Genomic DNA, 114997 nt, shown 5'->3' on the forward strand with positions numbered 1-114997 from the left:
GCACGTCGAACCGGGCGAGCAGTCCGTCGTAGACTTTCTCGGCCTCGTCGAGGTCCCAGGACCGCCGCACGAGTTCGGCTTCGGTGATACCCGGCTGGCCGATGGGACCGACGAAGGTGACGGTGTTGTCGGTCAATCCGAGCGACTCGATCGTCCTGGCGGCCTCGGCGGCACGATCGACGTGGGGGGTCACCCAGACCCCGGGGGTGGGATTTCCGAAGCCGGCCCACCGCAGTGCTGCGTACAGTTTCTTCCGACTCGAGCGGTGTGATTCGGGAACTGGAACGTTGATCACCAGCCAGCGACCGTCCCATTGGGTGACGTCGACGTCGGGGGGGAACACACGCATGTCGCCTTCGGCGAACAGGCGGTGCGCTTCCTCGGTCAGATGCCACAAGGTTTCCCGACCGACCCGCTGCGCGGCGATCAACCCGGACGAGCCGGTGCGGGCCAGCGCCTGCCGTGCCGCAGGCTCACCGAATCCGAGGCCCTTCAGAACGTAGAGCAGCGCCGCGGTGCGGACCGGTCGACCGTATGGTTCCACCAGCTCGCCGAGCACAGTCACCAGCACGGATCGGGCGCTGCGGGCGGGAGCTGCGTCCGTGTCGGATACGGACCCGATGTCGGGATCAGTCATGGATCCATCGTTGCGCAGGCGGTCGGAGGCACGCCACACCCCCCGGCCGCCGGCGGGGCGGGGGCGGCGGGCTGCCCACGCATCAGTGCGCACTGGGGACGGCACCCCAGTCGCGTAAGACCGCGTCGGTGTCGGCGCCGGGCACGCGAGGTGCCGAGTATGCCGCCGCCGTCGCATTCGCGAAACGTGGCGCTGCCGCCGGCTGGCGCTGTCCGAACGATTCGACGACTGTCCCGCGCGCGGTGATGTGGGGGTGCGTTGCGACCTCCTCCAACGCGAGTACGGGCGTCAAGCACGCGTCGAGGGGGGCGAAGTGCTCCACCCATTGGTCGCGATCGCGTCCCCGGAAGATCTCGGCGAACCGGGTGTGCATCGCGGGCCAGGACGTACGGTCGTATTGTTCCGGAACCTCGGCCGGGTCGAGTCCCAGGCCCGTGAGTAGTTGCGCGTAGAACGCCGGCTCGACCGCGCCGACTGCGACGTACCGCCCGTCGGCGCATTCGTAGGTGTCGTAGAAGGGGGCGGCGCCGTCGACGACATTGGTTCCCCGGTCGGCGGACCACAGTCCGTTCTCGGTCAGCGTCCAGTACATCGTCATCAGCGTGCTGACGCCGTCGACCATCGCGACGTCGACGACGTCACCCTGCCCGGACCGCTCTCGCGCATAAAGGGCGCCGAGGATGCCGGTGACGGCCAGCATCGAGCCTCCCCCCAGGTCGGCGACCAGGTTGAGTGGCGCCAGTGGGCGTTCGCCTTTCCGTCCGATCGCGTTCAACGCCCCGGTGAGGGCGAGGTAGTTGATGTCGTGCCCCGCGTAGGGGGCCAGCGGGCCGTCCTGTCCCCATCCGGTGATGCGGGCGTAGACGAGGCGGGGATTGCGTGCTCGGCACACCTCGGGGCCCATGCCGAGCCGTTCCGCCGCGCCGGGACGGTAGCCCTCGATGAGCACGTCCGCATTGTCGACGAGGCTCAGCACACGCTGCAGATCGGCGGGATCTTTCAGATCGGCGCAGAGCGAGCGGCGGTTGCGCAAGCCGGCGTCCTGCTCCACGGGCACGAGTTGGCTCACCCCACCGGGACGTTCGATCCGCACGACGTCCGCCCCGAGATCGGCCAGCAGCATCGCGGCATGGGGGGACGGGCCGATCCCGGCCAGTTCGACCACCCGCAGCCCGTCGAGTACACGCGTCATCTTCTTCCTCCGAACGGCATCGATGTTTGACAATTCTGGATACTAGCTATCAAATTAAGTATTATCTAGCTCGATGTCGCAGCGAAACCCCGACTTGTCGCTGTCGGCATCCACCGACGAACCCGAGGCGAAACGTGAACAGACTCAGTCCAGAACTGATGGCGACTCTGCGCGCCGCGGCCGACGATCCCGTCGCCTACGCCCAGACCTGGAAGACAACCCACGGGGGCAGCGTGATCGGTGCCTTTCCGATGAACTTTCCGCCCGAACTCGTGCACGCCGCCGGCGCCCTTCCGGTGCTCATCCAGGAAAACCGCACCCCCATCACCGAAGGCCGCAACCTGCTCGCCGAGTTCTACTGCGGATACACCCGAAGCGTCGCCGATCAGGCGGCGCTCGGGCAGCTCGACGTCTTCGACGCCGTCGTGGCGGCGGACCACTGCGTACAACTGCTCGGCGCGGTCGACGTGATCCGATGGGCGCGACCGGAGAAACCTGTGCACTTCGCCCAGCTCACCAGCGCCATGGACGATGCCTGGACCAGACCGCGAGTAGCGGGTCGGATCGGCGAACTCACCACCGAGATCGAAGCTGCCCTAGGGGTTTCGATCACGTCCGACACCTTGACGGCCAGCATCCGGATGTTCAACGCCAACCGGCGGCTGCTGCGCGAGTTCTACGAGCTGCGTCGCTCCGGTCGGCTCCGCATCACCGCGAGCGAAATGCAGGTGCTGGTGAAGTCGAGCATGGTGATGGACATCGCCGAACACACCGTTGCGCTCGAGCGTCTTCTCGACGGGATCGACCCGGCCGACGAAGGGCAACCCGACGTGGTCAGGCTCTACCTGTCCGGCCACTTCTGCCACGCCCCGCGGCCCGAATTGCTGGACGTGATCGAAGAAACCGGAGTGATCGTGGTCGACGACGACCTGTACACCGGATACCGCTACATCTCCACCGACGTGCCGGAGACCGGTGATCCGTTCGAAGCGCTGTCGAGCTGGTATCTGGAGCGAAACCTCAACGCCCCATGCCCCACCCGAGTGACCACCCAGGTCGACTGGGACCGATATCTGGTCGACGAACTCACCCGTAGCAACGCAAACGGCGTGATCGTGCTGATGGCGAAATTCTGCGAACCCCACATGCTCTACTACCCGGAGATTCGGAAAGCGCTGGAGAAGAACCGAACCCCCGCGCTCCTCATCGAAACCGAGCACGAGGGCAATCCTGTGGAAACGCTCCGGACCAGGGTCGAGACCTTTGTCGAGCGCATCCGCCGGCAGCGCATGCCGGCGCTGTCCTGAAAACCCGCCCGACCACCCGAGGGAGATCGTGATGACTGTGGCACAACCGCGCAAGGACAAGGCGCATCGCCTGTCCAGTACCCGGGTCGGCGGCAAGCTGGTCGCCGACTACTGGGAGAACATTTTCACCGCGAAGGAGCGCGGAAAGCACGTCGTCTGGTACAACGGCGCCGCATTGAACCCGCTCTTCCACGCGGCCGGCCTCGAATGGTGCCATGGTGAAGCGTTCGCTGCACGACTGGCCGCCCAGCACCTCGAGGGTCCGGCCCAGGCCGCCGGGGCCGAGTACGGCTACATCAACGAGCTGTGCTCGTACGCCCGCACGCACCTCGGCTGCGCCGTCCTGACGCACCAGAACAGCAATCGGAGCGAGACCGGCGTCGTGGGCCTGACCGATCAGCAGGAACTCGCGAGCAAATTGCCGGCCCCGGACTTCTTCGTGAACGGATATGCCGGCTGCAGCACCGGACAGCAGTGGGACGCCATGACGTACCGAGTCTTCGATCGCGCATTGCCCTTGTTCAACGTCTCCATCCCGATGTTGTGGGGCAACAAACCCGACGCGGGATACATGCGGGGCGAGGAGTGGATCGAAGTCGGCAAGTACGTCGAGGGCCAGCTCCGGGAGCTGGTCGACTTCCTGGAGTACCAGACCGGCCGACCGTTCGACTGGGATGCGCTCAGCGAGAGCATGTCGTACATCAAGCGGGCTTCGGAACTGCGCCTCGAAGGAATGGAACTGTGCCGGCAGGCGCCGACCCCGGCAACCTACTGGGACTGGGTGGCGAGCATCGCGCCGATCAACTTCCTGCCCGGCAACCAGGATCTCGTGGACTACTTCGCCGGGGTGAAGGCCGAGATCGAACAGCGGATCGCCGACGGTGTCAGCGCCGTGGAAAACGAGCGCTACCGGGTCTACTTCGACGGAATCATGAACTGGAACAAACTGGGATTTTTGACCAGGAAGTTCGCCGAGTACGACGTGGCCGTCGTGGCCGGCCGGTACACCCACGAATCCTTCTGGCAGGAACCACAGCTCATCGACGTCGACAACCCGCTGCTCGGAATGGCGCAACACTACCTGCTCTGCCCACTGAACCACGGGCTGAAGAACCTGCAGGAGCTGTTGCTGCGTCGTCTCGACGAGTATGCGATCGACGGCATCGCCTTCCACTCCACCCGGACCTGTCGGGCGATGACCAACCCACAGTCCATGCTCGCCCGGGCCGCCGAGGCCGAGCGGGGAGTCAAGTCGTTCTTCTTCGAGGGAGACGTGGCCGATGCATCGTTCTACAACGACGAGCTGTTCGACAGTCGCCTCGAAGCGATGCTCGAGGCGATCGACGTGCAACGGATGAGGTCCGCGGTCTAGCGCGACGCCGGACCGGGAAGAGACGAGTGCGATGAGTACCGACAAATGGTTCGTCATGGGCGTCGATCTGGGATCGACGACCGCGAAGGCTGCCGTCGTCGATCAGGACGGTGTGCTGTGCGGGACGGATGTCGTGCAGATGGGCGCTGTGAGCCGCGAAGCCGTCGCCCGTGCGATCGAGGGTGCCGCGGCCGCCGCGAGAATACCCCGCGAGGTCGTTCGGCGGACCGTGAGCACCGGGTACGGCCGCCGCTTGGTGCCGGGCGCCGACCGCACCTTCACCGAGATCACCTGCCATGCGCGCGGCGCGGCCGCACTGCGCCCGGGGGTTCGGCTGGTCATCGACATCGGCGGCCAGGACAGCAAGGCGATCATCGTCGACGACGACGGACTGGTGAAACGCTTCGCCATGAACGACCGTTGTGCCAGCGGAACCGGCCGATTCTTCGATGTGCTGGCCCGCGCGCTCGAGGTCGACATCGATGCGGTGGGCGATCTTGCGCTCGCCGGTGCCGAGGGCCTCGAGGTCAGCACCATGTGTGCCACGTTCGCCGAAACCGAAGTGATCTCCTTGCTCGCCCAAGGACAGGACAAGGCCGATATCGCTGCATCCGTGCACCGTGCGGTCGCAGCGCGCACCCTCGGGTTGGTCGCTCAGGTCGGTAGGGCGACACCGGCGGTGATGACCGGCGGTGTGGCCAAGAACCCGGCTGCGATCCGCTGTGTATCGCAAGCGCTGAGACATCCGATCGAGGTGCTCGACCAGCCGCAGATCGCCGGTGCCTACGGCGCGGGGCTGCTCGCGCGCGACGAATACCTGGGTGCCCGAACGGCTCTGCCTGCGCGTGATGCCGCGACGGAGACGAGGATGGCATCGCGAAGTCCGGGCGGTGGTCAGCACTGTGCGAGCTGCGACGGTGTCCTGGACGGTAATCATGTGCACGCCGGGGGACCGGTGATGCTCGATCTGCAGAGGAGCGAGTGATGACGAACGAAGCGAATGAGCTCCGGGTGCCGGTACCGGCCGAGTCGACGATCTTCATCGTCGGGGGAACAAGTGGTGTCGGGCTGGAGGTGGCACGCCGGTTCGTGCGGGCGGGCGCCCAGCGGATCGGTCTGGTCGGGCGCAACCTCGAACGTGGCGAGAAAGCGGCCCAGCATATTCGGACCCTTGCACCCGGCGTGTGGTGTCTGTTCGCCGCGGCCGACGTGAATGTTCCCGGGGAGGCGGTGCGGGTGGTGGCGGAACTGACGGATTCGCTCGGTGCTGCCGACATCGTCGTCAACAGCACGACGGGGTCGTTCAACCCGCGTCTGTTCCACGAAATGGATCCCGAGGACATCCCGGGAGTTCTGGTCAGTCAGGCGCTCGGCCCGATCAACATGTGCCGAGCCGTCCTGCCCGCGATGCGGCAGCGCCGCGGTGGGGTGATTGTGAACATCGCCTCCGACGCGGCGAAACACCCGACGCCGGGCGAGAGTGTGATCGGTGCGGCCATGGCCGCAATCGTCATGTTTTCCAAAACCCTTGCAATGGAAGCCAAGAGAGACGGTATCCGGGTCAATGCCGTGACGCCGTCGCTCATCCGCGACACCGGCGGCTTCGATCGTGTCATGTCCGAGCCGTTCAGCGCGAAGCTGTTCGAGAAGGCGAGTCGGCTGGCGTCGCTGGGGGTGGCGGAGCCGGGTGATGTTGCCGACCTCGTGCTGTTCCTCTGTAGTGCGCAGGCGCGGCGGATCACCGGGCAGGTGGTCAGCCCGAACGGGGGGATTTCCGCGGGATAGTGGTCGTAGCGAGGAGCCGGTCGAGGTGGGGCCTCGGCCGGCTTCCTGTGCTTCGAGCGTGGACCCGGGGGCTTCGTCCACCAAAAATGTTTGACGAATTTGTAGCGGAAGACATCGGATCGGTACTATATTCTGTGTGACCGCGATTACACTTCGAGGTGCCCGGTCCAGGGCCCCGGTCGGTCCCTGCAGTCTTCTTCCTTCATTCCGCGCAGCCGAAAGCAGGAGCACACCATGTCGCTACAGATGTCCTATTGGCCGGCCGCCACGAGCACGGGCATTCGAGACATCACGTTCAGTGATCTTCTCCGGGAGGGGGCCGCGACCGTCCCCGACCGCATTGCGCTCGTCGACGGCGTTGCCGACCCCGCAGACCGGAGAGAATGGACCTACCGCCAGTTGCTCGCCGACACCGAATCGACCGCCCGGGCATTACTCACCCACTTCTCCCCAGGCGATCGAATCGCGGTGTGGGCGCCCAACAGTGCCGACTGGGTGATCCTGCACCAGGCGATCGCGATGGCAGGCATGGTGCTGGTCGGCATCAATCCGGCGTACCGGGCACACGAGCTCGAGTACATCCTGCGCCAGTCCAAGGCGGCCGGTCTCTTCTTCCGCGAGTCCTACCGCGGAGCGGACCTGTCCGCGATTCTGGACGAGGTCCGGCAGACTCTGCCCGGACTGCACACGGTGGTATCCGGCAGCGAGTGGGCCGAGTTCGTACGCACCGGCGATCCGAACGCACAGTTCCCGGCCGTCTCGCCGACGGACGCGGTGCAACTGCAGTACACCTCGGGCACCACCGGATTCCCGAAAGGCGCACTGCTGCACCACAAAGGCCTCGCCAACGAAGCCGCGTTCGTGTTCGAACGGGCCGGCCGGACAGACCCGCTGGTCTGCGTGAACGCCATGCCGATGTACCACATCGGGGGCGGTGGCGTCACAGAACTCGGCACGTTCGCCGCCCACGGAACCTACGTGATCTTGCCGGCCTTCGAGCCGGCCACCATGCTCGAGATGATCGAGACCTATCGCGGTACCCACTCGTTGATGGTGCCCACGATGCTCATCGCCCTGCTCGACCATCCAGACCGGCACACGCGCGACCTGTCGAGCATCCACACCGTCATGTCCGGCGCCGCGGCAGTACCCGAGGCGCTCGTCGACCGAGTCACCCATGACTTCGACTGCCACTTCACCATCTTGTTCGGCCAGAGTGAAATGCACGGGGTGATCAGCCAGACGCGGATCACCGACACCGTCGAAGACCAGGCGACGACGGTAGGGCAGCCGCTGCCGGAACTCGAGGTCAAGATCGTCGATCCGTTCTCCGGCGAGATCGTTCCTGTCGGTGAGCAAGGAGAGGTGTGCTGCCGCGGCTACCAGGTCATGCTCGGATACTCGGACATGCCCGACGAAACCGCCGCCACCATCGATGCGGACGGATGGCTGCGCATGGGCGATCTGGGTGTGATGGACAGCCGGGGCTTCCTCAAGATCACCGGCCGCCTCAAAGAGATGATCATCCGGGGCGGTCTGAACATCTATCCCCGGGAGATCGAGGAACTGCTCTACCGGCATCCCGCCGTCGCGGAGGTGGCGGTCCTCGGTGTGCCGGACGAGAAATGGGGCGAACAGATCGGCGCCGTGGTGCGGATGAAGGACCCCGACGGCGTCCCCGACGCGGCGGAGCTGAAGTCCTGGCTCCGCGAACGACTCGCAGCGCACAAGACACCCGCTTTGTGGTACTTCACCCGGTCCCTTCCCATGACCCCGTCGGGCAAGATCCAGAAGTTCCGCGTGCAAGAACAGATCGCCGCCGGGACACTGACCGCGGCGCCGATGGTCGACGGCAACGCGGCCGAGCAGTCCTCGGCCGATCTGGTCTCGTGACGGCGCCCCACCGCGGCCGAGCGCCGAACCGTGACCGAAGCAAGGACCAGCCACGCCGCCAACCTCGAGACCGTCGCGCGAGCCACTGCAGGTGGATACATCATTTCCGGTGAGAAGACATCGGTGACGATGCTCGCGAACGCGGAGGCAATCATCCTCGCCGTCACCAAGGTCGGGGCGGCGCGGATGATCTGCTACGCGGCGCTCGAGAAACGCACCCTCGGCCTGCCACACACTATCGATGCGGCGATGGCGAAGTGGTACGGCCCGCTCGTCGCGAGCGCAGCGGTCAAGGAACGCCTGCTTCTGCACGGCAACTACGGATACTCGCAAGAACTTCCGTTCGAGCAACGCCTACGTCACGTGATGTCCGTCGAAATCGTTGACGGCACGGCACGGATCCAGAAGGTCATCATGCGAGAAAGGTATGGGACCGACTTCGTTCCCTATGAATTGGAGCGGTGCCCCCACGGCCTCGTCGTGGCAGACGGGACCGGCCCGTCCCGCGCCCTCTGGACCGTGAGTTCGTCGAGTTTCTCTTATCCCCCGGCAGCTGAAGTGGCGAGCGGTCGGGGCCTGCCGATCCCATGGCGCGAATGTGAACTCGAGCCTGAACGTGTTCGCCTCCAGTGCTACCTCTGCACCGTCCGGTAGGTGAAGAGGTAACACTGGGCTCGGCGTGTTACGTCAAGGAGGGGCGGTAGGCGTAGGAGGACGACCGCGACAGGGCGAATTCGAAAATGCCGTATCCGGCCTGCCCGTTCCATGCGAACACGCAGCATCGGTCCGTCAGGGCGGAGTCGAGAGTCGTCGGTCCCACCGTCCCGTCGAGGGGATAGACGTCGAACTCTTCGAAGTCGCGACCGCGAACCTTTCCGTGGTGTCCGCCGTAACCGCCACCGGCCATGTATCCACCGCCGGCCGAGGCGTCGGCATCGACGCGGTAGGTTGCCCCGGCGGCGGTCACGATCGCCACCGTGCCGCTGATCAGGTCGTTGCCTGCCGTGAATGCCAGGTTGTGCCGGACATCGGTGATGTCGTCGAGTCGACCGTCGTCGTGCATGACAGCGCCTTCCAACAGGATCCGGCCGCCGTGTCGGTTCTCGACGAGGAGGAACCCGAATGTGCGGTCCGGGAACTGGGCCTGGTACCAGATGTGCAAGCCCTGGCCTCCGGACATGGTGCGTACTCCGCGGGAACGGTCCCGTAGTCCGTACCAGCCGGTGACATCGGTGGTGGTGCCGTCCAGCGTGAGCGTGCCCTCGTAGCGGCCGGGCTGGAAGAGATGATCGAACGAGGTGACGTTTCCGTCGGTGTTCGCCACATCCACCGACCCGAGCCAGTAGGGCGCCCGGGCGTGCCAGAGAAGGTCGAGTTCGAGTCCGGTCTTGTTCTCGCCGAGTTGGATTCGCCAGGTGGTGTTGTCCTCGACGGTCTCCCATCGCAGGGGCCCGACGGAGGCGGCGTCGGTGGCGTCGTGCTCCGTGGAGACGCGGAGGTTGCGTTGTTCGGACGCCGTGGTCAGCACCACGAAACCGTCCACGACGTTCCGTGGCGGATAGACCCCGGCGCCGAGGACGACCGAGGGCGCGGTGCCGCCGTCCGGGTGGAGGTTGAACATGAACCGGTCGAAGAACTTCTCCGGCATGTCCGAGGTGGCGCGGGTTACCAGGGCGTCGTGGAATCCGTCGGTCATACGTGCTCCTTCTTGTCGACGGGGTATCAGTTGGGAACCGGCGAAGTCGTCGTTTCCCGGGCCTCTTCACCAGCATCGACCTCTTTGTGGTCGAGGGTGAAGCGGTAGGAGCCCATCATGAGTAGGCAGGCGATCCCGATGCCGACCAGCACGATGATCGGTACGGCACCGGCGCGGTACGACCCGGTGGCTCCGTAGATCTGTCCGAGCAGGAAGATGCCGAAGGCCGCGCCCTGAGCGTAGAGGAAGTAGATGAATCCCAGCACGCGGCCGTACGAGTGCTTGGGAAAGTATCTACTCACCATGTAGGCGGCGAGATCGCCCTCGGACCCCAGACCGAGACCGATCAAGGCGGAGCCGAGGAACAACAGACCGACCTCCGACGAGGTGATCATGAAGAAGACGCCGACAGCGCACAACGCGAAGATGACCGCCCCGATCGCGGGAGCGTAGAACCGGTCGAGCAGATAGCCGACGAGTAGACGCGCGAAGATCGACGCCAAGCTGAGAACGGACAGGACCGATACGGCGGTGCCCTGGCTGATGCCCTTGTCGGTGGTCATCGGCACGACTTGGGACATCAAGCCGAAGGTGGCCGAGGACACCACGAAGATCGCCACGGAGAGCAGCCAGAACTGTCGGTATTTCCGCGCCACGGTGAGGAGGGACTCTCCGGCTACCCGGCCTTGCAGACGCGCGGCCTGGCGCTCGGCGTCGTGTTCGGCCGGCATTCGCGTGACAAAGGCGTATACCGAAGCAGGGATGATCGTGCACACGGCGCCGATGACGAGGAAGGCCACCCGCCAGCCCCCCATACCCAGGACCCAGTTCGCGAGATACGGCATCAGTACTCCGCAGGCGCCGAGTCCGGCCATGAGAATGCCCAGGGCCATGCCGCGTCGGTCTTGGAACCATGCACTGACCACGGTGGAGTGCGCCACCGGGTTCACCGCGCCCGCACCCGCGCCGATCACGATGCACAGCGCGAAGAAGAGCATTTCATTGTTCGGAAGTGCAGCCATCAGCATGAGGCCGATTCCGAAGGCCAGCGCCATCGGGACCGAGGGCACCTTCGGTCCGTATCGGTCGATGAGAATGCCCAGGATGACGATGCTTATTCCGACCATCACCGTCTCGATCGACAAGCCGTTGGCGATGATGCTGCGGTCCCAGCCGAACTCCTCGGTCATGGGCTTGCCGAGGATGTTGAACAAGACGTTGACCGTACTGGTGCCGAACAACAACGTCAGAAAGCCGGTGGCGACGTACCACCAGCGGTTCAGATGCCCGGCGGGCGCCTGCAACCCAGTGGTGCCGACTGTGCTCATGGAAGCTCCTGTGATTGGTGACGGTGGCGGGGCGGCGAGGCCGGAAACAGCGGAGTGGTGCCCGTCACAAATGAGAGCATACGGACAGTCCAATGTAAAGGACAGTCCAAAGTGTTCGGCGGAGGAGTGGGGGGTGGCATCGTGCCGCTCGGCAACGTGGTGGAGTCCGGCCGACGGCGCGGGAAACGGTTCCTGCCTCGTGGCGCCCTCCGCCGATGTCGGTGCGGCCCGGCGCCTTCGGCGGCTGTTCCCCCCGTGCCTGCGGGGACCGCCTCCGTCGTTTCGGACGGTAGGGAAGTCGCGGGGTGCCCGGGAAGGATGTCCCGCTCTCCGGCTGTCAGTTTCTCCAGTCCGCATGTGGCGATATGTGAAGCATCCCGAATTGGCCGTAATGGGTCATACCATTGGACTGTACGCCTCGGCTTGGGTACGGTTGGTCGGTGATTTCAGTCACAAGAATGGGCGGAAGCGGCATGGGCAGGATGTTCGGGAACGCGGGCACATGATGAGAGGAACGACGCCGTCGACCCATCTCGTGCAACGAGCCGCCGAGTGTCTCGGTATGGCCGGCAGGCTCCTGGGCGACCAACCCAGCGACATGCGCCCGACTGCCCTGTCGGGGTCGCTGGCCCGGGCGCGACGTCGACTCGCCCATGCGCTGACCGAGGGGCAGGTGGCCGGAACCGACATCGAGGACGCGTGTCGAATTCTCGTCGACATCGAACACCTGGAAGAGCAGTTCGCCAAGACCGAGGCGCTCCGTCATGCCGCCGAGTTGGGCGAGGTACACGACGCCGCAGCCCAACTTCGGCAGCTTCCACCACATGCCATCATCGAGTCGGCACCCAAGATCATCTGCACCAAGTTGCCGTTCGCGCGCTCATTGATCTCCGCCGTGTCGGGCTCTCGCTGGCAGCCTCGCCGCCTCTATCTGCGACCCGAACTCGACGGCTCCCATCTCGACTTCTCCGACTACATCGACTCCGCCGAACTGTCACTGGCAGAGGCTCCACTCGAAACCGAGCTGGTACGCCGACGGGTACCGGCGCTGGTCGCTGCCCCGGCCGATGACCAGCGCACACACAAGGAGATGGTTATTGCGTCTCAGACGTCGGCGTACGTCGCTGCACCGGTCATGTCCGGGGGAAAGGTCATCGGGCTACTCCATGCGGACCGTCCCGGGGCGGCTGATGCGCTCGACCCGGGTGATCGAGACCTGTTGGACACGTTCGCAACAATTCTGGCGATCAGTTACGAACAGGCCGTTCTGAAGCATCGGTTACAGCTGCAGCGCGCACGGATCGAGAAGTCGTTCGAAGCAACTCAGATCATGCTCGATCGGATCTCGCAGGCCGACGCGATCCTCTCCCGCCCTGCCGACGTACCTGCGAACGGTGCCGTGGGCAAGTCCGACGATCACCAGGGGATCGAACTGACTTCGACGCTGACCTTTCGGGAACGCGAGATCCTCTCGTATCTCGCGACAGGAGCAACGAACAGCCAGATCGCCCACGCACTGGTCATTTCCGAGGGAACCGTGAAATCGCACGTGAAAGCGGTACTCAAGAAGTTGCACGTACCGACGCGCGCTGCCGCGGCTGCTCTCTACTCGAACGAGGCTCGACGACAGCGATGAGGGAGAAATTTCAGGGGCAGACAACCGCCCGGTCGGCCGCCGACCGCGAATTGTCACACGCCGTCATCGCCCTCGTCGACCAGCTCCGGAACACCTACGGTGTCGACTTGCGTCCCTACGAGACTCGGTCGGTTTCTCTCGACACTCAGATGACCCTGCTGGACGAAGCCACCGAATCTGCGTTCACCGCGCTAACCGAACTCGACCCCGAGCGGCAAAGGGCACTCGGTCGCCTCATTGTCGACCTCCAGGACCTGCGCCGGCGAATCCGCACGGAGCATTCCGAACCGGAACAGGCGCTTTCGCCCCACGAGTTCGCCGGCGCGATACGTCGCCTTCGCGGAGCCGAGTCGGTTGCCGGTCTCCGCAAACTCATCTGCCGAGAAGTGGCACACGCCGCCCACCTCGATCGAATACTGTTGTCCGAAGTACACAACGGAACGTGGAGAGGACTGGAACTCTACAGCGTGGTAAGGACGGAGGCGGTCCTCCTTTCGCCACACGCCTTACCTCTCACCTCCGAATCGGCCGAGCGCAGGGCATGGGAGACACGGTCGGCGGTCCTTGCCGGATCGGACACCGACATCGGACCGAGTCAGGAGGCTGCGCAGATGCTCGCCTCGAGCTCGTATGTGGTGGCTCCGATCACCGTGTCGACCGGTGTGATCGGGCTCCTGCACGGAAGCCGCGCCACCGGTGAGGGGTTGGATGCTGTGGTCAGAGATGTGCTGGGCGCATTCGCGCGAACTTCCGGAACGCTGTTCGAACGGGTGATGCTCGCCGATCGCCTCAGCGAACAGAAGAACCTGATAATCCAACGATTGCAGCAGGAGGCCCGGGAAGCCGAGATTCTCGAGCACGCCGATGTGCATTTCGTCGACGAGAACTCCACCCGGTGTTCCGTCGCGAGGGCCGGGGGCTTGAACGAAGGCCTGGACACCCCGGTGCTCGGCTCTCTGACTGCTCGTGAACGCGAGGTCTTCGCATTGGTTGTCCGGGGTGCGTCCAACGCCGACATCGCCGAGGAGTTGGTGATCAGCATCTTCACGGTGAAGACACACGTCAAGAAGATTCTCCGAAAACTGGGCGCGATGAATCGGTCCGAAGCCATCTATCGCTATCTCGAGATGACGGATTCGCGGTAGCAGCTCGGACTCCTTGTCCCTGATGCTCGCCGGAAATGGCGAGGACCTACGGATTCGATCCGTTCTCGTCGATCGGGCCGATCGGCTCCATTGGACAGGCTCTGTCGGGACGAGCCGCTGCGGGCGGCGGTATCCGATCAGGCGTCGGCAGCCAATTCGGCTGCCTGCTTGCGGAGGAGGAACTTCTGGATTTTTCCGGTCGCGGTGGTAGGGAGTTGATCAACAATCACGAGCTTTTCGGGGATCTTCTGCATCATGGCCTTGCGTTCGTCCCGGAGGAAGTCGGCCACATCCTCGAGAGTCGGCGCGCAGCCGTTGACGACGATGAAGGCGCACACCTTCTCGCCGAGGCGGGTGTCAGGCATCGACACCGCCGCTGCCGCGATGATCCGCGGATGCGCCAAGAGGTGCTCCTCCACCTCCCGTGCTGAAATGTTCATGCCTCCCCGGATGATGAGGTCCTTGATTCGTCCAGTGACCCGGAGATAGCCGTCCGCGTCGACGCGGCCGAGATCACCGGACGCGAGGAATCCCCGGCCGTCGACCGAGGCAGCCGTGCGCTCGGGATCACGCCAGTATCCGAGGAAGATGCCCGGTCCTCCGTAGAAGATCTGACCTTCCTCGCCTGCCGGCAGGACGTCCCCCTCGTCGTCACGGATCTCGAGATCGACACCGTCGAATGCCCGCCCGTCGGAGGAGAGCACCTTCTCGACAGGATCGTCGACGCGCACAGCCGTCACCAGAAGTCCCTCACTGCTGCCGTACACCGGAAGGAGGGTGCAATCGGGGAGCGCTGCCTTCCAGTCCCGCAGGAGGGCTTCCGGGATCGGGGCCCCGGCGCTCACCCAGAGTCGCATCGAGCTCAGGTCGTGAACTGCGCCGGCCTCGATCGCTCCGAGCGCCATCTGGAGGAACGGCGTCGCGGCCATGCTGACCGTAGTCCTGTGCTCCGCGATACGTCGAAGTCCCTCGTGCGGCTCCCATACGTCGAGAAGGTGGATTCCGCTTCCGAGGATCAACGGTGTCGCCACGCCCACGGCGAGCCCGGTCGCATGCGTCACCGGGGAAGGCATGAAGACCACATCGTCGGAATTCAAGCCCATCACTTCCCGACCGAGACCGTAGACGGTGAAGGACAGGGTGTTGAACGTGTGCTGGCAACCCTTCGGACGTGATTCCGTGCCGGAGGTGTAGATGATCGCGTGGGCGGCATCTGCCGATGGTGGCGATCCGAGCTCGTCGTGACCGGGGACATGATCACCGGCGATCAGCGAATCGAACGCGAGTTCACCGGCGCCGACCGCCCCGCGTACGACGACGACGTGCTCGAGGCCGGGCACCTCGCGACGGACCTCGGTCAACATGTCGGCATAGCGGAACTTGCGAAACTCCTCGGTGACGAAGGAGATCTTGGCGCCGGAGTGTTCGAGGACGTAGCGCACCTCGTCATGTCGGTACACCGGCATCGTCGGCACCAGAACGGCGCCGATCCGCGCCACGGCCACATAGATGACGACGAACTCGTTCCAGTTCGGCAGCTGCACCTGCACCCGGTCGCCAGGGGTGATTCCGAGTTGTCTCAGAGACTCCGCCAGTCGGTACGCCTGCGCGCGAAGCTCGCTGCGGGTGAGCGCTGCATAGCCATCGGTGACCGCGACGAAATCCGGGTCGATCGCCGCCCAGCGGTCGACGTGTTCGGTCAGGCTCTCGTCACGCCAGTAACCGTTCGAGCGGAACGCGTGCAGGGTGCTCGCGTTGTAGCGGTCCTCGGGAAGGATTGCCCGTGTGTGCTCCACGACGTCCATGTGCGGATCCTTGCTCTCAGGTGTCCCTCCGCGGGCGGAGGCGGGCCGAAGTTGTCGGTCGCACCATGATGTCGACCGGAAATGGGGAAGAGAACGATTCGGGCGCGATCTCAGCCTCGAGGGTGAAGGAAATGCCCCGATGGGATGAGATGCGGGGGGTGGCGCGAACGCGCCGTATCCCCAGCGGCGTCGATGGTGAAACAGCTGCACCGAGACCAGGGTCTCCGGTGTTCGCGATGTTGGCCGGATCGTCGTCGTTCCGATGCGGGACGAGGGCGGCGTCGTCGCGTCACCCGGAGGAGGGGTCTGGCCCCGGTACGGAGGCAGCACTCAGGCTGCGGATATTCCCCCGTTGACGCTGATCGCCTGTCCGGTGAGCCGTCGTGCGGCGGGGGAGGCGAGGAAGACCGCGAGCGCCGCCAGGTCCTCGGATTCGGGGACGCCGAGGTGGGCCTGCTGGGCGGCCTTGGCGAACAGTTTGGCGCTGAATCCGTCGGAGGTGATCCGCTCGGTCGAGCCGGTTCCGGCGACGAGAGACGGCGTCAGGACGTTGACCCGGATTCCGTTGCGCTTGGCCTCGATCGCCAGGGTTCGGGTGAACATGACGATCGCCGCCTTGGCTGCACCGATGACCGCTTCGCCGGGCGTGGCGGTCTTCGCGGCATCCGAGGCGACGTTGATGATCACCCCGGCCTTCCTTGCCGTCATGTGGGGAACGATTTCGCTCGCAAGGTACATGCACGGCAGGGCGAGTTGGTCGAAGATGCGGGCGATGTCGTCGGTGGGGATGTTCGCGAAGAGTTCCGGGCGGGTGTCCGCCGCTGTCGTGGAGACGAGGATGTCGACGCCCTCCAGGACCCGTTCGGCTTGGAGGGCGATGTGTGTGGCGCCGTCGACGGTGGTCGCATCGGCGGACAGGAATGTCACGTCGCAGGATGAGTTGGCGGACGAGATGCGTTCCCGGGCAGAAGCTCCACGTTCCGATCCTCGACCGACGATCATGATGCGCGGTACGCCGGCCTGAGCGAGGCCCACGGCGGTCGCCAGGCCGATTCCGGCCGTGCCTCCCACGATCAGTGCGCTGCTGTCCGTCAGTTCCTTCGGTGCTGCGATATCACGCGTGTTCATTCGTGTATTCCGTTCGGGAGTAATGGATCAGAGCGATACCGTGCCGCGGGCGAAGATGTCCTTGGCGATGATGCGCTTCTGGATCTCGGCCGTGCCGTCGGCGACGAGGTAGGCGGTGACGTCGCGGTATCTCTGCTGCAGAGGTGATTCGGTCGAGTAACCGAGGTTTCCGTGGACCCGCATGGCGAACTCGATCGCGTTCTTGGCCACGACGGGCGGCCACCACTTGCTCATCGACGCGAGGGCGGTGTGCGGTTGCGCGGTTTCTCGCAGCCACAGCGCCCGATAGCAGATCCAGCGGGCACCTTCGAGGTAGGTGGCGTGTTCGGCGAATTGGAATGCGAGGCCTTGGTGCTCGGACAGCGGCTGCCCGAAGGTTTCCCGATGCTGCGCGTAGTCGGCAGCTTCCTCGAGGCTCTGTTTCGCTGCCCCGAGACACATCAGCCCGAGGGCGGCACGGCTGAAGTCGAAGTGCTCCATCACCGAGTGGAAGCCCTTGCCGAGTTCACCGACGAGATGCGATTCCGGGACGAAGACGTCGGACAGGTGGATGCTTCCCCAGCCCAGGGGGAGGCAACCCATGCCCGGCATGTGGCTGACAGTGACTCCGTCCGCATCGAGCGGGACGACGAAGCAGCTGACGCCCCGCGCTCGCTCCGATCCGGGTTCGCGGGCATAGACGAGGGCCGCAGTGGCGTTCATCGCCCACGAGATCGCGGTCTTCTCACCGTTCAGGCGCCACCCGCCCGCCACTGCGGTGGCGGTGGTGCGAAGGGCGCTTGCGTCGGATCCGGACCCCGGCTCGGTCAAGGCTATGGCGACGGTCTGTTCACCGCGGATCAGTGGCGGAAGGTAACGCTCCTGGACTTCGTCCCGGCACAGCGCCAGCTGGGAGGCGACCAGACCGATCTGTACCGGCGCCGATGCCATGTTCACGTCGCCGTATGCGAGGGTCTCGGTGGCGATGCCGAGCAGAATCGGATCTTCGTTGCCGGTCCCGCCGTACTGCTCGGGGAGTCCGATGCCCAGCAGGCCGATATCGCCGAGCTTCTTCAGGATGTCGAAGGGGAATTCCGTCGATGCTGCTCGGTCGCGGTAACCGGGCAGGAGTACGCGGCCGCTGAACGCTGTCAGCGTCTTTCGGAACTCCTCGTGTTCGTCGGTGAATGCGAAGGAAACCATCGGAGTGTGCTCCTGTGCGTGACTCGATCGGGGGTGATCACGGCGAGGGAAGCGCTGACGCACGATGCGAAGGCGGATGGACCCATTCCCTGCCGGAAAAGAACTCTAGGTTTGAATAGTAGGTCGACAAAGCAGTTTCGGCAAGAGGTGGGTGATGCGGAGCAGCGCGGCGCTCGACTGTTGCAGCCGCGAAAGGTTCAGGCGTTCAATGGCCCGTCTCGATGTCGCCGACAGCGCGGCGGACGAGTTGCAGGTGTGCGATCAAGGATTCCAGGGTCTCGGTGTCGACCGAGGCGAGACCGAACCGGGTACCGGCGAGTCGATCGTTCGCTTCCTCGACCACGTCCATGCCGGCCGGGGTGAGCGTGGCGAGAACGGTCCGGCGATCCGTCTCGTGAGCGTGGCGTTCGACGAGGCCGGCCTTCACGAGCTGATCGACCGCCATCGACACCGTGGTCGGATGGACCATGAGGTACTTGCTCAGCTTTCCCAGTGGACGGGTCCGGCCCTCGGACAGCTGCAGCGAAGTCAGAATGAGATAGGCGTTGCGCGACAATCGAAGCGAGCGCAGTTCTCCGTCCATGGCGCGGACGATCCACTGATGTGTACGAAGTAGGGCCATCGTGGTGGCGAATTCCAGTTCGGCCGAATCCCGCCGTTCCGTCCACTCGGCGCGCATCCAATCGATCACATCGCGGCTGTCGTCGGCAGGGGTCGGCCCTTCGCTCACCACTACGCGTCCTCTCGTCGTCGCCGAACCATGCCTCGCACCGACAGCCGGGTTGTATCGGATTCGATGATAGGGGTACGGGTGTCGCCGGTCGGTGCACGAACGGCTCAGCTGTGCGAGAGCACGATCTTCCCGAATCCGCTTCCCTGTTCGAGGTGCTTGTGGGCGGCGGCCGCTTCGGCGAGGGGGAAAACCGCGCTGATAGGCAGTGGGGGGACGGTTTCGGCGTCCAGCAGCCGTAGAAGACCGGTGAAGTCGTGCGGGCTGCCCATCGTGGTCCCGATCAGTTCGTATTGCCCGAAGTAGAACGGGCGGATGTCGAGGGCGGCGTGTTCGCTGCGGGAGGCCCCCAGCACGACCAGTCGACCCCCCGGCCGCAGTGCTGCGATGGACTGTTCCCACGTGCCGATGGAATCCAGGACGAGATCGAATCCTTGGCCGTGGGGTGAGAGCCGGCGAGCGGCATCCGGCCATGCGGGGTCGGTGTACAAAACGCCGTTCGTCGCGCCGAGTTCTCGAGCCTGCGCAATCTTGGACGTCGACGAGGAGGTGACGGTGACGCGCGCACCCACGGCGGCCGCGAGCATCACGGCCATGGTGGCGACGCCGCCGCCGGCGCCGAGGACCAGGAGGTTTTCGCCGGCGCGGAGGCGGCCGCGTGTGAACAGGGCGCGGTAGGTGGTGAGTCCGACGAGGGGCAGTGCAGCGGCCTGTTCCCAGGTGAGGTTGCGGGGCTTGGGCGCGACGCAGTCCTTCGGGACTCGGACGAACTCGGCGTAGGTGCCGCGCTGGTGATCGCCGAGGATCTCCCATTGCGCGCCCGGGGCGGCTTCGCGATCGCCCCACCACAGTGAGGGGAGCACGAGGACTTCCTCGCCGGTGTCCGTGCGGATCCCCGCGCCGTCCGCGCCGAGAATGTGCGGCAGTGGTGAGGAGTACTTGCCCTGTCGCACCAAGACGTCGTGCCAGTTGAGCGCGGCCGCCTTCAGTTTGACGGTGACCCATCCTGGCCCGGGGGTCGGATCGGGGACCGATTGCCACTTCAAGACATCAGGTCCTCCGAATTCCTGCATCACGACGGCGTCCACAATGATCCTTTCGGTCGTACCTGGTGCGCGATACTGCACATCCTGCGGTGTGGGGAGGGTCGGCCTATAACCGTCACCGGTGCCGATCCGAGGGTTGAACCGGTGGATTCCGGCGGGCGGGGTTCGTGCCGGCTCTACATCCGAGGGCTACGGGGATCTCCACAGCGGTCGCCGGTGTCGTTTGCGCTCGCTCTCGGTCAGGCCGCCCCAGATGCCGTACTGCTCCGAGTGGGCGAGTGCGTGCTTGCGGCATCGAGGTAGCACGGGGCATTGCTGACACACGCTCTTCGCCTCGGTTTCGCGCAGTGCTCGTTCGTGCCCGGCTTCGTGCTCGGGTCCGAAGAACAGCGAGGGGTCCGCATCGCGGCACCGGCCGTGCCTCTGCCAGTCCGCGCCGGCGACGACGACCGAAGCTGTCATGGGTACCCCTGTGGCTGGTGCGGGTCGAAAAAGGTGTCCTCGCCGGTCAGTGGACGGCGCTGTAGGTGATGGTGGCGGTGGTGCACGTCTTTCCAGCCGCGTTGCGACTGGAGACTTCGACGATTCCGAGGCTGCGACCGCAGTGCACAACCTTCGGTGTGAAAGTGACGGGTTCGTCCGACGGGCACGGCCGCAGATACGAGATGTGAATCGAGGTGGTGCGGAACTCCGCGTCGGTGGGTAACGCAGCCGAACCCGCGATTTCGGAGGCGCACAGGAGCACACCACCGTGGATGTTGCCCATCGGATTCGCGAGCATCGGTGACGGGCCGAATTCGATCCCACTGGCCCCCCGCGCGTGCTCGGCCCCCAGCAGGTCGATGATCGAGCGGGCGCGGAGTCGAGAGTCCAGATCATCGGGGGAGAGGACGGGTGCGCCCGGTGGGTCGGTCAGTGGCACTGTCTGGAGGCGGGTGGACCCGCAGGCGATCAGACGGCCCTGCGCGTCGACGACCCGGCCGCCGGCCAGCCCGGTCCGCGAGCCTCGGCCGAGAACCCAGCTTTCGGCGCGGAGAACCGATCCGTCGACCGGTGGGTCCGCTATGAAGTCGAGATGGATTTCGGTGCTCACCGCCCAGTGTCCCTCAGGAGTTGGTCCACTGACGAGATGTCCCATCACGTCATCCATTACGACGCCGAGAGTTCCTCGGTACGGTTGTCCGAATTCGTCGGCAAGCCATGGCCCCGTGAGCATGTCGGTCAGCCCGCGGGTCTCGTCGCCGGTCACATCGGCGACTCGGAACAGCTTTTCGGCGGCGGTGGAGAAGAACCGAAGCGCAGTGGGGGTGTCGATGGTCATGGCTCTCCTGACGGACGGTGAAGCCGAATACGCGCACGCGCCCAGGGCCCGACCGCCGGAGAGTGGTCTCCGGCGGTCAGGTCCGTCGGGATGGGGAGCTCAGACGCCACGTTGGGCCTTGGCGGCTTCGCTTGCGGCCTTGCTGCGTTCACGTGCGGTGGCCCAGTCCTCGTCGGTCATGGAGGTCAAGCCGGCGAAAGTGCCGGGTCCGGCGAGCATCTGGCCCCCGTCCATGGCGATGGTCTGCCCGGTGAGGTAGTCGCAGGCGTCGGACAGCAGGAAGATTGTCAGGTTGGCCAGTTCCTCGATGGTGCCCATCCGCCCCATCGGGACCTGGTCGGCCTGGGTGGCGCCGACCGCGCTCTTGTCGGTGGGGTTGAGCATCTCCCAGGCGTAGTCGGTGGGGATCGGTCCGGGGGCCAAAGCATTCAGGCGAATTCCGTAGCGGGCCCATTCGACCGCCAGGGACATCGTCATCGAATGCACGGCGGCCTTGGCCATCGCGGAGGGGACCACGAACGCCGAACCGCTCCACACCCAGGTGGTCAGCGTGGACAGCACCACGCCCCTGGTGCCACCTTCGATCCAGCGGCGGCCGGCGGCGTGGGTGGTGTTGAACGAACCGTTCATCACGGTGGAGGTGACCGCTTCGAAGGCCCGCGGGCTGAGTGACTCGGTGGGGGCGATGAAGTTGGCGGCGGCGTTGTTGATCACTCCGGTGAGGGGGCCGTGCAGGGTCCAGATCTCGTCCATCGCGGCGGACACCATCTCCGCATTGCGGACGTCGACGGTCTGCCAGTGGACCGAGCCGGGCCGCGAGACGGACGCCTCGCTGGCGGCTTCTTCGAGGACGGCGGGTCGGCGTCCCCAGAGGTGAACGTCGGCGCCGTGGTCGACGAGGTGGCGGGCGACGCCGCGACCGAGGCCGGTTCCACCGCCGGTGATGAGGATTCGCTTGCCGGCGAGGGCCTCGGACGTGAACGGGGAGGTGGTCATGTCGGGTCCTATCGGTCGGGGAACGGGAGTCACAGTCCCAGGCTCTTGCTGATGATTTCGCGTTGGATTTCGTTGGTGCCGCCGTAGATGGTCGGTGCCAGGGCGTGGCGGACCTGTTCTTCCATGCCGTATTCGCGGGTGTAGCCGTAGCCACCCATCATCTGCATGGCTTCGAGGGTGGTCTTCTTCGCGATCTCGGTGCATTTGAGTTTGGCCATCGAGCCCTCACGGTTGAGATTGTCCTCCTCGCCGGCGTCGATGCGTTCGGCGACCTCGTAGACGAAGGACTTTGCGAAGGCGATTTCGGTGGCGAGGTCGGCGATGCGGTGGCGGATGGCCTGGAAGCTGCCGATCTTGCGTCCGAACTGCTCACGTTCGGTGACGAACGCGATGACGTCGTCGAGTGCGCGTTCGGCGGCACCGAGCGACATGGTGGCGATGATGAGCCGCTCGACGCTCAGGCCGCGCATGAGGTGGCGCCACGCCCGGTTCGGGGTGCCGACCACGGCGGTGACCGGGACGGCCACGTCGGTGAAGTAGAGGTCGTTGCAGGTGCGGGCCTCCATGGTGGCGATTCCGTGGATCTCGAGGCCGGGGGTGTCGGTGGGCACCATGAACAGGGTCAGACCCGTGTGCTTGGAGCCGGAGGAGTCGGTGCGGGCGAGCAGCAGGATGTGCTCGGCGACGTGGGCTGCGGAGATCCACGTCTTCTGGCCGTTGATGACGTAGTGGTCGTCGACGAGCTCGGCCTTGATGCGGACGCCGCCGAGGTCGGATCCCGCGCCGGGCTCGCTCAGGGCGATCGCTTCGAGCTTGCCCGCGGCCATGTTCGACACGATCGTGCGCTTCTGCTCCTCGGTCCCGTAGCGCAGATACGTCTGGGCGGCGGTCAGGCCGGTCGAGTAGCCGGTGATGGGGGCCAGACCGCGAGAGGTCTCCTCGAGGAAGATGCACTCCTCGACCATCCCGGCGCCGCCACCGCCGTATTCCTCGGGCAACGACACCGCGAGCCAGCCGAGTGCTGCGAACTTGTCGAGGAGGACCTGGCTGTTGGCCACGGTGCCGTCGGCGGTGAGCGCATCGCGTTGTTGAAGGGTTTTGCACTCGGCGTCGCAGAACTCGCGGACCGCGAGTGCGAACTCCTGTTGTTCTCGGCTGAAGCGCATGTCGACAATTGCTCTCTGTGAAGAACCGGGGTGGGTGACGTGATCTGGGGCAGGTCACCGGGCGGCGGGACGGTGGTGTCTCGCCGCCCGGGAGCTGGGGAGGGTCAGGCGCCGCGGAACTTGGAGAAGTCGGGCTTGCGCTTCTCGTTGAACGCGCTGATGCCCTCGAGTGCTTCGGCGGACTCACCGAACAGCTTGAGTGTGGAGTAGGCCATGTTGCCCTGGGCGATGAAGTGCTCGGTGTCGGCGTTGAGCGACTGCTTGAGCACCTTCAGTGAGGTGGGGGAGAGCTGCAGGATCTCGTCGGCCCAGGCCCGGACTTCGGCGCGGAGCTGGTCGGCGGGTACGACCTTGTTGACCAGCCCCCATTCCAGGGCCTGCTGGGCGCTGTAGCGGCGGCACATGAACCAGATTTCCCGCGCCCGCTTCTCGCCGATGGCGCGGGCGAGGTAGCCGGTGCCCAGACCGGCGTCGAAGGATCCCACCCGGGGGCCGTTCTGTCCGAAGATGGCGTGCTCGGCGGCAATGGACATGTCGCACAGCAGGTGCAGGACATGTCCGCCGCCGACGGCGACACCGTTGACGGCGGCGATGACGGGCTTGGGGGTGTCCCGGATGACACGGTGCAGGGCCTCGACTTCGAACAGGCCGCTGTCGGACGGGCCGTAGTCGCCGGTCTCCATGCGCTGCTTCTGGTCGCCGCCCGAGCAGAAGGCCTTCTCACCGGCGCCGGTGAGGGCGACAGCGCCGACCTCGGCGCTGCCCCAGGCGGCCTTGAAAGCCTTGACGAGTTCGTCGACCGTGCGGGCGCGGAAGGCGTTGTATCGGTCCGGCCGGTTGATCGTGATCCAGGCGAGCCCGTTGTCGACCTCGTACGTCACGTCCGTGAATGCGGTGAAATCAGTCATCGACCTGCTGGTCCCTTCCTGCTCGGGTGGCTCGCCGTCGCCGCGAGAACAGGTCGCGGGACGGAGTCGTCGGGTTTGGTCCGACCGTATGACAAATGTACCCCGCGTTAACGATCGTTTTCAAGAGGTGGGTTGCTTGTCGAGTCCTGAGCTGGTGGCGGGAACCGCACAATATGCCCACAGCCGAGCCCGGGTAGAGGACACTTCCGACCGAACCTTCGCGTGGGCTCCCCGGAGGAATCGACATTGGCGATCGGCGCGAGATACGTCGCAGGACTCCGGGCGGTCGTAGGGTTCGCTCGTCGTTCTGCTCTCGACCGGCGCCTTCTGCCAGGCTCTCATCCCCGGAGAGTGAACCCCACGGAATTCGACGTCACGACGCTGCACGGCCGCCGGATCAGCGCTGGCACCGGACGGTCGTGGTCGATCTGCTCGAGCGGTTGGTGTGGAGCAGCCCGGACAAGGATGCACTGGGCGGCTGGGCCGGGGCGTACCCCACCGAAGACTTTCGGCGCCTGACCTATCGACAGGCGGACGACGCGACGAATCGCACTGCACGAGCATTACAGGCGGCGGGCCCGGCCGACGGCGAACGCGTCCTGCTGTGCTGCGAGAACTCCGTCGAGGCCGTGGGGACGATGTGCGGCATCGCCAAGGCCGGTCTCGTGGCGGTACCGGTGAATCCCCACCTCGCCCCCGACGTTCGCGAGTGGGTTGTCGAGCACGTCGGTACCCGGTTCACCGTCGCCGACGGTGAATTCGGCGAACGGGCCCATGGGGTATTCGCACGGGCGGGCCAAGCCCTGCTCGGTCGGGGTGCTCCTGCCCGGCGTGCCGGCGCGCGTCGCCGACGACGGGAACTGTTGATCCGCGGCAGCAACGTGATGTCCGGATACCTGGCGAGCCGCAGCGCACCCCCCCCCGTTACCTTCTTCGTAGTCCCGCACCGCGGGGCCACGGTCGCCAAGTTCGGTATGACTTCTTGCCCCTGTCTCTCGAATGATCCGGGGGGTGGTGTCGCCGAGCCTGGTGGCGTCGATGGACCGCTGATAGGGACAGGGCCACCGGATCTGAGGTAGGTCTCTTCGTAACGTGGGTGCCGGGTGTCGACGTCGGATCGGTGACCGTCCGGAGCGGAACGGAAGGCACGCTTCATGGACCCGACCTACGCCGTGTTCTGCGGCGTCGACGTGGGCAAAGGCGAACACCATGCCGTCGGACTCGACCCCGCCGGCACCCGACTGTTCGACAAAGCCCTGCCCAACGACGAGACCAAACTCCGCGCCGTGTTCGACCGCCTGGCCGAACACGGTCCGGTCCTGGTGATCGTCGACCAACCGAACACGATCGGCGCCCTGCCGGTCACCGTCGCCCGCGCCTGCGGCCACGCCGTGGCGTACCTGCCGGGGTTGACGATGCGCCGCGTCGCCGACCTGTACCCCGGTCAGGCCAAGACCGACGCGCGAGATGCGTTCATCATCGCCGACACCGCTCGGACGATGCCGCACACGCTGCGCCGGGTCGATGTCGGTGACGAGGCGCTGGCCGAGCTCGGCGTCCTCGTCGGGTTCGACGACGACCTCGCCGGTGAGGCCACTCGCATCAGCAACCGCATCCGCGGACTGCTCACCGGCATCCATCCCGCCCTCGAACGGGTTCTCGGCCCCAAGATCGCGCATCCAGCCGTGCTCGAAATCCTGTCGCGCTGCGGTGGACCGGTCGGCATCCGCAAGGCCGGCAAGCGCCGGCTCACCACCCTCGCGACCAAGCACGCTCCGCGGATGGGCTCCCGTCTCGCCGAGGAAATCCTCACTGCCCTCGATGCACAAACAGTGACGGTGCCGGGCAGCAACGCCGCCGAGATTGTCTTGCCGAAACTGGCCGACTCGTTGAAAGAGATTCTGCAACAGCGCAAGAGCATCGCCGAGGACGTGGAGAGGATGCTCGACGATCACCCTCTTTCGAAGGTCCTGATGTCGATGCCCGGCGTCGGCGTCAGGACCGCAGCGCGCATCCTGCTCGAGGTCGGCGACGGTTCGGCGTTCGCCTCCGCGGCGCACCTGGCCGCCTACGCCGGCATCGCACCGGTGACTCACCGTTCCGGGTCGTCAATCCGCGGTGAGCACCCCGCGCGATCGGGTAACCGCAAGCTCAAACGGGCGTTGTTCCTGTCCGCATTCGCTGCGCTGCACGACCCGACCAGCCGTGCCTACTACGACCGCAAACGCGCCGAAGGCAAGAAGCACAACGCCGCGCTGATCTGTCTCGCACGGCGACGCTGCGACGTGCTCTACGCGATGCTCAAGAACAAGACCTTCTACCGCACCCCCGCTGCTGCAGCGGCTTGACAGCAAACATAGGGACACCCCCCACGCCTTCGACGCCGACGGCTGGTTGCGCACCGCGGATCTCGGGGAGATCGACGCGGACGGGTACCTACGGCTGGTGGGGCGCAAGAAGGACATCCTGATCACCGCGCCGGGAAAGAACGTCGTCCCCACCCTCGTGGAGAACGCAAACAAAGAACAGACCCGGCTGCTCGATCATGGTCGTCGCGGCCGCCGAGGCCGCCGGTACGTCCCGGCGCTGTTGGTCCCCGAGCACGAGCAGCTACATGCACTCGCCGCCGCACACGGCCTGTCCGGGGACATCGGCGACCTCGTCCGGCACCCGGCGGTGCGAGCGGAGACCGACCGGGCGATCGCTGCGGCGAACGAGCGGCTGGCCGGCCCGGAGACCGTGCGCGCGTGGACGCTGCTCGATCACCAGTGGCGGCCCGGCGGCGACGAGGTCACGGCCACGATGAAGCGGCGCCGGAGTGTGATCGCGGACAAGTACGCGCCGGTCATCGACCGGCTCCATCGCGCCGCGACCTGATCCCCATCACCCCGCACACCGGCGCCGGCCAGCCGACCTGCTCGGTTACGGCGAGTTCCCGATCGACCGCCTCGGCGATGTCCGAGGCGAACGCAACGACTCGCCGGGTGGTGAGGTCGACATGGGGTGCGACGACCTCGAGCGTGTTCGCGAGCATCTCGGTCGTGTCGTCGACGAGCAGAGCCATGCCGTGGATGATCTTGTCGGAGCGTTCGACGATCCGGAAGTAGGCCGAGATCTGGTGGCCGACGTGCACTTCCGTGTAGTACTTCAGGTGATGTTCGGCGGTGAAGAAGCCCTGTTTGCGTGTTGCTCGGTAGTCGTCGGTGAGGCCGATCCGGCGGAATGCGGTGTCGATGGCTTCGGCTCCCAGGTCCAGGTAGTGCCGGATGTTCATGTGACCGTTTGCGTCCTCGAATTCCGGTGGCACGACCAGCGGGCCGAACTCGCGGGGAAGACGAACGACCTGGTCGTAGGTGGGCAGCGTGACGGTGGCGGTCATGAGTCTCCTGACGGGCGCATTGTGAAAGGAATCGGCTGCCGGCGCAGCGAACTCTCCTCGGCACGTCTGTCGGCAGCACCGTTCCGGCCGCTCGGGTCGGCGCCGCATGGCCGACAGCGTTCCCGCAGTATAACGATCGTTCACACCTCGTGCTAAACTCGCCGAGTGGACAGGAGCCGGAAGATTCTCGATATCGCCGCGGAACTGTTCTACGAAAAGGGATTCCACGGTACAAGCGTCGACGAACTGGGTGCTCGCGCCGGGCTCACCGGGCCGGCGATCTACCGGCACTTCTCCGGCAAGGACGAAATTCTGGCCACCTTGTTCGACGAGGCGATGGACGAGTTGATCCGCGCCGCGCAGCCCGTGGAGGAGGATGCCGACACCGACTTCGAGCGTCTGGTCCGCCATCATGTCGAGTTCGCGGTCCGGCACCGGCACCTGGTCAATGTGACCCAGCGGGAGGACCGGTCACTGGTGGACCCCTGGCGTCGCAAGGTCAACCGCCGGCGCAAGCTCTACGTCGGTTGTTGGGAAACTGCGGTGGCCCGGTGCCTCCCCACAGCGACGCCGGCGGAGGTTGCCGTGGCGACCCAGACCTGTCTGGGCACGATCTTCTCGATCGCCTACTGGCCGACCAAGGTCAGCCGTACCCCCGGACTGGCCGAGCTGATCGTCCGTCTCACCAACGAGGGACTCGACGCCTTCCGCAGCTGACCGCCGCCGGCGGTATCCGCGGACCGCTGCTCGCCGGTCGGATCCCGTGCGGATCGAGCGCACGGGATCCGAGCCGACACGATGCCGTGGCGCTCAGGAGCGGCGCGCACCGAAGTCGAACATCCTGGCGGCGATACGGCGCAACTGCAGTTCGTCGGTGCCCTCGGTGATGTGGTAGCGCCGATGGCGCCGGTAGATGTGCTCGAACTGCCGGGTATAGCCGACGCCCCCGTGGATCTGGATCGCCCGGTCGGCTCAGCTCGGCGTCGGTGTGCAACTCCACGAGCTGCCATGGGATGCCCGGATGCTCGTGCAGGGGTTTGTCGAACACCACACGCTTCTTGGCGTAGGTGCGCATCAGCTCTGCGCTTTTGTGGACGTGGTGACCGAGGAGGTGACCGAGCGGGTGTTGAGGCCGTCGCCGGCGTCGACGGTGAGCAGCTGTCCTGTGACGCTGCGGGCGGTCGGGGAGGCGAAGAACGACACCGCGTCGGCGATGTCGTCGGGGTCGACGAATCCGTTGGGCAGGGATGCCAGCCATGCGTCCTGGATGTCCTGGGGCATGGACAGGATTCCGGAACTGGCGGTCATGCCGGGCAACACGGCGTTCGCGGTGATGCCGAACCGAACATTTTCGGCGGCAACGGTCTTCGTCAATCCCAGGAGTCCGGCTTTCGACGTGCTGTAGGAGATCTGGGCAGGCATGCCGAGGGTGCCGGCCGTGCTGGAGATGACGACGACCCGGCCGAATCGGCGCTCGCGCATCCCCGGCAGGCAGCGCTGCAGGACCCGGAAGGTTCCGGTGAGGTTGACATCCAGGTCCTTGCACCATTTCTGCAGCGACATACTGTGTGCGGCACCGAACACGGTGGTGAGTCCGGCGTTCGCCACGTAGACGTCGATGTCGTCGAGCTCCGGCAACTCGCCCGCGGCGATGTCCGCCTGGAAGGTGCAGCCGGGTTCTCGATCGAGGGTCACGACGTCCATTCCGTCGGACTCCAGACGAGCGACGATCGCCTTGCCGATGCTGCCTTCGCGGGCGGCGCCGGTGACGAGCGCTTTGAGTCGATGTCGGTCGGTCATGCCGGTCTCCGTTCCTTTGCCGGGCCACCGCCGGTCGCGGCCCGGTCGTGCGGTTGTGCCCCTTCGGGTTCGGTATCCGCTTCCGCGGTGATTCCGTTGCCCGCGTGGGTATCGAGCACGGGGTGGCCTTGGAGGCGGAGGACGAGCAGCGCAGTCTGGACGCTCAATTGGTCGGATGCGTCGCCGGCGACGTCGAGTCCGGTGAGTGCGTGGACGCGTGCCAGCCGCAGGCGCACCGTGTTCTCGTGAACGCCGAGTCGCTGTGCCGAACCCCGTACGTTGCGTGCCGTGTCGAACCAGCACTGCAGTGTGCGGAGCAGATCGACCGTTCCGGGTGCTCCGCGCAGAAGTGGTCCCAGTACGTCGTCGACGAAGTGCCGCACCGCCGAGATCTCGCCGTGGGCGAGGAACAGGCGTGCTGGTCCCAAGTCGTCGACGGCAAGGATGCGGTGGAACGAACGCCCGGTGAATCGGTCGATGCAGAGCACGACCTCGCGCGCCTCACGGTATGCGCGGGCCAGCGCTGGGGGCTCGCTGACGGAGGACACCCCGGCGATGAACTCCTGCGCCCGGAACAGTGCGTTCGCAGCGCGCGCCAAGGCATCCTTGACCTTGGCGACGGTCGCGACGGCGCCGACATTCTCGCTGGCTTCGACCAAGAGCAGGATGCCTTCCGATCCCCGGGTGGACAGGACTTCGACGCCGAGATCTCGTTCCATCCACTCGGCGAGCACGCGCTCCGAATGGGCGAGGTCGTGATGGGAAGCCAGAACGTACACCAGTACACGCTGTGCGTGGATGTTCACTCCGAGGTACTCGCCGCCGGCTGCCAGATCGTCCAGTGCTCCGGTACCGCGTACGAGTTGACGGGTGAGGGAGGACCTTGCGTTCCAGGCGACCCGCGCTATGCGGCGTTGGACGAGGAACTGGGCGCCGATGCGGCGGGCGCTGCGGGCTGCGGCGTACTCGTCCGTCGGGCTCAGTGGTGACGGGTGTTCGTCGATCACGAGCCATCCGAAGTGTTCGCCGCGTTCGATGACAGGGGTGAGGATCTTGCGGCGGGTCAATCCGGTGGTGGGGCCGGCTGCAAGTACGACGGGGTCGGGGGCGGTGGCTGTCCCGGCGCTGTGTGCGCGGAGGATGTCCGTCAACGCCGGTGCGGCGACGTGGCCGGCCGTGTCGGGGGTCGCGGCGGCGATGGTGCGGCCGCGTCGGTCGAACAGCAGCACGGTCTTGCCGGCGAGTGTGGAACAGGCGCGCACGATTGCAGACATGCAATCGACCGCGGTGACGGCGTCGTCGAGATGTTCGTCGACCAGGGTTCGCTCGGCGGCCAGTTGCCGGCTCTGCTCGAGGTCCCGCCACCGCCGATGGTGTTCCTCCGTGGCGAGGACGGTGGTGGCGGCGTCGTCGAGCAGTGTGCGGACCGTGAGGAGAGTAGTTCTCTGCCGGCCTGTGAACTCGGCTGTGGGATCGGCATCGGTCAGGACGAGGAGGCGAGCGGGTGCTTCACCGTCGTCCGACAAGCGTAGTAGACCCACCCGGGCGATGCCGGGGCCGTCGAGGTCGGTTCCGGACAGCGATCGGCCCGAGGCGTGGACAGCGTCGGAGGAGTTCAGTGCTCGACGCACGAGTGGGCAGTCCGAGCGAACGCGGTGCGGTGTCGACGCGGATCTGGTGCCGGGAAGGGGAAGGAGTACGCCGCGGGAGTCGTCTGCGACGAGCACGCCGGCGGACGCGAAGCCGGCGTGCGTGGCCGCCTGGGCAAGCAACCCGCTGAGCAGCCGGAGGGGGGCAGCTGAGGCCGGCAGAGGCGGGGGCATGGCGCTCGTCTCCTTGTCGTCCTGGTCGGCTTCGCCGACGAGCTGCGCTGGGAGGCCGGTGTGTGCGGAATCGGATCCCGAGGTGCAGTGCGATCAGCTCTCGACGAGCAGCTTCCGCACGGCGGCGGCGTGTTCGACGGACGCCTCCATCGAGGCGGCGGCCGGGATGAGCGTGATGGTGTCGGCTCCTGCGTCGACGAACGTGCGCAGCCACTCCGCCACCTGTTCGGGTGTGCCGGCCGGTGCCAGATGCCGGAACTTGTCCCGTGGCAGGCGGTAGAGCGCCTGCATCTGCTCGCCCACCAGCCGATCGGCCGTGGCGGCATCGTCGTCGAGACCGCACCAGACGTTGACACCGAAGGTGCTCAGGGTGCGGTTCTCCCGGGCGGCGGCCTCGAGAATCGCGGTGCGGGTTTCGCCGAATCGGCGAGGGGTCGAAAAGATGGCGAGCCATCCGTCGCCGTACTTCGCGGTTCGGCGGATCGCGGCGTCGCCTCGGCCACCGATGACGATCGGCACGGCCGGTTGGGGCGCGGGCAAAATCCGGGCCCGGTCCAGGGTGAAGAACTCTCCGGTGTGAGTGACCTCGTCGCCGGACATCAACGCTCGGAGGACCTCGAGTGTTTCGTCCAAGCGGCGACCCCGGGTACGGGGGTCCACCCCGGAGTTGGAGATCTCGGAGCGGTCCTCGCCGCCGACTCCCGCGCCGAGAACCAATCGGCCCGGGGCGAGCTGTGCGATGGTCGAGATCTGGCGCGCTGCGAGCATCGGGTGACGGAGTCCCAGTAGATAGACTCCGATGACGACCGAGAGTGTGTCGTGGGCGGCAAGCACTGAGGTGGCGGAGACCATCCCGTCGAAGCCGGTACCGCCGTGGAAACTGATGTGGTCACCCACCGTGATGTGGTCCAACCCGGCATCGGCGGCGGATGCGAGCAGTCGCCGCCGTGCGAGCGGGTCCGGGACCAGCAGAGAATCTGTGACCGACAAACCGACGCGGACCACCATACCGCCCCTTTCAATAGCAATGGACTGACCATAAGTCCAAAGAAGGGTTCTGGCAAGTGCCCTCGGGACGGGCAGAAGTGACAGCCACATCGCCGTTGCGGATCGGGGCCCGTGGCACGAAGTAGGCGCCGTCGTACGGCGGGACCTGGGCTCGTCACATCGCGAATGACGAGCCCAGGTCGTCACCTTGGGCAGGCTTGTACCGGATCTTGCTACAGATATTCGTCGATGCTCCGGAGCCGACCACGGTCGGCCTCGAATCCGAACGGGGCGTACCAGGACCGCTGGAAGGCAAGGAGCGGACGGGAGGATTCGACGACCCACCGGCCCAGTGCTCGACGGACGTCGTCCGGAAGTGACTCGTCTTGCACGACTGTGCTCACCGTGGTGGCAAGAGCAGCGCCCCACTGCATGAGCTCAGTGGTGCCCGTGGACGCGGACTCGCGTGCGGTCCTGCCGGCGTCGATGTATTTGGCGAGGGTTCCGGTCGCCGCGGTCGCCGACCGGGGTAGCCGTGCCAGCAGGCCCTCGGCCATTCGGAGATACTCGCCGAGTTCGAATCGGGACCGTTCGTGAATCCGGTAGATCCGCGTACACAGGAATTCCAGGTAGTCGACGACGAGGGGGAGTTGCTCGGCAGCGAGGGGGTCGGACTGGTCCACCGCTGGAGCAACGGCGTCGAGCAGTGATTTGCGCAGAGCTCCGAGAGTGTTGCGCGAGTGATCCATTACAGCACCTCGCTCAGCAGAGTGTTCAGCTCGTCGGCTGCGACCGCAGCCATGCCCTTGACCCGGCACAGCACGACGTCTTGATGTGACTTGCCCAACTTGGCGACCCGGTGCGCCGAGGCCAGGGTAGAGACCACGATCTGATAGGCATTGAGAATCTTGTAGAAGGTGATCTTCTCCGGGTCCACGGCCAGTCCGGTGGCCTGCTCGTAACGTCGGTAGAAGTCATCTTCGGGGATCAGGCCACATACCAGGTAGCGGCCGTCCTCGTCATAGTGGCCGAAGGTCGACTGCGTGGTCCACGCGAGATCTCGGTGCCGGTCACCGAGATGGCCGCGTTCCCAGTCGAGCCAGGCCGTGATTTCGAGGGTGGATTCGTCGTAGAGGAAGTTACCGCTGCGGTAGTCACCGTGGACGATCCCGACGTGGTCGAGCACGGGCAGGTGGTGACGCATCCACTGTTCGGCCACGTCCATCAGCGGCAGGTCCCCCGCCCGGTCCTCCTCCCATGTGCGCCGAGCTTGGTTGAGCAGCCACAGCGCCGCGTCGACGGTCCCGATCCGGGGTCGGGTGAGGCTGGTGAACGTCGCTGCGGACAGATCAAAGGTATGCAGGGCAGCAAGATAGGACAAGAACTGGTCGGCGAGTGCTTCGCGGGTGCCGGTGCCGAAGTTCGTGCCCAGTCCGCTGATCTTCCCGGTGGTGGTCGCCGACGGTTTGGTGACCCCGGAGACATAGGAGTAGATCAAGGCGGGTTCGGGGAAGAACTCCCCATCGACGTCGATGAAGTGTGGACGCGGGACGGGGACCGTGCCCTGCACGGCACCGACGAGCTCGAACTCACGGAGGCGGCTGGTGACATTCGACCCTTCGGCAGGATCCATCCGGACCACCATCCGCTCACTCACCCAGGACCCGGAATGTTTGCGGTGCAGAGTGAATCCCATTTGCACCTTGGACACACCGCCGGTGAACCATCGTGCGTCCGACACTCGGAAGGGAGCGTCGATGCGGGCGGAGAGGAAGGACTCGACACACCGGACGAACTCGTCGAGGCCCATCCGCCGGTACGGTCCGAGCGCGCGGCGCTTCAACTTGCGGGTCAGTGTCCGGTCCACTTCGGGCTCGGTCGGGTACAGCGCGCGGAGATGTTCGATGTGGGCGTCGGTCGGGTCGTCGGCCCAGTCCCGGTCGGACAGGGGCAGGATTGCGCTGGTCATTCGTGATGGCTCCTACTTCTCCCGGCCGTGGCGGGACATCCGCTCGGCCAGATAGTCCAGGCCGAAGATGTCACCCATCTCGCCGTAGCCGACGGCGGTGCCACGCTCGTATCGGAACAGCGACTGATAGCAGACATGGGACGGGTTGAACGTGTACCACGGGTGGCCCGCGATCGCGCTGCCGAAGAACTCGTGCTTCTTGCCGCGGACGTCGGTGGCGGTGACGTGGTTGCTGAACGCGAGCATGTCGACGCGCTCGGCTCGAATCGTCCCGTCGACCAGGCCGTGGACTTCGCCGTGGTCGACGACGTAGCCGAAGCGGATCTTGTCGTAGAAGACCTGGCCTCGCTCGATCCTCATCGGGACGGCCATGTGCATGGCGAATTCCTCACCGAAGTTGATCGATACCCACGAGACCGAGCGGGTGCCGATTTCCGAGCGTGGTCCCCAACTGTGGTCCATTCCCTCGTAGGATTCAACCTGGTAAGTCTTGCCCCGCAGTTCCAGCTCACCGCGGATGCGGCCTTTGACTTCGAAGTGGCCGTTCTCCCATTCATCGCCCTTGCGGGAGTCGTTCGACGTGGCCCGATCGATTTCGAGTAGCGGGTTCTGGTCCGGGTCGTGAGGGTCGAACGGGTCGTGCAGTCCTTCGAAGGTGAGGTCGAAGCTTGCTGCGCCGAGGGCGTTCTTGTATTGCATTCGGTAGTTGCGCGGACCGTCCGAGGAGACGGTCAATCCGTTCTCTAGGGAATAGTTGCTGAACGATTCGGGGCACGGTAGGTGCATTTGGGGATCGGTGAAGTCGACCTCGTAGGGTTGGCGGCAGAATCCTTGGCCCAGGATGACCGAGGAGAGGGTGACGCCGAGGTTGGGGCGGGCCAGCACATAGGCGTTGCCCAGGATTCCTGCTTCGGGGACGGAGATGATCAGGACGGTGGTTTCGGTCCAGGTCCGGTCGGTGAGGTCGCGGGGGTGGAATTCGGTGTCGGTGTAGTTGATCATAGGTTTCCTCGCGGTGGAATTCGGTGGGACTGATGGGTCGTCGATGTCAGTCATGCTGAAGTTGGGCAGTTTTCGTGCTCTTCGGTGTGGTTGTCGGGAGGGTCTTGGACAGGGCGATCATGAGCAGGCCCCCGATCCCGAGGACGATTGCACCGACGAGAAAGGAGAGGCTGTTGCCGGCCTCGCCGGGGAACGCGTCGCGGATGATGCCGAACATGTATGGGGAGACGAATCCGCCGATGTTTCCGATACTGCTGATCAACGCGATTCCGGATGCGGCGGCCGCACCGGAAACGACTTTCGGGGCGGTGGTCCAGAACGTCGGAATGGTGGCCATCGCGCCGACTGTGCCGATGCAGATCGCGACGGCGGCGACGAATGGGCTCGAGGATACGGTGGCGGCGGCGACCACCCACCCGCATGCGCCGATCAACGTGGGAACAGCGAAGTGCCACATTCGTTCCTGAGTTCGGTCCGAACTGCGGGAGATCGCGACCATGGCGATTCCGGTGAAGATGTACGGTACTGCAGCGATGTAGCCGATGCCGGTTGTGCCGACGGTGCCGCCGGTCATCTCTTTGATGATCGAGGGGAGGAAGAACCCCATGAGATAGATCGGTACGACCATCGAGAAGTACACGGCCGACAGCGCGAGCACGCGGCCATTCTTCAATCCGTCCGTCCACGAGGAGTGACCGGCTTTATCCCCGGCGATGTCGGAGTTTTCCCGGTGAATTGTGTCGGTGATCCATTGCGCTTCCGAAGCATCGAGCCATCGCGCATCGCTCGGCTCGTTCGGGAGGAACTTGAGGATGACCGCGGCAAGGAGCAGGCACGGTAGTCCTTCGGCGATGAACATGAATTGCCATCCGTGAAGGCCCCAGGGGTGGAACGACATGAGGGTGCTGGTCAGAGGGGCGCCGATGGCCGAGGCGACGGGGATGGCAAGGAAGAACAGTCCGAGGATTCGCCCGCGGTTCGCCGACGGAACCCATCGGGTGAGGTAGTACACCACGCCGGGGAGCAGGCCCGCTTCCGCGGCACCCAGGAGGAACCGCATGCCGTAGAACATCCAGACGTTGTCGACCAGTGACATCAAGGCAGTCACCAGGCCCCCTGAGTTGCACCAGGTTGGCCGATTCTCGGGACGGATCCGGCGTTTGTGCTGGTGACAGCGGTGCGGGTTCGGGAAATGGCACACTAACGGCTCGGTAGACTCCCGCTCTGTGGCTGCCTACATCCGCAAAGTCCGCACCGCGTCGGGCGCGACCGCGGTGCAGATCGCAGCTAAGCAAGGCCGCCGAGACAAGGTGCTCGAGCACCTCGGCTCGGCGCATACCGACAGTGAACTCGCCGCTCTGCTCGAGACCGCCCGCGAGAAACTTCTTGCCGGCCAGCAGCAACTCGATCTCGACCTGGGGGCGGGTACCGGCGGGGCATCGGTGATCACCGGCAAGCGCTCCCGCTGGCTGATCGAGGTCATCGACACCGCGTGGCAGCACCTCGGGTTCGATGTGATCGACAACGAGGCGTTCTTCCAGCTGGTGGCAGCCCGCATCGTCGAAGCGACCTCGGTCAGCGACACGGGTCGCGTGCTCGGCGAGATCGGCATCGTCCCCGCACACCGCAACACGTTCGTGCGGACCCTGCAGCGCTGCACCGAGCATGGCTACCGTGACCGGATCGCGCAGCGCTGCTTCGAACACGCCGCCGCCGCGGGCGACCTGAACCTATTGCTCTACGACGTTACGACCTTGTACTTCGAGGCAGAGAAGGAAGACGAACTGCGCAAGGTCGGGTACTCGAAGGAACGTCGGGTGGACCCGCAGATCGTCGTCGGGCTGCTGGTCGACCGCACCGGATTCCCTTTGGAAATCGGTTGTTTCGAAGGAAACCACGCCGAGACCCGCACGATCGTGCCGATCGTGCGCCAGTTCCAGGCTCGTCACAATATCGAGGGCGTGGAGATGATCATCGCTGCCGACGCCGGCATGCTGTCCGCCTCGAATCTGAAAGACCTCGATGCTGCCGGACTGAAGTTCATCGTCGGTTCCCGGGTGATGAAAGCACCCTCGGATCTGGCCAGTCATTTCCACTGGAACGGCGACGTGTTCACCGACGGCCAGGTCATCGACACGGTCACCCCGCGACACGCAAAGAGCGTGGTCAACGATGTCAACCGTCGTGCCGAGCCGGTGTGGGACCCCGCCGACACGTCAGCGTGGCGAGCGATCTGGGCGTACTCGGCCAAACGCGCCGTGCGGGACAACCAGACGTTGAACGCTCAGGAAGCTCGGGCGAAGGCCGTCATCGACGGCACCCGAGCTGCACGATCGCCGCGGTTCGTCAAGACCACCGCGAAGGGCAAGACCCTCGATACGGCGGGCATCGCCCGGGCCCGTTCCCTTGTCGGGCTCAAAGGCTACGCCACGAACCTTCCTGCGCACGTGATGAACCCGCATGAGGTGATGGCGAAGTATCACGACCTGTGGCAGGTCGAGCAGTCGTTTCGGATGTCGAAGACCGACCTGCGGGCCCGGCCGATCTTCAGTCACACCCGGGATGCGATCGAGGCGCACCTGACCATCGTGTTCGCTGCGTTGGCGATCTCACGCTATCTGCAGGACGAGACCGGGATGTCCATCCGGAAGATCGTGCGGACCCTGCGTCCACTGCAGGAAATCACAATCTCGATCGCCGGCCACGAGCACACCGCCCTCGATCCACTCACCGCCGACGCCGCGAGCATCCTCGATTCCCTCGAAATCTCGAATCGTCGATCAGGGTTGGCACACTAAACTGGTGCAACTCAGGTCAAGGCAGTCACCAGGCCCCACGTCACCATGATGCGAGCAATCCAGACTCGGGCGCCGACTCGGTGAAGTGCTATGTTGCTCGGGACCTCGAAGAGTACGTACGCGATGAAGAAGATTCCGGCGCCGAGACCGAAGGCAGCCTCGGACAGGGCGAGATCGGCCTGCATCTCGAGCTTGGCTACGCCGATATTCGTGCGGTCCACGTAACTGAGCAGTGCAGCGAGAAACAACATCGGAACGATCCGGAACGAGATCTTCCGCGAGATGGTGGATTCCGGACTCTGGGGCTCGGAATCGCTCGGTTGTGCGGCGGTGTTCCGCCGGCGGTGGTTGTCCATGGTCATCTGAACCTTCTGAGGTGTTGATCGCGGAGGGGGAGGCCCCAGCGGAGGTGACGACGTCACCGCGAACGATAAGAAGGGCCGGAACGGCAGAACAACGACATGTCCGCCCCATCCGGTACTCCGGGACACGAGCAGGCTGTGGGGGTCGACAGCGTGGTTCGGCAATATACTTGCTGTTCAACGACGGATACGGTAAAGCGCGTCCCGTGGCATTGTCCGTGAGGGGGCGGATAACGCAGGATCCGCGGAGCGGACGAGGGCGTTTTGGGCCGCCGAAGCCACCATCAGTACTCAGGAGTGGTCCACATCTCCTGTAGCGGTCGAGTGTTCTCGCGCCGACTGGGATGCTCTACAACGACAGATCGTGACCAACGAATCGGATCGCACGCACTCGGCTGACGGGGTCGACGGTGGGGAGGGGCGATCGCCTGCGTCCGCATTCGCGGTCTTCTGCGCCCGGTTCGCACATCGATTCCCCCGTGTCGAACCGCGCCGGCGGATGTCGGCTTACGTCCACGGACTCTTGGGCGGTGTCGAGCGCAAGAACGGCTGGACCCTGGCGGAGGCGGCGGGCGAGACCGGCCCGGAGGGTATGCAACGGTTGTTGAATACAGCATCGTGGGATGAGAATGGCGTGCGCGACGATGTGCGTGACCTGGTGGTCCAGGTGGTCGGTGATGTCTGGCGGGGCCTGCTGATTGTCGGTGACCAATGTTTCCCGAAGCGAGGTGACCGGTCTGCTGGGGTGGGGCCCTGGGTATCGGACGCGGGGAGGGCCGAAAACGCGCAGACCGGGATATTCCTGGCGTACGCATCCGAGAGAGGTTGGGGCCTGATCGACCGGGAGCTGTACCTGCCAAAAGAGTGGATGGACGATCGGGACCGGTGCCATGCGGCCGGCATCGATGACTCGGTGGGGTACCGGAGCCCCGCTGATCTGGCCGAGACAATGCTCGGCCGAGCTCTCGATGCAGATGTGCCGTTCGCTTGGGTCACGGCCGGCGTCCTCTATGGGCGGTCGGAGAATCTGCGGAGATTGCTGGAGGAGTGGAGCGTCCCCCATGTCCTCGAGATTCCGGGCGACTGCCGGGTGACCACGGCACACCTGCGGGTCTGCACCGCCGGCGAGGTGATTGACGAATTGTCGGAAACGGTGTGGCACCGTCTCAGTCACGGTGACGATGTGATGGGGCATCGTGTCCGAGACTGGGCCGGGGTAGACCTTCACAGGTCGGGACGACAGTATGCGAACTGGCTGCTTGCCGGACGGTCGATCACCGATCCGTCCGACGTCACCTACTACCTGTGCTTCGGCCCGGCCGGCTGCATCCTGTCCGAACTCGCCCGAGTCGCCGAGGGGCGACGGGCAATCGAGGAGTGTCTCCGAGCCGTCCGGGAAGAAGCCGGCCTCGGGGACTACCAGGTACGTGTGTACCGGGCGTGGTACCGACACGTCACGTTGTCGATGGTTGCGGCGGCGTACCTGTTGATCCGGCGCGGGAAGAACGCGGCCCGCGATGTCGATGACTTGTCGCGGGTACGGCCGGTTCGTTCTCGACCGAGCGCGGTGGCGCCATGGTGGTGAAACGGCAGATGGACTCGTGTGTGTCGATGCGGCTGACTCGATACGAGCTCGTCGTAGACGGCGTCGGGATAGTCGATCGTCGTCCACGTGGTTTCGTCGATCGAGGCGATCGCCACCCGGATCTGCGGGTTCATCCGGGCGGTCACCGAAAACCAGGCTCCGGCCCGCTGCGCGGCGACGACGAACGCGTGACAGAAGTACGCCGAGTCCGCCCGCGCGTAAATCTGCCCGCTCGCCTCGGCGGAGCGGGCGCAGCCGATGGCCTGGGTGAGCGGCCTCCCGCACCCCGCCGAACAGCCGGTTCATCGCCCTGTGGCGGAGAACATCGAGGTCGTCGATGCTGTCGGCACCGGCGAGCATCCCCGCGACGATGCTCGCGGACCTGACCGCCGGGTTCGGTGAACCGACGCTCGGATGCCGGCCGAACAGCTCGTGCAGACCGGTGGTCTCGGCCAGTCGCATCATCGGAAGCCCTGCGGCCGACACGAGGCTCGGATCTTCGAAAACGGGCGTGACGGTGTGAGATGCATTCACCTGCGAGATGCCTCTGTCCTGGTGCCGGAATCGTTGTGTGGAATCTCAGATTCTCCTGCTCTACAGGGGATCTCGCGTTCTGCGGCGCGCTCGCACAGTCACACCCGCAGTGGATCCAGGCTCAGGCGTCGTGCTCGGTGAAGTCCCGGTCGTGGTCGGTGGTGCGGCCGTATCCGGTCTCGGTCATGCCGTGGCGCCAGTAGCCGATGACGAGGGTGGACCTGCGGTCGAAGCCGGCCTCGTTGCGCAGGTAGCTGCGCATCCGCAGCACGGTCTTCGATTCGGCCGACACCCACGCGAATCGCTTCAGTTCGCCGCCGGGGATCGGCACGGCGGTCGCCGCGTCGGCCAGGTGCGTGGTGGTGCCGGGGGCGGCGCCGTCGCGGTGCACCCACCGGATCTCGATGTCGGCGGGGGAGCGCAGGTCCTGGTGCTCGCCCTCGTCGGCGACCTCGACGACGACGGTGCCGCGGGCGCCCTCGGGGAGGCGTTCGAGCATGCGGCCGATCGCGGGCAGCGCCGTCTCGTCGCCGACGATCAGGTACCAGTCGGCCGGGGGTGCGACGATCCCGCCGCCGCCGGCCGCCGCGATGCGATCGCCGGGACGGGCCCGCTCCACCCAGGCGCCGGCCAGGCCCTCGTCGCCGTGCCGGACGAAGTCGATGTCCATCTCGGCGGCCGCGGGGTCGAGTCGCCGCACGGTGTAGGTGCGGACCTGCGCCTTGAGCGTGGGGTCGGGCCACTCGAGGCGCCGGCCGCCGGTGTTGACCGGCAGGTCGAGGTCTCCGTTCTCCCGCGGGAAGATCAGCTTGATGTTGGGCACCCGGGTCGGGTCGCTCGCGTAGACCTCGACGCCGCGGCCGGCGAACGTGACGCGGCGCATGCGGGGGGTGAGGTCCTCGACCTTCGCGACTTCGATGACGCTGGGCAGCAGTCCGTCTTCGTTCGGCATGCCTCACACCTTAGGTGAGCCTTTCCAACCTAAGTGGGGTCGGGTGGTTCCGCAGGCTGGTTCGGCATCGTGGCAGCCGTCACGGCCAGGGCCACCGCGGCCACGAGAAGGGCGACGAACACCGGCGCCACCGCGTCGGCGAGCTGCTCCGGCTCGAGGGGTCCCGATCCGGCGACACCGTGCGCGGCCAGCGCCGAGTTCGCCAGCGCCCCGAACACCGCGACCCCGACGGCGCTGCCGATCGAGCGGGCGAACGAGTACGCCCCGGTCACCACACCTCGCTCGGCCCACGTCACGCTCGACTGCGCCGAGATCAGCGCCGGGCTCGCGATCAGGCCCATCCCGAGGCCGACGAGTACGCAACACCCCGCGACCTGCCACACCGGGGAGCGCTCGTCGAGCAGCGTCAGCAGACCGGTGCCGGCCAGCACCGGGACGGACCCGATCATCGCGGTGTTACGGAACCCGATCCGCAGGTAGAACCAGCCGGAGCGCGCCGCCGCGAGTGGCCAGCCGATCGTCATCGTCGACAGGGTGAATCCCGCTACCAGGGCCGTGGTGCCCAGCGACCCTTGCACGAACGCGGGCACGTAGGAGGTCAGGCCCAGCACCACGGCGCCGACGAGGGCCGCGACCGCGCTGCTGGTCAGCACCACCCGACGGGCGAACACCCACGGCGGCAGGATCGGCTCCGCCGTGCGCCGCTCCACCCACACGAACAGCAGCAACAGCGTCGCCCCGGCCGCGAACACCCCGGCGCTCGGCGCCGACACCCATGCCCAGGCCTGTCCACCCTCGAGCAGGCCCAGGATCAGCAGTCCCGAGCCCGCGGCGAGCGTCGCGGCACCGGCCCGGTCCACCGGCCGCCGCGGCCCGGAGGGCCGTGACTCGGTGAACGCCCTCAGCAGCACCGCCACGGCCAGCGCGCACAGCGGCAGGTTGATCCAGAAGATCCACCGCCACGACACGAAGTCGGAGAAGACCCCGCCCACGGCGGGGCCGACGATCGCCGACATGCCCCACACGCTCGCGAGGTAGCCCTGGGCCTTCGCGCGTTCGGCGACGGTGTAGATGTCGCCGGCGATGGTCTGCGCCATCGGCAGCACGGCCCCCGCGCCCAGTCCCTGTACCGCGCGGAACGCGATCAGGGCCGGCATGCTCCATGCCAGCGCGCACAGCGCCGAGCCCAGGGCGAACAGCGCGATCCCGAACACCAGCACGGGTCTGCGCCCGTACACGTCCGACAACTTGCCGTACACCGGCACGAGCACGGCCTGGGTGAGCAGGTAACTCGAGAACAGCCACGGGAACTGCGTGAAGCCACCGAGGTCCGCGACGACGGTCGGAACGGCGGTGGCCAGGACGGTGCTCTCGAGTGCGACGAGCGCGGTGGCGAGCATCAGGGCCGCGAGAATCGGTCCGCGTTCCGAGCGCAGACCCACGTCGATCCGGGGTGCCGCCGACATCACGCTCCTGTTCGGGGTGGGGTTCCGGTCACGATCATTGTCGTCGTGAACGATCCCGGGATCGGGCGGGGGTGCCGTGCAGGTCCGGGCGGCGCACTAGGGTGGCACCGTGCGTCCATCACTCGAGTCCTACCCCCACCTCGCCGGCGGCAAGGTCCGGGACCTGTATGTCATAGACGACGAGCACCTGCTCCTCGTGGCCAGCGACCGGATCTCGGCATACGATCACGTGCTCGACACCCCGATTCCCGACAAGGGCCGGGTGCTCACCGCGATGAGCGTGTTCTTCTTCAACCTGCTCGAGGTGAACCATCACCTCGCCGGTGAGCCCGACGACGACCGCATCCCCGCCGAGGTCCTCGGCCGCGCCCTCGTCGTCAAACGGCTGAAGATGGTGCCGATCGAGTGCGTCGCCCGCGGCTACCTCACCGGATCGGGCCTGATCGACTACCGGAGGACCGGTGGGGTGTGCGGCGTCCCGTTGCCCGACGGCCTCGTGGAGGCCAGCCGGCTGCCCGATCCGATCTTCACTCCCGCGAGCAAGGCCGAACTCGGCGACCACGACGAGAACATCACCTTCGACGAGGTCGTCGACAAGGTCGGCCAGGATCTCGCCGTGAAGCTGCGCGAGGACACCCTCGACATCTACGGCCGCGCCGCGATGTACGCGGCGGACAAGGGCATCCTGCTGGCCGACACGAAGTTCGAGTTCGGACTCGACGGCGCCGGGCACCTCGTCCTCGCCGACGAGGTGCTCACCCCGGATTCGTCGCGCTACTGGCCCGCCGAGGGGTACGAGCCGGGCAAGGTGCAGCCCAGCTTCGACAAGCAGTTCGTGCGCGATTGGCTGACGAGTCCCGAGTCCGGATGGGACCGCACCTCCGACACCCCGCCGCCGCCCCTGCCGCAGCACATCGTCGACGCCACCCGTGAGAGGTATATCGAAGCCTACGAACGGATCTCGGGTCTGTCGTTCTCCGACTGGCTGGAGCCGAGCGCATGACCGCGCCGATCGCCAAGCGGGTGCCGTCCGAGCGGGTGCATCACGGGCACACGTTCGTCGACGAGTACGAGTGGCTCCGCGACAAGGAGAACCCCGAGGTCATCGCCCACCTCGAGGCCGAGAACGCGTGGACCGAGAAGCAGACCGCGCACCTGGCGCCCTTGCGGGAGAAGATCTTCGAGGAGATCAAGTCCCGCACGCAGGAAACCGACATGTCGGTGCCCACCCGCATGGGGGACTGGTGGTACTACGCCCGGACCGCCGAGGGCAAGCAGTACAGCATCCAGTGCCGCTGCCCGATCTCCGACCCCGACGACTGGAATCCGCCGGAGCTGGCACCGGGTGTGGAACTGCCCGGGGAGCAGGTGCTGCTCGACGGCAACGTCGAGGCCGCCGGGCACGAGTTCTTCTCCCTCGGTGCGTTCTCGATCAGCCACGACGGGACGCTGCTCGCCTACTCGGTCGACGTCGTCGGCGACGAGCGCTACACGCTGCGGTTCAAGAACCTCGGCACCGGTGAGCTGCTCGCCGACGAAATCCCCGGGACCGCACCCGGCGCGACGTGGGCGATCGACCACAGCCACATCTTCTATCTCACCGTGGACGAGTCCTGGCGACCGGACACCGTGTGGCGCCACCGTCTGGGTACGTCCCACACCGAGGACGTCCGGGTCTTCCACGAGCCCGACGAGCGGTTCTGGGTGTCCGTGGGCACCACCCGCAGCGAGAAGTACCTGATGATCTGGGTGGGATCCAAGATCACGACCGAGGGGTGGGTCCTCGAATCCGCCGACCCCACCGGCGAGTTCCGGGTGCTGCTGCCGCGGCGCGAGGGGGTCGAGTACGGCGCCGAGCATGCCGTCGTCGGCGGCGAGGACCGGTTCCTGGTCATGCACAACGACGTCGTCGAGGTGGTGGACGACGCGACGGGTGAGATCACGCGCGAGAAGGCGGAGAACTTCGTTCTCGCCGAGGCACCCGTGGACGATCCGTCTGCTCTGCGCACTCTGATCGGGCACCGGCACGACGTGCGCCTCGAGGACGTCGACGCGTTCGCCGGGCATCTCGTGCTCGGTTACCGGCGGGAGGCGCTGACCCGGCTCGCGGTGTGGCCGCTGACCGCCGACGGCTACGGCGAGCTGACCGAACTCGAGTTCGACGAGGAACTGTTCGCCGTCGGTCCGGGTGCGAACCCGGAATGGCACCAGCCGATGCTGCGGCTCGGGTTCACGTCGTTCATCACCCCCAGCCGCGTCTACGACTACGTCGTCGACTCCGGAGAACTGTTGCTGCGCAAGGCCCAGCCGGTGCTCGGTGACTTCGATCCGTCGGACTACGAGCAGCGCCGGGACTGGGCGGTGGCAGAGGACGGCACGCGCATCCCGCTGTCGATCGTGGCCCGCAAGGGTGCGCCCGCGAATGCGCCGGTGCTGCTCTACGGGTACGGGTCGTACGAGGCCAGCATCGACCCCGGCTTCTCGGTGGCGCGGCTGTCGCTCCTCGACCGGGGGATGGTCTTCGCGGTGGCCCACGTGCGGGGCGGCGGCGAGATGGGCCGGCACTGGTACGAGAACGGCAAGACGCTGGCGAAGAAGAACACCTTCACCGATTTCGTCGCCTGCGCCCGGCATCTGATCGACACCGGCGTCACCCGGCCCGACCGCCTCGTCGCCGACGGCGGCAGTGCGGGCGGACTGCTCATGGGTGCGGTGGCGAACCTCGCGCCGGAGTTGTTCGCCGGGATCCTCGCGAACGTGCCGTTCGTCGACCCGCTCACCTCGATCCTGGACCCGTCGCTGCCGCTCACGGTGATCGAGTGGGACGAGTGGGGCAACCCCCTCGACAACCCCGAGGTGTACGAGTACATGCGCTCGTACAGCCCGTACGAGAACGTCGAGGCGAAGGACTACCCGGCGATCCTCGCGATCACCAGCCTCAACGACACGCGGGTGCTCTACGTCGAACCGGCCAAGTGGGTGGCCAAGCTGCGCGCGACGAAGACCGGCGACGCGCCGCTGCTGCTCAAGACGGAGATGAGCGCCGGCCACGGGGGCGTGTCCGGCCGGTACGAGAAGTGGCGCGAGGTCGCCTTCGAGTTCGCGTGGGTCCTCGAGACGTCGGGCGCATATCGTCCCTGAACGTTGTTGTGGCCCAACGCCCTGGTGGCCCAACGCCCTGGTGGCCGAATGCCTGGTGGCCGAATGTCACATTGCGTCGATGTCATCGACGCGATGTGACATTCGGTCCACGGGCGGCTCCCCGGGGCGGCCCCTCGTTCAGCGCGGGGCGTAGCGGATCTGCGGACGGCCGGCGCGACCGTACTCGGTGTGCCGGGCGGCGACGCCGTCGTCGGCCAGGCGTTCGAGGTACCGCCACGCCGTCACCCGCGACACGCCCACTGCGCTGCCCACCTCGGCGGCCGTCAGCGGGCCCGACGCCTCCCGCAGACACCGGGCGACCGCATCGAGAGTGTGGGGCGCGACGCCCTTCGGGGACGACGCACGCGGATCGGAGGTCCGCAGCGCCGCCATCGCCCGGTCGATGTCGTGCTGGCCGGCGGCCGCGCCGGACGCGCCGAGCGCCTCGCGGTAGGCCAGGTAGTGGTCGAGCTTGTCGCTCAGGGCGGCGAAGGTGAAGGGCTTGAGCAGGTAGAGCACGATACCCCGGGCGACGGCGGTGCGAACGACCTCGAGGTCGCGCGCGGAGGTCACGGCGATGATGTCCGGGCTCGGCCGGATCCCGCTCAGCGCCGCCGCGACGTCGAGGCCGCTCATGTCGGGCAGCCCGATGTCCAGCAGCACCAGATCCACCGGCTCACCGGCCTTCGCGGCCTCCGCGACGGCACGCAGCGCGTTCCGGCCGGTGCCGGCGACGGCGACGACCGTGAACTGCGGCAGTCGATCGACGTACGCGCGGTGGGCGTCGGCGATGCGAGGCTCGTCCTCCACGACGAGGACGCGAATCACGGTGCGCCGCCTGCGTGCTCGGCCTGCAGGGGGATCTCGGCGACGACCATCGACCCCAGCGACGGCTCGGTACGCAGGGTGCCGCGGTGCCGCGTCACCACCTGCGCGACGAGGGCCAGCCCCAGGCCGTGGTGGTCTGCCTTCGTGGAGTAGCCCCGCGTCATGGCGCGGGCGAGGGTTTCCGGCGACATCCCCGGTCCGCTGTCCGCCACTTCGACGATCATGTTCGAATCATCCTGTCGTATCGTCACTTCCACCCACGGTTCGTCGACGGCCCGGGCGGCGTCGATGGCGTTGTCCACCAGATTGCCGACGAGTGTCACCAGGTCGCGGGTGCCGAGGGGGGTCGGGCCCAGCGCGGTGTCGTCGGTGACGGTCAGTTCGACGCCGCGTTCGGCGGCGTCGTTGATCTTCCCCAGCAGCAGGGCGACGAGTGCGGGTTCCTGCACCGACGCGGTGAGCCGGTCGATGAGCTGCTGCGACAGGCGCAGTTCCTCCGTCGCGAACGCGACCGCCTCCTCGGGACGTCCCAGTTCGACCATCGTGACGATGGTGTGCAGCCGGTTCGCCGACTCGTGTGCCTGTGCGCGCAGCGCGTCGGCGAAACCGCGGACCGAGTCCAGTTCGCCCAGCACCGTACGTAGCTCGGTGCGATCCCGCAACGTCGTCACCGTGGCGATCCGCCGGCCCTCCCACTGCACCGGGCTGCGGTCGACGACCAGGACGCGGTCCTCGGTGAGGAGTACGTCGCCGCGGGCGTCCGCGTCCGGGCCGGCCACCCGCAGCGCCTCGGGCAGATCGTCCGTCGTGACCGGGCCGTCGCCGAGACCGAGCAGGCGCCGCGCCTCGTCGTTGACGACCTCCACGCGTGCGGGCTCGTCGGTGCCGATCACGATCAGGCCCTCCCCGATCGCGTGGAGCACCGCGTCGTGGTGCTCGTAGAGCCGGCGCAACTCGTCCGGCGCGAGTCCGAGGGTCTGGCGGCGCAGGCGCCGGCTGACGAGCACGGCGCCGCCGGTCGCGACGGCCAGAGCTGCGGCCGACAGACCGAGCAGAGCGGGCAGACCGCGGGCGAACTGGTCGGCGACCCTCGCGCGGGTGACGCCGACGGCGACCAGGCCGACGACCTGTCCGTCGTCGACGATCGGCGCCACGGCCCGGATGGAGGGGCCCAGCGAACCGGCATAGGTCTCGGTGAACACGGTGCCGGCGAGCGCCGGTTCGATGTTGCCGCTGAACGGCAGACCGATCATCGCAGGGTCGGTGTGGGTGTACCGGGTCCGGTCGGGCGCCATCACGACGATGAAATCGGTGCCCGTCGCCTCCCTGATGCGTTCGGTACGCGGTTGCAGCACCGCCGACGGGTCCGGTGCGCGCAACGCCGCCGCCGTCGAGTCGGACCCGGCCAGGGATTCGGCGATTGCGACGACGGTGCGGCGGGTGGCGTCGTCGCTGTCGCGGCGCTCGTCGATCCCGACGAGGACGGTGCCGGCGCCGATGACCAGGGCGAGCACGGCCAGCTGCAGTACCAGCAGCTGACGCGCCACGCTCATCGACGGCCGGTGCGCGGTCGGCGGCACGGGCGTACTCCTTCCGGATGCCGGTGGGTCCGCCTCGTGAGCGCGACATCACCTGAACGAAATGAACGCAATCTTCACCGGGTGAGGCTGCGACACCACCATTTCTATCAGGAACGTGACCGCGATCACGAAGCCCCCGAAACGCCCATCCGAGAGGATCCGCCATGAGCACGTCACCAGACTCCCGGGCACCCGGCGCCACGCCACCGGCCAAGCGCAGAGACCGCACGCACTGGCTCTACGTCGGTGTCATCGTGGCAGTGGTGGCCGGCGTCCTCGTCGGCTGGCTCGCCCCGGACGTCGGCAAGTCGTTCGGCGTCCTCGGCACGATGTTCGTCGACCTCATCAAGATGATGATCAGCCCGGTCATCTTCTGCACGATCGTCCTCGGCATCGGCTCGGTGCGGGCCGCCGCCAGCGTCGGCAAGGTCGGCGGCCTGGCGATGGTGTACTTCCTCGGCATGTCCACCGTCGCGCTGGGCATCGGCCTGGTGGTGGGCAACCTGCTCGATCCGGGCAGCGGCCTGAACCTGTCCCCGGAGACCGCCGGCGCCGGCGCCGCGCTGGCCGACAAGGCCCACGCCACGGGCGGGACCATGGACTTCATCGCGTCGATCATCCCCACGTCGCTGCTGTCGGCGCTCACCGAGGGCAGCGTGCTGCAGACCCTGTTCGTCGCTCTGCTGGTCGGCTTCGCGCTGCAGGGCCTCGGCAAGACCGGCGAGCCGGTCCTGCGCGGTATCGGCTACGTGCAGAAGCTCGTGTTCAAGATCCTGTCGATGATCCTGTGGCTCGCTCCGATCGGTGCCTTCGGCGCCATCGCCAACGTGGTCGGGCAGACCGGTCTCGGCGCGGTCGTCCAGCTCGGCACCCTGATGATCGGGTTCTACCTCACCTGCGTAGTGTTCGTGTTCGGTGTGCTCGGCTCCCTGCTGCGGATGGTGTCGGGGGTGTCGATCTTCAAGCTGGTCAAGTACCTGGCCCGCGAGTACCTGCTGATCTTCGCGACGTCCTCGTCCGAGTCCGCGCTGCCGCGGCTCATCGCGAAGATGGAGCATGTCGGGGTCGAGCGCACCACCGTCGGTGTCGTCGTGCCCACCGGGTACTCGTTCAACCTGGACGGCACCGCCATCTACCTGACGATGGCCTCGCTGTTCATCGCCGACGCGCTCGGTTCGCCGCTGTCGCTGGCCGAGCAGCTCTCCCTGCTGGTGTTCATGATCGTCGCGTCGAAGGGCGCGGCCGGGGTGAGCGGGGCGGGCCTGGCCACGCTCGCCGGCGGCCTGCAGAGCCACCGTCCGGAGCTGCTCGACGGCGTCGGCCTCATCGTCGGCATCGACCGGTTCATGTCCGAGGCGCGCGCCGTCACCAACTTCTCCGGCAACGCCGTCGCCACCCTGCTGGTGGGAACGTGGACCGGAACCGTCGACCGCGGTCGCGTCCGCGACGTCCTCGCCGGCCGCATCCCGTTCGACGAGGAGACCATGGTCGACGACCACGGCCCGGCCGCCGCGCAGCCTGCCGTCGTGGTCGAGGAGGCGAAGGTCCTGGCGCGCGCCTGACGCGGTACCGCTCGCGGAATCCACTGTGGCCGAATGTCACACCGGGTCGATCAGATCGAACCGGTGTGACATTCGGCCACACGCACGCGCGAGTGCGGGTCAGGCCGGACGGAACCGGGCCGCGACGTGGGCGCCGACCCGTTCGACGAGGTGATCGAAGAAGACCTGCGGGTCCGTGGCGACGACGATCTCGGCGTTCGGCGGCCGGCCCCACATGCCGGACCAGTCGGCGACGGTGGTGCCGCGGGTGAGCCGGCCGTCGAGTTCGACGTCGACGGTCGCCGGGCGGGTGGTGAAGGGCACCGTTCCGAGGGCGACCGCCGCCGCGAACGGATCGTGGACGTGGGCCAGGAAGCCCTGACCCTGGTCGCGGTGGAACTCCATGTAGAAGCGCAGCGCATCGGACAGGTGCCGCACGATCGGGTTGGACGCCCGCGAGCGCAGACCGCGCGGATCGTCCGGCGAGAGGAGCTCGGCCGGGACGCTTCCCGCGGCCTCGGCCAGACGTCGCAGGTGATCGGGCCGCATCGCGATCGACTCGGTGGTGTCGAGGGAGCACACGATCGGCCGGCGGTCGGGCGCCACGGCGGAGAATGCGTCGAACACCGCCTTCGCGGCCTCCGGATCCACCGCGATGTTCCATTCCGAGGTGGGTGTGGTGTTGCCCGGATAGTTGAACGCCCCGCCCATCACGACCAGGCGGCGCAGCCGGTGGGGGAGTTGCGGATCGAGCCGGACGGCCAGCGCCAGGTTGGTGAGCGGACCGGTGACGAGGCCGACGAGTTCGCCGGGGTGGGCGCGGGTCAGCTCCACCCACGCCTCGGCGGCGCTGCGGCCCGACGGGCCGTGACCGGGGGCGGGCAGGTCGGCGTAACCGACGCCGAGCGGGCCGTGCGTGTCCTCGGTGGTCATCAGCGGCGCGACGAGTGGGGCCTCCGATCCGACGGCGACCTCGATGTCCGGTCTGCCGCACACCTGCAGCCACGCCAGGTTGTTCGCGGTCACCTGCGGGACGGGCACGTTCCCGGCGGTGGAGAGCACCGCGGCGATCTCCGCTTCCGGACTCGCCAGCAGGTAGAGCAGGGCGAGAGCATCGTCGATGCCGGTGTCGACGTCGGCGACGAGGCGGATGGGTTCGGGCACCCGCCCATCCTGCAGCACGTGCCCGCGGCCCGGCACGGCCGGTGCCGCGGACTCCCGCTCAGGAGGGTGGTGTCGGGTCGACCAGACCCTCGGGGAGCCGGCGGAACATCTCGGCAAGCTGCGGCAGGAAGTCGCGGAAGCCGCTGGTCTTGCGCCAGAACATGCCGATGTGGCGACGCGGGACGGGCTCGGCGAACCGCAGCAGCCGGATCTCCGGGGGCTGGGCGACCGGGGTGGTGACGGCCAGGCGCGGCAGCAGGGTCACCCCCACCCCGGCGATCACCATCTGCCGCAGGGTCTCGAGGCTCGTCGCCCGGAAGCCGTTGCGTTCGGCGGCTCCGGTCAGCCGGCACACCTCGAGGGCCTGGTCCCGCAGGCAGTGACCGTCCTCGAGCAGCAGCAGGCTCTCGTCCGCGATCACCGACACGGGGGCAGGTTCGGGTGTGCCGGCCAGCGGATGGGAGGCCGGGACGGCGAGCACGAAGTCCTCGGAGAACAGGTACTCCTGGTGCAGGTGGTCGTCGTCGATCGGCAGTGCGAGCACGCAGACGTCGAGGTCGCCGCGGCGGAGCCGTTCGAGCAGGTCCTCGGTCTTCTCCTCGATCAACAGCAGTTCGAGATCGGGAAACCTCGCCCGTACCGACGGCACGACGTGCGGGAGCAGGTACGGGGCGAGGGTCGGGAACAGGCCGATGCGGAGCGTGCCCGACTCCGGGTCGGAGAACTGCCGGGCGATCTCGCGGATGTTCGCGGTCTCGCTCAGAATGATCCGGGCCCGCTCCACGATCTGCGTGCCCGCGCCGGTCAGGGTGATCTGACGCGGGCTCCGCTCGACGAGTTCGACGCCGAGTTCCTGTTCGAGCTTGCGGATCTGGGTCGACAGCGTCGGCTGACTGACGAAGCAGGCCTCCGCCGCCCGGCCGAAGTGGCGATGGTGCGCCACCGCGGCCAGGTACTCGAGATCACGCAGGTTCACGACGGACGAACTACCGGACGGTCGCGGCGACCGAGTCCTCGGCCGGGGCGCTGGTGCGGATGAGGTGGTCGAACGCGCCGAGCGCCGCGGTCGCGCCGGCACCGGCGGCGATGACGATCTGCTTGTACGGCACCGTGGTGCAGTCACCGGCCGCGAACACACCCGGCACCGAGGTCTGGCCGCGGTCGTCGATCACGACCTCGCCGCGCGGCGACAGCTCGACCGTCCCGGCGAGCCACTCGGTGTTGGGCAGCAGACCGATCTGGACGAAGACGCCCTCGAGCTCGAGCGTGTGCGACGTCTCGGTGGCGCGGTCCTGATAGGTCAGTCCGGTGACCTTGGTGCCGTCGCCGAGGACCTCGGTGGTCAGTGCGCTGACGACGATGTCCACGTTCGGCAGGCTGCGCAGCTTGCGCTGCAGCACCTCGTCGGCGCGCAGCACCGAGTCGAATTCGATGAGCGTGACGTGCGCGACGACGCCGGCGAGGTCGATGGCGGCCTCCACACCGGAGTTGCCGCCGCCGATCACGGCGACGCGCTTGCCCTTGAACAGCGGTCCGTCGCAGTGCGGGCAGTAGGTCACGCCCTTGTTGCGGTACTCGGTCTCGCCGGGCACGTTCATCGAGCGCCACCGCGCGCCGGTGGACAGGATCACGGTACGGGCGAGGAGGGAGGCGCCGCTGTCCAGTTCGACCTCGACGAGGCCGCCCTCGGTGGTCGCCGGCACGAGCTTCGCGGCTCGCTGCAGGTTCATGACGTCGACGTCGTACTGACGGACGTGATTCTCGAGCGCGGCGCCGAGCTGGGGACCTTCGGTGTAGGGCACGGAGACGAAGTTCTCGATCGCCATCGTGTCGAGCACCTGGCCGCCGAAGCGCTCGGCAGCGAGTCCGGTGCGAATTCCCTTGCGGGCGGCGTAGATCGAGGCTGCGGCGCCGGCCGGTCCGCCGCCGACGACGAGTACGTCGAACGGGTCCTTCTCGGCGATCGCGGCGGCCGCGCGGTCTGCGGCGCCGGTGTCGAGCTTGCCGACGATCTGCTCGAGGCTCATGCGGCCCGAGTCGAACAGTTCCCCGTTGAGATACACCGTCGGTACGGCCATCACCTGGCGTCCGTCGACCTCGTCCTGGAACAGGGCGCCGTCGATGGCGACGTGCGTGATGCGCGGATTGAGCACGCACATCAGGTTCAGGGCCTGCACGACGTCCGGGCAGTTCTGGCAGGAGAGCGAGAAGTAGGTCTCGAAGTGCAGTTCGCCGTCCAGGTCGCGGACCTGCTGCTGCAGTTCCTCCGGCTCCTTCGACGGGTAACCGCCGACCTGGAGGAGAGCGAGTGCGAGGGAGGTGAACTCGTGACCGAGCGGGATGCCGGCGAAGCGGACCTCGATATCGGTGCCGACCCGGTGGATGGCGAACGAGGGGCGTCGTGCGTCGTCGTCGCGGCGCTCGTGGGTGATCTTGTCCGACATCGCCGCGATCTCGTCGAGAAGGGCGGCGAGTTCGGCGGACTTGGGTCCGTCGTCGAGGGAGGACACGAGCTCGATCGGCAGGGTCAGCCGCTCGAGGAGGGACTTCAGTTGGCCGGCGAGCGAGGCTTCGAGCATGGGTATCTACTCCATCGACGGGTGGGGAACGGTGATCGGAATTCGGCACGGCGCCGGGTGGCTCGGCGCTCCGGGAGCGCGGGGCCCGATGTGGGCCGGGCCCCGCGCCGCAGGAAGGTCGGATCCGGAGGTGTCAGATCTTGCCGACGAGGTCCAGCGACGGGGCGAGGGTCTCGGCGCCCTCTTCCCACTTGGCCGGGCAGACCTCGCCCGGGTGCGACCGGACGTACTGAGCGGCCTTGACCTTGCGGACGAGCTCGGCGGCGTTGCGGCCGATGCCCTCGGCGGTGACCTCCATGAACTGGACGATGCCGTCGGGGTCGACGAGGAAGGTGCCGCGGTCGGCCAGGCCCTCGTTCTCGCGCAGCACCTCGAAGTCGGTGCTGATTTGCAGGGTCGGGTCGCCGATCATGGCGTACTTGATCTTGCCGATGGTCTCGGAGGAGTCGTGCCACGCCTTGTGCGTGAAGTGGGTGTCGGTGGAGACCGAGAAGACCTCGACGCCGAGCTTCTGCAGCTCCTCGTAGTGGTCGGCAAGGTCACCGAGCTCCGTCGGGCAGACGAAGGTGAAGTCGGCCGGGTAGAAGAAGAAGATCGCCCACTTGCCCTTGATGTCCTCGTCGGAGACGGAGATGAAACCACCCTCCTGGTAGGCGGTCGCGGAGAAGGGCTTGATCTGCTTGTTGATCAGGGCCACGTTGAACCTCTGTTCGGTCGATAGGGATTCTGACCTTTCAAACACTAACGAGTTTCGATAGGCAGGGCCAATCGATCGACTGCATTCGATTGATAGTCTGCATCTATCGATCCGATCGGCGCGGCGAAACCCCAGTTGGGCGACCGAACCGCCGTCCAGGCGCAGGGGCACGCGCGTCGAGACGTGACCGATATCACGACTGCTGCGAGGCGGTGTCGGTGACGCGGAACACCGGGTAGCGCGAGGCCACGGCCGCGAGTTCCGCCCGGGTGGGTGCACCGGCCAGGCCGAAGTACATGTCCGCCTCCCGAGCGATCTTCCGGTGGCCGGGTTCCCGTCCGCCCCGCAGCAGGTAGGCGCGGAGGATGTCGGCGCGGCCGGGGACCGGTACCTCGACCAGGGTGACCGCCCGACGTCGGCGACCGCGGACCAGCAGTGCGCGCCCGGCGGCAGCCCGCACGTTGCGGGCCCACTGGGACTGGCCGGCCAGCGACAGCAGGTACTGCTCGCCGTCGTGGTCCAGCAGCAGCAGATTGGTCCGGCGCACGACACCGGAGCGACGGCCGGGGACCTCCAGCGTCACGACATTCCGCGGGCTGAGCCGCAGCCGGGTCAGTGCGTGGCCGAGCCACTGCAGCCGCGCGTACACCGGCGGTGGGGGCCGATACCGGCCCGCTCCGCCGTAACGGGGCGCGGCCACGGCGCTCCGGAGCCTGCGCAACCGACCGGTCCGGGGGCGGTCGAGTTGCCGGGCCAGGTGGTGCAGCGCCCCGGCCGTCCCGGTCGTCAGCGGCAGCCCGTGCCCGGGGGCGAGCATCTGCGGCTGCAGCGCCGCCAGGGCAGCGACGGACCGCACTGCCGCCGGCCGGCTCCAGGTGGTGTACCGGGGTGGCCCGGCCAGCCGCTGCCGGCCCGTCAGCACCCCGGTGACCGAGTTCAGGTCCACGGTCACGGTGGCGTCCCCGGTGATCAGCACGCCGTCGCTGCGCCGCAGGTAGGCCACGTGCCCAGGGGTGTGCCCGGGGGTGTGCACCCATTGCCAGTCCGGCAGCCCCGGCACCGCGCCGCCCGGCTCCAGCGGGCGCACGACGTCGGTGATGTCGCCTGCGTGCTCGATCCGTGCCCGAGTTCGCCGGGGCAGCAGTCGCATCAGTGGGGCCACCACCCACCGGTCCAGCGGCATCGTGAACTCCGGCAGGTAGCGGCCCGCCGCCATCGGCAGCTCGGCGGGGTGCACGTACACCGGCACCCGCCAGGTCCGGGCCAGCGCCCCGGCCGCCCCGCAGTGGTCCGGATGGATGTGGGTCAGCACGATCGCCGCCGGTTTCGTGCCCCGGCCGAACAACGACTCTGCTGCCGCGGTGACGATCTCGGCGCTGCCGGACCAGGCCGCGTCCACCAGCACCCACCTCGCTGCCGACCCGAGCAGGTAGACGTTGGGGGCGGCGGCAGTCCGCCCGGCCCGGAGGAGGTGGACGCCGGGGGCGATCCGGTGTGGTCCGGTGCGAGAGGTCATCGGGTACTCCTGCGGTGGTGATCGTCAGGCAGGCGGAGCCGGGTGGCGTGCTGCCACGCCGCGAGCCGGTCGCGAGCCCGGGCGGCCCGCAGTGCCAGGATCGCCCCGCCGAAGGGTGGGCGATCCGAACCCCTCTCCGGTTCTCTGTCCGGCAGCGCAGTGAACCGATCTCCGGTCAGTGTATTCAGCCCTGCTCGACTTCGATCCACGTCGTCCGGCGCATGCCTGCGACGCGGGGCCACGTTCCGCGTTGACCGCGCGCCTCCGGGAGGTTGTGCCGATGCCCGCTCCGCGCGACCATCGTTCGATGACCGGCCATGTCGAGGTCCGGGCGTACGCCGAGTTGAACGACTTCGTCGCGCCCGAGTCGCGGGGCGTCGCGGTGCGACGGCCGTTCCGGAGCCACCAGACGGTCAAGGACGTCGTCGAGGCGATGGGCATCCCGCACACGGAGATCGATCTGATCGTGGTCGACGGGGAGCCGGTGGACTTCGCGTACCGCCCGCGGCCGGGTGCCCGCATCGCGGTCTATCCGTTGTTCGAGGCGCTCGACATCGAACCGATCACCCGGCTGCGCCCGGTTCCGCTGCGGGAGCCCCGGTTCGTGGTCGACGTGAACCTGGGCCGGCTCGCACGCCTGCTCCGGCTGCTCGGGTTCGACGTGATCTGGACGTCGGACATGGACGACGCGGAACTGGCGCGGATCGGGAGTGCCCATCAGCGGATCCTGCTGACCCGCGACCGGGGACTGCTCGAGCGCCGGGAGATCACCCACGGGCTGTTCGTGCACGCCGACCGTCCGCTCGAACAGATCGTCGAGGTCGTGCGCCGGCTCGATCTCGGGGCACGGTTCGCTCCGTTCACCCGATGCCTGCGCTGCAACGGCAGGCTCGTCGCCGTGTCCAAGGAGGAGGTGCTCGATCAGCTCGAGCCGCTCACCCGCCGCTTCTACGACGAATTCTCCCGCTGCACGGACTGCGGTCGGATCTACTGGGCGGGCTCGCACCACCGGAATCTGGTCGCCCTCGTGCGGGAGATCGATGCGGAGCTCTGACGCGCTCAGACGCGCAGACCGACCTCGACGATCGCCTGGGCGACGGCGCGCACCGGCGCCTGACGGCGGCGCGCGTAGGAGCGGATCAGCTCGAATGCCGCAGCCGGGGTGACGCCGCGGGCCTGCGCGGTGATGCCCTTGGCCTGCTCGACGACGATGCGGGTGTCGAGCGCGGTCTGCAGCTGCGCCGAGAGTTGTTCCTGCTGGCGCATCTTGTCGGAGTTGACGATGTAGCCGGTGGCCATGTCGGCGAACACCTGCGCGGCGGCGAGCTCGTCGTCGGCCCATTCCCGGGGTTCGCGGCAGTAGAGGTCCAGGGCGCCGACCTTGACCTCGCCGAGTTGCATCGGGACACCGGCGACGGCGGCGATCCCGAGCCGCCGCGCCTCGGCGGCGAATTCCGGCCACAGGTCGTCGCGGCCGCGGACATCGGCGACGGCGATGGTCTCGCCGTGGGTGAAGGCGTGCGCGCACGGTCCGGCGTCGAATCGTTCCTGGCACCGCTCCATCGCGTCGACCTGTTCGCCGGCGGCGGTGACGAACCGGAGCCGGCCGTCGACGTGCAGAGTCACTCCCGCTCCTGTCAGTTCGAGCACGGAGGTCACCTTGCCCACGACTGCGTCGAGAGCGGCGTCGACCTCGTACGGGGTCAGCAGGCGCTGCGCGAACTTCGACAGCGCAGCGACGAACTCCTCGTGCCGGTAGGCCATCACCACCCCCTGGGCCGCGCGGACGTATCCCGATTCTTCCGTACTGCAAGTGTTCCCCGGAACGCCGAGATGATGCCGCGAAAGTCCGGATCCGGACCGCTCCACGGCCCCGGGTGGCGCCGAGCGGCCGGATCCCTAGGATTCGATCACGCGATCCGGGCGCCGCGGGCGCGAGCAAGGAGGCTGTGCGATGAACGAGGAAGCCGGCCCTCGGGACGTCCCCGACACCGAGGCGAGAGCCGAGTTCCGGTCCAGCTACCGCCACGGCTTCCTGCGGGTCGCGGCCTGCGCGACGCCGACGGCGATCGTCGACCCGGCGGCCAACGCGGCGACGGTGCTGCGGGCCGCACGGGTCTGCCACGACGACGGGGTCGGGCTCGCGGTGTTTCCCGAGCTGACGCTGACCGGGTACTCGATCGAGGACCTGTCGATGCAGGACACGGTGCTGGAGGCGGCCGAGCGGGCACTGGCGGAGGTCGTCGCCGGCTCGGCGGGCCTCCTGCCCGTCCTGCTGGTGGGGCTGCCGTTGCGGCCCCGGCACCGGATCTACAACGTGGTGGCGGTCGTGCACCGCGGGCGGATCCTGGGGGTCGCACCCAAGTCGTATCTGCCGACGTATCGGGAGTTCTACGAGCGCCGGCAGCTCGCACCGGGCGACGACGTGCGCGGCACGGTTCGCCTCGCCGGTCACGAGGTTCCGTTCGGTCCCGACCTGCTGTTCGAGGCCACGGATGTTCCCGGTCTGGTGCTGCACGTGGAGATCTGCGAGGACATGTGGGTGCCGATCCCACCCAGCGCGGAGGCCGCTCTGGCCGGCGCCACGGTGCTGGCGAACCTGTCGGGCAGTCCGATCACCGTCGGCCGCGCCGAGGACCGGCATCTGCTGGCTCGTTCGGCGTCGTCGCGGTGCCTGGCCGCCTACGTGTACTGCGCGGCGGGAGCGGGGGAGTCCACCACCGATTTGTCCTGGGACGGGCAGGCAATGGTGTACGAGAACGGGATGCTGCTCGCCGAGACCGAGCGGTTCCCGCGCGGCGAACAGCACGCGGTGGCCGACGTCGACCTCGAGCTGCTGCGCAACGAGCGCACCCGCATGGGCACCTTCGACGACAACCGGCGTCGTCACGCCGCCCGTCTCGACGCGTTCCGCCGCATCACGTTCACCCTCGCACCCCCGCTCACCGACATCGGCCTGCGACGCCGGGTCGAGCGCTACCCCTTCGTGCCCGCCGACCCGGCCCGCCTCGAGCACGACTGTTACGAGGCCTACAACATCCAGGTCGCGGGGCTCGAACAGCGCCTGCGTGCGCTGAGTGGTCCGACGGCGGGCGGGCCGAAGGTCGTCATCGGGGTGTCGGGCGGACTCGATTCCACCCACGCGCTCATCGTGGCGGTCAAGGCGATGGACCGGCTCGGCCGTCCGCGTGAGGACGTGCTCGCCTTCACCCTCCCGGGGTTCGCGACGAGCGACCGGACCCGGGAGAACGCCCGCCGGCTGTGCCGCGCGCTCGGGGTGACGCTCGAGGAAATCGACATCACCCGTGCCGCCCGCGTGATGCTCGAGGACCTGGGTCACCCGTTCGCGCGCGGGGAGCGGGTCTACGACATCACGTTCGAGAACATCCAGGCCGGGCTGCGCACCGACTACCTGTTCCGGGCCGCGAACCAGCGCGGTGGGCTGGTGCTCGGGACGGGGGACCTGTCGGAGATCGCACTGGGCTGGTCGACGTACGGCGTCGGGGACCAGATGTCGCACTACAACGTCAACGCCGGGGTGCCGAAGACGTTGATCCAGCATCTGATCCGCTGGGTCGTCTCGTCCGGGCAGTTCCACGCCGAGGTCGGCACCGTTCTCGAGGCCGTCCTGGGTACCGAGATCAGTCCCGAGCTGGTCCCGGTCGGGGAGGGGGAGACACCGCAGAGCACCCAGGCCGCGATCGGTCCGTACGACCTGCACGACTTCTTCCTGTTCCAGGTGCTGCGCTTCGGGTTCCGGCCGTCGAAGATCGCCTACCTGGCGTGGCAGGCCTGGCACGAGACCGGTGCCGGGGACTGGCCGGCCGGCCATCCCGAGCATGCCCGCCGCGCGTACGACCTGCCCGAGATCCGGCGGTGGCTGGGCGTGTTCGTCCAGCGGTTCTTCGCCTTCAGTCAGTTCAAGCGGTCCGCGATGCCGAACGGTCCGAAAGTGGCTGCCGGTGGCTCGCTCTCACCGCGCGGGGACTGGCGCGCGCCCTCGGATGCGTCCGCGCGCATCTGGCTCGACGAACTCGAGCGGGAGGTGCCGCGCGACCGGGACTGCTCAGGTGCCGAGGAGATCGGTCAGCGGTGAGTCGGCTCGCCGGCCGCGCAGCGCCGCCGAGACACCGTCGAGGATGTGCTCGAGGACGGCCCCCGACGTGGCGAAGTTGATGCGCACGAACGCTTCTGCCGAACGTCCGAAGGGTCGGCCGCCGTCGACCAGCACCCGGCCGAGGTCCCGGATCCGGCGGACCGGATCGTCGACGGCCAGAGCCGAGACATCGACCCAGCTGAGGTAGGTGCCCTCCGGCCGATGGTGGCGGGCTTCCGGCAGGTGCTCACGCAGGACCGTGTCGACCCGCCGGCGGTTGCGGTCGAGCACGCGGAGCAGGGCCTCCTGCCAGTCCTGGCCGTGTCGCCATGCGGCCAGGGTGCCGAGCACGGCAGGGGTCGAGACGGTGCCGTACAGGTCGGGCGGTTCTCGGTCCCGCACGGCAAGCAACTGCTTCGACCCGTAGTGCGCGACGGCACAGCGCAGGCCGGCGATGTTGAATGCCTTGCCGGCCGAGGTGAGGGTGATCGTCCGCGCCGCCGCGTCCGCACCGATCGACGCGAACGGGATGTGCCGGTGGGGCGCGTAGATCAGCTCCGCATGGATCTCGTCGCTGACGACGAGCAGGTCGAACTCGGCGGCAAGTTCGGCGATGCGGGTGAGTTCGGGACGGGTGTGGACCCGTCCCGTCGGGTTGTGCGGGTCGACCAGGACGAGCACTTTCGGGCGTTCGGCGACGAGCGAGGCCCGGAGCGCGTCGAAGTCGAGCCGCCACCCCTCCGGGGTGTCGACGAACGGGAATTCGACGGTCCTGCGGCCCATGGTCGCGATCGTGGCCAGGAAGGGCGGGTAGTTCGGGGTCTGGATGACGACACCGTCGCCGCGCTCGGTGTGCACATGCAGGATCAGCTGCAGCGCCTGGATGAGATCGGTCTGCTCCCGCACGTCGGCGGGGTCGATCGTCCATCCGTAGCGGGACTGCATCCGCCGGGCGAACTCCGCGCGCAGCGGGGTGCCGCCGGCCCAGTCGGGGTAGCCGAGCTCTCCCGACCGGGCCGCGTCGCACAGCGCGTCCCGGATCGCGGGGGCGATCGGGAAGTCCATGTCGGCGACCCAGGCCGGCAGGGCGCCCGCGCGGACGGCACGTGCCCACTTGACGCCGGTGCGACGGACGAGATCACCGATCTCGAGGTCGTCGAATCCGGGTTGCCGGGCTTCCGGCGCGGGTGACGCTCCGGTCAACGGGGATCCCCGGGTCGAGGTCGTCTCCGGTGCGGCGATCCGCATCCGGTCGGCGTCGTTCCTCGTCGGGTGGCCGAACGGTCCATGCAGTGAGTGTGCCCGCGGCGCGGATCGGGCGGAGGCGAACCCGAAATCCGACCCGGGGCCGATGCTCCGTCACCCTGCTGTGGGAGACGGCGACCCGGGTGCTTTCGAGTCGGCCGGTCGGTCAGTCACGGCGCAGTGTGCGGCCGTCGGGCAGGGTGCGGCCGCTCAGCAGTGCCACCAGGCGGCCGCTGTCGGTCCGCACCACCTCGCCGCTGCCCCAGCTCCAGTCGGCGTCGTCGGCTTCGAGCCGGACCTCGGTCAGGTCGACCCCAAACACTGCGCCGTTCGCGGCGGTGAGCTGGTCGAGGACGGCTACCACGGCCTCGGCCGGGGCAACCGTCGGCCGCTCGAGCGCGACCGTGACGTCGAGGGAGTGGATCACTGCATGGCTGAGCGCGCCGGCCGCGCCGCCGCCCGGCGGCTGCCACGCGTGCAGCAGCGGCGACCGGAGATGGGCCAGGTGTTCGGAGACCGGAAGGAACGCGTCGCGGGCGGCCACGGTGTCGGACAGCACGGTGAAGTCGCCGCCCGCCGCCGCCATCTCGGCTCCGAACTGTTCGGGTGTGAGCCGCGCCGGCATCGTTGCGTGCGCGACCACGTGGCGCACCTGCCATTTCTCGCAGAGCGAGGGCGCGTCCCAGGTCTCCGCGGGGACGGAGGCGAGCAGGTCGGCCAGGCCGTCGTAGGTCGGCGCGACCCCGGATTGCAGGTTCACAGCAGGTCCCTTTCACGCGGTGGGCAAGGTGATCCTCGAGCTCGCAACGCGAGACGAGGAAGCCGGCGCGGGGCTCGGACGAGCGCCTCGGCGGGCGCGTGTCATCGATATTCCGAACCTTCCGCAGTCGAAGCACCCGCGCCGGCGATGACGGTGATGCGAGAGTTGAGACTCCGCGGACGGGACGAACTCATCGGGGGACGGTGGAGCCGCGGCCACGGCTCCTGCCCGACTGTCGTGTACCGAGACGACCGGTGGGTATTCGACAGGGACGGATCGCCGGCCCCGGCGCGGCGCCCGACACCGACCACGGGAGGAAACGAACAGTGACCGACTTCGGCTACACCATGCTCTGCGAACAGTCCCGGCCCGACCACCTCGTCCGCGACGTGCAGATGGCGGAGCAGGCCGGCTTCGATTTCTCGGTGATCAGCGACCACTACAACCCGTGGCTGGAGGAACAGGGACATTCCGGATACGCGTGGTCCGTCCTCGGTGCCGCGGCGCAGGCCACCGAGCGGATCCCGCTCATGACCTACGTGACGTGCCCGATCCTGCGGTACCACCCGGCGGTGGTGGCGCAGAAGGCGGCGACGATGCAGATCCTGTCCGGGGGCCGCTTCCGCCTCGGACTGGGCGCGGGGGAGAACCTCAACGAGCACGTCGTCGGCAAGGGCTGGCCCGCCGTCGGCACCCGGCACGAGATGCTGGCCGAGGCCGTGGAGATCATCTCGGCCCTGTTCGACGGCGGGAACGTGAACTTCCGAGGCGACTACTTCGACGTCGAGTCCGCGCACCTGTACGACCTGCCCGAGGACCGGGTGCCGATCGGGATCGCCGTCTCCGGCGCGCGGTCGTGCTCCCTCGCCGGGGAGAAGGCCGACCTGATGGTCGCCACCGAACCCGAGCCGGACCTGACCCGGATGTTCGACGAGGCGGGGGGAGCGGGCAAACCGCGGGTCGGGCAGATCGCCGTCTCCTACGACACCGACCGCGACGCGGCTGTGCGACGGGCACACGAGCAGTTCCGCTGGTTCGGCCTCGGCTGGAAGGTCAACCCGGATCTGCCCGCGCCGTCCTCGTTCGCGGCCGCGACCCAGTTCGTGACGCCCGAACAGGTCGGGGCGCAACTTCCGTGCGGCGACGACATCGACGAGTACGTCGACAAAATCCGGCCGTTCGTCGAGGCGGGGTTCACCGAGGTCGCCCTCGTCCAGATCGGCGGTGACCGGCAGGAACCGTTCATCCGGTGGGCCGAACAGGAGTTGCTGCCGGCGCTGCGCAGTCTGCTGCCGGGCTCGTGAAACGCGGGAGCCGCGCGCCGCGATGGTCTCGGTAGAAGTCAGTTCTCACTGACGCCGCAGGCCTCGTCAGCGGTGTGCTCCGGCAGGCGCAAACCGACGGTCGTCCGGCGTCGAAGGGTGTCGAGATGTACGTCGAACCGCGCGTGGCCGGACTGCGTCAGTGGCGCACCGAGCGTCTCGAGGATTTCGTGGCCGAGCTCGAACGCACGACCGACCCTGCCCTGCCGTGTTCCGCCCGCGACGTCGCGCGTACCGAGCTGGCGTCGCGCCGGGAGGGCGGAACGGTGGACTGGGTGTGCCGGGTCAGGACCCGGCCCGGGTCCGGCGGTCGTTCCTCGCTGCTGACCCTGGCGCTGCCCATCAGGCTGTCGGAACCGGAGGTGCGCCACGCGGCCCTGGCCCGTGCCCGCGAACTGTTCGGGTCCGACGTCGTCGTCGACAGCGTGCAGTTCGGCAACTGAGGAAGTTCGCCGGAACGGTCAGGGACCGAGCCGCACCGCCGAGATCACGCCGGAGACGGTGGCGGCGGCACCGACCGCGACGAAGCCGGTGACCATCGTGGCGACGGCCCCCGCGGAGACGACCGTACCGAGCACGGTGCCCAACCGCGGACGCAGGCCGGGCGCCGGGCGGGCCGGGGCGGGGTCGTCGAGGCGTACCGGGTGGCGCACCGCCGCGGGCGGCAGAGCGAAGTGGGGGTCGGGTCGGTGGGCGAAGTTCTCGGACATCAGTGTCTCCCCGTCCGTCGTTGACACTTTGTGCCTCCAGTGTCGCGGCGCCGGGTCTCCGGCAGATGGCCGCATTTTGAACTCTGGGTTTCGTAGAGTCGGCCTGCCCGCGCCCGGACGCCGGCCACCGCCCCCTGCGCGGTGACCGGCCCCGCCGGTCCGCATCCCCACTCGACGTTCCGGCGCGTTCCCCTCCGGGGAGGGGCCGGCGGCGACGGCTCCGGCTGCACGAGAGTGCGGCCTGTCCGACAGCCTCCATCGGGTGGAACGCATCGGAGCTTGCCGCGGTGCCGGAGCGAGCGTCGCGAACGGGGTGAAAGCAGGGGTGAATTTCGAGCACGCGGCGCGGACGGCGCCCGGCCGCCGTTCCGAGGACCCGCGCATTCGGGACCGACCCTGCGATACGTGCCGGCCGTCGACATGCATAATGACCGCAGCGTTGCTGACGCCCATGCAGGGAAAGTCCGGTCCGAGTCCGGCGCTGACCCGCAACGGTAGACCGTCCACCCGACGGTGAGCCCGATCGCCTGCATGGACGTGCGCGACTCCGGTATTTCGTCGTGGTCTACGAGATGGAGTCCAGCAGGGTAGTCGGTGACCTCTGTCCGGGGCCGCTGCCGTGCCGGAGTCTGCCCCGTGCCACCTGAGCAGAGCACGAGGTCCCATGCCCGTCGACTTCCGCCGTCCCGCCACCGCGGTTCTCGCCGTCCTCGCCGTCGCCACCGCGGCCGGTTGTTCGCGCGGCGCCGACATCGGCGCCGGCCCGTCCGCGGCAGCCTTCGCCGAACCGGTCTCGATCACCAATTGCGGACGCACCGCCACCTACGACGCGCCCCCGCAGCGGATCGTGTCGATGAACGACCACGTCACCGAAACCCTGATCCAGATGGGCGTGGGGGACCGCATCGTCGGTATGGGCTACGGCGAGAAGGACGACCCGCTCCCGGAGACGGCCGAGCAGTTCCGGGCGATCCCGTCGCTGGCCGCCGAGTACCCGACATACGAGCAGATCCGCGACCTCGAACCGGACCTGGTCGTCGGCGGGATGCGCAGCGCATTCGACGACAAGACCGGTCGGGGGCGGGACGCGCTCGAGCAGGCGGGGATCCACACGTTCCTGTTCTCCGAGTACTGCGGTGCCGGCTTCTCCGATATCGCCCTGCTGGAGAACGACTTCGCCCAGCTCGGCGCTCTTCTCGGTGTCGAGGAGCAGGCCGCGGATCTGACCCGGTCGATCACCGCGGAACTCGACGCGGTACGTGCCCGGCTGGCGCAGGCTGCCGTCGCACCCGTGCGCACCTTCTTCTACGACTCCGGCGAGGCCGAACCGCTCTCGGTCGGTGGCGTGGGCATCGGCAACCTCATCGCCGGCTACGCCGGCGCCGACAACATCACCGCCGAAGGCCCGAAGCCGTACTTCACCACCGGCTGGGAGATCGTCGGTGAGCGCGCACCCGAGGCGATCGTCGTTCTGGACTACGGTGCGACCAGCGCGCAGGACAAGATCGCCTATCTGAAGAACCAGCCGATCGTGGCCACCACACCCGCCGTGCGCAACGACCGATTCGTCGTCGTGCCGCTCGACGACTTCTTCGAAAGTTCGCGCATGGTCGATTCGGTCGAGACGATCGCCCGCGGACTGCACCCGGCCGCATTCCCGGACGCGCCGTGACCGCCGCCGGCACCCTGACCGGCCCGTCGTCGCCGCACGCCCCGGCCACGACGGTCCGGGCAGGCGAGGGGGGCGCGCACCATCGTTCGCTGTGGCTGATCCTGCCGCCGCTGCTCGCCGCGCTCGTGCTGGCGCTGGCGGGCGCCGTATCGCTGGGCACGGTGAACATCCCCTTCGGCGACGTGTGGGCGATCGTCGCGCACCGCCTCGCCCCGGGAGCCTTCATGCCGTGGTGGACCGCGGCGCGGGAAGCGATCGTCGTCGACTCCCGCCTGCCCCGAGCGCTGACGGCGGCCGTCGTCGGTGCCGCGCTCGCGATCGCCGGGGTGGTGGCGCAGGCGGTGACCCGCAATCCGCTGGCCGACCCCTATCTGCTGGGCGTGTCCTCCGGCGCCGGGTTCGGGGTGGTGCTGGTGACGGTCCTGGGTGTCGGCGGCGGCGCCCTCGGAGCCTTCACCCTGCCGTTCGCGGCCTTCCTGGGAGCCCTGGTCCCGCTCGCCGGCGCGATCGCGGTCAGTGTGCGCGCCCACGCCGTCACCGCGATCGTCCTCGTCGGCGTGGCGATGTCGATGGTGTTCTCCGCGGCGACCACCTTCACCCTGCTGGTCCTCGGTGACGACCACCAGCTCGGCACCGTGATGCGCTGGCTGGCAGGAGGATTCGGGGATGCGACCTGGTCCGTGCTGGCCGTGCCCGCGCTGGTCCTGCTCGTCGTCGGCGGCGGCGTCCTGCTGTGCGGCCGGCAGCTGAACCTGCTGCTCGTCGGCGACGACGGGGCGACCGCGCTGGGAATGGACGTGCGGCGGTTCCGCATCCTGATCCTGCTCGCGGTCTCGCTGCTCACCGCCGCGGCAGTGGCGGTCTCGGGGACCGTCGGTTTCATCGGACTGCTGATCCCGCACGTCGCCGGTCACCTCGTCGGCCGCAACAGCGTCCGGTCGATACCCGTGGCGGCGGTGGCCGGGGCGCTCGCGCTGGTCCTGGCCGACGTCGTCGCCCGCTCGGTCAGCAGCTCGACCGAACTGCCGGTGGGGGTCGTCACCGGACTGCTCGGGGCACCGGCCTTCCTCGTCATGCTGTGGCGCAGCTACGGGCGGGAGTGGTGACCTGCCTGCGCGCCACCGGGGTCCGTGCCCGGCTGGGCGAACGCATCGTTCTCGACGGGGTGGACCTCGACGTGGCGGCGGGCCGGGTACTCGCCCTCGTCGGACCCAACGGCAGCGGCAAGACGACCCTGCTGCGCGCCTGTTACCGCGCGGTGCCGGTCGGGGCCGGCACGATCACCGTCGACGACCGGGACGTCACCGACGTCACGCGCCGCTCCCTCGCCCGCCTCGTCGGGGTCGGCGTCCAGGAACCGGTCGCGCTCGGCGGGACGACCGTCCGCGAATCGGTGCAGCTCGGGCGCACCGCCCGCCGCGGCTGGCTCGAACCGTTCGGCGACGACGACCGGGCGGTGGTCGAGGACGTGCTCGGCCGGCTCGGGCTGCTGCACCTCGCCGACCGCGACGTGCTCGCCCTGTCCGGGGGAGAGCGTCAGCGTGTCTCCATCGCCCGGGCCCTGGCCCAGCAGCCCCGGGTGCTGCTGCTCGACGAGCCGACCAATCACCTGGACCTGCGTCACCAGCTGACCGTGCTGGAGTTGCTGCGCGGCCTCGCCGCGGACGGGCTCGCCGTCCTGGTGACGCTGCACGACCTGCGGCTGGCGACCGAGTACTGCGACCGGATGGCGGTGCTGAACCACGGGTCGGTGGTCGCCGAGGGAACTCCGGAGGACGTCCTGCAACCCGCGCTGCTGGCGGAGGTCTTCGGCGTCCGCGGCCGGGTCGGTGTGGACGGCGACGGCCGGCGCACCCTCGACGTCCGGGGGCCGGTCGATGCCTGACCGCCACTCCGGTGCCGTGGCGCGTGCCTATGCCGCGGCCCGGTCCCTGCTCGGCGACTTCGCGCACACCGTCGACCTCGGGCCCGTCGTCCTTCCGGGCAGGCTCTCGACCGATCCGCAGTGGCTGGCCGAACGGGTCCGCGACACCGGACGCAGATGGGACTGCCCCGACCCCCGGGTCGCCGGCACGCTCTGGTGGTACTCGGCGAGTTCGACACTCGTGGCCGGACCCGTCGCGATGCTCCTGGCCACCGGCTGCGCCCCCGACCCGGACCCGGCCCGGTGGCGCTGCACGCTGCGACCGGACGGCTACCTCGGCGCGGTACGGTCCTCACACCTGCTGACCGGGGCCGAGGCCTTCGCGCGTGCTCTCGGGCCGGCGCTGTCGGCGATCGTCGTACCGCTCGCGGGGGTGTCGGGTGCCTCGGAGCGGGCGCTGTGGGCCGTCGCGTCCGACTCGATCGCCAACCGCGCCCTCGACGCCGGGCGTGCCGCCCACCGCACCGAGGACGGATGCGCTCTTGCCGCCGTGCTGTCCGTACCGCCCCTGCTCCCACCGCGTTTCGTCGACGTCGGACCGGGCGGGAGCGGGACGGCGGCGCCGGGATCGCCGGAATCGGGACGGCGCTTCGTGCGCCGCAGCTCCTGCTGTCTGATCTACCGCGCGACCGGCAGCGACAAGTGCACGAGCTGTCCGCGCCGGGCACCGGCCGACCGCGACGCGGCGTTGCGGCGGTACGTCGCCGCACGGACGTGACGCGGATCAGGCCGCCGCGAGCGCGATCAGCGCGATCGCCGGTGGCGTGCACTGCGCCGCGGCACCCCCGAGCCCGGCGCCGCGGGGCCGGCTCATGGCCAGGCGGTCCGAGACGAACAGGGCGATCCCGGCGAGCAGCATGAACGAACACGTGTAGAGCACGAGCGCGCGTCCGACCGTGTCCTCGCCCGCCCGCCACAGGGCCACCCCCATCAGCGCCCCGGCGCCGAGGAACAGGTTGTAGAAGCCGACGTTGAACGCCCACATCCGCACCGCCGCGACGTCGCCGGAGGGAATGCGGAACAGGTCCTCGTGGATCGACGGCCGCCGGAACAGCAGCGTCTCCCACACGAACGCGAGCAGATGCACTGCCGCGGCGAGGGACGCGGCGAGCTGGGCGAGGGTGATCACGGCGCACCCGCCTCCGTTGCGAGCGCGACCCCGTACCGGTCGGCGACCGCTCGGAGCGCGCGGGCGGACTCGCCCGGCGACTGCGGCGACGCGAGGCCCTCGAGCGCGCCGAAGAAGCCGCTCATCGACGTCCCGGCCGCGATCAGCAGGAAGGTCGCGGTGCCGGTCAGGACGGTGAAGGAGTTCATCGTTCCCGCCGCCACGGTGATCGTGTCCCCGCCCGCGAGTTCGTGCACCTCCGTGCCGGCGCGGACCAGGATCCGGCCGGTGAGAACGTGATACGACTTGGCCCACGGTTCGGCGTGCAGCGGTGGCGGCTCGGTGCGCGGCGCCTCGACGAGGAAGAGTTCGTACGCTCCGCCGGCGTGTGCGCCGGTGGACAGGGCCGTGACGGTGGCGTCGGGCAGGGTGAGACGACGGCCCTCGCCCATCCTGCAGAGTTCGGTGTTCTCGGTCATGCCTGTCACGTTAGGAACCGCCCGGCCGGTGGCCCATCCCCGGAAACGGGGATGGGTGGTAGCCCGCCACCGGCGCATACTGGGATCATGCTCGAGATCCGGGCGGAGAAGGTGGGCCGGGAGGTGGTGGCGCTCGCCGCCGCCGGCGCCGACGTGACCCAGGTGCACGAGCGTGCCATCGAACTCGTGGGCCGAACGGTGCGCAGCGACCTGACGTGCTGGGCGATGATCGATCCCCGGTCCCTGACGATCGGCTCCATGACCAGCGGCCCCGACCGGATTCCGCCGGAGTACGAGCCGCTGCTCGCCGAGAGCGAGTACCGCGGGCACGATCCCGGCACCTTCGCCGAGTTGTTCCGCACCGGCCGCACGGCGACCCGGGGATCGGATCTGCCCTCGGACGAGGTGGCCCACTGTCTTCGCCACGCCGAGGTGTGGCGTCCGCTCGGAGTGGAGAACGAACTGCGCGTGATCTTCCGGAGTGGTGAATTGTGCTGGGGAGCAGCAGGATTCGTTCGATCCGGGGTGGACTTCACCGATGCCGAGGTCGAGTTCCTCACGCAGGTGGCGCCGGCGGTGGCGGTCGCGACCCGCGCCGCCGTGTGCGCCACCGCCCCCTCGGGCCGGGGCGACCCGGGTCCGGCGGTGGTCCTGACCGGGGCCGGAGGCGAGCCCCTCGCGCTCACGGCAGCCGCCCGCGACTGGGAGGAACGATTCGACGAGATCGCACCGGGACGGCTGGCCGTCATGGTGCGCGCCGCCGCGTTCGGGGCGCGTGCGAGCGGTTCGGGTGTGTTCCGAACGCGGATCCGCGACACCACCGGCGGCTGGATCCTGCTGCGGGCCACCGCGCTGCTCGGGGGTGACGAACCGCAGACCGTGGTCACGCTCGAGCCCGCGGCCGGTGGCGAACTCGCCGAGTTGCTGCTCGCCGCCTACGCCCTCACGGCCCGGGAACGGGACGTGTGCCTCGAGGCGATGGCCGGGTACTCGACCGCCGAGATCGCGGCCCGTCGCGGCATCACCCCGAACACCGTCCACGATCACCTCAAGGCGATCTACACGAAGACCGGCGTGCGCAGCCGGGCCGAACTCACCGCCCTCCTGCGGTCCGGACGGGACCTGCGCCGAGCCGCCGTCGCCGCGCCGGAGTGAGCACACCGGTCGAGCGCATCTGCCAAGATCAGGTATGCCCCTGACCCGGCGGATACTGCCCGTGCTGTGCGCCCTCGGGCTCCTGGTCGCCTGCACGGCCACGGACGACGCGGCACCCGGCCCGCCCGGATCGGCGGACAACGCGGCCGCGTCGGCGACCTCCTCGTCGGCCGACCCCGCGCAGGCCGAGGCCGTGGACCGGATCGTGCGCGACACCATGGCGGAGTCGCATCTGAAGGCGGCGATCGTGCGCGTCACCGTCGACGGCAGGGAGATCCTCACCCGCGCCTACGGCGAATCCACCACCGGCGTGCCGGCGACGACCGACATGCACTTCCGCAACGGCGCCGTGGCCATCTCCTACGTCGCCACGCTGCTGCTGCAACTCGTCGACGAGGGGACGGTCCGCCTCGACGACACGGTCTCGACGTGGCTGCCCGACATCCCGCATTCGGACCGGGTCACCCTCGGCCAGCTCGCCCAGATGACCTCCGGCTACGCCGACTACGTGCAGAATCCCGAACTGTCGGACGCGATCTACCGGGACCCGTTCCGGAACTGGACACCCGAGGAACTTCTCGCCTTCGGCACGTCCCAGCCCCTCTTCTACGAGCCCGGCACCAACTGGAACTACGCGCACACCAACTACGTGATCCTCGGCATGGCCCTCGAACGGATCACCGGCCGGCCGGTGGCGGAACTGCTGCAGGAGAAGGTGCTCGACCCGCTCGGACTGGACGGCACGACGCCGTCGCAGACGCCGGCGATCCCGGAACCGGTGCTGCATGCGTTCAGCTCGGAACGCCGGCAGGCGCTCGGGATCCCCGTCGCGACCCCCTTCTACGAGGAATCCACGTTCTGGAATCCCTCCTGGACGATCACCCACGGGGCCGTCCAGACCACCGACATCCACGACCTGCACGACACCGCGGTCGCCGTCGGCACCGGCGCGCTGCTCTCACCGGAGTCGTACCGGGCGATGGTGTCGACCGACCTGCGCGGCCGCACCACCGCGCTTCCCGGTTGTCCCACGTGCTTCCCGCAGTCCGAGGGCTACACCTACGGACTCGGGGTGGTGATCACCGGCAACTGGCTGATGCAGAACCCGCTGTTCGGTGGGTACGCCGCGGTCGAGGCATACCTGCCGTCGCAGAAGATCGCCGTCGCCGTCGCCGTCACCTACGCGCCGGCGGCGTTCGACGACGCCGGCGCGTACTCGAACGAGGCCGACACGCTCTTCCGGCGGATCGGTGCGCAGCTCGCCCCGGACGACGCGCCCCCGTCGCGGCCCGCCCGGTGACATTCCCGCCCATGCCCGCCCGGTGACATTCCCGCCCCTACCCACCCGGTGACATTCCCGCCCCTACCCACCCGGTGACATTCCCGCCCCTACCCACCCGGTGACATTCCCGCCCCTACCCACCCGGTGACATTCCCCGTCAGAGCAGCCCCGACAGCCGTGCCGAGCCGTCGACGAGGAACCGGACGAGCGCCGCGTCGTCCGGGGTGACCCGCGACGCCGACCCCTGCAGGTAGAGGCCGCCGACGACGAACGCCGACCGGTCCCGGATCGGCGCCGCCAGCGCGGCCCGCCCGATCCGGCACTCCTCACCCTCGTACGCGTAACCCGCGACAGCGACGGCGCGCAGTTCCTCGGCGAGAACGCCGGGGTCGCAGATCGTGTGGTCGGTCAGGCGACGCAGCCGCGGATCGGGACGCACGTGCGGATGGTGCGCGAGCATCAGCTTGCCGAGGGCGTTGGCATGCAGGTTCTTCGCCAGCGCACCGACGGCGACGATCTCGTGGTCGGGATCCTTGTCCACGAACCGCAGCCGCCCGGCCGCGAACGACGCGACATGCACCCCGAAGCGGGTGCGGGTCCGCAGCTCCTCCACGGCGTCGTGCAGCGTCGGCGACGGGCTCGTCTCGACGGCCGCCCGCGCCAGTTCCGCGGTGCGACGGCCCAGCGCGAAGCCGGACAGGTCCGGCACACGGACGAGGAACCCGTCGGCCACGAGCAGGTTGAGCATGCGGTACGCGGTGGTCGGCGGCACCCCCGCGAACCTGGCGATCTCCTTCGCGGACGTGCCGGGGCCGAGCTGCGCGACCGCCTCGAGCATTCCCAGTGCCTTCTGCACCGCGCCCGGCTGCTGCCCGCTGAAGTGCGAGTCGTCCGCGTGCACGGACACGTGCGCCGTCAAGCCGGGTCCCCGTCGCGGGAGTGCGGGACGTCCGGAAGTATGCGCGGCCGCCCGTCCGCACCGATCACGAGAGTCCCCGCCCCGGGGAGGATGTCCCCGGTCTCGACCGAGTCGAACGCCCCGATCGTCGCCAGGCTGCCCGGCCGGACCCGCCGCAGGACGTACTGCCACACCGTGCCGGACACCGCGACCGCCGCGAGCGCCGCGGGCACGATCCACACGCCGTGCGCGGTGCCGTCGACGGCGATGTAGCCGAGCAGACCGATCCCCAGGACCGAGACGAACACCGCGGCCGCCCGCGTCACCACGGTGTGCTCGCCGATGCGGTGCAGGAACCGCAACGACGCGACGGCCACCAGTGTGTAGGCCACGACGAGGCCGATCTCGACGACACCGTCGAACGACCCCGAATCCGCCTCCGCGAGGGACGCATACAGGCATGCACCGGTGAGACTCGCGGCCGTGAAGGCGAGCACGCTCACATGCGGGGTGCGGAACCGGTCGTGGACCCGGGCGAGGGTGCTCGGCAGCACCCGCTCGACGCCCATCGAATACAGCAACCGCGAACCGGCTTGCGCGCAGCCCAGGGTCGATGCCAGCCACGAGCACGTCATACCCGCCTGCACGGCGAGCACCACGCCGACGCTCGCGCCGGACGCCGTGCCGTCGAAGTACGCGCCGACGACGACGGCGGCGTGACCGGACAACGCGGCCCAGGCAGCGAACACGAACAGCACACCGACGACGACGGGAGAGATCAGCACGGTGCGCGTGACGGTCACCAACGGCCGCTTGGCTTCCGGGCCGAAGAACGCGGCGCTCTCGAAGCCGGCCATCGACAGCACGGTGAGCATCGCGAGGAACGGCATGATGCTCAGCGGGGCGTCCGGCAGTTCGGTGGTGGCCGGGCCCGCCCCGGCCGGGGTGCCCACCATGAGCGCCACGACGAGCACGAGCGAACACGTCTCGACCAGCAGGATCGCGCGCGTCGCGAACCGCACCCCACGCACGGTGATCACCGCGACGGCGAGCGCCACGAGACCGATCGTGACCGACCACGGCGCGGCACCGGACACGTGCACACCGAGCAGGTCGGCGATGCGGAGCAGGCTCTGCGCGGCCTGCGACATCACCGAGATCGAGATGCCGAGATAGCCCACCAGCAGGGCCGCGCCCGTGGTGAGGGTCGCGCGGGCACTCAGGCCCTGGAACACGAAGCTGTAGAGCGAGCCGGCCGCGGCGAGCCGCCGCGTGAACTGCGTGATGCACAGCGCCACCGACGCCACCACGGCGGTGGTCCCCGCGATCGCGAGCAGGCCGCCCACGCCCGGGCGGTGAGTCACCATCCACAGCGCGATGAACACCATCCCGGTGGCCGGCGCGATCGTCGACAGGGACTGGCCGAGCAGGTCGACGGGGGTGAGCTGCCGGCGGCCGAGGGCACGCAGCGGCGAGTACACCGGATCCCGGCGAGTTCCGGCATCCCGTGAGCGGGCAATCGCGGCCCGGAGTGCGGTTGTCACGATCGTCGTGTCCCGTCTGTGCGTCCGTGCGGCCGGCGGTGCCGGCACCCGGGCGGTGAACCGCCTCAGGGCGAGGGACAACGTAGCGCCGCGGTGTTACGCGACGGTTTCCTCCGCGAACGACATGTGGACGGCAAGTGGGAATCCGCCCGGGACAGCGCTGTGGCCCGCGCCACCCCACGGCCCGGGTGCCCGGCGAACAGGTCCTCCGAAAGGTCGAGAAACCGCGCCCACCTGCAGCGTTCGCATAAGGCGCACCGCGACGCCGGGTTCCACTCGCGGTGCCCCCGGACGTTTCCCCGACGACCCGTTCGCGACGCATCCGGTGCGCACGATTGAGCGGCACGATCATTCGACTGCGAAGGGGACGACCATGATGTGGGCGGTGGTAGCGGCGCTCGTCGGCGGGACGTTGTTGCTCGCGGGGGTGCCGAAGGCCGGCGATCACGAGGGGCTGCTGCGCGTTGTCCGCGGTTACCGGCTGCTGCCGTCCGGGGTCGAGCGGGTGGTCGCGCGGGTGCTGCCCGCCGCCGAGATCGTCGTGGGTGCCCTGCTGGTGTTCGGCGTCGCCGGCCGCACCGCCGCGGCCGCCGCAGCGGTGCTGTTCCTCGGCTTCTTCGTCGGCCTCACCGTGAACCTCGCCCGCGGCCGGCGCGAGCTCGACTGCGGCTGCTTCGCGTTCGGCGACCACGATGCGGCGCCGCGTATCGGCTGGTTCCACTCGGTGCGGGCCGGCGGGTTCGCCGTCGTGTCGATCGTGCTGGCCCTCACCGGGCCCCCGGGCATCGGCGTGCTCGAGCAGGCGGCAGCGCTCGCACTCGCGGCGCTCGTCCTCACCGCCGCCCTCGCGGCAGCCCAGTTGCGCGCCGTGGTCCACGTCGGGCGCCGGCCCGTCGACGAACACCTGACCCCCGCGTCCGCCGAACTGCGTGCCGTCGCCACCGTGTCGCGCTACGGCGCCTGAGAACCCCTCTCCCGAAACCCTTTCCGAGACAGGACCGATAGATGGACACCATTCTTCTCGTTGCGGTCACCGTGCTGACGGCGGCGGTCGCCGTGCTGTTCCTGATGGTGCTCGCGCTGGCCCGCGAGATCGGCCGGGTGCAGGTCCGGCTCGGACCCCTCGGGGCCCGCATGATGGACACCGGCCCGAAGATCGAGCAGGCGGGTCCGTCCTTCCGTGGCCTCACCGACCACGTCGGACGCACCGTCGGCATCGGCGGGCACCGGGACCGGCCGCAGCTGCTGCTGTTCACGGCGCCCACCTGCTCCACCTGCAAGAGTCTGCTGCCCGGCGTCCGCGCGATGGCCAAGGCGGAGAGGGACTTCGACGTCGTGATCGTCTCCGACGGCACACCCGAGGAGCACCGGCAGTTCCTCGCCGGCAGCAACATCGGCACCGAACTGAGCTACGTCGACGGCCGCGACGTCGGCATCGCCTACCAGGTCGGCACCACGCCCTACGGGGTGATCCTCGACGAGCACGGCAAGATCCGCGCCAAGGGCCTGTGCAACCACATGGCCCAGGTCGAGAGCCTGCTCAACGCCCTCGAGACCGGCACCCCGTCGCTGCAGCACCTGCACGAACAGGCCAAGGCCCGCGCCGCCGCGAGCGCCTGAATCCCCCCGGACGAACGGAGAGATGCGTTGGAAGAGATGTACGAGAACCGGTACCCGGTCGACAAGGAGACCGTCGAGGAACAGGCCGCCTGGATGGCCGGCAAGGGCGGCTCGTTCATGAGCCGGACCGGACGCCGGATGTCGGAGCAGGTGTCGCGCCGCTCGATGATCAGCCGTCTCGGCCGCTGGACGATGGGTGTGTCGGGAGTGGCGCTCATCAGCTCGCTTCCGGTGACCCGCACCGCGTTCGCGCAGGAGCCCGCACCCGATCCCGGCCCGGAACCGCTCGTGCCCGTCTACGACGGCAAGGATCCGGCCGAGTGCGAGTACTGGCGCTGGTGCAACATGGACGGCACCTCCTGCGCGGCCTGCAACGGCGGCGGAGTGACCACGTGCGCGCCGGGCAGCAAACCGGGTGCCGAATTCTGGGTCGGGTGCTGCACGAACCCCGACACCGGCAAGACCTACCTCATCGCCTACTACGACTGCTGCGGGGCCCCGTCGTGCTCCAACGCGTTCTGCGGCGAGCCGGACATGCAGGCCGTGATGTACAACCCGGTCTCGGGCAGTTACGACCAGGAGATCATCTGGTGCGTCTCCGACGAATCCCAGTCGTACACCTGCACCATGGCCCCCATCATCGGCGAGGACTGCCAGGCCCGTCCCGCCGAGCGTCCGAAGGTCGGTGCCGGATCATGACATTGCGTTCCCGTCGCCTCGTGCGTCCCGCCGCGGCCGCCGTGCCCCTCGCGCTGCTCGTCACCCTCGCCGGCTGCGGCTCGTCCGGCGACGACCCGAGCACCGCCGGCGACGTCACCTATCCCACCGTCGAATTCACCACCCCGGGGGAGGGCATCGCCCTCGGGCACGACGACCAGGAGATCGGCGACACCATCCCCGAACCGCTGCACGTCTCCGAGATCGAGCCCATCGGGCGCGACGAACTCGTCGCCGTGGCAGGCGGATTCGGGAAGCTGGAGCTCGGTGTCAACGTCCTCGACCCGAAGACGGGTGTCGCCGGCAGCCGCATCGTCGTCGGGCCCGGCATCTGGGACCCGGTGATCCACGGCTTCGTCGGCGAGACCCCGTCCGACCCGGCCGTTCTCGCCGCCGAAGTGTGGCGTCCCCGCGGATCGCGGGGCGCCGCCGACTTCACCGTCAGCACCTACTCCGGAAACCTGCTCGAGCCCGCCGAGGCGCTGCTGCCCGACGTCGCGCGTGTGCACTCGCGGCCCGGTTCCAACGCGGTCACCTCCGACGGGCGGTACTTCGTCACCTGGGACGACGGCCTCTACGGCGTCCGCGTCGTGGACCTCGAGACGAGGCAGCAGAGCGGAGCCGTGCAGCTCGTCGGCTGCGGACCGTTCACCTGGACCGTGGACCACGAGATCTACAGCGTGTGCGAGGAGACCGGTGAGCTCGTCCGGATCTCCGTCGGCGACGACGGCGTGCCCGCCGAGACCGCCCGGGCGAAGGTGCTGCCGGACGACTTCGTCAGCGCGCGGAAGGTCGGGTGGGCCGCCGAGGCACGCAAGGCCCTGCTGGTCGGGGAGAACGGCGACGTGTACGTCTTCGACTTCTCGAACGGCCTGCCGCAGGACGCGGTGACGCCGATCGGCAACGCCGGCCGGCCCGAGGGCCGGTTCGCGAGCGACGTCATCGACAACACCGGCACCCGGATCGCGATCGCCTACACCGACTCACCGATCCATCCCAGTTCCGCCCGCGGCGGCGACCTGGCCCGCATCGTGCTGTCCGACGCCGCGAACCTCGCGCCGATCCGGTCGCTGAGCCTGCCGGACCTGGGACTGACCGACATCGCGAGCATGGCGTTCTCCGTGGACGGCGCCACGTTCTACGTGCTCGGCGGCAACCCGGAGGGGCAGGGCGAGGCGGCGCAGCGCATCGTCGGGTTCGACGCCGCGACCGGGCAGCAGGTCTCCTCGGTGGAGATCAGCGGCAACGTCGAGGATTTCACCGATCTGCTCACCCCCGAGGTGATCGGATGAGACCACCCGGCGCCGTGTTGGGCCGGCGCAGGTTCCTGGCCCTCGGCTCCCTCGGGGCCGGGGCGCTGGGGATGAGCGCGCTCGGGTTCGGCGCCGCCGGCTGCGCCACCGCATCGTCCGGTACGCAACCGGCCGGCGCCGGCGCGGAGAACGGGGCGGCGGCCGATCTCGACTACATTTCCCCGGCCGACCCGGAGGTCGCCGCCGCCGAGGCCGCCCGCGGCTGGAACGGCACCGTGGCGTCGTTCGCGCTGGCCGCCGGCGTCGCCACCGTCGACCTGGGTGGGCGTCTCGTCGACACCTGGACGTACGGGGGCCGGGCCGTCGCCCCGGAACTGCGGGTCCGCAGGGGTGACCGGCTCGACGCCGCGGTGCGCAACGACCTGCATGCCGACACCACCGTCCACTGGCACGGCATCCGGATCCGCAACGACATGGACGGTGCTGCGCCCGTCACCCAGGCGGCGATCGCGCCCGGCACGACGTTCGACTACAGCTTCGTCGTCCCGGACCCCGGCACCCACTGGTACCACTCGCACAGCGGCCTGCAGGCCGATCGCGGGCTGTTCGGCGCCCTGATCGTCGAGGACCCCGACGACCGCACCGGCGCCGACGCCGACGCCGTGCTGGTCCTCGACGACTGGCTCGACGGCCTGGGCACCACACCCGACGCGGTGCTCACCGCGCTCAACCCCGCGATCTCCGGCGGGCACGGCGGGCACGGCGGTGGTGCGGCACCCGGGGCGCAGCCCGCCGGGGACCTGGACGTCGCCCGGCAGCTGGTGAGTGCCGGGCACGGCGACTCCGCGGCGCTCGGCGGGATGACCCAGCACATCGCGTACCCGCTGCACCTGATCAACGGCCGGCCCCCGAACGATCCCACCCCGGTCGTCGCCGCGGCGGGGCAGCGCGTGCGGCTGCGGATCGTCAACGCGGCGGCCGAGACCCCGTACCGGTTCGCGGTGGCCGGGCACGAACTCACGATCGTCGCGGCGGACGGCTTCGACGTGCAGCCCACCGTCGCCGACACGATCGTCGTCGGAATGGCGCAACGCTACGACGTCCTCGTCACCGTGAAGTCGGGCGTGTGGCCGATCGTCGCGAAGGTCGAAGGGCGGCCAGGATATGCCTCGACGGTGCTGCGCACCCCGGACGCGGTGCCGATGGCCGACGCCGACGTGGGCGGCGCGATCCCCGAACTCGGCGGCCGGCTCGTTGCGGAGAGCGCGTTGCGGCCCGTCGAGGCCGTGCGGCTCGATCCACGCGAACCCGATCGGGACTACCGGATCGAGCTGATCCAGGCGGGGGGCCGCTACGTGTGGGGCATGGCCGGGACCGACGCCGGCCGCCTGGTCATGAAACAGGGTGAGCGCGTGCGGATCACGATGAAGAACTCGTCGACGATGTGGCACCCGATGCACACGCACGGGCACACCTTCGCGGTCGGCGCCTACGGCGGGCTGCGCCGCGACACCGTCAACGTGCTGCCCGGTGCCGAACTCGCGATCGAATTCGACGCCGACAATCCGGGTGAATGGATGTTCCACTGCCACAACGCCTACCACTTCGAAGCCGGTATGACCGCGAACCTGCGGTACATCCGATGAGAGGAATCGTCATGCGAAAGTTCGCCGTCCTGCTCGCCGGCCTGCTGACCGCGGTGAGCCTGTCCGCCTGCGGCACCGCCGGAGGTTCGGCCGAGCCCACCGTCGTCGTGGAGGTGAAGAACATGGCCTACAACCCGGAGTCGGTGACGATCGAGAAGGGCCAGACCGTCGAGTGGCGCTTCGACGACGGCGGACTGCCGCACGACGTGGTGGGGGAGGGCCCTCTCGAGGGCCGGCTGAAGAGCGAGCTCCTCACCGAGGGAACGTATTCCTACACGTTCGACGAAGCCGGCACCTTCACGTATCACTGCACGCCGCACCCGATGATGGTCGGCACCGTGATCGTCCGGGAATGAGCCGGCAGCCGGGGTGGGCTGCGGCCCTGCTGTTTCCGCTCGTCGCAGCCTGCGGCCCGTCCGATCGCCCCCCGGACGCGGTGGTGGTCGTCCGCAACGTCCACTTCGCGCCGCCCGACGTGACCGTGCCGGCCGGCGGCACCGTCGAATGGCGGTTCGAGGACGGCGGGGTGCTGCACCAGGTCGTATCGGAGGGGTCGTTCGACAGCGGGATCACCGCGGAGGGTACGTACTCCCGCACCTTCGACGAACCGGGCACCTACCCGTACACCTGCTCGGTCCACCGGTACATGACCGGCACCGTCACCGTCACCGTCACCGAATCCTGAACCAGCCGTCCGTATCCGGAAAACACCGATCCCCTGGAGGAAGTCATGACCGCAGTTCTCGCGCACGAGCCGCTGACGACGGACGTGCCGGACATCCGTCCCACCCTGCAGAAGGCCGTGCCGTCGCACACCCGTGCGGCGCTGATCGCCGCAGCCGGCGTCGCCGGTGCCGGGGCGGCGGCGCTGCTCACCCCGTCCGGGCCCGCAGCGACGACCGCCGCGGTCGTGGGTGCCGGAGCCGTCACCGCCCTGGCCGCGAACTGGTCGACGTGCGGCATGTCGGTCGCCGGCGTCGTCGCCGCCCCGAAGCAGCCCGACCGTCCGGGTTCGTCGACCCCGGTGCGCCGGCTCGGCTGGCACGCCCTCGGCTCGATCGCGACCGGTGCCCCGACCGGCGCGCTCGTCGGGGCGCTCGGTGCGCTCGTCGCCGGGGCGGTCCCGGTGACGTGGGCGCTCCTCGCGTGGGGTGCCGTCGCGTTCGCCTACGGCCTGCACGAGCTGGGCCTGGTGACGCTGCCGACGCCGATGCGCCGCAGGCAGCTGCCGCGGCACCTGCGCCGGTCGATGGCACCGTGGAAGGTCTCGCTGCTCTTCGGCGCCCTCATCGGGCCGGGTTTCGTGATCTTCATCCGGTCGAGCGCGTACTACCTGCTGGTGCTCGGCGTCGCCGCGGCCGGCTCACCCGTCCTCGGTGCCGCGCTGTTCACGCTCGTCTCGCTCGGCCGGTGCCTGCCGAGCCTGTTGGCGATCGTGCACACCCGCGGCGGTGGGTCGATGCCGGGCTTCCTGTCGGCGATGTGCGTGGTCGACCGCCGGGTGCAGACGCTGACCGGCGCCGCGCTCGTCGCCCTCGGCGCATTCGCGGTCGTCGCCGCACTCTGACGTGCCTGCCCGCGGCGGCCCCGGGGCGCACTACCGCCCCGGGGACCGTCGCGACTAACGTCGGGCGGCATGACGACTTCTCTGCAGAACATCGGCATCAACACCCTCGGCGGGGTGCCGACCTCCCTCGCCGAGTTCGACGGTCGCGCGGTCCTCGTGGTCAACGTCGCCTCCAGGTGCGGCCTGACTCCGCAGTACACGGCGCTCGAGAAGCTCGCCGTCGAGTACGCGGACCGGGGCCTGACCGTCGTCGGCGTGCCGTGCAACCAGTTCATGGGCCAGGAGCCGGGGACCGCCGAGGAGATCCAGACCTTCTGCTCCACCAACTACGGCGTCACGTTCCCGCTGTGGGAGAAGATCGACGTCAACGGCGAGAGCCGGCACCCCCTCTACACCGAACTCACCCGGCACCCCGACGCGAACGGCGAGGCCGGCGACGTGCAGTGGAACTTCGAGAAGTTCCTCGTCGCACCCGACGGGAACGTCGTCGCCCGGTTCCGGCCCCGCACCGAGCCCGACGCCCCCGAAGTGATCGCCGCCCTCGAAGCCGCGTTGCCCCGCTGAGCGCGATGACCGACACCATCGATGCGCGGGCGGCGCTGTACGACGTGATCCGTGCCCGCCGCGACGTCCGCGCGGAGTTCACCGGTGAGCGCGTCGACGAGCAGGTCCTGTGGCGGGTGCTGGGGGCGGCGCACGCGGCACCCAGCGTCGGCAACACCCAGCCGTGGGACTTCGTCGTGGTCCGCGACCCGCAGCGGCTCGCCGAGTTCGCCGACCACGTCGCCGGATGCCGTCGCGCGTTCGCGGACTCGCTGCCGGAGGACCGGCGGCGCACGTTCGATCCCATCAAGGTCGAAGGCATCGTCGAGTCGGGCACCGGGATCGTGGTCACCTACGACCCGTCGCGCGGAGGGCGGCACATCCTCGGCCGGCACACGGTCGACGACGTGGGCGTGTTCTCGGCGGTGCTGTCGATCCAGAACCTGTGGCTCGCGGCAACCGTCGAAGGACTCGGCGTCGGCTGGGTGTCGTTCTACGACGAGGCGTTCCTCGCCGACTTCGTCGGAGCCCGGCCCCCGGTGCGGCCGATCGCGTGGCTGTGCGTCGGTCCCGTGACCCGATTGCAGGACGTGCCCGACCTCGAGCGGTTCGGATGGCGGACCGGCCGGCCCCTCGCCGACGCCGTGCATGCCGAAACCCTTCAGGTGCGCGACGCCTGACGTTCACCCGGCCCTGGCACCGTGGAGCCCATGAGCGGCCAGCTGATCGTGTCGGTGTCGGGCATCAGGGACGAGACCCGCCCGGCGGTGGACGCCTTCGCCCGGGAGATGGACGCTCGCGGCGTGCCGCTGTCGCTGCTGGTCGCGCCGCGCATGAAGGACCACTACCGGCTCGCACGCGACCCGCACACCCAGGAGTGGCTGCTCGAGCGTCGCGAGGGCGGCGACGCCATCGTGCTGCACGGCTACGACCAGGCCGCGACGAAGCGGCGGCGCGCCGAGTTCGCGGTCCTGCCCGAACACGAGGCGCGGCTGCGGCTGCTCGCCGCCGACCGGGTGCTCGAGGAGACGGGACTGCGGACCCGGTTGTTCGCACCGCCGCGCTGGCTCGCCTCGCCGGGGGCCGTCGCGGCGCTGCCCGCCACCGGGTTCCGGCTGATGGCCGGCGTCGCCGGGATCCACGACCTTCACCGCGACACCGTCACCCACGCGCGGGTGTTCGGCATCGGGGAGGGCGCCAAGGCCGAACCGTGGTGGTGCCGGGCGATGGTGATCGGCGCCGGCCGGGTCGCCCGTCGCGGGGGGCTGCTGCGGCTGTCCATCTCCGGCAAGCAGCTCGACCGTCCCGGACCGCGGCAGGCGATGCTCGACGCGGTCGACCTCGCCCTGCACCTCGAGGCGCAGCCCTCGGTCTACCGCTGGCCGCCGCGCGCACGCACACTCGGCGCGGCCTGACCCCGGAGATCCGCCCACGCGAACCTACCCTGCAGTAGGTTGGCGGGCATGGACGCAGACGTGATCGTGGTGGGCGCCGGTCTGGCCGGGCTCGTCGCCACAGCCGAACTCCTCGACGCCGGGCGCACCGTCGTGCTGGTCGACCAGGAGAACTCGCACAACCTCGGGGGACAGGCCTTCTGGTCGTTCGGCGGGCTGTTCTTCGTGGACTCCCCCGAACAGCGCCGGCTCGGCATCCGCGACTCGTACGACCTGGCCCTGCAGGACTGGATGGGCAGTGCCGCGTTCGACCGGGAGGACGAGGACTACTGGCCGCGCCGCTGGGCGCAGGCCTACGTCGAGTTCGCGGCCGGCGAGAAGCACGCGTGGCTGAAGGAACGCGGGCTGAAGCTGTTTCCCATGGTCGGCTGGGCCGAACGCGGCGGCTACGACGCCGGCGGTCACGGCAACTCGGTGCCCCGGTTCCACATCACGTGGGGAACCGGACCGCGACTCGTCGAGATCTTCGCCCGCACGGTGCTCGACGGCGTCGACCGTGGCCGGGTGATCCTGCGGAACCGGCACCGCGTCGACGACCTCGTCGTCACCGGCGGCGCCGTCACCGGGGTGCGCGGAACCGTGCTCGAACCGTCGTCGGCGGCGCGGGGTGTGGCGTCGTCGCGCGTGGCGACCGGCGAGTTCGAATTCTCGGCCGGCGCGGTGATCGTCACCTCGGGTGGCATCGGCGGCAACTACGACCTGGTGAAGAAGAACTGGCCGAAGCGGCTGGGAGACCCGCCGAAGCACATGCTCACCGGCGTGCCGGCACACGTCGACGGGCGGATGCTCGAGATCACCGAGCGCGCCGGCGGGCGCATCGTCAACCGCGACCGGATGTGGCACTACACCGAGGGCATCACGAACTACGACCCCGTCTGGCCCAACCACGGCATCCGCATCCTGCCCGGCCCGTCGTCGCTGTGGCTCGACGCGACCGGAAAGCGACTGCCGGTCCCGCTGTTTCCGGGCTTCGACACCCTCGGCACCCTCGAGCACATCGTGCGCAGCGGGCACGACCACACGTGGTTCGTGCTCGACCAGAAGATCATCGAGAAGGAGTTCGCGCTCTCCGGCCAGGAACAGAATCCGGACCTGACCGGCCGCGACATCCGCAAGGTGCTGCAGCGGGTCAAGCCCGGCGCGCCGGCACCGGTGGAGGCGTTCAAGCAGCGCGGCGTCGACTTCGTCGTCCGCGACACCCTCGCCGACCTGGTGGCAGGGATGAACGAGATCACCCCGGACGCGCCCCTGGACTATGCGGCGGTCAGGCAGGTCGTCGAGGCCCGGGACCGCGAGATCGCGAACAAGTACACCAAGGATCTGCAGGTCGCGGCGATGCGCGCGGCCCGCGCCTACGTGCCGGACCGGATCACCCGCATCGCCGCCCCGCACCGGTTGCTCGACCCGAAGGCCGGTCCGCTGATCGCGGTCAAGCTGCACCTGCTCACCCGCAAGACGTTGGGCGGGCTCGAGACCGACCTGTCGGGCCGGGTACTGACGACCGGCGGCTCGGTGTTCGAGGGCTTGTTCGCGGCGGGGGAGGTCGCCGGGTTCGGCGGCGGCGGGGTACACGGCTACCGCTCGCTCGAGGGCACCTTCCTCGGCGGCTGCATCTTCTCCGGCCGCGCCGCCGGCCGCGCCGCCGGCCGCTGACGCGGCCGGTGCGTCCTTTGGGCGGCTACCGCAGCCCAAAGGACGCACCGGCGGCTACGCCTCGACCGAGTCCTCGGCGGGCAGGACCCGGAACTCGGTGCCCTCCGGGGCCATCTCGGAGTAACGGCCGTAGAAGATGCCGGTGGCCTGGTCTGCGAGGATGCCTTGGTGAATCGGGACGGCCACCCGCGGGTTGACCGCGCGCAGGTAGTCCACCGACTCCCAGATCTTCAACCACGGCGCCGCGGCGGGCAGCGCGAGCACGTCGACCCTCTCGTGCGGGATGTACAGCGAGTCGCCCGGATGCAGCAGACGCGCCGGGTTCTCGTCGTCACCGAGCAGGTAGGCGGTGTTGTCGATGACCGGCAGTTCCGGGTGGATGACGGCGTGCCGGCCGCCCGTGCCGCGCACCCGCACGTCGCCGACGGTGAATGCGTCGCCCGGGTGCACGGCCTGCCAGCCGCCGCCCAGCTGAGCGGCGGTTTGCGGGTCCGCGTACAGGGCGGCCCCCGGGTTGGCCTCCACCAGCGCCGGCAGCCGCGCCGGGTCGGCGTGGTCCGGGTGCTGATGGGTGACCAGGATGGCGTCGAGCCCCGTGATGCCCTCGAAGCCGTGCGAGAAGTTGCCCGGGTCGAACAGGATCGTCGCGCCGAGGTGTTCCACGAGCAGGCAGGAATGTCCGAAGTGGGTCAGTCGCATAGACCCGAGTATGGACCGTCGGGCGCGGCTGTGCGCCGAGCGGAGGTATCGTCGTGTCGGCCCACGGAGACGAGCGGGACATCCGCTCGGCCCACGGGCGGGTCAGCGCACTTCTTCGGATCCGCTCGCCGCCTGCTGTGCGAGCGACCGGCCCCACTGCTCGGCGCGTTCCTCCTCGCCGGGCTCGAGTGCCGACTGCTTGTCGACGAGGAAGCTCTCCGGATCGGCGACGAGCTCGAACCCGTGCTTGCGCAGCTTCTTGGCGATGCCCTTGCCCGCGCGGCCGGTGAGCACGGCCGCCAGGTCGATGCGTGTGTCGAACGCTGCGGCCCTGCCGCCGCCGGACGGCAGCGAATCGAGCCACTCGCGGACGCCCTCGCTCTCGGCGTCGGGTTCGAGCGTCAGTCCGCTGTCGGGTTTCTCGGCCTGCTCGGCCGCGCCGTGGCGCGTCGACTCGCGGCTCATGCCGTGCGCATGTGTGGGGCCGCCGACCACCACGAGGTCGTAGTCGGACAGGTTCTCCTCGTGTGCCTGGGTGACGGGAACCGTGCGTACCGCGGATCCCAGCCCGCGCGCGACGGCTTCCGCCACGTGACGGGTGTTCCCGAACATCGATTCGTACACCACCAGTGCTCGCATGCCGCGCCTCCTCGGCTGGGCGGAAAGTCGATGACCGTCCCACTCAGCATAGGAGCCGTCGGACCGAGCGAACGGGCCTTTCCTGCGGAGATCAGCGATACATTCGCTCGGGTGGGTGGCGTTGTGAGGAGCCGCGAGGAGAGGAACGGGACATGACGGATACGGTGCAGACCGGAGCGGGCGCGGTCCGGGGGACGGTCGTCGACGGGGTGTGGGCGTTTCTGGGCATCCCGTACGCGGCGGCCCCGGTGGGACCGGCGAGGTTCGCCGCTCCGGCACCGGTACCCCGGTGGGAGGGGGCGCGTGACGCCACCGTACCCGGCCCCACCTGTCCGCAGTCGCCGTACGCCGCGCCCGCGGCCGCGTTGCTCGGCAACGTCATCGAGCCCGGCGACGAATGCCTGAACCTGTCGGTGTGGACCCCGGACCCGGGTGCCTCGGCACTGCCGGTGATGGTGTGGATCCACGGCGGCGCATTCACCCGCGGCTCGAACCGGATCGAGAGCTACGACGGGCGTGCCTTCGCGCGCGACGGGGTGGTGCTGGTGTCGGTCAACTACCGGCTCGGAGTCCCCGGGTTCCTTTCGCTCGACGGCGCGCCGGACAACCGAGGCCTGCTCGACCAGATCGCCGCGCTGCGCTGGGTGCAGGACAACATCCGGGCGTTCGGCGGCGACCCCGGCAACGTGACGGTGTTCGGCGAGTCGGCCGGCGGCATGAGCGTGGCCGCGTTGCTCGCCTCGCCCGCCGCGACGGGCCTGTTCCACCGCGCCGTCGTGCAGAGCGGCAATGCCACCGCGGCCGCGGACGTCGAGGACGCGCGCCGGGTGACGGCCGTCCTCGCCGGCAACCTGGGGGTGCCGGCCACCGCCGCGGCATTCGGTGCCCTCGACCCCGGCCGCCTGCAGTCCGCGCAGGACGATCTCGGTCTCGAACTGGCACAGAATCCGGATCCGGCCCGGTGGGGTGAGTCGGTGGTGCAGCGCGGACTGGGGGTGATGAGCCTGTTCCCCACGATCGACGGTGAGGTGCTTCCGTCGCTGCCGATCGACGCGCTCGCCGCGGGGGCAGGCACGGATGTGCCGGTGCTGGCCGGAACGACCACCGACGAGTTCCGGTTCTTCCTGGTGCCGACCGGCATCGCCGCGGTGATCACCGGTGACACCCTTCCGTTCGTCCTGCACCGGTACGGGATCGATCCCGCGATCGCCGATCTGTACGCCGGTCACCGTCCCGGGGCCAGTCCCGGGGACGTGCTCGCCGCGATCCTCACCGACTACGCGTTCCGGTCGGGCACCGTCGCCCTCGCGGACGCGATCGTCCGCGGCGGTGGAACGGCCCGGTTGTACGAGTTCGCGTGGCCGAGCCCGGTCCAGGATCTGCGGGCGTGCCATGCGCTCGAGATCGCGTTCGTCTTCGACCGTCTCGACGTCGCCCACCGGCTCACCGGAGACCGGCCCCCGCAGTCGCTCGCCGACGAGATGCACCGCGCCTGGGTGCAATTCGCGACCACCGGAGATCCCGGGTGGGCACCGGTCGGTGCCTCGCGACCGGTCCGGGTGTTCGGGGGCGAGGGCGATCCGGTGGTGGTGAACCCGCGGTCCGACGAGCTGGCGTGCTGGATCGGGTGACGCCCCGGCCGGATCCGGACGACGGTGCGTCCCGCCGCCCGTGGCCGAATGTCACATCGGTTCGGTCAGATCGACGCGATGTGACATTCGGCCGCCCGCCCCCGTTTCCGGGTGCCGACCGCCGAGTGCCCCTACCGGTCGGTGCCGGCGACGAGCTGCTCGACACGCTCGTGGAAGATCCGCCAGCGACGCTCGTTCTCGTGTGTGAGCACGGCGCTGTGGGCGGCGAGATCCGAGGCGTGGTCGAGCATCTCCGCGGCCGAGAAGAGGTAGCGCGGGGCAATACGGTCGGCGGCGAGGTCCGCCCGCAGTGCGGTGGGAGCGAAGTCCACCCGCTCGAGGATCGCGACCGCCCGGTCGAGGTGGCGGGCGACGAGTTCGGTCGTCGACGCGCACTGCCAGTCGTGGGAGACGATCCGGTGCCGTTCGGCGAGCAGGTCCGCCAGCTCCGGGTATGTGAGCAGTGCCTCGAGCATGTCCCAGGCCGTCGCCATGGCGGACGCGAGCCACTGCCCGGTCGTCCGGCTCGCCTCGGCGAGTGCGCGCAGGTCGGTCTTCAGCCGGGTGATCTCCGCCGGTTCGCCGCCGCCCTCCATGAACAGGATGCCGAGCGTCTCGGTGGCGCGGTCGTCGTTGAGGTCGGGTGCCCCGGCGAACGGGCTCGGCGACGTGTCGTCGGCCGGTGCGACCACCGACCACCGCTCGGCGAGGGCCTTCAGGGCACGGGAGCTGCGCTGGAGCCGGATCACGTCGTGATAGGGCGATTCGGAATAGAACTTCTCGTGCTCGCGGTGGAAGCGGGCGAGGTTGCGCACCGTGAGCAGCAGCGGGTCCGGCTCGGACTGCATGCGTCGAGCGTGACACAGCGCGACGCGGCACCGCCGGGGAATCGATGACTCCCGGCAGCACCGCGTCGGCCTCGCCCGGGCCGGCTCAGCGCGGGCTGAACCGCCGCAGCCGCAGGCTGTTGCTCACCACGAACACCGAACTGAACGCCATCGCCGCCCCCGCGATCAGCGGGTTGAGCAGCCCGAGCGCCGCGAGCGGGAGGGCCGCGACGTTGTAGGCGAACGCCCAGAACAGGTTGCCCTTGATGGTGCGCAGCGTCGCGCGGGCGAGCCGGATCGCGTCGGGCGCGGCCCGCAGGTCGCCGCGCACGAGGGTCAGGTCGGAGGCCTCGATCGCGACGTCGGTGCCGGTGCCCATCGCGAGCCCGAGGTCGGCCTGGGCGAGGGCGGCCGCGTCGTTGACGCCGTCGCCGATCATGGCGACGACCCGGCCCTCGTTCTGCAGCCTCGCAACCACGTCGACCTTGTCGGCGGGCAGGACCTCGGCGATCACCTCGTCGATGCCGACCTGCGCTGCGACGGTCTCGGCGGCACTGCGGTTGTCGCCGGTGAGCAGTACGGGACGCAGACCGAGTTCGCGCAGCTCCGCGATCGCCGCGGCGGAGGTGTCCTTGATCGTGTCGGAGACGACGACGAGGGCCCGGATGCGTCCGTCCCAGGCGATCCACACCGGTGTGCGGCCCTCGGCCTCGGCCTCGTCGGCGCTGCGCCGCAGCGATTCGGGGGCGGTCAGCGACCACTCGTCACGCAGCCACGACAGTCGGCCCGCGAGCACGGCGTGACCGTCGACGACACCGGAAACGCCCCGCCCACCGTGGTTTTCGAAGCTCTCCACGGGTAGGAGAGCGCCGGTGGCCGCGGCCCGCTCGGCGACGGCGCGCGCGATGGGGTGCTCGGAAGCGTGCTCGAGCGCCCCGGCCAGGCGCAGCGCCTCGCTGTCGTCCTCACCGTCGGCGGTGTGCACGGCCGCGACCGACATGCGGCCGGTGGTGACGGTGCCCGTCTTGTCGAGCACGACGGTGTCGACGCGGCGGGTCGATTCGAGGATCTGCGGTCCCTTTATGAGGATGCCGAGCTGGGCGCCGCGACCGGTGCCGACGAGCAGTGCGGTCGGGGTCGCGAGACCCAGCGCGCAGGGGCACGCGATGATCAGCACCGCGACCGCTGCGGTGAACGCCGCTGTCACCGAGTTGCCGGTGAGCAGCCATGCCGCGAGGGTGAGCAGCGCCAGTCCGATGACGATCGGGACGAACACCGCCGACACCCGGTCGGCGAGCCGCTGCACCTCGGCCTTGCCGTTCTGCGCCTCCGTCACCAGGCGTGCCATCTGGGCGAGCTGGGTGTCGGCGCCGACGCGGGTCGCGCGGACGACGAGGCGGCCTCCGGCGTTGACGGTGGCACCGACGACCTGGTCGCCGGGCCCGACCTCGACCGGCACGGGTTCGCCGGTGAGCATCGATGCGTCGACTGCCGACGTGCCCGAGACGACGACGCCGTCGGTGGCGATCTTCTCGCCGGGCCGCACGACGAACCGGTCGCCGACGGCGAGTCGGCCGATCGGGATCCGGGTTTCGAGGTCACCGTCGCGGAGCACGGCGACATCCTTGGCGCCCATGTCGAGCAGTGCCCGCAGCGCCGCGCCCGACTGCCGCTTGGCGCGGGCCTCGAAGTAGCGTCCCGCCAGGATGAAGGTGGTGACCGCGGCGGCGACCTCGAGGTAGATGTGCGGCTCGGAGCTGCCCGTGGGCAGCAGATCGAACGACATGCGCATGCCGGTCATGCCGGCGTGCGTGAAGAACAGTGCCCACAGCGACCAGAGGTACGCGGCCGTGACGCCGACGGAGATGAGGGTGTCCATCGTGGCGGCGCCGTGCCGGGCATTGGTCCAGGCTGCGCGGTGGAAGGGCAGCGCCCCCCACACCACGACGGGGGAGGCGAGAGTCAGCGTGAGCCACTGCCAGTTGTCGAACTGCAGTGCCGGAATCATCGACAGCAGCACCACCGGCACGGTGAGGACCGCGGAGACGGTCAGGCGCTGCCGCCAGGCCGCCGCCTCGTCGGGTTCGGGGGCGGCCTCGGTGGTCTCCTCGTCCCGCGCCGGGGCGGGGAGGGCGGCGGTGTAGCCGGTCGCCTCGACGGTTGCGACGAGGTCGTCGGGGGCGACCCCCTCCGCGTAGGCGACCTTGGCCTTCTCGGTCGCATAGTTCACGCTGGCGGTCACCCCGTCCATGCGATTGAGCTTCTTCTCGATGCGCGCCGCGCAGGAAGCGCAGGTCATGCCGCCGATCGAGAGTTCTACCTCGTGCACCATTTCACCCGTGGTCATGAGCGGGTCCCTTCTCGAGTCGACGGGTCACTGCGGGGCGAGGCGGTAGTCGCCGGCCTCGTCCAGGGCGGTGGCGACGGCGCCGGCGTCGAGGCCGTCGACGCTGGTCACGGTGACGGTGGAGACACCGCCCGCGACGAGCTCGACGTGGACGTCTTCGACACCGGGCAGGGCGCGCAGTTCCTCGGTGACGGCTCCGGCGCAGTGGCCGCAGGTCATGCCGACGACGGGGAAGGCCTGGGTGTTCATTCGGGGGTCCTCACTGCTCGGTCCGGTCGGTTCGGTGGGGTGGCTGCCGCAGCGGCAGCCGCTGGCCGTGTCGGTCAGGGGCAGGAGCCGGGTCATCGCGATTCTCCTCTGCGTGGGTGCACCCCATTTATACCCCCTAGGGGTATGAACCGCCAGGGCGGGACGTCCTCTTCATCGAATCTTCAGGAATGTCGCGTGCGGCCCGGGTGGGACAAGGCCCGGAAGCGGCGGGCCGGCCCGCTTATCCTGAGAAGCTCCGACAGGACCGACGGCAACATGTGAGGCAACGAGGTGGACGACGCAACTTCGGCCCGCACCCTGTTCCCGGGGCCGGATCCGACCGCGACCGCCCACCGCGATGCCGACTGGGCGGCGACCCAGCTGGGGCCGATCGACACCTGGCCACCCGAACTGACTGCGGCCGTGCGGACCGTCGTCCCGTCCCGGGTACCCATGCTGCTGTGCTGGGGGCCGGACCTCGTTCAAATCTTCAACGACGCCTTCCGGCCCCTCCTCGGCGAGAAGTTCCCCACGGCGGTTGCCCAACCGGTCGCCGAGTGCTGGGCCGAGGTGTGGGACTCCCTCGACCCGCTGTTCGCACAGGCTCGGCGCGGCCGGTCGACCCTCTCGGAGCGGATGGAACTGTCGATCCGTCGTTTCGGATACCTCGAGGAGACCTACTGGACGTATTCCTACAGCCCGGTCCGCGCCGCCGACGGCGCCGTCGCCGGGATCTTCGTCGCCACCACAGACGTCACCGAGCAGGTGCTCGCCGAGCGCCGGGCCGCCGTCCTGCGGGAACTCGGCCAGCTCGCGATGACGGAGACGGCCACCGCCCACGACGCCTGCCGGGCCGCGCTCGGTCTGCTCGGCGGTCACGAGGACGATCTGCCGTTCGGCAGTGCCCACCTGTGCTGCGAGGGGGTGATGGTGACGGTGGCCGAGTTCGGCGCCGCCCCCGGCGTCGTGTCGGACCTGTCGGAAGTGATCGCACGGGTGGCCGGGTCCGGCAAGGCCGAGGCCGTCGCGGACCTCGGTCCCGACCGCGACACCGCGGTGGTCCTGCCCCTCCCGGTCTCCGGGGGCGGCCCGGCCGGTGCACTCGTCCTCGGAACGAGCCGGTTCCGCGAGCTCGACGAGCAGTACCGGGTGTTCCTGGACATGGTCGCGGTCCGCGTGTCCACGGCGCTGTCCGATGCGCAGGCCTACGAGGCCGAACGCCGGCGAGCGGCCGAGCTCGCCGAGCTCGACGCCGCCAAGAGCCGGTTCTTCGAGAACGTCAGCCACGAGTTCCGCACCCCGCTGACCCTGCTCCTCGGCCCGCTGCAGACCCTGCTCGACGAGCACACCGCCGCGTTGCCTCCCGCCCAGGTCGCCGCCGTGGCCGCGGCGCGGCGGGCCGCACTGCGTCTGCAGCGGCTCGTCGACATGCTCCTCGACGTCGCCCGGGGCGACGCCGGCCGGCTCGCCGCGCACAGCGAGCCCACCGACATCGTCGCGGTGACGCGCGACGGAGCCGAGCTGTTCCGGGACGCGGCGGACCTTGCGGGGCTCGCCCTCGAGGTCGACGTCGACGATGTGCCGAGCCGGTACGTGGCCATCGACCGCACGATGTGGACACACATCGTGCTGAACCTGTTGTCCAACGCGATCAAGTTCACCCAGGCGGGATCGGTCTCGGTGACCCTGCGGGGTGACGGGGCGAACCTGGTGCTGCGCGTCGCAGACACGGGCACGGGCATCGCGGAGGCCGAGCGCGGCAAGATCTTCGACCGCTTCTACCAGATCGGCGACCGGTCCGGCCGCAGCCGCGAGGGGTCGGGCATCGGACTGTCCCTCGTCGCGCAGTTCGTCGCCGCCCTGGGTGGTTCGGTGTCCGTCGACGACGTCGCCCCGCACGGGACGGTGTTCACGGTGACGGTGCCCGCGGTGCCGAGCTCCCAGCCGGCGCCCGGCGCCGCGGACGACGTCGTGGCTTCGGCGGGCGCGGCGTACCTGGGAGAGGTCGAGGCGTGGCGGCCCGTCGCGGTGCCCGCAGCCGGCCCGCGCGAGGGACAACCGTGCATCCTCCTCGTCGAGGACAACGCGGACATGCGTGACCACCTTCTCGGTCTGCTCACGGCCCAGGGCTGGCACGTCGACGCCACGGCCGACGCCGAGTCCGCGCTCGAGCGGATCCGGGCCGAGCTTCCCGACCTGCTCCTCACCGACGTCATGCTGCCGGGGCGGAGCGGGTTGTCGCTCCTGCAGGACGTGCGCGACGACGAACGGCTGGCGCGGCTTCCGGTGATCCTGCTCACGGCCCGGGCCGGATCGGAGTCCGCCGTCGAGGGACTGCGAGCCGGTGCCGACGACTACGTCGTCAAGCCGTTCCATCCCAGCGAGCTCACGGCGCGGGTCCGGGTGCACCTGGAGATGTCGCGGCTACGGGAGGAGCTGCTCGCCGCGAGTGCGCACGAGGCCGCCTCGCTCCGGATCGCTTTGGATACCCGGAGTGTCACGAGCCGCGCCGTCGGCCTGCTCATGGCAGCGCACCGGGTCGACGCGGACACCGCATTCGCGCAGCTGTCGGCGATGTCCCAGGCGACGAACGTGAAGGTCCGTACGCTCGCGGCCGAGATCGTCGAGAACTTCACGGCGTCGCTCACCGAGCAGCCGCCTCCGCAGCCGTGACGGACCTGCCCGCGTGCGGCCCTGCCGATTCCGGGTCACCCGGGGTCGGCCGGTAAACTGCGGGGCGTCCGGTGTCCGTCCCCGGGCGCCAGCACTACTACCGAGGAGCAGCACGTGGCTCGTGTCGTCGTCGAAGTCATGCCCAAGGCCGAGATTCTCGATCCGCAGGGCCAGGCCATTGTCGGGGCGCTGTCGCGACTGGGCTTCGCGGGCGTGTCCGACGTCCGTCAGGGAAAGCGCTTCGAGCTCGAGGTCGACGGCAGCGTCGGCGACGCCGAGGTCGAGAAGATCGCCGAGGCGCTGCTGGCCAACACGGTCATCGAGGACTGGACCGTGCGCCGGATCGACGGTGACGCATGAGTGCACGCGTCGGGGTCATCACCTTCCCGGGCACGCTCGACGACATCGATGCGGCCCGCGCCGTCGAACTCGCCGGCGGTGAGGCCGTCAGCCTCTGGCACGGCGACGCCGACCTGAGGGGAGTCGACGCGGTGATCGTGCCCGGTGGCTTCTCCTACGGCGACTACCTGCGCTGCGGCGCCATCGCGCGCTTCGCCCCCGTCATGGGCAAGGTCGTCGAGGCCGCTCGGGGCGGTATGCCGGTGCTCGGCATCTGCAACGGCTTCCAGGTGCTGTGCGAGGCCGGTCTGCTGCCGGGTGCCCTCACCCGCAACGAGGGCCTGCACTTCATCTGCCGCGATCAGTGGCTGAAGGTGGAGTCGAACGACACCGCGTGGACCACCCGTTACGAGGCCGGTGCCGAGATCCTGGTGCCCCTCAAGTCGGGTGAGGGCCGGTTCCAGGCTTCGGAGAAGGTGCTGGACGAACTGGAGGGCGAGGGCCGCGTGGTGTTCCGCTACGCCGGCGACAACCCGAACGGCTCCCAGCGCGGCATCGCGGGCATCTCGTCGGCGAACGGACGCGTCGTCGGTCTGATGCCGCACCCCGAGCACGCCACCGAAGCACTCACGGGCCCCAGCGACGACGGGCTCGGCATGTTCTACAGCGTTCTCGACGCGGTCGTCTCCGCCTGACACCCGTTCGTAGGCAGGGTCAGGTCGAAGCGGGCGCCCCGCCCGGGCCCGTCGCTCGCGGCCGTGAGGTCGCCGCCGTGGGCGCGGGCGAGGCTGCGCGCAATGGTCAGGCCCAGGCCGCTGCCGCCGGGGCTGCGGGCCGGATCGACCCGGTGGAACCGCTCGAACACCGCGTCGAGCTGATCCGCGGGTATGCCGTCGCCCGTGTCGCGCACCCGCACCAGGACGGTCGCCCGGTCCGTGCGCTCGCACGTGACGACCACCCGGCCCCCGGCCGGCGTGTGCCGTAGGGCGTTCTCGAGCAGGTTCGTCAGGATCTGTGCGACCCGCTGCGGATCGAACCGGACCGGCGGCAGCACCTCGGGCGGTTCCGCCTCGAGTCCCACCTGCTTGTCGGCGAACCGCGGGGTCGCGGCCGACACCGACGCCGCCACCGTCGCGGCGAGGTCGCCCTCCTCGGGGTGCAGGTCGAGCGCGTGCTCGTCCGCGGCGGAGAGGTCGGACAGGTCCGACACGAGACGCCGCAATCGGTCGAGCTGATCGTGCATCACCTGCCACGAGGTGGCGTCGGCGGGCAGTACGTCGTCTTCGATGCCTTCGAGGTAGGCCTCGAGCGTCGCGACGGGGGTGCGCAGTTCGTGAGCGAGATCGTCGAGGAGCCGGCGTCGGGAGAGTTCGGTGGTGTAGAGACGGCCTGCCATGTCGGCGAAGGCGTTCTCGAGCCGGGCGAAGTCCGCGTCGCCGGACCGGGTGATCGGCACGTCGTAGCGGCCGCGGGCGACATGGCCCGTGGCCTCGACCAGCCGGCTCACCGGCGCGGTGATGCGGCGCATCAGGACGACGGACGTGATCGCGGCGGCCCCGAGCGCGACGGCCGCCCCGGCGGCGAGCGCGACCGCCCCGGCCTGCGCGAACGCCTCCTCGGTGTGCAGGCGCACCTGCGCGTTCTCCACACCCGCGTGGGCCAGGTGGTAGTGGAACAGCGGGGCGGCCACCAGCGTCGCGACCACGGTGAGTGTCGCCGCCCCGACGAGCAGCACGAGCAACTGCGCGATCAGCAGCCGCCCCCGCAGTCCCAGCCGGTTCACCCCGTGGCCTCCATCGCGTACCCGACTCCGCGCACCGTACGGACGAAGCGGGGGGCGGCGGCGTCGTCGCCGAGCTTGCGGCGCAGCGCACGGATGTGGACGTCGACGATGTGCTCGTCGCCGAACCAGTTCGGCCCCCACACCTCGTCGATGATCTGCCGCCGTGACAGCGCCGCCGACGGTCGATCCGAAAGTGCCAGCAGCACATCGAATTCCGTGCGTGTCAGCGCGACGGGTGCGTCGTCGACCGAGACGGTGCGCGACACCGGATCGACGACGAGCCCGCCGATGCGGCGCGGTGCCTCCGACGCGGTGCCGCTGCGGGGCCGGCGCAGCATCGCCCGTACCCGGGCGACGAGTTCCCTCGGCCCGAAAGGCTTCACGACGTAGTCGTCGGCTCCCACCGACAGGCCGATGACCTTGTCCACCTCGTCGCCCCGGGCGGTGAGCATGAGCACGTACGCGTCGGAGAACGTCCGCAGTTGCCGGCACACCTCGATCCCGTCGAAACCCGGGAGCATCAGGTCGAGCACGACGAGCACCGGATCCGTTCGCCGGGCGAGCGCGACGGCCGTCGGCCCGTCGTGGGCGAGTGCGACCTCGAAGCCCTCCCGTTCGAGATAGCTGGCCACCACCTTCGCCAGGGCTGCTTCGTCGTCGACTACGAGGATGCGCGGGCCGGGGGTGTGCACGCGGCCAGGGTACCCAGCGCTCACGGCCGCCCGTTCCTCGTCGCGGGGCGGGTGCGCAACCGGATGGCTCTGCCCGGCGACCGAGGGGGTGCCTCGCGTGCCGGGCATGCGGGTCATCGCCGCATCCGTCGCGGAGACCGCGCGTCCAGTTCGTCGCGCAGGGTCCGGTAGGTCTCGAGGTCGATCTCGCCGGAGGCGAGCCGCCGATCCAGGATCCGGCGGGCATCGTCGCCGGAATCCGGTGGTGCCGCGGCCCGGATCACCGCCCACACCACCACCCCGGCGAGCAACAGCCAGAACACACCCATCGCGAGGGCCGCGGCCCAGCCCGCGCCGCCGTACCAACCCATCATCGCGCACCTCCTGTGACGAGTGTGCGCGCCGCCGCATGTGGGCGGGCCCTGCGGACGATGAAGTTTCGATGAAGGACCGGCCGGGCCAGGGCCTGCGGCACCGGACCCGGCCGATGCGACGAGTACGTTCGAATCATGTTGTGGAACAAGAGAGTAGTAGCGGCGGCGGCAGCGGTGCCGCTGGCTGTGGTGATCGCGGCGTGTGGCAGCGACGAGCCGCAGCAACAGGCAGGGACGTCGGCCCCGGGCACGTCCCAGACCTCGGCTCCGGCCGCGCAGGCGCAGTTCGCCGACGCGGACGTCGAGTTCCTGCAGGAGATGTACCCCCATCACGCGCAGGCCGTGCAGATGGCCCAGGCCGTGCCCGAGCGCAGCGAGGATCCGCAACTGATCGACCTCGCCGCCCGCATCGAGGCCGCCCAGGAACCCGAGATGGAGCAGATGGAGTCGCTGCTCGCGGAGTGGGGGCAGGAGGCACCGGACGAGGACGGGATGGGGCACGGCGGCATGGGGATGCCCGGCGGCATGCCGGGAATGATGTCCGACGACGAGTGGGATTCCATGATGGGGGCCCGCGGCATGGACTTCGACCGCATGTGGCTGACCATGATGATCGCCCATCACGAGGGTGCGATCGAGATGTCGCAGACCGAGCTGGCCGAGGGAGTGAACCCGGAGGCGCGGCAACTCGCCGAGTCGATCATCGCGACACAGCAGGCGGAGATCGACGAGATGCGCGCCATGCTCGAGCAGTAGTTCCACCGCCGTGACCGAATCGTGACCGCCCCAATCCTTCCATTGATACCCCCTGGGGGTATCAATGGAAGGGTCCACGGAAACGGAAACGGATCGAGGCGAAAGCCATGACACAGCTCGCACACCACGGACACGGGGCCCACACCGCGCCACCCGGAGGGAACGACACCGGGCGCAGCCGGGACCGGCACGCCGGTCACGGGCCGCACGGTGAGATCTTCCGGCGCAGATTCTGGGTGAGCCTGGTCCTCGCGGTTCCGATCGTGGTCTTCAGCGCCATGTTCGCCGACCTGCTCGGCTACCCGCTGCCCGACGCCGCGTGGGCCGGATGGGTCTCGCCCGTCCTGGGCACGGTCGTCTTCGTCTACGGCGGCAGCCCCTTCCTCGTCGGCGGGTGGAACGAGCTGCGCGACCGCCGGCCCGGAATGATGCTGCTCATCGCCATGGCCATCAGCGTCGCGTTCGCGGCGTCCTGGGTGACCACGCTCGGACTGGGCGGGTTCGACCTCGACTTCTGGTGGGAACTGGCGCTGCTGATCGTGATCATGCTGCTCGGGCACTGGCTCGAGATGCGGGCGCTGGGCTCGGCGTCGCGCGCGCTCGACGCCCTGGCCGCGATGCTGCCCGACACGGCCGAGAAGGTGACCGCGGACGGCGTGGTGCCGGTCCCGCTCGGCGACCTCACCGTCGGCGATGTCGCCCTGGTGCGGGCCGGTGCGCGCGTCCCGGCCGACGGGACGGTCGTCGACGGCCGCGCCGAGGTGGACGAGTCGATGATCACCGGTGAGTCCCGCGCCGTGCCCCGCGCCGTCGGCGACACCGTCGTCGCCGGCACGATCGCCACCGACAGTGCACTGCGCGTGCGCATCACCGCGGTGGGGGAGGACACCGCGCTCGCCGGCATCCAGCGCATGGTCGCCGACGCGCAGGCCTCGTCCTCCCGAGCCCAGGCGCTCGCGGACCGGGCCGCCGCCTTCCTCTTCTACTTCGCCACCCTCGCCGGTGTCCTCACCTTCGCCGTGTGGACGCTGCTCGGCAACCTCGACGAGGCCGTCGTCCGTACCGTCACGGTCCTGGTCATCGCGTGCCCGCACGCGCTGGGCCTGGCCATTCCGCTCGTCATCGCGATCTCGACCGAGCGCGCTGCCCGCGCCGGCGTACTCGTCAAGGACCGGCTGTCGCTCGAGCGGATGCGCGGCGTGGACGTCGTCCTGTTCGACAAGACCGGGACCCTCACTCAGGGCCGGCACGTCGTCACCGACGTCGTCGCCACCGCCGGCATCACCGAGGACGACCTGCTGGCCCTGGCGGCCGCCGTCGAATCCGACAGCGAGCACCCCGTCGCCCGCGCCGTCGTTGCGGCCGCCGGAGGCCGGGCCGCGGTGCCGGCGAAGGACTTCCGGTCCCTGCCCGGACGCGGGGTGCGAGCCGTGGTGGACGGGGCCACCGTGTTCGTCGGCGGTCCGGCCGTCCTCGCGGACCTGGGGGCGCACGTTCCCGCCGACGTCGAGGCCGCGACCGGACCCTGGGTCGCGCGCGGGGCGTCGGTGCTGCACGTCGTGCGCGACGGTGCTGTGCTCGGGGCCGTCGCGCTCGAGGACGCGGTGCGCGAGGAGTCGCGGCAGGCGATCGACGCCCTGCACGCACGCGGAGTGAAGGTCGCCATGATCACCGGGGACGCGCTCCAGGTGGCCGACGCCGTCGCCGCCGACCTCGGTATCGACGAGGTGTTCGCGAACGTGCTGCCCGAACACAAGGACGCGAAGGTCGCCGAGCTGCAGGCCCGCGGGCACCGCGTCGCGATGGTCGGCGACGGCGTCAACGACGCGCCGGCCCTGGCCCGCGCCGACGTCGGCATCGCCATCGGCGCGGGCACCGACGTCGCCGTCGAGTCGGCCGGGGTGGTCCTGGCCGCCGACGACCCGCGTGCCGTGCTGTCGGTGATCGCCCTGTCGCAGGCGAGTTTCCGCAAGATGTGGCAGAACCTGGTCTGGGCCACCGGGTACAACATCGTCGCGGTGCCGCTCGCGGCCGGTGTGCTGGCCTTCGCCGGGGTGGTGCTGCCGCCCGCGGTCGCCGCGGTGCTCATGTCGGTGTCCACGATCGTCGTGGCGCTCAACGCGCAGTTGCTGCGCCGGTTGGAGCTGGATCCGGCGAAGATCGCAGCCGGGAGCTGACCCGATCGTCGTCCGGCGTGGCGAGAGAACATGACGAGAAAGGGACCCCGTCGCCGTCCCGATCGGCGGCGGGGCCCCTTCTTCTCCGGTCCGGAGCGGCCCCCAACCGGCTCCGGCCGGCACTGCCGAATCCCCCGATCGGCCGTGCCGGGCACCACTATGCCGCATGTCGCGGTCCGTGTCTCGAGTAGCATTACGCATCTTTCCCCGGGGCTGTCCGGCCTCGGGGCTGTCCGGCCGCCGGGGCGGAACGTGCCCGAGCGCAGCGGTCCGCCGCGAATTCCGCCTTTCCGGGGCACGGGAACGTCCCGGCGTGTCACGCTCGAACCATGAAGACTCGGACTGCTGTGGTGGCGGCGGTCGCCGCCCTCTTCCTCCTCACCTCCTGTGGATCCGACGACGAGACGTCGGCGCCGGCGAGCACGACCCGCCCGGCCGGCAGCGTCGCCTCCAGCGTCGTCGAACGTGCCGTCGACGCGGCGAAGCTGGGGACGTTCGTCGCGACGTTCCGGACGGGATACCCGAACCTGGCCGACGGCAGGGACGATGCCTCCATCGAGGCGATCGTCACCGAAACCTGTCCGTTGATCGACGACGGTGCGAGCGACGAGGAGATCCGCGACAACGTCGCCGAACTGTCCACCAACGGTGCGGTCGCCCCCACCGATCAGCAGGTGGACCGCATCACCCAACTCGTTCGCGCCGCCTGCTGACGGCGTACCCGGTGCCGTTGCGGCGCAACGTTGTCGGCCCCGTCCGTTACCGTCCCGGCCATGGCACTGAACATCGGCATGATCACCTTCGACAGCGCCGACCCCGGTCCGCTCGCCACGTGGTGGGCCGAACAGACCGGCGGCCGGATCGAACAGGACAACGAGGGCTGGTTCTTCGTCGTCGGAATGCCCGGCACTCCACAGAAACTCGGGTTCCAGAAGGTTCCGGATCCGACGCCGGGCAAGAACCGGATCCACCTGGACCTGGTGGCGCCCGACCTCGACGCCGAGGTGAGCCGGCTCGTCGAGGCGGGTGCGAGCGAGGTGCACCGCCAGGACATGGGCGGGTTCCGGTGGGTGACGCTCGCCGACCCGGACGGCAACCAGTTCTGCGTGGCGAGCACCCCCTGAGGTCTGTCGGAAGAGCGTCGAGGTTCTCCGGAAGAGCGTTGACGTCTCACCCTTCTCGGGGCGGCACGCCCATCGAGGCGGCATGCTCGCGCAGGTACTCGCGCAGGTAGGGCATGGTGAATTCGAGCCGGCCGTAGCCGGCGGGTTCGACGAGTTCGGCGTTGATCAACCGGAGCCGGTACTGGCTGGCGTAGGTGCCGTTCACGCCGAGGCGTCGTGCGACGTCGCCGATCCGGCTGGGACCGTCGTCGACCGCCATGGCGACGAGGAAGCTGCGGTCGATCTGCGACAGATCGGCCAGGCTCGGCTCGAGCACGAGCGAGCCGATCCGCCGGCGGGCGGCCGCGATGCCGTCGGCGACATCCTCGGCGGTGATGTGTTCCCGGTCCGGACGGCGGCGCCACACGTTGTGGCCCACCAGCTGGATCAGGAAGGGATATCCGCCGGTGGCGGCCGCGGCCGTGCGGCACTGCTCGTCCGCGATCGAGCGTCCCGACTCCTCGACGGGGACGCGGATCGCCTCGGCGACGTCGTCGAGGGACACGGGGCCGAGGACGTGCCGGTCGGCGCGGCGCAGGAACGTGACGACGTCGTCGCTCAGCAGGTCGCTCACCGCGGCCGGGAGGCCGGCGCCGACGAACGCCAGCTCCCGCTCCTCCCGGAACGCGTGCTGGACGACGGCGCCGAGCTCGCGCAGGTCGCCACTGCGCCGGCGGTGCATCTCGTCGACGCTGATCAGCAGCCCGGTGCCGTGGCCGGCCAGGATGCCGGTCAGCTCCTCGAGCTGCCGGCGCAAGCCGGCCTCGGGCCGGCCCTCCGCGACGTCGGTCCAGCTCACCGAGACCCCGGCGACGGACCCGCCGGTCAGCCGGCGCCGGGCCGGTGGGTCGCGATGCTCGTGCAGCAGCCGGGGCAGGTGCTCGCGGGTGAGCCGGTCGACGAGCCCGGGGGTGGCGGTCTCGGAGATCACCAGCCAGCCCCGGCGGCGGGCCTGCTCCTCGGCCTGGTTGAGCATCACGGTCTTCCCGACCCCGCGTGCACCGGTGTAGAGGGTGGCGCGTCCGGGCGCGCCCGGACCGTCGTCGAGCGAGGCGCCGAAGTCCTCCACCAGGTCGCCGCGCCCCACGAGCAGGGGCGGCGTCACCCCGAACGACGGTCTGAACGGGTTCCGCACCCGGCCAGCCTAGCTGGATTTTTAGCTCCTTTTAGTTCTTTTGGTGCTTTTAGCGGTGTATAGCGGTGCGGGCGGTGCGAGGATGCACCCATGCCTACGACTACCGCCGCCGACGCTCAGGGCCTGTGCAACTTCGTGGATCTGTCGCCGTCGCCGTTCCACGTGTGCGCAACCGTCGCCGCCGCTCTCGCCGACGCGGGCTTCACGCAGCTCACCGAGACCGAGGTGTGGCCGAGCGAGCCCGGCCGCTACTACCTGCTGCGGGGCGGTTCGCTGATCGCGTGGAGCACCGAAGGCGCCGACGGCGACCCCGCCCGCCCGTTCCGGATCGTGGGCGGGCACACCGACAGCCCCAACCTGCGGGTCAAGCAGCATCCGGACCTCACCTCGGCGGGCTGGCAGCTGGTCGGCCTCGAACCGTACGGGGGAGCCTGGCTGAACTCGTGGCTGGACCGCGATCTCGGCATCTCCGGCCGGCTCACCGTACGGACCGGCACCGGGGCCGAGGACGTCCTCGTGCGCGTCGATCGGCCGATCCTGCGCGTGCCGCAACTCGCCATCCACCTGTCGGAGGACCGCAAGGGCGTGCAACTGGATCCGCAGCGCCACGTGAACGCCGTGTGGGGAGTGGGCACCGCGCCGCGGTCCTTCCTCGCCTTCCTCGCGGAGGCCGTCGAGGTGGAGGCCGACGCGATCCTGGGCTGGGAGCTGATGACCCACGATCTCGCCCCGTCCACCCTGATCGGGGCGGATGCGGACCTGCTCAGCGCGCCGCGCCTGGACAACCAGGGCACCTGCTACGCCGGGACCGCGGCGCTGCTCGCGGCCGTCGGCCACGTCGCCGGGAACGGTGGCCCGGCGCCGGTGCTCGCGCTGTTCGACCACGAGGAGGTCGGCAGCATGTCCGACCGCGGGGCGTTCTCCGACCTGTTGACCACCGTGCTCGAACGGGTCGTGCTGGCCCGGGGCGGCGGCCGCGAGGACTTCCTCCGGACGATGGCCGGCTCGGTGGTGGCCTCCGGAGACATGGCTCATGCCACCCACCCGAACTACCCCGACCGCCACGAGCCCGCCCACCGCATCGCGGTGAACGGCGGCCCCGTGCTCAAGGTCAACCAGAACCTGCGCTACGCCACCGACGCCGCCGGCGCCGCTGCCTTCGCGCTCGCCTGCGAGCAGGCCGGAGTGCCGTTGCAGCGCTACGTGCATCGCGCCGACCTGCCGTGCGGTTCGACGATCGGCCCCATCACCGCCTCCCGGACCGGACTGACGACCGTCGACGTCGGGGCCCCGCAGCTCGCGATGCACTCGGCGCGCGAACTCATGGGAACGAAGGACGTCACCGCGTACGCCCGCGCGCTCGAGGCGTTCCTCACTCCGCCCAACTGACCGGCACGGTGCGGCATCCGGTGCCAGACTGAGGGGACAACACGCCCGACCGCGAACGGTGGTGATCCTGTGACCGGCCCGTCGTTCCCCGACCATCTGCTGACCCTCGCCGAATGGGCGGAACTGCCCGAGTACGAACAGTTCCACGTCGAGGTCTGCGAGGGGGTCCTGTCGGCGTCGCCGCGGCCCGGGTACCTGCACCAGCACGTCGCGTTCGGGCTGGTCGCCCAGCTCGCCGACCAGCTGCCGAAGGAACTCGCCGTGCTCGGCGACGTGGAGGTGCTGCTCACCGAGACCCCGCTGACGGTGCGCTGCCCGGACGGCATCGTCGTCGACCGCGCACTGGTGGATGCCGATCCGGACCGCGCGACGGGGACCGACGTCCGGCTGGTGGTGGAGGTCATGGCCGAGGGCTCCGTCCGCACCGACCGCGTCACCAAGTTCTCCGAGTACGCCGAGGCCCGTATCCCCGTGTACTGGATGATCGACCTCGTCGAGCCCGCCACGCTCGGGGTGTTCGTGCTCGACGACGGGTGGTATCGCTACGAGGGCGAGTACACGGGCAAGGTGACGCTCCCGGTCGCGGGGCACCGCGTGAGCGTGGACCTCGACGCCTTGACGGCGGTGCGGCCGCCCCAGCGGTCCGCACCGGTGGACGGAGCCGGGCGTGCACCCGGATAGACTGGCCGCGGCAGCGCGCGCCCGGCCTGCCGTTTCGATCCCAGAGTGAAGGGACCCGACGCCCAGTGTCACCGCAGGTGGATACCGTCACCCACGCCGCCGAAACCCCCGAAGTCGCCCAGCCCTTCCGTGAGCTGGGACTGAAGGACGACGAGTACGCCCGCATCCGGGAGATCCTGGGCCGTCGTCCCACGGATGCCGAGCTGGCCATGTACTCGGTGATGTGGTCCGAGCACTGCTCCTACAAGTCCTCCAAGGTGCACCTGCGGTACTTCGGGGAGACCACCACCGACGAGATGCGGGCCTCGATGCTCGCGGGCATCGGTGAGAACGCCGGCGTCGTCGACATCGGCGACGGCTGGGCGGTCACCTTCAAGGTCGAGTCCCACAACCATCCGTCCTACGTCGAGCCGTACCAGGGTGCCGCGACCGGTGTCGGCGGCATCGTCCGCGACATCATGGCGATGGGTGCCCGTCCGATCGCGGTCATGGACCAGTTGCGCTTCGGCGCCGCGGACGCGCCCGACACCCGGCGCGTCGTCGACGGCGTGGTCCGCGGCATCGGTGGGTACGGCAACTCCCTCGGCCTGCCCAACGTCGGCGGCGAAACCGTCTTCGACGCCTCCTATGCCGGCAACCCCCTGGTCAATGCGCTGTGTGCCGGGGCGATGCGCACGGAGGACCTGCACCTGGCGTTCGCGTCGGGCACGGGCAACAAGATCATCCTGTTCGGCGCGCGCACGGGCCTCGACGGCATCGGCGGCGTGTCCGTCCTGGCGTCGGAGACCTTCGACGGTGACGAATCCGGTTCCGGACAGGAAGCCGGCCCCTCGAAGTCCCGCAAGAAGCTGCCGGCGGTGCAGGTGGGGGATCCGTTCACCGAGAAGGTGCTCATCGAGTGCTGCCTCGACCTCTACCGCGAGAAGCTCGTCGTCGGCATCCAGGACCTCGGCGGCGCCGGCCTCGCCTGCGCGACCTCCGAGCTGGCCGCCGCCGGCGACGGCGGCATGCACGTCGCGCTCGAGCGGGTTCCGATGCGCGCGACCGGCATGACCCCCGCCGAGGTGCTCTCGAGCGAGTCCCAGGAGCGCATGTGCGCCGTCGTGACCCCGGAGAACGTCGACGCCTTCATGGCCGTGTGCAAGAAGTGGGACGTGCTGGCCACCGTGATCGGCGAGGTCACCGACGGCGACCGGCTCGTCATCGACTGGCACGGTGAGACCGTCGTCGACGTGCCGCCGCGCACCGTCGCGCACGAGGGCCCGGTGTACCACCGCCCGGTGCAGCGCCCGGAGTCCCAGGACTCGCTCGTCGCGGACACCACTGCGGGGCTGAAGCGGCCGCAGACGCCCGAGGAACTGAAGGCGACCCTGCTGAAGATGATCGGCTCGCCGCAGCTGTGCAGCCGCAAGTGGATCACCGAGCAGTACGACCGCTACGTCCGCGGCAACACGGTGCTCGCCGAGCACGCCGACGCGGGCGTGATCCGCGTCGACGAGCAGACCGGCCGCGGGATCGCGCTCGCCACCGACGCTTCGGGCCGCTACACCCAGCTCGACCCGTACGCCGGCGCGCAGCTCGCCCTCGCCGAGGCCTACCGCAACGTCGCCGTCACCGGTGCCACCCCGAAGGCCGTGTCCAACTGCCTGAACTTCGGCTCGCCCGAGGATCCGGGCGTGATGTGGCAGTTCCAGCAGGCCGTGCGCGGTCTCGCCGACGGGTGCGCGCAGCTCGGCATTCCCGTCACCGGCGGCAACGTCAGCTTCTACAACCAGACCGGGGCCACTCCGATCCTGCCGACCCCGGTCGTCGCCGTGCTCGGCGTGATCGACGACGTGCACCGCCGCATCCCCACCGGCCTCGGCCTCGAGCCGGGCGAGACGCTCATCCTGCTGGGGGAGACCCGCGACGAGTTCGACGGCTCGATCTGGGCGCAGGTCGAGCACGATCACCTCGGTGGCGTCCCGCCGAAGGTCGACCTCGAGCGGGAGCGGCTGCTCGCCGAGATCCTCACCGCCGCCTCGCGCGACGGCCTGGTCTCCGCCGCCCACGACCTGTCCGAGGGCGGTCTCGCGCAGGCGGTCGTCGAGGCCGCGCTGGCCGGCGAGACCGGCTGCCGGATCCTGCTGCCGGAGGACGCGGACCCGTTCGTGACCCTGTTCTCCGAGTCCGCCGGCCGGGTGCTGGTGGCGGTGCCGCGCACCGAGGAGACCCGCTTCACCGGCATGTGCACGGCGCGCGACATGCCGTGGGTGCGGATCGGGGTCGTCGACGAGGGCTCCGACTCCGTCGAGGTGCAGGGTCTGTTCTCGGTCACGACGGCCGAACTGCGCGAGGTCTACGAGGGCACACTTCCGGCGTTGTTCGGGTGAGCGATGGTCGGTTCCCAGGTCGATCGGCTGGCGTCGATAGAGGCCCGGCAGGGCCGGATCATCGACGCGGTCACCGAATTCGGTGACCGCCACCCCCATACCGCCCAGGTGTGGGGGGCGCTGAGCCTGGATTTCACCGGCATCGCCTTCGCGGCCCTGTTCTTCTGCTGGTCGCTGACTCCGTCGCTGCTGCCTCGCGACTGGTTGTTCCAGGGGCTGATCGGCGGCATCAACGTCGCCATCGGCTACGGGGTGGGATGTGCCGTCGGCTGGGCCGGCAACCGGCTGCTGGCGAAGCGGCCGTGGTGGCCACCGCCGCTGCCCGTGCTGCGGGCGATCAAGGTGGCGGTCCCGGTCGCCGCCGTGCTCGCGTCGCTGGTGGCGCTGGTGTTCGCGTCGCGGCAGCAACGCCAGCTGGCCGCGCTGATGAACGCCGAGGGCACCACGACCAGCGGGTATCTGCGGACCCTGGTGCTCGCCGCCGCCGTCGCGCTCACCCTGATCGCCACCTGGCGCGGCCTGCGCGAACTCGCGGGGATCGTCGCGTGGCAGCTGGTGCGGCGTCTGCGCATTCCGCCGGGGGCCGCGCGTTCGCTCGGTGCGCTGCTGGTGGTGCTGGTGGTGTTCATGCTCATCGACGGTGTGCTGGCCCGGGGCGCCTACGCGGGACTGAACTGGGTGTTCGGCATCCGCAACAACGAGACCCGGCCGGGAGTCACGCAGCCGCTCGTGCCCGAGAAGTCCGGGAGCCCCGAGTCGTTCGCGGCGTGGGACACCCTCGGCTACCAGGGGCGCGACTTCGTCGGCCGAGGTCTCGACGCCGCCGAGCTGACCGCGATCAACGGTGCCCCGGCCCGGGAACCGATCCGGGTCTACGCGGGACTCGAGACCGCCGACACCCCCGAGGCGCGTGCCGACGTCGTGATCGACGAGCTCGAACGCACCGATGCGTTCGACCGCGAGGTGCTCGTGATCATCCCGACCACCGGAACGGGATGGGTCAATCCGACCGCGGCGATGATGATGGAACTCGTCCACAACGGCGACGTCGCCCTCGTCGCGTGGCAGTACTCGTACATGCCGAGCTGGATCTCCTTCCTCGCCGACCGTGAGAAGGCCGCGGCCGCCGGCGACATGCTCATCGATCGGGTTCACAACCGGTGGCTCGCCCAGTCCGCCGAGCATCGGCCGGAGCTGTATGTGTACGGGGAGAGCCTCGGAACCCAGTCGGGGGAGGGCGCTTTCGGCACGGTTGCCGCGATCCGCGACACCGTCGACGGCGTCCTGTGGGTCGGCCCGCCCAACTCGAACCGCCTGTGGCGCCAGCTCGTCGACCGCCGAGACCCGGGCACGACCGAGGTCGAACCGGTGTACGCGGACGGCCTGGTGGTGCGCTTCGCCGACGACCGCGCGTCGATCGGGGAGCCCGACACCCCGTGGCTGTTCCCCCGGATCCTGTACCTGCAGCACGCGTCCGATCCGGTGGTGTGGTGGTCCCCGGACCTGATCGTCAGCCGGCCGGACTGGCTGTCCGAACCGCCCGGCCCCGACCGGCTTCCGCAGATGCGCTGGTTCCCGTTCGTGACCTTCTGGCAGGTCTCGGCGGATCTGACCAACGCCGCCGGGGTGCCCGACGGGCACGGTCACAACTACGGCACCACGGTGCTCGACGGCTGGATCGCGGTCACTGCGCCCGACGGCTGGACCGAGGCCGACACCGAGCGGGTGCGGTTCGCGCTGACCGTCATCGACGATCTGCAGGGACCGGAGAAGTGAGCCGGCCGGGACGGAGTCACCGCCGGCCGTGGCTCGGTCCGGCGGTCGCCGCGGCGGTCGTGGGCTGGGGCGCGGTGCTGCCTGCCACCCGGATCGGGCCGCGCGGGCGCGCCGTGCTCTCGGCGACCGTCGGCACCGCCGCGGTGTTCGCGGCCCGGGCCGCGGGCGTCGAGCGGGGCATGCTGGGACTGGATCCGCGGCATCTCGTGTCCGGCGCGCGGTGGGGTCTGGCCGCCGCCGCCGTCCCGCTGGCCGCGTACGCAGGCATGCTCGCCGTCCCGTCGCTGCGGGCCCGGCTCGTCGACGAAGCCCGTGCCGAACGCGAGGACTTCTACGAATGGGTGGGGCTGCACATTCCGTTCGGCACCGTCGCCGCCGAGGAGCTGCTGTTCCGCAGCGTTCTCACGGCGCTGCTCGGTCCGGGCACGGCGGGGTCCGGTCTGCACGCGGCGGCGTTCGGGCTGTGGCACGTGCAGCCCGCACGGGACGCCGGTCATCACGTGCTCGGCACGGTGCTCGTCACCGGACTCTCGGCGGTGGTCTTCGACCGGCTGCGCCGCCGCAGCGGCAGCGTCCTCGCACCTGCCCTGCTGCACCTGGCACTCAACGTCGGCGGGGCCGTGGCGGTGCGGCTGGCGGGACTGCCCGCCGAGGACGACGACGCCGCCCGGCGTAGCTAGGCTGGCTCGCCGTGGCACCGCGCAAACCCGTCGACCCCGCCGAGCTCCGCGCCGCCGTCCTGCGGGTCGGTCCGTGGCTGCGGGACGAGACGGTCGACGCACCGGTCCGCGCCGACCTCGCGGCGGCGGTGCGCCTGACCGCTCGCGCCCTGGAGCAGGCGGCGCCCGGATCCAGCGTCGAGGTGCGGGTGCCGCCGTTCGTGGCGGTGCAGTGCATCGAGGGGCCCCGCCACACCCGGGGGACCCCGCCCAACGTCGTCGAGACCGGCCCGCGGACGTGGCTTCGTCTGGTCACGGGACTCGTCGATTTCGCCGACGCCGCCGCCGCGGGATCGCTGGACGCGTCCGGGAGCCGTGCCGCGGAGATCGCGCACTGGATGCCGCTGTTGCGGTTGTGAGCGCAAGGGCTGGGAACGGCGGAGGAGGCCCCGGTGACCCGTCGGAGCGGGGCATCGTCGGCCGACCCGTAGAATGGCCTTGCCTCTCTTTTGTCCAGCCCCCAGGGAGCACCCCGGTGACCAGTGCCGATCTGTCGGTTCACACACGTAATCTCCTCGCAGCCGAGGAACCCGAGAACGAACCTCGTGAGGAGTGCGGAGTCTTCGGAGTCTGGGCTCCGGGCGAGGATGTGTCCAAGCTCACGTACTACGGCCTCTATGCGCTGCAGCACCGGGGGCAGGAGGCGGCCGGTATCGCCGTCGCCGACGGCTCTCAGGTCCTCGTGTTCAAGGATCTCGGGCTGGTGAGCCAGGTCTTCGACGAGCAGACCCTCGCCGCCATGTCCGGGCACATCGCGATCGGGCACTGTCGCTACTCGACCACCGGGTCGACCACCTGGGAGAACGCCCAGCCGATCTTCCGCACGACCGCGGCCGGCACCGGCGTCGCGCTCGGCCACAACGGCAATCTGGTCAACACCGCCGAACTCGCCCAGCGTGCCCGGGAACTGGGCCTCGGCGACGACCGGCGGGCGGTCACGGCCACCACCGACTCCGACATCGTCGGCGCGCTGCTCGCGCACGCCGCCGCCGACAGCACGGTCGAGCAGGCGGCCCTCGAGCTGCTGCCGACCCTGCGCGGTGCCTTCTGCCTGACCTTCATGGACGAGCACACGCTCTACGCGGCGCGCGACCCGTGGGGAATCCGGCCGCTGTGCCTGGGCCGCCTGGACCGCGGCTGGGTCGTGGCCAGCGAGACCGCCGCGCTCGACATCGTCGGCGCGTCCTTCGTGCGCGACATCGAGCCCGGCGAGCTGCTCGCCATCGACGCCGACGGCGTCCGCTCGAGCCGCTTCGCGAACCCGGAGCCCAAGGGCTGCGTGTTCGAGTACGTCTACCTCGCGCGGCCGGACTCGACGATCGCGGGCCGCTCGGTGCACGCCACTCGCGTGGAGATCGGCCGGCGACTGGCCAAGGAACACCCGGTCGACGCGGACCTGGTCATTCCGGTGCCGGAGTCGGGCACCCCCGCCGCCGTCGGCTACGCGCAGGGCTCGGGGATCCCCTACGGCCAGGGCCTGATGAAGAACGCCTACGTGGGCCGTACCTTCATCCAGCCGAGCCAGACCATCCGCCAGCTCGGCATCCGGCTCAAGCTCAACCCGCTGCGCGAGGTCATCCGCGGCAAGCGGCTCGTCGTGGTCGACGACTCGATCGTGCGTGGCAACACCCAGCGGGCCCTGATCCGGATGCTCCGCGAGGCCGGTGCGCTCGAGATCCACGTGCGGATCGCGTCGCCGCCGGTGAAGTGGCCGTGCTTCTACGGCATCGACTTCGCATCCCCGGCCGAGCTGATCGCCAACGGCGGCGGCACCCGCGACGCCTCCGAACGGACCGGGCACGACTTCGACGAGATGGTGGAGATGGTGCGCCGGTCGATCGGTGCGGACTCCCTCGGATACATCTCGATCGACGGGATGATCGGCGCCACCGAGCAGCCCGCCTCGCGCCTGTGCGCCGCGTGCTTCGACGGGCACTACCCGATCGCGCTGCCGAAGGAGCACGCCGTCGGGAAGAACGTGCTCGAAGGGATGCTCGGCGGGGCCGCGGGGGCCACGCCGGCGCTCGACAACGACAACGCGGACGCCTTGAGCCGTCCCTAGACCCGCCCGCCGTCGCGAGGACGGCGGCCCCGGTTTCGCGTCGTCGCGCGTCGGCGGTCCGGCCCGGTCGGGTACCTTGAGGTGCGCGATCGGCGGGCTTCGGCGTGCGTTCGCGTGCCCGGCAGCGATGCCGATACACCTGTTCACCACAACTCGAGGCTGGAGCCGACAACCCATGACCGAGGACACAACCCCCGGAGCTTCCTACGCAGCGGCGGGCGTGGACATCGAGGCCGGCGATCGAGCCGTCGAACTGTTCGCGCCGCACGCGAAGAAGGCGACCCGCCCGGAGGTGCTCGGCGGCCTCGGCGGATTCGCGGGGCTGTTCGCGCTCAAGGGCGACTACAAGGAACCGCTGCTCGCGGCGTCCACCGACGGGGTCGGCACCAAACTGGCGGTGGCGCAGGCCCTCGACAAGCACGACACCGTCGGTCTCGACCTCGTGGCGATGGTCGTCGACGACCTCGTGGTCTGCGGCGCCGAGCCGCTCTTCCTGCAGGACTACATCGCGGTCGGGCGCGTGGTGCCCGAGCGGGTGGCCGAGATCGTCGGCGGCATCGCGGCGGGCTGCGTCCAGGCCGGCTGCGCCCTGCTCGGCGGCGAGACCGCCGAGCATCCCGGCGTGATGGCCGACGGGGACTACGACCTGTCCGCCACGGGTGTCGGCGTCGTCGAGGCCGACCGGCTGCTCGGGCCCGACCGGGTGCGCCCGGGCGACGTGGTGATCGCCATGGGTTCGTCGGGGCTGCACTCGAACGGATACTCGCTGGCCCGCAAGGTCCTTCTCGACATCGGCAAGATGAGCCTGACGGCGCACGTCGACGAGTTCAGCCGCAGCCTCGGCGAGGAACTGCTCGAGCCGACCCGGATCTACGCGAAGGACTGCCTCGCGCTGGCCGCCGAAACCGAGGTCCGCACGTTCTGCCACGTCACCGGTGGAGGGCTCGCGGGCAACCTGGCCCGGGTGATGCCGAAGGGACTCGTCGCCGAGCTCGACCGGACCACGTGGAGCCCGGCCCCGGTGTTCGGGCTCATCGCCCAGCGCGGCCGCGTCGAGCGGACCGAGATGGAGAAGACCTTCAACATGGGCGTCGGCATGGTCGCGATCGTCGCGCCCGAGGACGTCGACCGGGCCCTCGCGGTGCTCACCGCGCGCCACATCGACTGCTGGACGCTGGGCACCGTGCGCAAGTCTCAGGACCAGGACGACGTGCGCGCCGTGCTCGTGGGCGACCACCCGCGGTTCTGACCCGGCGCCGGTCCGGAGCCGACACCGGAAACGGAGTCGGCACCGGAGCCGGATCCGACACCGGATACGCGTCGCACCGATACGCGCAGCGCCCGGGCCGTGCAGGACGGCCCGGGCGCTGCGCGTCGTGGTGACGAAGTTTTCCGGATCGCCTCACCTGCCGGCCGGGTGTCGCAGCGGTGTGCGAGATCCGGACGGCGAGGAGGGTGCCAGCGAAGGGGGGAGTCGGTGGTCCGACTCCCCCCTCCTGTGCGTGAGGCTCGGGTCAGCGACGCCAGTCGTCGTCGTAGTCGTCGTCCCAGGGGGAACGACCGTCCGGTCCGGAACGCTGGTCTGCGAAGACCTCGTCCCGGTGCGAGTTGGGTGTACCGCCAGACAACTCCCGCTGGAGGCTCTCGAAGTCGGTGGCCGGTGAGCTGTACTTGAGCTCCCGTGCAACCTTGGTCTGCTTTGCCTTAGCCCGGCCGCGGCCCATGGCTAACCCCCTCGCGCCTTGACGGGGCGGCCTGGGGAATTTGGCGGCCCCGGTTAATTGAGTATTTTCCTGGCCACCACTCTAGCGTGGAAAAGTCGGTTCCGCCTCCACACACCTGGTGGCGCCGGTGTCCGATTGGTCTCACCCACAGGCGACCTGGGCAAATGCGGGACGAGGGAGCGTTCAGAGCACTCCGGGGATCGCCCGGACCGTGCCGACCCGGATCCCACCGCCGAGCACCGGCTGCGACGCGAGCTCCGCGTGCTCCTCGGACCACGTCACTCCGAGGTGGTGCAGCAGGGCGGCAGTGAGGGGAAGGCGGGCCCGCTCGTGGCCGTCGTCGATCTTCAGTGCGAACGCGGTGCCGTCCGGCAGGGCACCCGCGTGCACGCCGTCCGCCCCGGCCTTGCACAGCAGTCCCGGCACCGCGGGCATCAACCGGGCGTCGTCCTTGCCGGTGCCAGAGACGAGGTGCGGATGACTCCGGATCGCGTCGGCCACGGCCCGTTCCGGCGTCCCGGGCCCGGCCGTCGCCAGCCGCGAATAGGCCCGGGCGAGATTGACCAGGGGCAGCGGCACGATCGGCAGGCCGCACCCGTCGATGCCGAGATCGGTGTCCTCGACGTCGCCCGCGAGGTCGAGGACCGTCTCGACCACGGCCTGCTGCAGCGGATGGGCGGAGTCGAGGTAGCCCGGCTCGTCCGAGCCGGCGCGGACGGGCCAGCCGTTCGCGGCGCACGTCGCGAGCATCGCGGCGTGCTTGCCGGAGCAGTTCATGTACACCGTCCGCCGGGGGTGACCGGCGGCGACGATCGTCGCCCGGGCCGGTTCGTTGCCCGGCAGATCCGGCGGGCACTGCAGGTCGTCCTCGGTGAATCCGTGCCCGGCGAGCAGCGCCTCCACCAGCCGGACGTGCCCGGCCTCGCCCTCGTGCGAGGCCGTCGCGATCGCGAGTTCCTCCGTCGAGCGGGGCACGAAGCCCTGCCGCAGCAGCGCCACCGCCTGCAGCGGCTTGTTCGACGACCGCGGATAGATCGGCGTGCGGATCTCGCCCAGTGCGAGCCGCACGTCGCCGGCCGGGTCGAGTACGACGAGCGAGCCGCGGTGCACGCATTCGCGGAACCCCGATCGCACCACTTCCACGAGTTCGACGCTCAATACTCCACCTGCACCTCTCGTCCGGCGACTCGTCTGCGAGCCTTGTCGGCGACACTAGGGGACAGGTCGTCCTGCTGCGCGAGCATCTCCGCGATCCGCGCCGGGTCCCGGCCGGTGAACAGGTCCCGCACGGTCACGCCGTGTTCGGGTACGTGCACCACGAAGATCCCGTCGCCCGCCTCGACGGGGCCCTCGGCGAGCACCTTCAGATAGGCCCCGGTGTCGCCGCGCGCGGCGAACCGCCGCACCCAGCCCGGTTCCTGCGCCCACACCCCGAAGGTGCCGCACGGCGTGCGCGGCCCGGTGACCTCGAGGAGCAGACCGAGCGCGCCGATCCGCCAGCGCTCGCCGATCACCGCATCCGAGGCGGCGATCCCGCTCACGCGCAGGTTCTCGCCGAACCACCCCGCGGGCAGTTCGCGGCCGAGCTCGTCGGCCCAGCGACGTGCCTCGTCCTCGGCGTACGCGTAGACCGCCTTGTGGCGACCGCCGTGGTGGGCGGTGTCGCACTGCCGGTCGCCGGCCAGGCCGAGCCGGCGGACCTGCACGGGGCCGGTCACGGGACGCTTGTCGATGGCCGTGTGCGCGACACGGCGGGTGCCGCTGACGCGGACGGTGTGCACCGTGCAGACCGCCTCGACCCGTCCGGTCGGCGGGTTCCGGTGGCTCACCGACCCCGGAGCCGTTCCACGGCGAGCCGGCCGGCCTGCACGGTGGCGTCGTCGGGGATCGAGTCCGGATCGATCGCCGCGGCGCAGGGCCCGGCGACGAGGGCCGTGCCGACGGGCACGTTCCGCTTGATCAGGGCCAGCGCGACGGGGCCGAGCTCGAAGTGGTCGACCACGGTGCCCAGCCGCCCCACGGCGCGGCCGTCGGCGGTCACCGGGTCCCCGGGTTCGGGCCGGCCCTCGGCGGAGCCGTCGAGGTGCAGCAGGACGAGATGCCGGGGCGGCTTGCCGAGATTGTGCACCCGCGCGACGGTCTCCTGCCCCCGGTAGCAGCCCTTGTCGAGATGGACGGCGCCGTGCT

General features: G+C 69.3%; 108 protein-coding genes, 1 pseudogene and 1 riboswitch (2 of these 110 running past the window's edge). Of the genes and pseudogenes, 55 read left to right on the forward strand and 54 right to left on the reverse strand.

What is annotated here, in order from left to right; translation table 11 throughout:
• Positions 1-637, reverse strand: partial view of a PaaX family transcriptional regulator C-terminal domain-containing protein gene (locus QNA09_RS02745; protein WP_102031052.1) — the 5' portion only. The gene continues 209 nt to the left of window position 1, outside the view; only the first 637 of its 846 coding nucleotides appear in the window; its start codon is at positions 635-637; its stop codon lies beyond the left edge, outside the window.
• Positions 638-719: 82 nt separating this feature from the next.
• Positions 720-1829, reverse strand: coding sequence for a CaiB/BaiF CoA-transferase family protein (locus QNA09_RS02750; RefSeq protein WP_102031051.1), 1110 nt, complete (start codon positions 1827-1829; stop codon positions 720-722).
• A gap of 158 nt (positions 1830-1987) precedes the next feature.
• Here QNA09_RS02750 and QNA09_RS02755 point away from each other — a divergent pair, with 158 nt between their 5' ends.
• From QNA09_RS02755 to QNA09_RS02780, 6 genes are all read left to right on the forward strand, one after another.
• A complete protein-coding gene (locus QNA09_RS02755; RefSeq protein ID WP_190242408.1) occupies positions 1988-3136 on the forward strand; it encodes a 2-hydroxyacyl-CoA dehydratase subunit D in 1149 nt (382 codons plus the stop codon).
• Positions 3137-3167: 31 nt separating this feature from the next.
• A complete protein-coding gene (locus QNA09_RS02760; protein ID WP_102031049.1) occupies positions 3168-4508 on the forward strand; it encodes a 2-hydroxyacyl-CoA dehydratase subunit D in 1341 nt (446 codons plus the stop codon).
• A gap of 31 nt (positions 4509-4539) precedes the next feature.
• Positions 4540-5493 (forward strand): acyl-CoA dehydratase activase, encoded by a 954-nt coding sequence (locus QNA09_RS02765; protein WP_102031048.1) that lies wholly within the window; start codon positions 4540-4542, stop codon positions 5491-5493.
• Entirely contained in the window at positions 5493-6293 is an 801-nt protein-coding gene (locus QNA09_RS02770) for an SDR family NAD(P)-dependent oxidoreductase (protein ID WP_119699423.1), read from the forward strand. The genes QNA09_RS02765 and QNA09_RS02770 overlap by 1 nt, the downstream gene beginning before the upstream one ends.
• Positions 6294-6527: 234 nt before the next feature.
• On the forward strand, positions 6528-8186 hold the full coding sequence (locus tag QNA09_RS02775) for an AMP-binding protein (RefSeq protein WP_119699424.1): 1659 nt from the start codon (positions 6528-6530) through the stop codon (positions 8184-8186).
• Positions 8187-8216: 30 nt separating this feature from the next.
• Positions 8217-8840, forward strand: a complete 624-nt coding sequence (locus tag QNA09_RS02780) for an acyl-CoA dehydrogenase family protein (protein ID WP_244213220.1) — start codon at positions 8217-8219, stop codon at positions 8838-8840.
• 28 nt (positions 8841-8868) lie between these two features.
• Here QNA09_RS02780 and QNA09_RS02785 read toward each other — a convergent pair whose 3' ends face one another.
• Both QNA09_RS02785 and QNA09_RS02790 read right to left on the reverse strand, forming a co-directional pair.
• Positions 8869-9882 (reverse strand): hypothetical protein, encoded by a 1014-nt coding sequence (locus QNA09_RS02785; RefSeq protein ID WP_119699425.1) that lies wholly within the window; start codon positions 9880-9882, stop codon positions 8869-8871.
• Between the two features lie 26 nt (positions 9883-9908).
• Entirely contained in the window at positions 9909-11210 is a 1302-nt protein-coding gene (locus tag QNA09_RS02790; RefSeq protein ID WP_119699426.1) for an MFS transporter, read from the reverse strand.
• Positions 11211-11772: 562 nt separating this feature from the next.
• Here QNA09_RS02790 and QNA09_RS02795 point away from each other — a divergent pair.
• Both QNA09_RS02795 and QNA09_RS02800 read left to right on the forward strand, forming a co-directional pair.
• On the forward strand, positions 11773-12846 hold the full coding sequence (locus tag QNA09_RS02795; protein ID WP_244213221.1) for a LuxR C-terminal-related transcriptional regulator: 1074 nt from the start codon (positions 11773-11775) through the stop codon (positions 12844-12846).
• A complete protein-coding gene (locus QNA09_RS02800; RefSeq protein WP_119699428.1) occupies positions 12843-13991 on the forward strand; it encodes a helix-turn-helix transcriptional regulator in 1149 nt (382 codons plus the stop codon). The genes QNA09_RS02795 and QNA09_RS02800 overlap by 4 nt, the downstream gene beginning before the upstream one ends.
• 137 nt (positions 13992-14128) lie before the next feature.
• On the opposite strand, the gene QNA09_RS02805 is transcribed toward QNA09_RS02800, so the two are convergent.
• From QNA09_RS02805 to QNA09_RS02850, 10 genes are all read right to left on the reverse strand, one after another.
• Positions 14129-15796, reverse strand: coding sequence for an AMP-binding protein (locus tag QNA09_RS02805; protein ID WP_119699429.1), 1668 nt, complete (start codon positions 15794-15796; stop codon positions 14129-14131).
• Positions 15797-16126: 330 nt separating this feature from the next.
• The gene (locus QNA09_RS02810) at positions 16127-16924 is read right to left on the reverse strand and encodes an SDR family NAD(P)-dependent oxidoreductase (protein WP_102031040.1); all 798 of its coding nucleotides are present in this window, start codon (positions 16922-16924) and stop codon (positions 16127-16129) included.
• 27 nt (positions 16925-16951) lie between these two features.
• Positions 16952-18106, reverse strand: coding sequence for an acyl-CoA dehydrogenase family protein (locus QNA09_RS02815; RefSeq protein WP_119699430.1), 1155 nt, complete (start codon positions 18104-18106; stop codon positions 16952-16954).
• 205 nt (positions 18107-18311) lie between these two features.
• Positions 18312-18836: a MarR family winged helix-turn-helix transcriptional regulator gene (locus QNA09_RS02820; RefSeq protein ID WP_244213223.1), complete on the reverse strand. Its 525-nt coding sequence runs from the start codon at positions 18834-18836 to the stop codon at positions 18312-18314.
• A 107-nt stretch (positions 18837-18943) separates the two neighbouring features.
• Positions 18944-19924 carry a zinc-binding dehydrogenase gene (locus QNA09_RS02825; protein WP_119699432.1) on the reverse strand — a complete coding sequence of 327 codons (981 nt, stop codon included), beginning with the start codon at positions 19922-19924 and terminating at the stop codon, positions 18944-18946.
• 147 nt (positions 19925-20071) lie between these two features.
• Positions 20072-20344, reverse strand: a complete 273-nt coding sequence (locus tag QNA09_RS02830; protein ID WP_119699433.1) for a WhiB family transcriptional regulator — start codon at positions 20342-20344, stop codon at positions 20072-20074.
• Positions 20345-20390: 46 nt separating this feature from the next.
• Positions 20391-21131, reverse strand: a complete 741-nt coding sequence (locus tag QNA09_RS02835) for a PaaI family thioesterase (RefSeq protein ID WP_289378103.1) — start codon at positions 21129-21131, stop codon at positions 20391-20393.
• 171 nt (positions 21132-21302) lie between these two features.
• The gene (locus tag QNA09_RS02840) at positions 21303-22199 is read right to left on the reverse strand and encodes an SDR family oxidoreductase (protein ID WP_119699435.1); all 897 of its coding nucleotides are present in this window, start codon (positions 22197-22199) and stop codon (positions 21303-21305) included.
• A 29-nt stretch (positions 22200-22228) separates the two neighbouring features.
• Entirely contained in the window at positions 22229-23365 is a 1137-nt protein-coding gene (locus QNA09_RS02845; RefSeq protein WP_119699436.1) for an acyl-CoA dehydrogenase family protein, read from the reverse strand.
• 104 nt (positions 23366-23469) lie between these two features.
• Positions 23470-24273, reverse strand: a complete 804-nt coding sequence (locus QNA09_RS02850; protein ID WP_119699437.1) for an enoyl-CoA hydratase-related protein — start codon at positions 24271-24273, stop codon at positions 23470-23472.
• A 419-nt stretch (positions 24274-24692) separates the two neighbouring features.
• Here QNA09_RS02850 and QNA09_RS02855 point away from each other — a divergent pair, with 419 nt between their 5' ends.
• The 3 genes from QNA09_RS02855 to QNA09_RS02865 all read left to right on the forward strand — a co-directional run bounded on the left by QNA09_RS02855 (position 24693) and on the right by QNA09_RS02865 (position 27150).
• Positions 24693-25352 carry a class I adenylate-forming enzyme family protein gene (locus QNA09_RS02855; RefSeq protein WP_308072281.1) on the forward strand — a complete coding sequence of 220 codons (660 nt, stop codon included), beginning with the start codon at positions 24693-24695 and terminating at the stop codon, positions 25350-25352.
• Between the two features lie 75 nt (positions 25353-25427).
• Entirely contained in the window at positions 25428-26621 is a 1194-nt protein-coding gene (locus QNA09_RS02860) for an IS110 family transposase (RefSeq protein ID WP_119699439.1), read from the forward strand.
• A 46-nt stretch (positions 26622-26667) separates the two neighbouring features.
• Complete coding sequence (locus QNA09_RS02865; RefSeq protein WP_162919281.1) at positions 26668-27150, forward strand: long-chain fatty acid--CoA ligase; 483 nt, start codon at positions 26668-26670, stop codon at positions 27148-27150.
• Here the strand turns inward: QNA09_RS02865 and QNA09_RS02870 are convergent.
• Positions 27119-27652, reverse strand: coding sequence for a thioesterase family protein (locus tag QNA09_RS02870; protein WP_119699441.1), 534 nt, complete (start codon positions 27650-27652; stop codon positions 27119-27121). The two genes, QNA09_RS02865 and QNA09_RS02870, sit on opposite strands and share 32 nt — an antisense overlap.
• A gap of 165 nt (positions 27653-27817) precedes the next feature.
• Here QNA09_RS02870 and QNA09_RS02875 point away from each other — a divergent pair, with 165 nt between their 5' ends.
• Entirely contained in the window at positions 27818-28369 is a 552-nt protein-coding gene (locus tag QNA09_RS02875; RefSeq protein WP_119699442.1) for a TetR/AcrR family transcriptional regulator, read from the forward strand.
• Positions 28370-28462: 93 nt separating this feature from the next.
• Here QNA09_RS02875 and QNA09_RS02880 read toward each other — a convergent pair.
• The 8 genes and pseudogenes from QNA09_RS02880 to QNA09_RS02915 all read right to left on the reverse strand — a co-directional run.
• A pseudogene (locus tag QNA09_RS02880) lies at positions 28463-28718 on the reverse strand (acyl-CoA dehydrogenase family protein); the annotation flags it as partial.
• Positions 28719-28726: 8 nt separating this feature from the next.
• Complete coding sequence (locus QNA09_RS02885; RefSeq protein ID WP_119699443.1) at positions 28727-29452, reverse strand: SDR family NAD(P)-dependent oxidoreductase; 726 nt, start codon at positions 29450-29452, stop codon at positions 28727-28729.
• Positions 29449-31275 (reverse strand): CdaR family transcriptional regulator, encoded by a 1827-nt coding sequence (locus QNA09_RS02890; protein WP_244213224.1) that lies wholly within the window; start codon positions 31273-31275, stop codon positions 29449-29451. Before QNA09_RS02890 ends, QNA09_RS02885 begins: the two co-directional genes overlap by 4 nt.
• A gap of 93 nt (positions 31276-31368) precedes the next feature.
• Positions 31369-32283, reverse strand: coding sequence for an LLM class flavin-dependent oxidoreductase (locus QNA09_RS02895; RefSeq protein ID WP_119699444.1), 915 nt, complete (start codon positions 32281-32283; stop codon positions 31369-31371).
• Between the two features lie 212 nt (positions 32284-32495).
• Positions 32496-33011, reverse strand: a complete 516-nt coding sequence (locus tag QNA09_RS02900; protein ID WP_119699445.1) for a hypothetical protein — start codon at positions 33009-33011, stop codon at positions 32496-32498.
• Positions 33011-34231, reverse strand: a complete 1221-nt coding sequence (locus QNA09_RS02905) for a phosphotransferase family protein (RefSeq protein ID WP_308072282.1) — start codon at positions 34229-34231, stop codon at positions 33011-33013. The genes QNA09_RS02900 and QNA09_RS02905 overlap by 1 nt, the downstream gene beginning before the upstream one ends.
• 12 nt (positions 34232-34243) lie before the next feature.
• Complete coding sequence (locus QNA09_RS02910; RefSeq protein WP_119699447.1) at positions 34244-35233, reverse strand: hypothetical protein; 990 nt, start codon at positions 35231-35233, stop codon at positions 34244-34246.
• Positions 35234-35279: 46 nt separating this feature from the next.
• Complete coding sequence (locus tag QNA09_RS02915; RefSeq protein WP_308072283.1) at positions 35280-36341, reverse strand: MFS transporter; 1062 nt, start codon at positions 36339-36341, stop codon at positions 35280-35282.
• A gap of 118 nt (positions 36342-36459) precedes the next feature.
• On the opposite strand from QNA09_RS02915, the gene QNA09_RS02920 reads away from it, so the two are divergent.
• Positions 36460-38031, forward strand: a complete 1572-nt coding sequence (locus tag QNA09_RS02920; protein WP_119699449.1) for an IS1634 family transposase — start codon at positions 36460-36462, stop codon at positions 38029-38031.
• 11 nt (positions 38032-38042) lie between these two features.
• Here the strand turns inward: QNA09_RS02920 and QNA09_RS02925 are convergent, their stop codons facing one another.
• On the reverse strand, positions 38043-38393 hold the full coding sequence (locus tag QNA09_RS02925; protein WP_119699450.1) for an MFS transporter: 351 nt from the start codon (positions 38391-38393) through the stop codon (positions 38043-38045).
• Between the two features lie 364 nt (positions 38394-38757).
• Here QNA09_RS02925 and QNA09_RS02930 point away from each other — a divergent pair, with 364 nt between their 5' ends.
• On the forward strand, positions 38758-39978 hold the full coding sequence (locus QNA09_RS02930; RefSeq protein WP_244213225.1) for an IS701 family transposase: 1221 nt from the start codon (positions 38758-38760) through the stop codon (positions 39976-39978).
• Between the two features lie 655 nt (positions 39979-40633).
• On the opposite strand, the gene QNA09_RS02935 is transcribed toward QNA09_RS02930, so the two are convergent.
• Positions 40634-41464: a siderophore-interacting protein gene (locus tag QNA09_RS02935; protein ID WP_102031023.1), complete on the reverse strand. Its 831-nt coding sequence runs from the start codon at positions 41462-41464 to the stop codon at positions 40634-40636.
• 29 nt (positions 41465-41493) lie between these two features.
• The gene (locus QNA09_RS02940; protein WP_119699451.1) at positions 41494-42930 is read right to left on the reverse strand and encodes an MDR family MFS transporter; all 1437 of its coding nucleotides are present in this window, start codon (positions 42928-42930) and stop codon (positions 41494-41496) included.
• Positions 42931-43039: 109 nt separating this feature from the next.
• Between QNA09_RS02940 and QNA09_RS02945 the strand changes: the two genes are divergently transcribed.
• Positions 43040-43933, forward strand: coding sequence for a phosphoribosylaminoimidazolesuccinocarboxamide synthase (locus QNA09_RS02945; RefSeq protein WP_010593789.1), 894 nt, complete (start codon positions 43040-43042; stop codon positions 43931-43933).
• Positions 43930-46071 (forward strand): S9 family peptidase, encoded by a 2142-nt coding sequence (locus QNA09_RS02950; protein ID WP_017680606.1) that lies wholly within the window; start codon positions 43930-43932, stop codon positions 46069-46071. The genes QNA09_RS02945 and QNA09_RS02950 overlap by 4 nt, the downstream gene beginning before the upstream one ends.
• 138 nt (positions 46072-46209) lie before the next feature.
• Here QNA09_RS02950 and QNA09_RS02955 read toward each other — a convergent pair whose 3' ends face one another.
• Together QNA09_RS02955 and QNA09_RS02960 are read right to left on the reverse strand one after the other, a co-directional pair.
• Positions 46210-46899 (reverse strand): response regulator, encoded by a 690-nt coding sequence (locus QNA09_RS02955; protein WP_017680607.1) that lies wholly within the window; start codon positions 46897-46899, stop codon positions 46210-46212.
• Positions 46896-48452 (reverse strand): sensor histidine kinase, encoded by a 1557-nt coding sequence (locus tag QNA09_RS02960; RefSeq protein ID WP_162919351.1) that lies wholly within the window; start codon positions 48450-48452, stop codon positions 46896-46898. Before QNA09_RS02960 ends, QNA09_RS02955 begins: the two co-directional genes overlap by 4 nt.
• A gap of 191 nt (positions 48453-48643) precedes the next feature.
• Between QNA09_RS02960 and QNA09_RS02965 the strand changes: the two genes are divergently transcribed.
• Positions 48644-50041, forward strand: a complete 1398-nt coding sequence (locus tag QNA09_RS02965) for a cation:dicarboxylate symporter family transporter (protein ID WP_119699453.1) — start codon at positions 48644-48646, stop codon at positions 50039-50041.
• A 99-nt stretch (positions 50042-50140) separates the two neighbouring features.
• On the opposite strand, the gene QNA09_RS02970 is transcribed toward QNA09_RS02965, so the two are convergent.
• From QNA09_RS02970 to QNA09_RS02990, 5 genes are all read right to left on the reverse strand, one after another.
• On the reverse strand, positions 50141-51184 hold the full coding sequence (locus tag QNA09_RS02970) for a nucleoside hydrolase (protein ID WP_017680610.1): 1044 nt from the start codon (positions 51182-51184) through the stop codon (positions 50141-50143).
• Between the two features lie 58 nt (positions 51185-51242).
• Positions 51243-52160 carry a LysR substrate-binding domain-containing protein gene (locus QNA09_RS02975; protein ID WP_017680611.1) on the reverse strand — a complete coding sequence of 306 codons (918 nt, stop codon included), beginning with the start codon at positions 52158-52160 and terminating at the stop codon, positions 51243-51245.
• A gap of 10 nt (positions 52161-52170) precedes the next feature.
• A complete protein-coding gene (gene ahpF / locus QNA09_RS02980; RefSeq protein WP_017680612.1) occupies positions 52171-53763 on the reverse strand; it encodes an alkyl hydroperoxide reductase subunit F in 1593 nt (530 codons plus the stop codon).
• Between the two features lie 133 nt (positions 53764-53896).
• Positions 53897-54460, reverse strand: coding sequence for an alkyl hydroperoxide reductase subunit C (gene ahpC, locus QNA09_RS02985; protein WP_003936729.1), 564 nt, complete (start codon positions 54458-54460; stop codon positions 53897-53899).
• A 193-nt stretch (positions 54461-54653) separates the two neighbouring features.
• Positions 54654-55976, reverse strand: coding sequence for a nitroreductase/quinone reductase family protein (locus tag QNA09_RS02990; protein ID WP_017680613.1), 1323 nt, complete (start codon positions 55974-55976; stop codon positions 54654-54656).
• Positions 55977-56283: 307 nt separating this feature from the next.
• Between QNA09_RS02990 and QNA09_RS02995 the strand changes: the two genes are divergently transcribed.
• The gene (locus QNA09_RS02995) at positions 56284-57030 is read left to right on the forward strand and encodes a Mut7-C RNAse domain-containing protein (protein ID WP_026137725.1); all 747 of its coding nucleotides are present in this window, start codon (positions 56284-56286) and stop codon (positions 57028-57030) included.
• 5 nt (positions 57031-57035) lie between these two features.
• Here the strand turns inward: QNA09_RS02995 and QNA09_RS03000 are convergent, their stop codons facing one another.
• Complete coding sequence (locus QNA09_RS03000; protein WP_225222235.1) at positions 57036-57740, reverse strand: GAF and ANTAR domain-containing protein; 705 nt, start codon at positions 57738-57740, stop codon at positions 57036-57038.
• Positions 57741-57930: 190 nt separating this feature from the next.
• Here QNA09_RS03000 and QNA09_RS03005 point away from each other — a divergent pair, with 190 nt between their 5' ends.
• Positions 57931-60072, forward strand: a complete 2142-nt coding sequence (locus tag QNA09_RS03005; RefSeq protein WP_010593801.1) for an NAD(+) synthase — start codon at positions 57931-57933, stop codon at positions 60070-60072.
• Here QNA09_RS03005 and QNA09_RS03010 read toward each other — a convergent pair.
• Positions 60043-61320, reverse strand: coding sequence for a MalY/PatB family protein (locus QNA09_RS03010; protein ID WP_017680616.1), 1278 nt, complete (start codon positions 61318-61320; stop codon positions 60043-60045). The two genes, QNA09_RS03005 and QNA09_RS03010, sit on opposite strands and share 30 nt — an antisense overlap.
• 163 nt (positions 61321-61483) lie before the next feature.
• Positions 61484-62077 (reverse strand): maleylpyruvate isomerase family mycothiol-dependent enzyme, encoded by a 594-nt coding sequence (locus QNA09_RS03015; protein WP_010593803.1) that lies wholly within the window; start codon positions 62075-62077, stop codon positions 61484-61486.
• Positions 62078-62403: 326 nt separating this feature from the next.
• On the opposite strand from QNA09_RS03015, the gene QNA09_RS03020 reads away from it, so the two are divergent.
• Together QNA09_RS03020 and QNA09_RS03025 are read left to right on the forward strand one after the other, a co-directional pair.
• Positions 62404-63381 (forward strand): LLM class F420-dependent oxidoreductase, encoded by a 978-nt coding sequence (locus QNA09_RS03020; protein ID WP_017680617.1) that lies wholly within the window; start codon positions 62404-62406, stop codon positions 63379-63381.
• Positions 63382-63506: 125 nt separating this feature from the next.
• The gene (locus QNA09_RS03025) at positions 63507-63842 is read left to right on the forward strand and encodes a hypothetical protein (protein ID WP_225222236.1); all 336 of its coding nucleotides are present in this window, start codon (positions 63507-63509) and stop codon (positions 63840-63842) included.
• A gap of 18 nt (positions 63843-63860) precedes the next feature.
• Here QNA09_RS03025 and QNA09_RS03030 read toward each other — a convergent pair whose 3' ends face one another.
• Positions 63861-64109 (reverse strand): hypothetical protein, encoded by a 249-nt coding sequence (locus QNA09_RS03030; RefSeq protein ID WP_017680618.1) that lies wholly within the window; start codon positions 64107-64109, stop codon positions 63861-63863.
• 426 nt (positions 64110-64535) lie between these two features.
• A riboswitch (cobalamin riboswitch) is annotated at positions 64536-64655 on the forward strand.
• Positions 64656-64773: 118 nt separating this feature from the next.
• On the opposite strand from QNA09_RS03030, the gene QNA09_RS03035 reads away from it, so the two are divergent.
• Genes QNA09_RS03035 through QNA09_RS03050 form a run of 4 tightly spaced genes read left to right on the forward strand, consistent with a single transcriptional unit; the run spans position 64774 to position 68423 of the window.
• The gene (locus QNA09_RS03035) at positions 64774-65781 is read left to right on the forward strand and encodes an ABC transporter substrate-binding protein (RefSeq protein WP_017680619.1); all 1008 of its coding nucleotides are present in this window, start codon (positions 64774-64776) and stop codon (positions 65779-65781) included.
• The gene (locus QNA09_RS03040) at positions 65778-66887 is read left to right on the forward strand and encodes an iron ABC transporter permease (protein ID WP_017680620.1); all 1110 of its coding nucleotides are present in this window, start codon (positions 65778-65780) and stop codon (positions 66885-66887) included. The genes QNA09_RS03035 and QNA09_RS03040 overlap by 4 nt, the downstream gene beginning before the upstream one ends.
• Entirely contained in the window at positions 66884-67666 is a 783-nt protein-coding gene (locus QNA09_RS03045; protein ID WP_026137726.1) for an ABC transporter ATP-binding protein, read from the forward strand. Before QNA09_RS03040 ends, QNA09_RS03045 begins: the two co-directional genes overlap by 4 nt.
• Positions 67659-68423 carry a (2Fe-2S)-binding protein gene (locus tag QNA09_RS03050; protein ID WP_244213226.1) on the forward strand — a complete coding sequence of 255 codons (765 nt, stop codon included), beginning with the start codon at positions 67659-67661 and terminating at the stop codon, positions 68421-68423. Before QNA09_RS03045 ends, QNA09_RS03050 begins: the two co-directional genes overlap by 8 nt.
• A 6-nt stretch (positions 68424-68429) precedes the next feature.
• Here the strand turns inward: QNA09_RS03050 and QNA09_RS03055 are convergent, their stop codons facing one another.
• Together QNA09_RS03055 and QNA09_RS03060 are read right to left on the reverse strand one after the other, a co-directional pair.
• A complete protein-coding gene (locus QNA09_RS03055; protein WP_017680623.1) occupies positions 68430-68834 on the reverse strand; it encodes a DUF1304 domain-containing protein in 405 nt (134 codons plus the stop codon).
• Positions 68831-69292, reverse strand: a complete 462-nt coding sequence (locus tag QNA09_RS03060) for a hypothetical protein (RefSeq protein WP_017680624.1) — start codon at positions 69290-69292, stop codon at positions 68831-68833. The genes QNA09_RS03055 and QNA09_RS03060 overlap by 4 nt, the downstream gene beginning before the upstream one ends.
• An 87-nt stretch (positions 69293-69379) precedes the next feature.
• Here QNA09_RS03060 and QNA09_RS03065 point away from each other — a divergent pair, with 87 nt between their 5' ends.
• Together QNA09_RS03065 and QNA09_RS03070 are read left to right on the forward strand one after the other, a co-directional pair.
• A complete protein-coding gene (locus QNA09_RS03065) occupies positions 69380-70447 on the forward strand; it encodes a LuxR C-terminal-related transcriptional regulator (RefSeq protein ID WP_017680625.1) in 1068 nt (355 codons plus the stop codon).
• Between the two features lie 34 nt (positions 70448-70481).
• The gene (locus QNA09_RS03070) at positions 70482-71747 is read left to right on the forward strand and encodes a serine hydrolase (RefSeq protein WP_017680626.1); all 1266 of its coding nucleotides are present in this window, start codon (positions 70482-70484) and stop codon (positions 71745-71747) included.
• Positions 71748-71886: 139 nt separating this feature from the next.
• Here the strand turns inward: QNA09_RS03070 and QNA09_RS03075 are convergent, their stop codons facing one another.
• A complete protein-coding gene (locus QNA09_RS03075; protein WP_017680627.1) occupies positions 71887-72648 on the reverse strand; it encodes an IclR family transcriptional regulator in 762 nt (253 codons plus the stop codon).
• Positions 72645-74108: an APC family permease gene (locus tag QNA09_RS03080; RefSeq protein WP_119699455.1), complete on the reverse strand. Its 1464-nt coding sequence runs from the start codon at positions 74106-74108 to the stop codon at positions 72645-72647. Before QNA09_RS03080 ends, QNA09_RS03075 begins: the two co-directional genes overlap by 4 nt.
• 436 nt (positions 74109-74544) lie before the next feature.
• Between QNA09_RS03080 and QNA09_RS03085 the strand changes: the two genes are divergently transcribed.
• The 12 genes from QNA09_RS03085 (at position 74545) to QNA09_RS03140 (ending at position 84624) form a co-directional block, all read left to right on the forward strand.
• Positions 74545-75135 (forward strand): MauE/DoxX family redox-associated membrane protein, encoded by a 591-nt coding sequence (locus QNA09_RS03085; RefSeq protein WP_029539987.1) that lies wholly within the window; start codon positions 74545-74547, stop codon positions 75133-75135.
• A 41-nt stretch (positions 75136-75176) separates the two neighbouring features.
• Entirely contained in the window at positions 75177-75791 is a 615-nt protein-coding gene (locus QNA09_RS03090) for a redoxin domain-containing protein (protein WP_010593818.1), read from the forward strand.
• A gap of 36 nt (positions 75792-75827) precedes the next feature.
• On the forward strand, positions 75828-76490 hold the full coding sequence (locus QNA09_RS03095) for a methylamine dehydrogenase light chain (protein WP_010593819.1): 663 nt from the start codon (positions 75828-75830) through the stop codon (positions 76488-76490).
• Complete coding sequence (locus QNA09_RS03100) at positions 76487-77800, forward strand: hypothetical protein (RefSeq protein ID WP_026137730.1); 1314 nt, start codon at positions 76487-76489, stop codon at positions 77798-77800. Before QNA09_RS03095 ends, QNA09_RS03100 begins: the two co-directional genes overlap by 4 nt.
• Positions 77797-79407 carry a multicopper oxidase family protein gene (locus tag QNA09_RS03105; RefSeq protein WP_162919282.1) on the forward strand — a complete coding sequence of 537 codons (1611 nt, stop codon included), beginning with the start codon at positions 77797-77799 and terminating at the stop codon, positions 79405-79407. Before QNA09_RS03100 ends, QNA09_RS03105 begins: the two co-directional genes overlap by 4 nt.
• A gap of 11 nt (positions 79408-79418) precedes the next feature.
• Positions 79419-79763 (forward strand): plastocyanin/azurin family copper-binding protein, encoded by a 345-nt coding sequence (locus QNA09_RS03110; RefSeq protein WP_017680631.1) that lies wholly within the window; start codon positions 79419-79421, stop codon positions 79761-79763.
• Entirely contained in the window at positions 79760-80092 is a 333-nt protein-coding gene (locus QNA09_RS03115; protein WP_010593823.1) for a cupredoxin domain-containing protein, read from the forward strand. Before QNA09_RS03110 ends, QNA09_RS03115 begins: the two co-directional genes overlap by 4 nt.
• A 45-nt stretch (positions 80093-80137) precedes the next feature.
• Complete coding sequence (locus tag QNA09_RS03120; protein WP_010593824.1) at positions 80138-80974, forward strand: hypothetical protein; 837 nt, start codon at positions 80138-80140, stop codon at positions 80972-80974.
• Between the two features lie 69 nt (positions 80975-81043).
• A complete protein-coding gene (locus QNA09_RS03125) occupies positions 81044-81538 on the forward strand; it encodes a glutathione peroxidase (protein WP_119699457.1) in 495 nt (164 codons plus the stop codon).
• Positions 81539-81543: 5 nt separating this feature from the next.
• A complete protein-coding gene (bluB, locus tag QNA09_RS03130; RefSeq protein WP_010593826.1) occupies positions 81544-82197 on the forward strand; it encodes a 5,6-dimethylbenzimidazole synthase in 654 nt (217 codons plus the stop codon).
• A 30-nt stretch (positions 82198-82227) separates the two neighbouring features.
• On the forward strand, positions 82228-82932 hold the full coding sequence (locus QNA09_RS03135; RefSeq protein ID WP_010593827.1) for a DUF2334 domain-containing protein: 705 nt from the start codon (positions 82228-82230) through the stop codon (positions 82930-82932).
• Positions 82933-82980: 48 nt separating this feature from the next.
• The gene (locus QNA09_RS03140) at positions 82981-84624 is read left to right on the forward strand and encodes an FAD-binding dehydrogenase (RefSeq protein ID WP_017680633.1); all 1644 of its coding nucleotides are present in this window, start codon (positions 82981-82983) and stop codon (positions 84622-84624) included.
• 54 nt (positions 84625-84678) lie between these two features.
• On the opposite strand, the gene QNA09_RS03145 is transcribed toward QNA09_RS03140, so the two are convergent.
• Both QNA09_RS03145 and QNA09_RS03150 read right to left on the reverse strand, forming a co-directional pair.
• On the reverse strand, positions 84679-85323 hold the full coding sequence (locus QNA09_RS03145; protein ID WP_010593829.1) for an MBL fold metallo-hydrolase: 645 nt from the start codon (positions 85321-85323) through the stop codon (positions 84679-84681).
• A 102-nt stretch (positions 85324-85425) separates the two neighbouring features.
• The gene (locus QNA09_RS03150) at positions 85426-85962 is read right to left on the reverse strand and encodes a flavodoxin domain-containing protein (RefSeq protein WP_010593830.1); all 537 of its coding nucleotides are present in this window, start codon (positions 85960-85962) and stop codon (positions 85426-85428) included.
• A gap of 152 nt (positions 85963-86114) precedes the next feature.
• On the opposite strand from QNA09_RS03150, the gene QNA09_RS03155 reads away from it, so the two are divergent.
• Complete coding sequence (locus QNA09_RS03155) at positions 86115-87593, forward strand: carboxylesterase/lipase family protein (RefSeq protein WP_010593831.1); 1479 nt, start codon at positions 86115-86117, stop codon at positions 87591-87593.
• 131 nt (positions 87594-87724) lie between these two features.
• On the opposite strand, the gene QNA09_RS03160 is transcribed toward QNA09_RS03155, so the two are convergent.
• The 3 genes from QNA09_RS03160 to QNA09_RS03170 form a co-directional block, all read right to left on the reverse strand.
• Positions 87725-88441, reverse strand: coding sequence for a hypothetical protein (locus tag QNA09_RS03160; RefSeq protein ID WP_010593832.1), 717 nt, complete (start codon positions 88439-88441; stop codon positions 87725-87727).
• An 85-nt stretch (positions 88442-88526) separates the two neighbouring features.
• Positions 88527-90767 carry a cation-translocating P-type ATPase gene (locus QNA09_RS03165; RefSeq protein ID WP_119699458.1) on the reverse strand — a complete coding sequence of 747 codons (2241 nt, stop codon included), beginning with the start codon at positions 90765-90767 and terminating at the stop codon, positions 88527-88529.
• 27 nt (positions 90768-90794) lie between these two features.
• Positions 90795-91112 (reverse strand): heavy-metal-associated domain-containing protein, encoded by a 318-nt coding sequence (locus QNA09_RS03170; protein ID WP_193788695.1) that lies wholly within the window; start codon positions 91110-91112, stop codon positions 90795-90797.
• A gap of 195 nt (positions 91113-91307) precedes the next feature.
• Between QNA09_RS03170 and QNA09_RS03175 the strand changes: the two genes are divergently transcribed.
• The 3 genes from QNA09_RS03175 (at position 91308) to purQ (ending at position 94723) form a co-directional block, all read left to right on the forward strand.
• Positions 91308-93689 carry an ATP-binding protein gene (locus QNA09_RS03175; RefSeq protein ID WP_119699459.1) on the forward strand — a complete coding sequence of 794 codons (2382 nt, stop codon included), beginning with the start codon at positions 91308-91310 and terminating at the stop codon, positions 93687-93689.
• A gap of 114 nt (positions 93690-93803) precedes the next feature.
• Entirely contained in the window at positions 93804-94049 is a 246-nt protein-coding gene (gene purS / locus QNA09_RS03180) for a phosphoribosylformylglycinamidine synthase subunit PurS (RefSeq protein WP_003936546.1), read from the forward strand.
• A complete protein-coding gene (gene purQ, locus QNA09_RS03185; RefSeq protein WP_003936545.1) occupies positions 94046-94723 on the forward strand; it encodes a phosphoribosylformylglycinamidine synthase subunit PurQ in 678 nt (225 codons plus the stop codon). The genes purS and purQ overlap by 4 nt, the downstream gene beginning before the upstream one ends.
• On the opposite strand, the gene QNA09_RS03190 is transcribed toward purQ, so the two are convergent.
• From QNA09_RS03190 to QNA09_RS03200, 3 genes are read right to left on the reverse strand one after another with little or no spacing between them, the layout of a single operon-like run.
• Positions 94690-95811, reverse strand: coding sequence for a cell wall metabolism sensor histidine kinase WalK (locus QNA09_RS03190; protein ID WP_010593837.1), 1122 nt, complete (start codon positions 95809-95811; stop codon positions 94690-94692). The two genes, purQ and QNA09_RS03190, sit on opposite strands and share 34 nt — an antisense overlap.
• A complete protein-coding gene (locus QNA09_RS03195; protein WP_010593838.1) occupies positions 95808-96620 on the reverse strand; it encodes a response regulator transcription factor in 813 nt (270 codons plus the stop codon). Before QNA09_RS03195 ends, QNA09_RS03190 begins: the two co-directional genes overlap by 4 nt.
• Entirely contained in the window at positions 96617-96856 is a 240-nt protein-coding gene (locus tag QNA09_RS03200) for a hypothetical protein (protein WP_010593839.1), read from the reverse strand. Before QNA09_RS03200 ends, QNA09_RS03195 begins: the two co-directional genes overlap by 4 nt.
• A 174-nt stretch (positions 96857-97030) precedes the next feature.
• Here QNA09_RS03200 and QNA09_RS03205 point away from each other — a divergent pair, with 174 nt between their 5' ends.
• From QNA09_RS03205 to QNA09_RS03220, 4 genes are all read left to right on the forward strand, one after another.
• On the forward strand, positions 97031-97612 hold the full coding sequence (locus QNA09_RS03205; protein WP_010593840.1) for a DUF305 domain-containing protein: 582 nt from the start codon (positions 97031-97033) through the stop codon (positions 97610-97612).
• A gap of 107 nt (positions 97613-97719) precedes the next feature.
• Entirely contained in the window at positions 97720-99789 is a 2070-nt protein-coding gene (locus QNA09_RS03210; protein WP_119699460.1) for a copper-translocating P-type ATPase, read from the forward strand.
• A 347-nt stretch (positions 99790-100136) separates the two neighbouring features.
• The gene (locus tag QNA09_RS03215; protein WP_010593842.1) at positions 100137-100502 is read left to right on the forward strand and encodes a hypothetical protein; all 366 of its coding nucleotides are present in this window, start codon (positions 100137-100139) and stop codon (positions 100500-100502) included.
• A 60-nt stretch (positions 100503-100562) separates the two neighbouring features.
• On the forward strand, positions 100563-100913 hold the full coding sequence (locus QNA09_RS03220; RefSeq protein WP_010593843.1) for a VOC family protein: 351 nt from the start codon (positions 100563-100565) through the stop codon (positions 100911-100913).
• A gap of 46 nt (positions 100914-100959) precedes the next feature.
• Here the strand turns inward: QNA09_RS03220 and QNA09_RS03225 are convergent, their stop codons facing one another.
• Positions 100960-102057 (reverse strand): ATP-binding protein, encoded by a 1098-nt coding sequence (locus QNA09_RS03225; protein WP_244213227.1) that lies wholly within the window; start codon positions 102055-102057, stop codon positions 100960-100962.
• A 120-nt stretch (positions 102058-102177) separates the two neighbouring features.
• Between QNA09_RS03225 and QNA09_RS03230 the strand changes: the two genes are divergently transcribed.
• From QNA09_RS03230 to purM, 8 genes are all read left to right on the forward strand, one after another.
• Positions 102178-103476: a M18 family aminopeptidase gene (locus QNA09_RS03230; protein WP_010593846.1), complete on the forward strand. Its 1299-nt coding sequence runs from the start codon at positions 102178-102180 to the stop codon at positions 103474-103476.
• 69 nt (positions 103477-103545) lie between these two features.
• A complete protein-coding gene (locus tag QNA09_RS03235) occupies positions 103546-104157 on the forward strand; it encodes a Uma2 family endonuclease (RefSeq protein WP_010593847.1) in 612 nt (203 codons plus the stop codon).
• Positions 104158-104222: 65 nt separating this feature from the next.
• The gene (gene purL / locus QNA09_RS03240; protein ID WP_010593848.1) at positions 104223-106529 is read left to right on the forward strand and encodes a phosphoribosylformylglycinamidine synthase subunit PurL; all 2307 of its coding nucleotides are present in this window, start codon (positions 104223-104225) and stop codon (positions 106527-106529) included.
• 3 nt (positions 106530-106532) lie between these two features.
• Positions 106533-108305 carry an alpha/beta-hydrolase family protein gene (locus QNA09_RS03245; protein ID WP_119699462.1) on the forward strand — a complete coding sequence of 591 codons (1773 nt, stop codon included), beginning with the start codon at positions 106533-106535 and terminating at the stop codon, positions 108303-108305.
• Positions 108302-108985, forward strand: a complete 684-nt coding sequence (locus QNA09_RS03250) for a CPBP family intramembrane glutamic endopeptidase (protein WP_010593850.1) — start codon at positions 108302-108304, stop codon at positions 108983-108985. Before QNA09_RS03245 ends, QNA09_RS03250 begins: the two co-directional genes overlap by 4 nt.
• A gap of 11 nt (positions 108986-108996) precedes the next feature.
• Positions 108997-109383, forward strand: a complete 387-nt coding sequence (locus QNA09_RS03255; protein ID WP_010593851.1) for a sterol carrier family protein — start codon at positions 108997-108999, stop codon at positions 109381-109383.
• A gap of 116 nt (positions 109384-109499) precedes the next feature.
• Complete coding sequence (gene purF, locus QNA09_RS03260) at positions 109500-111086, forward strand: amidophosphoribosyltransferase (protein ID WP_010593852.1); 1587 nt, start codon at positions 109500-109502, stop codon at positions 111084-111086.
• A gap of 175 nt (positions 111087-111261) precedes the next feature.
• Positions 111262-112335: a phosphoribosylformylglycinamidine cyclo-ligase gene (purM, locus tag QNA09_RS03265; RefSeq protein ID WP_026137732.1), complete on the forward strand. Its 1074-nt coding sequence runs from the start codon at positions 111262-111264 to the stop codon at positions 112333-112335.
• 265 nt (positions 112336-112600) lie between these two features.
• Here the strand turns inward: purM and QNA09_RS03270 are convergent, their stop codons facing one another.
• The 4 genes from QNA09_RS03270 to QNA09_RS03285 all read right to left on the reverse strand — a co-directional run.
• Entirely contained in the window at positions 112601-112810 is a 210-nt protein-coding gene (locus tag QNA09_RS03270; RefSeq protein ID WP_003936528.1) for a DUF3073 domain-containing protein, read from the reverse strand.
• 183 nt (positions 112811-112993) lie between these two features.
• Positions 112994-113968: an asparaginase gene (locus QNA09_RS03275; RefSeq protein WP_119699463.1), complete on the reverse strand. Its 975-nt coding sequence runs from the start codon at positions 113966-113968 to the stop codon at positions 112994-112996.
• A complete protein-coding gene (locus QNA09_RS03280) occupies positions 113965-114639 on the reverse strand; it encodes an MOSC domain-containing protein (protein ID WP_017680645.1) in 675 nt (224 codons plus the stop codon). The genes QNA09_RS03275 and QNA09_RS03280 overlap by 4 nt, the downstream gene beginning before the upstream one ends.
• Positions 114636-114997 carry the 3' end of a folate-binding protein YgfZ gene (locus QNA09_RS03285; protein ID WP_102031006.1) on the reverse strand. The gene runs 769 nt beyond the window's last position, so only the last 362 of its 1131 coding nucleotides appear in the window; its start codon lies off the right edge, out of view; its stop codon occupies positions 114636-114638. Before QNA09_RS03285 ends, QNA09_RS03280 begins: the two co-directional genes overlap by 4 nt.

Origin of the sequence: Rhodococcus sp. AH-ZY2 (genome assembly GCF_030916465.1) — a bacterium.
GTDB classification, from domain to species: domain Bacteria; phylum Actinomycetota; class Actinomycetes; order Mycobacteriales; family Mycobacteriaceae; genus Rhodococcus; species Rhodococcus ruber.

Bases quoted from the DNA above. Each gene is read 5' to 3' on its own strand.
- QNA09_RS03110 (WP_017680631.1), top strand. From the start codon at position 79,419: ATGCGAAAGTTCGCCGTCCTGCTCGCCGGCCTGCTGACCGCGGTGAGC.
- purM (WP_026137732.1), top strand. From the start codon at position 111,262: ATGACCGAGGACACAACCCCCGGAGCTTCCTACGCAGCGGCGGGCGTG.
- QNA09_RS03035 (WP_017680619.1), top strand. From the start codon at position 64,774: ATGCCCGTCGACTTCCGCCGTCCCGCCACCGCGGTTCTCGCCGTCCTC.
- QNA09_RS02905 (WP_308072282.1), bottom strand. From the start codon at position 34,231: ATGACCAGCGCAATCCTGCCCCTGTCCGACCGGGACTGGGCCGACGAC.
- QNA09_RS02850 (WP_119699437.1), bottom strand. From the start codon at position 24,273: ATGACTGATTTCACCGCATTCACGGACGTGACGTACGAGGTCGACAAC.
- QNA09_RS02995 (WP_026137725.1), top strand. From the start codon at position 56,284: ATGACCGGCCATGTCGAGGTCCGGGCGTACGCCGAGTTGAACGACTTC.
- QNA09_RS03230 (WP_010593846.1), top strand. From the start codon at position 102,178: ATGCCTACGACTACCGCCGCCGACGCTCAGGGCCTGTGCAACTTCGTG.
- QNA09_RS02815 (WP_119699430.1), bottom strand. From the start codon at position 18,106: ATGGTTTCCTTCGCATTCACCGACGAACACGAGGAGTTCCGAAAGACG.
- QNA09_RS03140 (WP_017680633.1), top strand. From the start codon at position 82,981: ATGGACGCAGACGTGATCGTGGTGGGCGCCGGTCTGGCCGGGCTCGTC.
- QNA09_RS03245 (WP_119699462.1), top strand. From the start codon at position 106,533: ATGGTCGGTTCCCAGGTCGATCGGCTGGCGTCGATAGAGGCCCGGCAG.
- QNA09_RS03220 (WP_010593843.1), top strand. From the start codon at position 100,563: ATGGCACTGAACATCGGCATGATCACCTTCGACAGCGCCGACCCCGGT.
- QNA09_RS02845 (WP_119699436.1), bottom strand. From the start codon at position 23,365: ATGCGCTTCAGCCGAGAACAACAGGAGTTCGCACTCGCGGTCCGCGAG.
- QNA09_RS02775 (WP_119699424.1), top strand. From the start codon at position 6,528: ATGTCGCTACAGATGTCCTATTGGCCGGCCGCCACGAGCACGGGCATT.
- bluB (WP_010593826.1), top strand. From the start codon at position 81,544: ATGACCGACACCATCGATGCGCGGGCGGCGCTGTACGACGTGATCCGT.
- ahpF (WP_017680612.1), bottom strand. From the start codon at position 53,763: ATGCTCGAAGCCTCGCTCGCCGGCCAACTGAAGTCCCTCCTCGAGCGG.
- QNA09_RS03165 (WP_119699458.1), bottom strand. From the start codon at position 90,767: ATGACCACGGGTGAAATGGTGCACGAGGTAGAACTCTCGATCGGCGGC.
- QNA09_RS02755 (WP_190242408.1), top strand. From the start codon at position 1,988: ATGGCGACTCTGCGCGCCGCGGCCGACGATCCCGTCGCCTACGCCCAG.
- QNA09_RS03115 (WP_010593823.1), top strand. From the start codon at position 79,760: ATGAGCCGGCAGCCGGGGTGGGCTGCGGCCCTGCTGTTTCCGCTCGTC.
- QNA09_RS03200 (WP_010593839.1), bottom strand. From the start codon at position 96,856: ATGATGGGTTGGTACGGCGGCGCGGGCTGGGCCGCGGCCCTCGCGATG.
- QNA09_RS03120 (WP_010593824.1), top strand. From the start codon at position 80,138: ATGACCGCAGTTCTCGCGCACGAGCCGCTGACGACGGACGTGCCGGAC.
- QNA09_RS02900 (WP_119699445.1), bottom strand. From the start codon at position 33,011: ATGGATCACTCGCGCAACACTCTCGGAGCTCTGCGCAAATCACTGCTC.
- QNA09_RS03145 (WP_010593829.1), bottom strand. From the start codon at position 85,323: ATGCGACTGACCCACTTCGGACATTCCTGCCTGCTCGTGGAACACCTC.
- QNA09_RS02940 (WP_119699451.1), bottom strand. From the start codon at position 42,930: ATGTCGGCGGCACCCCGGATCGACGTGGGTCTGCGCTCGGAACGCGGA.
- QNA09_RS03160 (WP_010593832.1), bottom strand. From the start codon at position 88,441: ATGCAGTCCGAGCCGGACCCGCTGCTGCTCACGGTGCGCAACCTCGCC.
- QNA09_RS03150 (WP_010593830.1), bottom strand. From the start codon at position 85,962: ATGCGAGCACTGGTGGTGTACGAATCGATGTTCGGGAACACCCGTCAC.
- QNA09_RS02910 (WP_119699447.1), bottom strand. From the start codon at position 35,233: ATGATCAACTACACCGACACCGAATTCCACCCCCGCGACCTCACCGAC.
- QNA09_RS02765 (WP_102031048.1), top strand. From the start codon at position 4,540: ATGAGTACCGACAAATGGTTCGTCATGGGCGTCGATCTGGGATCGACG.
- QNA09_RS02810 (WP_102031040.1), bottom strand. From the start codon at position 16,924: ATGAACACGCGTGATATCGCAGCACCGAAGGAACTGACGGACAGCAGC.
- QNA09_RS03010 (WP_017680616.1), bottom strand. From the start codon at position 61,320: ATGCGGATCGCCGCACCGGAGACGACCTCGACCCGGGGATCCCCGTTG.
- QNA09_RS03105 (WP_162919282.1), top strand. From the start codon at position 77,797: ATGAGACCACCCGGCGCCGTGTTGGGCCGGCGCAGGTTCCTGGCCCTC.
- QNA09_RS03090 (WP_010593818.1), top strand. From the start codon at position 75,177: ATGGACACCATTCTTCTCGTTGCGGTCACCGTGCTGACGGCGGCGGTC.
- QNA09_RS03005 (WP_010593801.1), top strand. From the start codon at position 57,931: ATGAACGAGGAAGCCGGCCCTCGGGACGTCCCCGACACCGAGGCGAGA.
- QNA09_RS03100 (WP_026137730.1), top strand. From the start codon at position 76,487: ATGACATTGCGTTCCCGTCGCCTCGTGCGTCCCGCCGCGGCCGCCGTG.
- QNA09_RS02785 (WP_119699425.1), bottom strand. From the start codon at position 9,882: ATGACCGACGGATTCCACGACGCCCTGGTAACCCGCGCCACCTCGGAC.
- QNA09_RS02965 (WP_119699453.1), top strand. From the start codon at position 48,644: ATGAGCACGTCACCAGACTCCCGGGCACCCGGCGCCACGCCACCGGCC.
- QNA09_RS03065 (WP_017680625.1), top strand. From the start codon at position 69,380: ATGCTCGAGATCCGGGCGGAGAAGGTGGGCCGGGAGGTGGTGGCGCTC.
- QNA09_RS02990 (WP_017680613.1), bottom strand. From the start codon at position 55,976: ATGACCTCTCGCACCGGACCACACCGGATCGCCCCCGGCGTCCACCTC.
- QNA09_RS03125 (WP_119699457.1), top strand. From the start codon at position 81,044: ATGACGACTTCTCTGCAGAACATCGGCATCAACACCCTCGGCGGGGTG.
- QNA09_RS02925 (WP_119699450.1), bottom strand. From the start codon at position 38,393: ATGACCATGGACAACCACCGCCGGCGGAACACCGCCGCACAACCGAGC.
- QNA09_RS03030 (WP_017680618.1), bottom strand. From the start codon at position 64,109: ATGTCCGAGAACTTCGCCCACCGACCCGACCCCCACTTCGCTCTGCCG.
- QNA09_RS02830 (WP_119699433.1), bottom strand. From the start codon at position 20,344: ATGACAGCTTCGGTCGTCGTCGCCGGCGCGGACTGGCAGAGGCACGGC.
- QNA09_RS03085 (WP_029539987.1), top strand. From the start codon at position 74,545: ATGATGTGGGCGGTGGTAGCGGCGCTCGTCGGCGGGACGTTGTTGCTC.
- QNA09_RS02760 (WP_102031049.1), top strand. From the start codon at position 3,168: ATGACTGTGGCACAACCGCGCAAGGACAAGGCGCATCGCCTGTCCAGT.
- QNA09_RS03210 (WP_119699460.1), top strand. From the start codon at position 97,720: ATGACACAGCTCGCACACCACGGACACGGGGCCCACACCGCGCCACCC.
- QNA09_RS03025 (WP_225222236.1), top strand. From the start codon at position 63,507: ATGTACGTCGAACCGCGCGTGGCCGGACTGCGTCAGTGGCGCACCGAG.
- QNA09_RS03060 (WP_017680624.1), bottom strand. From the start codon at position 69,292: ATGACCGAGAACACCGAACTCTGCAGGATGGGCGAGGGCCGTCGTCTC.
- QNA09_RS02750 (WP_102031051.1), bottom strand. From the start codon at position 1,829: ATGACGCGTGTACTCGACGGGCTGCGGGTGGTCGAACTGGCCGGGATC.
- QNA09_RS02860 (WP_119699439.1), top strand. From the start codon at position 25,428: ATGGACCCGACCTACGCCGTGTTCTGCGGCGTCGACGTGGGCAAAGGC.
- QNA09_RS02870 (WP_119699441.1), bottom strand. From the start codon at position 27,652: ATGACCGCCACCGTCACGCTGCCCACCTACGACCAGGTCGTTCGTCTT.
- QNA09_RS02895 (WP_119699444.1), bottom strand. From the start codon at position 32,283: ATGGTGGTCCGCGTCGGTTTGTCGGTCACAGATTCTCTGCTGGTCCCG.
- QNA09_RS03000 (WP_225222235.1), bottom strand. From the start codon at position 57,740: ATGGCCTACCGGCACGAGGAGTTCGTCGCTGCGCTGTCGAAGTTCGCG.
- QNA09_RS03095 (WP_010593819.1), top strand. From the start codon at position 75,828: ATGTACGAGAACCGGTACCCGGTCGACAAGGAGACCGTCGAGGAACAG.
- QNA09_RS02790 (WP_119699426.1), bottom strand. From the start codon at position 11,210: ATGAGCACAGTCGGCACCACTGGGTTGCAGGCGCCCGCCGGGCATCTG.
- QNA09_RS03050 (WP_244213226.1), top strand. From the start codon at position 67,659: ATGCCTGACCGCCACTCCGGTGCCGTGGCGCGTGCCTATGCCGCGGCC.
- QNA09_RS02795 (WP_244213221.1), top strand. From the start codon at position 11,773: ATGGCCGGCAGGCTCCTGGGCGACCAACCCAGCGACATGCGCCCGACT.
- QNA09_RS03170 (WP_193788695.1), bottom strand. From the start codon at position 91,112: ATGACCCGGCTCCTGCCCCTGACCGACACGGCCAGCGGCTGCCGCTGC.
- purQ (WP_003936545.1), top strand. From the start codon at position 94,046: ATGAGTGCACGCGTCGGGGTCATCACCTTCCCGGGCACGCTCGACGAC.
- QNA09_RS02890 (WP_244213224.1), bottom strand. From the start codon at position 31,275: ATGCCCCCGCCTCTGCCGGCCTCAGCTGCCCCCCTCCGGCTGCTCAGC.
- QNA09_RS02805 (WP_119699429.1), bottom strand. From the start codon at position 15,796: ATGGACGTCGTGGAGCACACACGGGCAATCCTTCCCGAGGACCGCTAC.
- QNA09_RS02770 (WP_119699423.1), top strand. From the start codon at position 5,493: ATGACGAACGAAGCGAATGAGCTCCGGGTGCCGGTACCGGCCGAGTCG.
- QNA09_RS02800 (WP_119699428.1), top strand. From the start codon at position 12,843: ATGAGGGAGAAATTTCAGGGGCAGACAACCGCCCGGTCGGCCGCCGAC.
- QNA09_RS02935 (WP_102031023.1), bottom strand. From the start codon at position 41,464: ATGCCGAACGAAGACGGACTGCTGCCCAGCGTCATCGAAGTCGCGAAG.
- QNA09_RS03070 (WP_017680626.1), top strand. From the start codon at position 70,482: ATGCCCCTGACCCGGCGGATACTGCCCGTGCTGTGCGCCCTCGGGCTC.
- QNA09_RS02840 (WP_119699435.1), bottom strand. From the start codon at position 22,199: ATGACCACCTCCCCGTTCACGTCCGAGGCCCTCGCCGGCAAGCGAATC.
- QNA09_RS02950 (WP_017680606.1), top strand. From the start codon at position 43,930: ATGACCGCGCCGATCGCCAAGCGGGTGCCGTCCGAGCGGGTGCATCAC.
- QNA09_RS03195 (WP_010593838.1), bottom strand. From the start codon at position 96,620: ATGACCCGCATGCCCGGCACGCGAGGCACCCCCTCGGTCGCCGGGCAG.
- QNA09_RS02960 (WP_162919351.1), bottom strand. From the start codon at position 48,452: ATGAGCGTGGCGCGTCAGCTGCTGGTACTGCAGCTGGCCGTGCTCGCC.
- QNA09_RS03270 (WP_003936528.1), bottom strand. From the start codon at position 112,810: ATGGGCCGCGGCCGGGCTAAGGCAAAGCAGACCAAGGTTGCACGGGAG.
- QNA09_RS03135 (WP_010593827.1), top strand. From the start codon at position 82,228: ATGAGCGGCCAGCTGATCGTGTCGGTGTCGGGCATCAGGGACGAGACC.
- QNA09_RS03155 (WP_010593831.1), top strand. From the start codon at position 86,115: ATGACGGATACGGTGCAGACCGGAGCGGGCGCGGTCCGGGGGACGGTC.
- QNA09_RS02885 (WP_119699443.1), bottom strand. From the start codon at position 29,452: ATGACCGACCGACATCGACTCAAAGCGCTCGTCACCGGCGCCGCCCGC.